The organism is Luteimonas salinilitoris (assembly GCF_041300785.1).
Taxonomy (GTDB): Bacteria; Pseudomonadota; Gammaproteobacteria; order Xanthomonadales; family Xanthomonadaceae; genus Luteimonas; species Luteimonas salinilitoris.
The window spans coordinates 1-112,995 of the sequence record NZ_JBFWIB010000009.1; the positions used below are offsets into that span (position 1 = coordinate 1).

The following is a 112,995-nucleotide window of genomic DNA, read 5'->3' on the forward strand; positions in this document are numbered from 1 at the left end:
GACGGGCTGCGGATCGCGTTCGGGTCCGACTCGGTCGGCACCGGCTTCAACGTCGCCTCGATGCTGCTCGGCTGCGCGGTCGGCGCGTTCTTCGCCGGGCGCCTGGCCGACCTGTACGGGCGGCGCACGCTGCTGATCGTGGCGGCGGTGCTGTTCGTGGTCTCGGCCTGGGGCTCGGGGATCGCCGGCACGTCGCTGGAGTTCGTCCTCTACCGGGTGCTGGGCGGGCTGGCGGTGGGCGCGGCCAGCGTGATGGCGCCGGCCTACATCGCCGAGGTCTCGGCGGCGCACTACCGCGGCCGGCTGGCCACGGTGCAGCAGATCGCGATCATCAGCGGGCTGTTCCTGGCGTTTTTGAGCAACTACCTGCTGGCCAAGGTGGCCGGGGCCTCGATCCGGCCGCTGTGGCTGGGCTTCGAGGCCTGGCGCTGGATGTTCTGGATGGAGATCGCGCCGGCGGCGCTGTTCCTGGGGGCGCTGCTGTTCATTCCCGAGAGCCCGCGCTTCCTGGTGGTCAAGGGCCGCCGGGACCGGGCGCTGGCGGTGCTGCGCCGGCTGTACGGTGAACACACCGGTGCGGCCAAGCTGGCCGAGATCGAGGCCAGCCTGGCGGCCGACCACCACCGGCCGCGGTTCGCCGACCTGATCGCCAAGGCCACCGGCAAGGTGCGGCCGATCGTGTGGGTGGGCATCGGCCTGGCCACGTTCCAGCAGCTGGTGGGCATCAACGTGGTGTTCTACTACGGCGCGGTGCTGTGGCAGGCGGTGGGGTTCTCGGAGAACGATGCGCTGCTGATCAACGTGCTGTCGGGGGCGCTGAGCATCGGCGCGTGCCTGCTGACGGTGGCGCTGATCGACAGGATCGGGCGCAAGCCGCTGCTGTGGGTGGGCTCGGTGGGCATGGCGCTCTCGCTGGGGCTGGTGACGATCGCGTTCGCGACCGGCACGCTGGACGCCGACCACCGGCTGCAGCTGTCGGACGCGATGGGGGTGCTGGCGCTGGTGGCGGCCAACGTGTACGTGATCTTCTTCAACCTGTCGTGGGGCCCGGTGATGTGGGTGATGCTGGGGGAGATGTTCCCGAACCAGATCCGCGGCTCGGGGCTGGCGGTGGCGGGGCTGTTCCAGTGGGGCTCGAACTTCGCGATCACGATGACGTTCCCGGTGATGCTGGCGGGGATCGGGCTCGCGGCGACGTACGGGTTCTATGCCTTCGCCGCGTTCGTGTCGATCTTCTTCGTGCTGCGCTACGTGCACGAGACCCGCGGGCGCGAGCTGGAGCAGATGGTGGGGTGAGGCGCGCGCCGCGCCAAGCAGCTCCTACCGTGGCGACGAGGTAGCCCCGTCGCCACGGGCGGCATCCAGTGAATAGCCGCGCCAAGCACAGTTGCCATGGTGGTTCCGGAAGAGGTCTTCGGCTTCGGAACGAGCGGCGCCCGGGCCGGGGCATGCTCCCGGCTCGGTCCGCCATCCGCGCCAAGCAGTCCTTGCCGTGGCGACGAAGCAAGCCCCGTCGCCACGGGCGGCATCCAGTGAATAGCCGCGCCAAGCAGCCGTTGCAACCAAACAATCCCCTTGCCATGGGTTCCAGAAGAGATCTTCGGCTTCGGAACGAGCGGCGCCCGAGCCGGGGCATGCTCCCCGGCTCGGTCCGCCATCCATGGCGGACTCGCCGCCGCAGGCCATCCATGGCCTGCTCTCCGCATACCCCGGCCCGGACGCCGCACCGGCGATTTGGGATTGCCGGTTTCTTCAGCAGGGAAGATCGGTGCCGATGCTCCGGCTAGAGCGGCTTTGGCGCAAGTGTCGACGAATCCCTTTTCCGCACGGGCACCATCTCCCGCAAGCGGGAGAAGGGATCCGTCACGAATGGCGCTTACTTAAGCATCGTCATTCCCGCGGAGGCGGGAATCCAAGGACGTTGATTTCGATGGCTTGACGTCCATGGATTCCCGCCTTCGCGGGAATGACGAGCAAAAGCAGCAGACGTTGTCGGTTAAGTAAGTGCCATTCGGATCCGTCACTACTTGCGCCAAAACCGCTCTAGCGCCGCTCAAGTTCCGCAACGACTTCCCTTCCGGTACCGCGCTCTTCCGAAGTCGACCAGAGCTGGCGGCCGGGCACGACGGAACCGCAGTCCCGTAGAGCCGAGCTTGCTCGGCTAGGCAGGCTCCGGAGCCGAGAGCAGCGGAGCAAGCTCCGCTCTACGGGTCGGCGTCGTGGTGTGGGGGTAGCGGAGAGCAGGCCAGGGATGGCCGGACGGAAGGGCGGAGCGATCACCGCGCCGCGGCGCACGCTCCAGCGCGGCTGCCGAAGCCCCTGCTTCGCGCTCCTAAGGATCTCCGGCTTCAGCGGTAACGGCACAAAGCCACAGCCGCTAGAACACCCGCATCACCAGAAGCTCGCGTACAGCGCAACCAGGATCGCGATCACCGCGAATGCGCCGATGTGAAGGTGGAGGACGTGGGCGACTCAATCGCCGGAGGCGACCTCTCGCTTCCAGCGCGGATACTCGCGTTCGAGCAGCGCGCGCGGCCAGTCGCCGTACCACTGGTAGCCGGTGCGGCGTTCGCGCGGGATGTCGGCGTAGCGGGCGACGCGCTCACCGTCGCGGGTGGCCAGCACCACGCTGTTGTCCGTTGGATCGTAGAAGCGCGCCCACAGCGGCGGCGCGTCGGCGTCCTCGACCAGGCGCCGGTCGGTGGTGGCGGTGTGATAGCGGTAGCGGACCGGTTCGGCCGCGAAGGTCTCCAGGCGCACGCCGTGCAGCGCGACGTCGCGGAACCAGGCCACGGCGGCGTCGACCGCAGCGACCATTTCCGGCGACGGCGCGGGAATCGACATCAGGTAGCGCACCACCGCAACGCTCTCCTGCGTGACGATCGCCGGCAGTTCGAAACTGCGGCCCTGCGCCGGCGCCAGCGTGCGCGGATCGTATTGCCCGGCCCAGGCGGTCGCGCGCCCGTCCTGCCGCACCTGCAGGCGCAGCAGGCAGGCATCGCCGCGCGCCACCGTCGCGCGTGCACGCGCGCGCAGGTCGTCGTCGACGAAGGCGAAGCCGTCGCTGCCTGCCATCGCCTTGCGCAGCGTGGCCAGCACCCCCGGCGTGACCTCGTCGGCGATGGTGATCAGCGCGTGGTAGGGCGCGCTTTCCGGCACGGTATGCGGCCAGCCGCCGCATTCCTCGATCTGCTGCGCCAGGATGAACTCGAAGCCGCGCAGGCTCGCCTCGCGGAAGCGCGCGATGCCGGTCCGCGCATGCGCCTGCGCCAGGTATTCGACCTGGGTGTAGACGTTGCGGTTGTCGAAACTGCCGCCGGCGGTGCGCCGTTCGACCTCGAGCCGGCGGCGCTCGTCGTCGTCGAGGATGCGCGCCGGGTCCTGGTTCTCGCGCCAGCCGCCGTCGCGGCGCTGCTGCAGCACGATGTTGCCGGCGATCGCGGCGATGTCGTCGGGCGCATGGCGCGGGTAGTCGTCGCCATGCGTGTTCTGCCAGTGGTGGATGGCGTCTGCGAAACCGTCCAGCGGGATCGCTCCGGAGCCGCGCGTCGCAGCCGCCGTCGGCAGGACCGACGCGGCCGCGAACAGCAGCGCGGCCAGGCCTAGATCTTGAACAGCGCCGGCAGCCACAGCGACAGTTGCGGGAACACGGTGACCACCAGCAGCACGCCGAGCGCCGCCAGCCAGAACGGCCAGATCGACTTCAGCGACTCGCCGATGCCGATCTTGCCGATCGCGGCGCCGACGAACAGCACCGAGCCGACCGGAGGCGTGACCAGGCCGATGCCGCCGGCCAGCACCAGCACCACGCCGAAGTGCAGCGGGTCGACGCCGAACGCCTTCGCCACCGGCAGGAAGATCGGCGTGCAGATCAGGATCATCGGCGCCAGGTCCATGAAGGTGCCCAGCAGCAGCAGGATCACCGCGATCAGCAGCAGCACGGTGTAGCGGTTGTCGGCGATCGCGCCCAGCAGTTCCACCGCCGCCGCCGGCACCTGCAGGTAGGCCAGCAGCCAGCCGAACAGCGCCGCGGTGGCGATCACGAACAGGATCACCCCGGTGGTGCGCGCGGCGTGCGCGACCGCCTGCCGGAACGCGGACCAGTTGAGCATGCGGTAGATCGCCACCGTCACCAGCAGCGCGTAGACCACCGCCATCGCGGCGCTCTCCACCGCGGTGAAGACGCCGGCGCGGATGCCGACGAAGATCAGCGCCACCAGCCCCAGGCCCGGCAGCGCCGACACCAGCCGCAGCAGCACCGCGCGCATGCCCGGGAACGCCTCGACCCCGTAGCCGCGGCGGCGCGCGACCAGGTAGCCGGTGAACATCAGCGTCACCGTCATCAGCAGCGCCGGGACGATGCCGGCCGCGAACAGGTCGGCGATCGAGATGCCGCCGCCGACCGCGGCCGAGTACAGGATCAGGTTGTGCGATGGCGGCACCAGCAGCGCCACCAGCGCGCCGGTGATGCTGACGTTGACGGCGAAGTCGCGGTCGTAGCCGCGCTTGACCATCTGCGGGATCATCGTGCCGCCGACCGCGGACACGTCGGCGATCGCCGAGCCGGAGACGCCGCCGAAGAACAGCGACGACAGGATGCTGACCTGGCCGAGGCCGCCGCGGATGCGCCCGACCAGCGCCGCCGCCAGCGCGATCAGGCGTTCGGAGATGCCGCCGCGCATCATGATCTCGCCGGCGAAGATGAACAGCGGAATCGCGATCAACGAGGCGCTGCCGATGCCGGCGCCGACCTGCTGCGCCAGCACGATCGACGGCAGATCCAGATAGAACAGCGCCAGCAGCGACGCCGCGGCCAGCGCGTACGCCACCGGCACGCCGATCAGCAGCAGCAGGATGAACGCGCCGAACAGCAAACCGATCGCCATGCCTCAGCCCTCGCCCTGGGTACGGTGGCCGGCGAACGCCTGCGCCAGCTGCAGCAGCGCGAACAGCACCATCAGCAGTCCACCCAGCGCCAGCGGCAGGAAGGCGATGCTCTGCGGCAGCGGTGCGCCGGCCATGCGGATGTCGATCCCGTCGAACAGCAGGCGCGCGCCCCACCACGCCAGGGTGGCGCCGATCGCCACGATCACCGCGGCGGCGATCACCTCGCTCGCCCGCCGCAGCAGCGGCGGAAACGCCTGCGCCAGCAGATGGAAACGGAAATGGCGCTGCTCGTGCACGCCGGCCGCGGCGCCGAAGCTCATCGCGGTGCTCAGCAGCAGCAGGGTCACCGGCTCGGTCCAGCTCGGCGAATCGTTGAGCACGTAGCGTGCGAACACCTGCCAGCCCTGCACGGCGACCAGGCCGAGCATGGCGGCGCCGGCGATCGCGACCGCAAGCGAGGACAGCCGCGTCAGCCCGCGCTGCAGTGCCGGGGACGCGGGGGAGGAAGCGGTGTCGTGTTCGGCGGGACTCATCGGTCTCCTCAGGCGAATGCGCGGATGCGACGGTAGAGCGGCGCAATCTCGGGACGGTGCAGGTACTCGTCGAGCAGCGGCACGGCCGCGGCGCGGAACGCCGCCATGTCGACGTCGTTGAAGGCCACGCCGTGCGCTTCGACCGCCGCGCGCGCGGCGCTTTCCGACTCGTCCCACAGCCGCCGCATCACCTGCACCGAGGCGCGCGCGGTGTCGATCAGCAGCTCGCGGTCGGCCGGCGCCAGCGCCTCCAGGCTGCGGCGCGAGATCAGCAGCACGTCGGGGGCATAGGAGTGCTCGCTTTGCGACCAGTACCCCGCCGCCTCGAAATGGCGGCTGGAATGGAAGCTGCGCATGTTGTTCTCGGCGCCGTCGATCAGGCGCGTCTCCAGCGCCGAGAACACCTGGCCGAACGCCAGCGGCGTGGGATTGGCGCCGAACAGGCGCAGCAGCTGGATGAAGATGTCCGACGCCGGCACGCGGAACTTCAGTCCGCGCATGTCGTCCGGCGTGCGCAGCGGCCGCTGGGTGTTGTAGAAGCAGCGCGCGCCGCTGTCGTAGATCGCCAGTCCGACCAGGTCGCGCGCCTCGAAGCCGCGCAGCACCGCCTGGCCGACGTCGCCGTCGAGCGCGCGGCGCAGGTGCGCGACCGAATCGAACACGTACGGCAGGCACAGCGCCCCGGTCAGCGGGAAGGCGTTGTTGAGCGAGCCGGTGTAGACGCGGGTGATGTCGATGGCGCCGAAGCGGGCCATGTCGATCGCGTCGGATTCGCGCCCGAGCTGGCCGGAGTGGTACAGGCGGATGCGCAGGCGGCCGTCGGTCTCGCGCGCCAGCGTCTCGCCGATCCACTTCACCGCCTCGACCGTGGAATAGCCGTCGACGTGCACGTCGGTGGCGGTGAGTTCGCCGGTGGCGCCGCGCGCCAGCGCCGACAGCGGCAGCAGCGGCGCGACGCACGCGCCGAGGCCCGCGGCGAGAAAGCGACGCCGATCGATCACGGCGCCTCCACCGCCGTCGCCGCCACCGCATGACCCTCGATGTCGCCGTAGCCTTCGAACCGCACCCGCGTCGTCTGCCCGACCGCGATGTCGTGGATACCGGTGGCATTGCCGGTCGCGATCAGCTCGCCGGCCTTGAGCGGACGGCCGCGCCGGGCCGAACGCGACAGCGCGAAGGCGTAGGCGGCGCGCAACCCGCCCGGCAGCAGCGTCGCGCCGCCGGTCCCGACGCTGGCGCCGTCGATCCAGGTCTCCGCGCGCAGGCGCTCCTCGGGAATGTCGCGCCAGTGTTCGATCTCGCTGCCGAGGATCAGCCCGTTGTTGTTGCCGAAGTCCGACACCACCACGCGCGGGCCGAGCGCGTTGATCGTGGCCAGCGGACTGCTGGCGATCTCGATGCCGATGTGCAGCGTCGCCGGCAGCGCGGCCGCCTCTTCCGGCCTCCAGTCGATCTTGCCGTCCGGCGCATCGGCCTGCAGCCGCAGCACGTACTCGGCCTCGACCGCGGCGAAGCCGCCGGCGAACACGGGAAATCCGACGCTGCCGTCGGCCGGCCACAGGTTGCGGCGGAAGATCGGCCCGAGCAGGCGCTCGTCGCCGGAGTCGTCGCGGCGCGGCGGCTGGATGTACCCGACCTTCCAGCCGACCACCGCGTCCGGCCATTGCGCGATCGCCAGGTCCTGCACGCGGTAGGCGGCGACCAGGTCGTCCGGGATCGCACCCGGAAAGTCCGGCAGCGACGCGCCGGCCAGCCGTGCCCGCACGAACGCGTCGGCGATCGCGCCCGCGGCCTGTCCCTGGTCCGGCGCCGCCGTGGCGCTGTTGTTGCGGTTGCTCAAGCTGGTTCTCCTGCGGAATCGGATGTTGCGGCGCACATGGCCCGCTCTCGGCTATCCGTATATGGTAAACCGGTGTCATTTTCAATGTGCAGCGCGACATATGCCGGCGTCAAGTTGCACGACAGCAAAAAACGGGCGCAGAAGCCGGACGCGCATCCCACCTGAAGGAAAAACCTGCATGCCTCGGCATTCGCCCGGATCCCGTCCCGTCCCCGGTCTTCTGCGCCCGCTCGGGTCGCTGCTGCTTGCCGCCTGCCTGGGCGTCGCCGGCGGTGCCGCCGCCGCCGATGTGCCGACGCGCGAAGCCACCCTGGCGACCATGAAGCGCGCCACGCGCTTCATGGTCGAGGAGGTCGCCACCGAGGGCGGCTATGTCTGGTCGTACCTGCCGGACCGGTCGCGGCAATGGGGCGAGCTGGAGGCGTACCCGTCGATGATCTGGGTGCAGCCGCCCGGCACGGCGACGATGGGGCACCTGTTCCTCGACGCCTACCACGCCACCGGCGACGCGTACTACTACGACGCCGCGCGGCAGGCGGCCGATGCGCTGGTCGCCGGCCAGCACGACAGCGGCGGCTGGAACTACCTGATCGACACCGCCGGCGAGGACTCGCTGCGCAAGTGGTACGACACCATCGGCAGGAACGCCTGGCGCCTGGAGGAGTTCCAGCACGACTACGGCAATGCCACCTTCGACGACGGCGGCACCTCGGAAGCGATGCAGTTCCTGCTGCGCCTGTACCTGGAGAAGCGCGACGCGGCCTACCGGGCGCCGCTGGAGAAGGCGATCGACTTCGTGCTCGACAGCCAGTACCCGATCGGCGGCTGGCCGCAGCGCTACCCGCATGGCGAACCGGTGGGGCTCCACGGGCTGCCGGACTACACGCCGCTGATCACCTTCAACGACGACGTCGCCGAGGAGAACATCGAGTTCCTGCTCATGGTCCATCGGACGCTCGACTACGAGCGCGAACGGGTGCTGGACGCCATCGGCCGGGCGATGAACGCGTTCCTGGTCACCCAGCAGGGACAGCCGCAGCCGGGCTGGGGACTGCAATACACGACGCCGGACCTGAAGCCGGCGGGCGCGCGCAGCTACGAGCCGAACGGCATCGTCACCCACGCCACCGCCGCCAACGTGCGCAAGCTGATGGATTTCTACCGGCTCACCGGCGACAGCAAATTCCTCGCCCGCATTCCCGAGGCGCTGGACTGGCTGGACCGCGTGCGCCTGCCCGAGGCGCTGGTCGTGGACGGCCGTACCCACCCGACCTTCCTGGAGATCGGCACCGACAGACCCATCTACCTACACCGGCGCGGCTCCAACGTGTCCAACGGCGCGTACTACACCGACCACGATCCTGCGAACACCATCGGCCACTACGGCTCGACCCGCCGCATCGACGTGGCGGCGCTGCGGGCCGAGTACGAGGCACTTGCGAACACGCCCCCGGAGCAGGCGTCCGAGGGCTCCCCGCTGCTCAACGGCGGCAGCGCACTGCCGCGCTACTTCACCCTGCGCGACGTCTCGGTTTCCGACCTCAACGTCGGCGTGCTGCGGGGCCGGAACGACGACGTCGCGCCGGAGGCCGCGGCTGCGCTGATCGACTCGCTCGACGCCCAGGGCTGGTGGCCGACGGAACTGCGCTCGACCAGCCATCCCTACATCGGCGACGGACCACGGACGCCGCCGCCGGGCGACTACGCGCAGACCCTGGTCGGCGATGCCAGCGACACCTCGCCCTACCGCGCCGAAACGCCGGTCATGGGGATCTCGACCGGTGCCTACATCGAGCACATGGGTACGCTGATCAGGTACCTGGAACCGTAGGAGCGCGCCATGCGCGCATGGCGCGCTCCTACGGCGGAGGCCGGTCATCGGTAGACGAGCCTTCAGTGCCCGGAAAGACGACCGCCATGTTGCAGTGCACATGGCGCAGGCAGCGGACTTTCGTATACGGTTAACCGGTGTCATTTCGACGCTGCCACGTGGCAGCACCGTCGCGAAATGCCGACGGAACCGCCATCCGGGAGGAAATCGATGTATCCGTTCACGTCATTGCTGGCGCGCGTGCTGCTGCTGTCGCTGGCGCTCGGCGGCCCGGTGTCGCCGGTCCTCGCCGCCGACCAGGCGCTCGCCTTCCCGGGCGCGCAGGGCTGGGCCGCGCACACGCCGGGCGGACGCGGCGGGCAGATCCTCCGCGTCACCACGCTCGCTGCCGACGGCCCCGGCTCGTTCGCCCAGGCGGTGCGGACCAAGGGCCCGCGCACCGTGGTGTTCGAGGTCGGCGGCGTCATCGACCTCGGCGTCGAGGAAGTGCGCATCGACGAGCCCTACCTGACCATCGCCGGGCAGACCGCGCCGCAGCCGGGCATCACCCTGATCCGCGGCGGACTGGTGATCGCCGCCCACGACGTGGTGGTACGCCATATCCGCGTGCGTCCGGGCGAGGCCGGCCGGGCCAAGCGCGAAGGCCCCGACTTCGATGCCATCACCACCTTGCGCGGCGCCCGCGACGTGATCGTCGATCACTGCTCGCTGACCTGGGCCTCCGACGAGAACCTCTCGGCCTCCAGCACCCGATTCGCCGGCGAGACGCCGGAGGAGTGGCTGCGGAATGCCTCGCGCCGGATCACCTTCAGCAACAACATCATCGCCGAGGGGCTGGCCGATTCGGTGCATCCCAAGGGCGAGCACTCGAAGGGCTCGCTGATCCACGACCACGTCAACGACGTGCTGATCGTCGGCAACCTGTACGCGCACAACTTCGAGCGCAACCCGCTGTTCAAGGGCGGCGCCCGCGGCCAGGTGCTCAACAACCTGATCTACAACCCCGGCCAGAAGGCCGCGCACTACAACCTGATCGCCGAGGAATGGCTGGGGCACACGTACCAGACCGGGCAGATGATCCTGCGCGGCAACGTGATGCGGGCCGGGCCCGATACCCGCGAGCTGGCGTTCTTCATGATCGGCGGCTCCGGCGACATGGAGCTCTACGCCGAGGACAACCTGGTGGTGGACACGATCGGCGAAGCGCTGCCGCAGACCGGCCGCTACACCACCGCGCCGGTCGACCTGGTCGAACTCGAGGCGGCGCCGGAACTGCCGTTCGGCGTCGAGCTGCTGCCGTCGGCGCAGGTGCAGGACGCGGTGATCGCCGGCGCCGGCGCCCGCCCCTGGGACCGCGACGACATCGACCGCCGCATCGTCGCCGACGTGGTCGAGGCGCGCGGCGCGATCATCGACAGCGAGCAGGAGGTCGGCGGCTATCCCGACCACCCCGAAACGCGCCAGGCCTTCGTGCCGGAGGACTGGGACCTGGACACGATGGAGCCGCGCAAGCCGCTCCCGCGCGGCGAACCGCTGCGCTGATGGCAATGCGGGATTCGGCCGTCGCTCCGTGCTCTTTCGGCGAAGGGCGTGCTGCGCTGCCCCTCTTTGGAAAAGAGCACATCCCCCCTGCCCCCCTTTTTCAAAGGGGGGTAGAAGCCGAGCTTCGGATCGGGCGCAATCCCCAACGCTTCCCTCCCTTTTTCAAAGGGGGAGGTTCCGGACGCCGAGGAATGCGAGCGGCACTGGTGGGCCTGGCGCTCGCGATTGCCGCATCGCCGACGACCGCGGCGCCCGCGCCGTCCAGCGAGTCCGCTGCCGAAGCCGCGTCTCGGATCTGGCTGTGGCCGGACCGTACGGCGCCCGGTTCGGAGCGGATCACATCGCACCAGGCCATCGTCGAGCGCAGCGCCGATCCGGCGCTGCCCGACCGCATCATCACCGGCGTGATCCAGCCGTACCTGGTCGTCTACCGGCCGCCGCGGCCCGACGGCAGCGCGCTGCTGGTGATTCCCGGCGGCAGCTACGAACGCGTGGTGCTGGACAGGGAGGGCACGGCGCTGGTGCCGGCCTTCGTCGAGCAGGGCGGCGTCACCCTGTTCGTGCTGCGCTATCGCCTGCCCGGCGACGGCCACGAAGGCGAGCGCGATGCGCCGCTGGCCGACGCACAGCGCGCGCTGCGGCTGATCCGCACCCGCGCCGACGAGTGGAACCTCGACCCGGCGCGGATCGGCGTACTGGGTTTCTCCGCGGGTGGGCATGTCGCCGCCAGCCTGGGCACGCGCTTCGACGAACGCGCGTACGCACCGGTCGACGCGCATGACGACGCCAGCGCGCGCCCGGACTTCATGGCACTGGTCTATCCGGTCATCGACATGGGCGAAGCTTCCGCGCCGATCTTCCACCCCGTCTCGCGCGAACGCCTGCTCGGCGCCGCGCCGCTCCCGGAGCAAGCGGCCGCCTATTCCCTGCAGACCCGCGTCGGCGCCGATACGCCGCCGACCTTCCTGCTGCACGCCGCGGACGACGACGCGGTACCGGTGGAGAACAGTCTCGTGTTCCACCGAGCGCTGCGCCGTGCCGGCGTACCGGCCGAGCTGCATGTGTATCCGCACGGCGGCCACGGCTTCGGCGTGCGCGGCGCTTCCGGTACGCCGCTGGCGCTCTGGCCGGAGATGGCGATGGCGTGGATGCGGGCGCAGGCGCCGTCTCCGATCCGGCACGAACCTTCGAGCGACCGCACGCCATGAACGATCCGAACTCCACCGACGAAACGAACCACCTCGACCGCCGCGGCTTCCTCAAGGGCGCCGCGGTGCTCGGTGCCGGCCTCGCCCTTCCCGCCTGGGCGCATGCCGCCGCGGGCGAGGCGTCGGCGCTCGCCACGACGCGCAGCGGCCGCGTCCGCGGTTACGCGGATCGCGGCGTGCACGTGTTCAAGGGCGTTCCCTACGGCGCCGATACCGCCTCGCGCCGCTTCCTGCCGGCGCTGCCGGAGCTCCCCTGGGACGGCCTCCGCGACGCCACGGCCTACGGCGCCTCGGCGCCGCAGCGGAGCCGGGACGAGACCACGAGCGAGGACTGCCTGTTCCTCAACGTGTGGACGCCGGGCCTGCGCGACGGCGGCCAGCGGCCGATCCTGTTCTACATCCACGGCGGCGGCTTCAACAACGGCTCCGGCAGCGACCCGCTGTACGACGGCGTCAACCTGTGCCGGCGCGGCGATGCGGTGGTGATCACGGTCAACCATCGCCTCAACGCCTTCGGCTATCTCCATCTCGCCCGCCTCGCCGGAGACGAGTACGCCGTCTCCGGCAACGTCGGCCAGCTCGACCTGGTGCAGGCGCTGCAATGGGTGCGCGAACACGCCGACGAGTTCGGCGGCGATGCCGGCAACGTCACCGCGTTCGGGCAGTCCGGCGGCGGCGCCAAGATCGCCACGCTGATGGCGATGCCGGCGGCGAAAGGGCTGTTCCATCGCGCATGGACCATGAGCGGACAACAGGTGACCGCGGCCGGCCCTCGTGCCGCCACCCAGCGTGCCGAGCGCTTCATCGAGGCCGCGGGCCTGGCGCCGGGCGATATCGACGGCCTGTTGCGCCTGCCGCCCGAACGCCTGCTGGAAGCGGCGAAAGCGCGCGACTTCTCCCGCGTCGAGGACAGCAGTCTCTACTTCGGCCCGGTGATGGACGGCGGCAGCCTGCGGGTGCACCCGTTCTGGCCCGAGGCGCCCGTGCAGTCGGCCGGGATCCCGATGGTGATCGGCAACACGCGCGACGAGACCCGCGCCTTCCTCGGCAACGATCCCGCCAATTTCGAGCTGCGCTGGAACGACCTGCCGGCGAAGCTGGAGAAGCAGCAGTTCGTCGACATCAATCCGGACGTGGTGATCGCCGAGTACCGGCGCATGTACCCGGACTACACGCCGTCGGACGTGTTCTTCGCAGCCACCACCGCAGGCCGCTCCTGGCGCGGCGCGGTCGAGGAAGCCGAGGCGCGGGCGCGGCAGCGGAGCGGCGCACCGACCTGGGCGTACCAGCTCGACTGGTATCCGCGCGGCGGCGACGGAGAGACGTTCCGCGCCTTCCACACCCTCGACATCCCGCTGGTGTTCGACGCCCTCCGCAGGCCCGGCTCGCGGACGGGCGAGAGTGTCGCCGCGCAGCGGATGGCTGCACGCATGAGCGAGGCATTGCTCGCGTTCGCGCGCACCGGCGATCCCAACCATGCGGAGATCCCCGCGTGGGCGCCCTACTCGCTCGACAAGCGCGAAACGATGGTCTTCGACGATGCCAGCCGGCTCGAGAACGACCCGCGCGGCGGCGAGCGCCGGCTGTACCGGCGCGCCCCGTTCGTGCAGCGCGGGACGATGTGAGCGTGTGGAACCATTGAAAAACTGTCGTCGTTCCCGCGAAGGCGAAGTGCTTCACAACAGCGAAGCTGGTCAAGCGCTTTTCAACAGCGCAAAGCGCTGGTCAACCCATGGACGTTGGGCTCTAGAAAGGCAAAGTCCATGGATCTTCGATCCCCGGCCCTCACGCACAGCGTTCGGGCGTTCGAGACGGGCGCGAGCCAGTGGCTCGTAAACGCCCGCTCCCACCCCCGCCTTCGCGGGGATGACGAACCAACTGCCAGATTCTTCCGAAGGTGACCTGATGAAGTCCTTGCTCTCCCTCCCGCTACTGCTCGCCGCAAGCCTCGCCACCGCACAGGACGCCCGTCCACCGGCAACCCCGATCCGCGCCGACAAGATCATCCTGGTCGGCGACTCGACGACCGCGGTCCAGAGCGGCTGGGGCTCCTCGTTCTGCTCGCATCACGTCAGTTCCTTCATCGCCTGCCTCAACCTCGCGCGCGGCGGCCGCAGCAGCTACAGCTACCGTGCAGAAGGTTCATGGGACATCGCGCTGGCGGAGATGAAGACGGGCGCCTACGACCGCACCTGGGTGCTCGTGCAGTTCGGCCACAACGACCAACCCGGCAAGCCCGGCCGTTCGACCGACCTGGCCACCGAGTTCCCGACCAACATGCGCCGCTATGTCGAGGAGATCCGTGCCGCCGGCGCGCGGCCGGTGCTGGTCACGCCGTTGACGCGACGCATGTTCAAGGACGGCCGGCTCGACGACGACCTCGCGCCGTGGGCCGATGCGATCCGGAAGGTGGCGAAGGAGATGGATGTCCCCCTGGTCGATCTGCACGCGCGCAGCGTCGCCGCGGTGCAGGCGCTGGGCCCGGCGCAGTCGATGCGCTTGGCCGAGATCCCGCCGGTCTCGTGGATGATCGCCGCCGCGCAGACCGGCACCACGATCGACCATGAGGTGCCGCCGATGCCGGACGTACCGCCCGATCCCAGCGGCCGTCCGCCGCTCGGCCAGCCGAAGTGGCAGTTCGACTACACCCACCTCGGCGTCGAAGGTGCGGACTTCTTCGCCGCGATCGTCGCCGACGAACTGAGCCGTGCGGTGCCCGAGCTGCGCGAGCGGATGTATCCGTGACGAGCTGAAAGCCCCGCGACGCCATCCCGGCGCCGCGGGGAGGGAAAGCGGCTACTCCAGCGGTCCGGCGTGGACGCTCACCCGCGCAGGCACCGACTGGGTCGGATCGATGCGCTTGAACAGCGTCGGCGTCCAGTCGACCTCGCTTCCGATCGCGGTGCCGTTGGCTGCGTTGTAGGCGGCGATCACGTCCACCGCGTTGTGCCGGGAAACGCCATTGACGTAGGTGCCCGCGACATGCGCCGCGGTGCCGTTGAAGATGCCGATGAACCGGTCCGGGGTCACGTCCGGCGGCACGAGGAAGGCGTTGTTCTCGGCGTACAGCTGCGACTCGATGCCCAGGCCCCAGCTGTAGCCATAGCGGCCGGCGCCCTCGCTACTCAGGCTGTAGAGGTTGTTGTAGACGTGGGCCTGTCCGAAGCGCAGCCGCGGCACCCGCTGGGCGAGATCGTGGAACAGGTTGTGGTGCAGGGTGATGCGCAGCCGGCCCCGGTCGGCGCTGGCGCCGTCGGACGAGCCGACCAGCATGGCCTTGTCGTGATCGGCCAGCACGTTCCACGAGACGGTGACCAGGTCCGACGCGTTGGTGATGTCGATCAGCCCGTCATGCACCTGGAAAAGCCTGCCGAAGTAGTGCGGCAGCGTGTCGTCGGCGGTGGCGTCGTCGAGCAAGGTGTTGTGGTCGATCCAGACGTGGGTCGCGTTGCGGATCGAGATCGCGTCGTACAGCGAGTTCCAGTTGCCGGCTGAGCCGTCGGTCGGGTCCCACTGCGGGAAGCAGTCATGGGTGTCGGCGAAGGTCAGGTTGCGGATGATCACGTTCGCAGGCGCGTTGTCGCTGCCGCTGCCGGGACGGATGTCGAACCAGGCGCCGCGGATCGCCGCGTCCGGGCCGACGCCGACGATGGTGGTGTTGGACGGAATGCGGATGCGGATGCGCGACTGCTGAGCGGAAGCGGAGGCGCGGCGCGCGCGTTCCTGCGGACCTTCGGGCTCGCTGTCCCGGCCCCAGACCGCGGGGTCGTAGTCGGCCAGGTACTGCTCGAGCGAGTACAACTCACCGGTTTCGGGATCGGGACGGGCGTAGTCCTCGCAGGCGAGCGGGTTGCCGTCGGCATCGACGTTGGCGTCGATCACGCCCGCCACACGGATGATCTTCGGGGTGGCGTCCGGGTGGCCCAGGGCGGCGACCAGCGCGTTGCGATCGTGCACTGTGTGCACGCGGGCGACGTCGGCGGCGCTGCCACCGGTGGTGCCCAGCGGCAGCGCTTCGGTGGCGGCCGAGGCCCAGCCGTCGCCGGGGGCGATGGCTTCTCGTTCGAGGCTGGACAGGTCGGTGGCGTTGGCAGCCAGTGGAAGCAGCAGCAGCGAGAGGCAGGCGGTGCGAATGCGGTTCATGGGATCACTCCTTCGTGCAGGAATGGAACGTGAGCGGCGGGCACCCGGTGTCCCGGGGTGCCCACGCCTGGGCCGGCGAACCCGCCGCTTCCGCGAGGATCCGCCGGCGACCGGTCAGAACCTGTAGCGGACGCCGGCGTAGTACTGGCGGCCGGTGTGGGTGTAGCGGTCCGGCAGCGACAGCTGCGAATCGACGTAGCGCCGGTCCTCCGTGTCGAGCAGGTTGATCGCCTCCAGGGTCAGGGTCAGCTTGTCGTTGACCCGATAGGACATGTTGAAGTCGACGTTGCGCACGCTGTACTTGCCGGTCACGTCCGGCGTGGACAGCTGGTTGCCGTCCAGGTCCCAGACGTCCTCCTGGCTGAGGACGTTGTTGATGTAGCCGTCGCGATAGCTGGTCGATATGCGCGCGCTGAAGGTCTTGTCGTCGTAGTACAGGGTCGCGTTGTACGAGTTCGGCGACAGGTTGACCAGGTCGTTCTCGGTGAAGGTGGTCACCACCGTGGTGTTGCCGTCGGCCGAGCGGCTGAACATGTACTGGATCTTCGATTCGACGTGGGTGTAGTTCAGCTGCACGCCGAAATTGCCCCAGAGGCCCGGCAGGAACGTGAACGGCTGCTGGTAACTCAACTCGTAGCCCTTCAGCGGTCCGCCCGGCGTGTTGTAGTAGCTCTGCACGTTGAACAGCGTGTCGGCGGTGAACCCTTCCGGCAGCAGGTCCAGCGAATATCCCATGTCGCCCCAGGTGGTCAGCAGGCGGGTGCGCTGGATGTAGCTGTCGATGTCCTTGTAGAACACCGCCGCCGACAGCAGCCCGCCCTCCCGGAAGTACCATTCCGCGCTCAGGTCGTAGTTGGTGGAGCGGAACGGATCGAGCTTGGGATTGCCCAGGTTGATCGAGTACACGCGGCCGTCGTCGAAGTAGCCGCTCGGCCCGCCGCTGACGCTGGGCGACAGCTGGGTCAGCGTCGGCCGCGCCATGGTCTTGGCCGCGCCGAAACGCAGCACCAGGTCCTCGCCGACGTCCCAGGCCAGGTTCAGCGACGGCAGCACGTCCCTGTACTCGTGCTCCACCACGCTGGCGACCAGCAGCCGCTCGCCGGGTTCCGAGGTGGCGTTGGCGACGCCGAAGAAGCTCTCGCAGGCGCCGGACAGATCGTCCGCGTTGCCGGCCGTGCACGGCGCGTAGCCGGAGGCGGTGATCTCGGTGTCGACCAGGCGCACGCCGAGGTTGCCGCGCAGGGGACGGTCCAGCAGGTCGGTATTGAAATCCAGCTGCAGGTAGGTCCCCATGCTCTTTTCGTTGACCTGGAAGTTGTTGTTGGACGCGCCGAAGTGGCCGAGTCCGGCCAGGCGGTAGTCGCCGCCCTGCGCGCCGGTGTCGCAGTCGCAGTAGATGTCCAGCAGCTGCGCGATCTTGTCGAAGTCCGGGATCAGCCAGTCGCCCGGCATTCCGCTCAGGCCGCGGCCGAAGCCGGACAGCGTGGTGCTCAGTTCGGACACGCTGACGCCGGACGGCAGCGCCTGCGCCAAGCGGCCGAAGCTGACATGGCGGTACTCCTCCGAGCGCATGTCGTAGTCCTTGTATGCCAGGCCGGTGCGGAAGGTGAAGGTCGGGTTGAGGATGAACTCGAGGTCGACCTTGGCGGTGTCGAACGCGTTCCTGATGTACTGCGGGTTCAGCCGCACCTCGCTGATGTTGCCGCCGCGCGCGGTGCCGTTGTCGTTGACCGGCACGTTGCCGTAGCCCAGCCACGACCAGGCGCCCGCATCGCCGAGATCGAACGGGAACGTCATGCGCGGCAGGTTCCGGTCGTCGCGCATGTCGAGCGCGAAGCCGTCGAGATTGGCGTTGTCGAAGCTGACCAGCGAGAACACCGGACGCGCGTAGTCCGAGGTCGAACGGCCGACCAGCACTTCCGCCCGCGCGGCATCGTTGAAGCGGTGCTCCAGGTTGAGGCTGAACTGCTTGAACTCGGTGTTTTCCTCGATCTGGCTCGATTCGGTGCGGAAGTCCACGTTGTCGAATGCGCCGTAGACCAGCCGGTTTTGATCGTCGACCTCGGCCTCGCGCACGATGATCTGGGTCTTGCCGCCGAGGTTGGCGGAGCGGTGCAGGTTGGCGCCGAGCGAATCCTCGCGCTGGTCCTTCTCGAGCCTGGAATACATGCCGTCGAAACTGAGCAGCGTGTCGTCGCTCACCTTGAACTGCAGCGCGGCGGTGACGCCGAGGCGTTCGATCTCGTGATGGGTGCGGATGTAGCGCGGGTAGCGCGGGATCCAGGCGTTGGTCGCGGTCTCGTAGGCGGCGATGTTCTCCGGCGTCCCCTCCGGGCGCGGCAGGCCGGCACCGCAGTTCTGCGCGTCGATGCCCCAGGTGCCCCAGCCGTTGTTCGAAGTCGGATCGTCGAGCTCGCCCTGGGTCGGGTTGCGGGGCGTCTGCGGGTCGTAGCCGGCCGGGCTGCAGAAGCCGTAGGTGCCGTTGTTGTTGGCGTTGCCCTGGTTGGCGTTGCGGTGGTTGCCGTGCTCCCAGCGCACCGGGTTGTAGCCTTCCTCGTAGATGTTGCGCTTGCTGTAGGACGCGGACAGCAACGCGCCGACGCGGCCGTCGGCCCAGGTGTTGCTGATCAGCCCGGAGATGCGCGGATCGTTCTTCCTGGACAGCTCGTTGTAGCCGTACTGGCCGCTGAGCGAGCCCTGGAAGCCGTCGAAGTCGAACGGCCGCGAGCCGCGCAGGTCGACGGTCGAGCCGAGCGAGCCCTCGTCCATCTGCGCCGACTGGGTCTTGTTCACCTTGACCTGGCTGAACAGTTCCGAGGCGAAGACGTTGAAGTCGAAGCCGCGGCTGCGGTTGGGGCCGGCGCTGCCGCTGCCGGCGGTGGACAGCGCCTCCAGGCCGTTGAGGCGCACCCGGGTGAAGTCGGCGCCGAGGCCGCGGATCGAGATGCGCTGTCCCTCGCCGCCCTCGCGGTCGATCGACACGCCGGCGATGCGCTGCATCGACTCGGCCAGGTTGAGGTCCGGGAACTTGCCGATGTCCTCGGCGAAGATCGCGTCGACCTGCTCCACGCTGTAGCGCTTTTCGTCGAGCGACTGCTGCAGGCTCTCGCGGTAGCTGCCGGTGACCTGGACGCGGTCCAGCTCGGTGGGTTCGTCCCTGGGTTCGGCGGCAGCGGGCGGTCCTTCCTGGGCGGCCGCCAGGCCGCTGGCGAGTGCCAGGCCGATGGCGGCCGCGAGCAAGGTAACCGGTGTCTTCCGAAAATTGGTCGAATTCTTCAAGGTTTTCCCTCCCGGGGAGTCCTGGATTGGCTTGCGCACGCGGATATCCTGCGCAGTCGCCCCCCGGCCGGCCTGCCTAAAAAAATGACACCGCTGGTCATCAACCTAGCAATCCGCCGGAAAGATGGCACCTTGCAGTGCAGCATGCGCGGCTGATACAGAGAAAGATGTGCGGGCTTCGGGCGGACCAAGAACGTCCTCATCTGTTCCATCGGCACGACACCGAAGCACTGACGCCAATCGCGCCGGGCGATGCTGGATCCGAAGCCTACGACAACCTCAGCAATCAGCCGCGAAATACCGACACGTGCCCGCGGAGCCGGTCACCCTCGGCAGACGCGAACCGGAAAGAATCCCCACCCATAGGTCCCACTCAATCGAGCGAAAAACCTTGAAAAAGTGAGCTGGGAATTTGCTGGGCACACGGCCAAAGCCCCAGCCGAAGCAGATCTTCCTCAAACAGCAAGGCACATCACCGCATAAGCCCCGCACGACTGGTGGCGCTTGGCTATGCTAGGAGGAGGCCCGGGTGGGCAGGCAGATAGCGCGCCGTCAGCAGGCGTCGTCGATGCCCGTGACGTAGCGCAGGCCGCGGGCCACGTGCCGCAGGAATACGGCGTCGGCATAGAGGCGACTGTCGTGGCCGAGGCCGGTGTACCAAGTGCGGCCGCCGTCGTATTCGCGGCACCAGGTGATCGGGTGATCGCCGCCCATGGTGCTGCCGATATAGTCGGATGGTTCCAGTGCGGCGATCACCCGCACCTGCTCGCGCGGATTGCGGCGGAAGTTGTAGAACTCGTCGGTGACCTGCCAGGGCTTGTCGTCGCTTCCGATCCCCACCGTCGCCGGATCGGCGAGGTGCACCCGCGAGGTCTGCAGGCCCGGCGGGTGGCCGTCGAACCAGGCGCCGACGAGTTCGCCGTACCAGGGCCAGTCGTACTCGGTGTCGGAGGCCGAATGCAGGCCGAGAAAGCCGCCGCCGTTGCGGATGAACGCCTCCATCGCCGCCTGCTGCGATGCGTCGAGCACGTCCTGGGTGGTGTTGGCGAACACCACCGCGCGATAGCCGGCCAGGTTGGCGTCCGTGAACGAGGCGCCGTCCTCGCTGTGCACGATCGCGATGCCGTGTTCGGCGCCGAGCTCGCGCAGCGCGGCGACGGCATCGGGAATGGAGTTGTGGCGGAAGCCGGCGGTCTTGGTGAACACCAGGACGCGCACGTCGGGATCGTCCTGCGGCGACGCCGACACGGCCTCGGGCGCCGGCGACAGCCAGAGCGCCGCCGCCGCGGCGAGGCCGACGAGTGCGCCCGCCGCGCGACGTGCCTCGGAAGATGCGCGCCGCGCATCCGTTGAAAAGACCGATGATCCTGCAGACATCAACGTCACCTCCAGACGTCACCGATCTTGGCCGTCCGACCGTTCCCGTGCAACCCGAACGCGCCCTCAGGCCGAACGTCGGTTCCGGCGGCCCTGCAGCCGACGCGGCAAGGCACCGCCGCCGCCGCTGGTGCGGAGACGGCGATGCCCGGCGTCATGCCGACGGTATCAGAACCGGTAGCGGAACCCGACCTTGTAGACCCGGCCGGTATGGTCGTACTCGTAGCGCCGGCGGGCGGTGATGTCGGTCCAGCGATCCTGGTAGTCATCGGTGATGTTCAGCGCCTCGAGGGTGACGTCGAAGTTCTCGTTGATCTTGTAGCCCAACGAGGCGTCGACATTCAACGTGTCGTCGTAGCCTTCGAAACGGTTGCCGGTACCGCTGGTGCCGTCGATATAGTCGCTGCGGTAGGCTGCCGAGACGCGTGCGTCGAAGCGATCGTTCTCGTAGAACAGGGTGAAGTTGTACGAGCGCTTCGACAGCCCGAACAGGCGCTCGGTCACGATCTCGTCGCCGAAGGTGTAGTCGACCTCGGAATCGACCCAGGTGTAGTTGCCGATCACGCCCATGTTGCGCAGCACCGGCACGCCCTCGGCGAACAGCGACAGCGGCATCTGGAAGCCGGCCTCGAATCCCTTCACCTTGCCGCCGGGTCCGTTGTCGATGGTGGAGATGGTCCACGGCCGGCCTTCCGGATTCTGCTCCGCCGGCGAGGTCGGCACCAGCAGCGAAAGCGGCAGCCCGGTGGAGGCGTAGGTGCCGGTGCGCTCGGCCCGGATCGGACGCGACTCGATGTCCTTGTAGAACAGCGCCAGCGACAGGATCGATTCCGGCGCGAAATACCACTCCAGCGCGGTGTCGAACGCCGTGGCGCGGGTCGGATCGAGCTCTGGATTCTGATACGAGACCCGGTAGTTGAAGCTGTCCACGCTGCCGCCCGGCGTCAGGTTGCCCAGGCTCGGCCGGGTCATCACCTTGGCGGCCGACACGCGCCAGATCAGGTCCGGCGTGAGCGACCAGGCGAAGTTGGCCGACGGCAGCGTATCCGAATAGGTCGGGCGGTTGACGTAGACGTAAACGCCCGAGTTGTAGCCGCTCGAGGACTGCTTGGTTTCGACGTAGCGCACGCCGAGGTCGAAGCGGAAGTCGCGCCCGGCGAGTTCGGTAGCGCCGTTGAACTGCACGAAGTACGCGGTGTCCTTCTCCTCGACCTGGCGGACGTTGCCCTGGTCCTCGCGCATCGGCAGGCCGCGCAGGCCGATGAAGTCGTTCCAGGCATCCAGGTCCGGGATGACCCAGCGCGTGGTCGAGCCGGGGCCGGTCTCGTCGTCGAAGTCGTAGATGTCCGACAGGTCGCCGGTGGCGGGAATGCCGTAGAAGTCGTCGACGCCGTCGCCGTCCGGATCGCAGTCGTACAGGCCGGCGGCGCACACGCCCGAGTCGCGGATGCCGCCCCAGGTCTCGAAGGCGAACTGGCGGTAGGTCGCGCCGGCCTGCAGCCAGTACGAGGGGCTGAACGCCCATTCCACGTCGGCCGAGATCGTGTCGAAGGTGTGCTCGGTGCGGCTCGGGCGGTCGCGGAACTCCGACATCTGGAAATTCGCCGGATCGGTGACGTCGGCGCCGTTGTACGCGATCACCGGGTTCTCGTCGTCCGTGTAATCGTACATGAACCCGTTGTAGTCGCGGTCGTCGTACATGTAGGTGATTTCGTGCGGGAACTCGAGCGAGGAGGTCGACCGCCCCATCAGCAGGTGGCCCTTGAGGGTATCGGAAAAGTCCTGATCGAGGTTGATGCTCCACTGCGTGAACTCGGTGGTCCAGACCTTCTCGAAGTTCTCGGCGCGCACCCAGGCGTTGTCGACCTCCATCATCGTCACGTTGTTGGTCGACGGGTCGAGGGTGTAGTCGGTGACGTCCATGCCGCCTTCATTGCCGCGGAACAGCACTTCCAGGTATCTCTCGCGGCGGGCCGCGTCGAGCTTGGAATGCAGCACGTCGGCGCGCAGCCGCGTGGAGTCGCTCGGCCGCAGTTCGAAGCTGCCGGTCAGGCCCAGGCGTTCACGCTCGACCTCGATCTCGCCGTAGCGGGGAATGCGCGGATGGAAAGCGCTGACCATATCCTGGCAGCCGGGATCGTCCTGATTGGCGAAGCAATCGACACCGCGTACCGAGCGGAAGCCGAAGACCCCCTGATCCAGGTTCACGCCCGCCTGTTGCCAGCGCACCGTGTTCTGGCCCAGCTCCTTGGTGGTGTTGTCCGAATAGGCGGCCGAGAACGACACGCCCCAGACGTCCTCCGGATCGCGGTAGGCGAACAGCGCCGCCACGCGCGGCCCGGTGTCCTCGCTGAGATCGTTGTACTGGGCTTCGCCGGACACCACGAAGGTCCTGCCCCGCTCGTAGCCGAACGGATTGCCGGTGTTGAGGTCGACCACCGCGCCCAGCGAGCCTTCGTCGAGGCTGGCCGAGGCGGTCTTGTGTACGATGATCGAGTTGAACAGCTCGGAAGCGAACACGTTGTAGTCGAAGTCGCGGCCGCGGTTGGGCCCGCCCTCGCCGCCGGTGGCGGCGATCGCCTCCATGCCGTTGACGCGCACGCGGGTGTATTCGCCGGACAGGCCGCGCACCGAGATGTTGCGGCCCTCGCCGGAGTCGCGGGTGATGGTGATGCCGGGGATGCGCTGCAGCGACTCGGCCAGGTTCTGGTCCGGAAAGTCGGCGATGTCCTCGGCCACGATCGCGTCGATCGCGCCGACGCTGTCGCGCTTGAGGTCGAGCGCCTTGACCAGGCTGGCGCGGTAGCCGACGACCTGCACCGTGTCGAGCTCGGTCGCGTCGGGCGCCGTGGCAGCCGGTTCCGCCGGCGGCGGCGCAGGCTCCTGTGCGAACGCGGCGGCCACCGTCATCTGCAGCGCCATGCCGATCGCCGCAGCAAGCAAGGTAACCGGTGTCTTTTTTGTCTCGATTGGATACCGCATCACAACCCTCCTCTGACGTCATTCCGCTCTTTGGGCGGTTCTTGACTGGATGAACCCGCTTGATATGGTGTGCCGAGCGGCCAAAATGACACCGCTGGTCAAAACCGTAGCAAAACTCGCCCGCCGAAGCATGCTGCGTTGCGGCAACGGTTTTTTCGGGCACTCTGGCACCCCTCTGGCCCCACGGGACGGCATCGGACGACTGACATGACGCAACGACGCATCCTCTGTTTCGGCGAGCTGTTGCTGCGGCTCGGCGCTCCCGGGCGCGAACGGCTGCTGCAGACGCCGGCACTGACGGTGCATGTCGGCGGCGCCGAGGCCAACGTGGCGGTGGCGCTGGCGCGGTTCGGCCATGCCGCGGCGATGGCCGGCACCGTGGCCGACAACGCCCTCGGCGAGGCCGCGCTCGGCGAACTGCGCCGGCACGGGGTCGATACCCGCGGCGTGCGCCGGACCGGCGGACGCATGGGCCTGTACTTTCTCGCCACCGGCGCCGGCCTGCGCCCGAGCGAGGTGCTCTACGACCGCGCCGGTTCCGCCTTCGCGCTGGCCGCGGCGGACGCCTACGACTGGCCCGCGCTGCTGCGGGACGTCGACTGCCTGCACCTGTCGGGGGTGACGCCGGCGGTCGGCGCGGGCACCGCCGCTGCCGCGGTCGCGGCGGCCGAAGCGGCCAACGCCGCCGGCGCCCTGGTGTCCTTCGACGGCAACTTCCGGCAGCGGCTGTGGGCGGCCTGGGACGGCGATCCGGCCGCGATCCTGCGCCGGCTGCTGGCGGCCGCCGACCTCGCCTTCGCCGACCATCGCGACATCGCCGTGGTGCTCGGCGAGGATCCCGCGACCGGCGCCGACGTTCCCCACGAGACCCGTATCGTCGTCGCCGCCGGCCGCGCCTTCGCGGCATTTCCGCGACTGCAGCGCATCGCCACCACGCTGCGCACCCAGCACAGCGTCGACCGGCACACGCTCGGCGCGATCCTGGTCACCCGCGCCGGCGCCGTGCACCGCGTGCCGGCGCGCGAGCTGGACGCCATCGTCGACCGCATCGGCACCGGCGATGCCTTCGCCGCCGGGGTGCTGCACGGCCTGCTCACCGGCATGACCGATCCCGACGCCCTGCGTTTCGGACTGGCGGCCGCGTGCCTCAAGCATGCCCTGCCCGGCGACTTCGGCCTGGCCGATGCTGAGGACGTCGCCGCCTGCGCGCGCGAGGACCGGCTCGACGTCAGGCGCTGAGCGCGGCCGTCCCGGGCAAGCTTGCCGACGTTTCGTAGGAGCGCGCCATGCGCGCGATGCCGCGGGTGCCGGCAGGATCCGGTGGATGCCGCGATTCCAGGCCGGCAGGCGCGCCGGTCATCGGAATTTACAGGCGGCGAACTGCCCGCGGCATCGCGCGCATGGCGCGCTCCTACGAAGCTGCGGCACGCAGTTGCGATGCCGCATTGAGCCGGGGCGGCCGATTCAGAACACCGGGCAGAAGCAGTACGCCATGGCCTTGGCCGGCGTACCGCGGTCGTTCGCCAGCGCCTGCTCGAACACGCGCACATGCCGCTCCATCTCCGGCACCGTGCGCGCCAGCAGCACCTGCGCAAGGCCGGCGTCCTGCAGCAGCGAGGCGCCGATCCGGGTGCCGGCCAGGCCGGCCAGGAACTGCGCGAACGGCGACGGCGCCTTCTCGATGTAGCGCACGTGGTAGTCGCCTTCCTCCAGCTCGGCACGGCGCGCGGCGTCGGCGATCGCGTCGCGGAAACCGCCGAGCTCGTCGACCAGGCCACGATCCCTGGCCTGCGCCCCGCTCCAGACCCGGCCGCGGGCGACGCGGTCGATCGCCGCCGGCTGGGCACCGCGACCGGCGGCGACCTTGGTGACGAAGTCGTCGTAGATCTTCTCGACGCTGGACTGGATCAGGCGTCCGACCTCCGGCTCCAGCGGCCGGGTGATGTCGAACGCGCCGGCCAGGCGCGTGGTGCCGACGCCGTCGGTGTGCACGCCGATGCGGTCGAGCGTGCGGGTGATGTTGGGGAACAGGCCGAACACGCCGATCGAACCGGTGATGGTCGACGGGTCGGCGTAGATGCGATCGGCGTTCATGCTGATCCAGTAGCCGCCGGAGGCGGCCACGTGGCCCATCGACACCACCACCGGCTTGCCCGCCGCCTTCAGCGCCTCGACCTCGCGGTTGATCTGCTCGGAGGCATAGGCGGAACCACCCGGCGAGTTGACCCGCAGCACCACCGATTCAACCTGTTCGTCCTCGCGCGCCTCGCGCAGCAGCGCGGCGGTGGATTCGCCGCCGACGGTGCCCGGCGGCTGGTCGCCTTCGCTGATCGCGCCCTCGGCCACGACCACGGCCACCTGCGACTGGCGGCCGAGCGTGGGCCCGTCGCGATCGACGTGGGCGAGATAGCCGTCCAGCGCGACGTTGCGGTAACCGCCCTCGGCGTCGTCGTCGGCGACGCCGCGCTCGGTCAGCAGCCGCTCCACGTCCTCGCGCGTCTTCAGCCCGTCGACCAGCTTCTGCTCCAGCGCGTAGCGCGCCAGGTCGCCGCCGAGCGCGGCGACGCCGTCGGCCATGCCGTCGATGCCGGCTTCCAGCTGCTCGACGCTGAGCTCGCGCGCCTGGGCGATGTCGCCGAGGTGGCGCTGCCAGAGGTCGTTGAGCCAGTACAGGTCGGCCTCCTTGGCCTCGGGCGACGCGGCGTCGAGCACATAGGGCTCCACCGCGGACTTGAATTCGCCGACCTTGAACACGTGGATGTCGACGCTGAGCTTCTCCTGCAGCGCTTCGCCGAAGTACGGACCATAGCTGGCGAAGCCCTCGAGCACGACGCCGCTGCCCATGGGATCGACGTAGACCTCGTCCGCCTGCGCCGCCAGCAGGTAGGCGCCCTGCGAGAAGCCGTCGCCGTAGGCGACGATCTGCTTGCCGGCGGCACGCAGGTCGCGCAGCGCGCCGGCGACCTCGCGCAGGGTGGCGATGCCCGACGGCTGCAGCCGGTCGACGCGCAGGAAGACGCGCTCGATCCGGTCGTCGTCCGCCGCCGCCTCGATCGCGCGCAGCAGGTCGCGCAGCTGCACTTCGACGGCGCGGTCGTCGCCCATCATCTTCGCCAGCGCGCGGGAAGCCGGATCGGCCGTGTATTGCTCGACGATGCGTCCTTCCGGCGCGATCACCAGCGTGGTGCGGTCGAGCAGCGGCCGGCCGGCGCCGCCCGCCGCCAGCGCCAGCAGGATCAGCAGCACGGCGAAGAACAGCAGGTTGAAGACCAACTGCCGGGTGAAATTGATCGCGCCCCAGATGCCTGCCAGGACGCGGACAATGGGACCGCGACGGCGCGGTTCGTTCATCGGGTGGTACTCCGGGAAAAAATCGGGACTGTCCACAGCTTAGCCGGCCGGCGGCCGGCTTTCATGCGCCGGAGGTCACCGTGCCGCTGGTTGGGGCTACCCGCCGGCTGCTGCGCAGGAAGCGCAGCCCCAGCAGCAGCGCAGCCACGGCCAGTCCCGCGATCAGGCCGATCCACATCCCGCGCGGGCCCCAGCCCAGGCCGAGCCCGAGCCCGGCACCCAGCGCCATGCCCACGCCCCAGTAGGCAAGCGCCGCCAGCAGCATCGGCACGCGGGTGTCCTTGAGCCCGCGCAGCGCGCCGGCCGAGAGCACCTGGATGCCGTCGGGAAACTGGAACGCGGCGGCCAGCAGCAGCAGCGAGGCGGCCAGCGCCGCCACCGTCGCGTCGCCGGTGTACAGGCCGGCGATCAGCTCGTTGCCGGTCAGCAGCGCCACGCCGGTCAGGCTCTGGGTGGCCAGCACCAGCGCCAGCCCGGCAAAGGCCGCACGGCGCGCCCCGGCCACGCCGAGCCCGCCACCGATCGCATGGCCGACGCGCACCGTGGTCGCCTCGGCGAGGCCGAACGGCACCATGAAGCACAGCGCCGCGACGTTGATCGCGATCTGGTGCGCCGCCGCCGGCACCTCGCCGAGGCGCCCGATCAGCAGCGCGGTGACGATGAACAGGCTGCCCTCCATCGCCACCGTGACCCCGATCGGCAGGCCCACGCGCAACAGTTCGCGGATCGACGCCCAACGCGGCGGATCGAACCGCGCGAACAGGCCGAGGTCGGCGAAGCGTCGCGCGCGCCGCAGGTACAGCGCGAAGGCGATCGTCTGCGTCCACATCATGATCGCCGACGCGGCGCCGATGCCGCCGGCGCCGAATTCCGGCAGGCCGAGGCCGCCGAAGGTGAGCAGGATGCCCAGCGGCACCAGCAGCAGCAGGCCGCCGAAGCCGAACACCATCGTCGGCAGGGTCCAGTGCAGGCCGTCGCTGAGGTAGCGCATGCAGTAGTACAGGGTCAGCGCCGGCACGCCCCAGCGGATCCCGTGCAGGAACGCGGCCGCGCCGGGGCGGATGCCTTCCACGATCCCCAGCGGCGCCAGCGCATGCACGCTCAAGGTCATGAACGCGAACAGCAGCAGGCCGAGCGCCGCCGCCAGCCACAGCGACTGCCGGAACAACGCGCCGATCTCGTGGCGGCGACCGCCGCCGTCGAGCTGCGACACCGACGGCGGCAGCGCCATCAGCGTGCCCATCGGGACCATGATCGGCAGCCAGAACATCGCGGTGCCGATCGAGACCGCCGCCAGCGTGGCGGTCCCGTGGCGGCCGGCGATCATGCTGTCGACGAAACCGATCAGGCCGGTGGCGACGTGGCCCACGACCAGCGGGCCTGCGAGCACCGCGGTGGTGCGCACCTCGCGGCCGAAGCGCGCGCGGGGGGAAGCGGAGGAGGGCATGGGGAAGACGGCTCGGACGACTGCGGCCGCGCCGCCGAACGGATGTCGGGCGCTGGCGCCGGGTCGCCGCGGACCGTTATCTTAGCCGCCGGGCAAGCCTGTCCGGAACCGGACCGCATGCGTCCGGCGTTCCGCATCGCCCACGCCCGCCCGGCGCGGGCGGCGAACGCGGGATCCCGGGATCAGGCGCCGAACGCACGCCGCATACGGCATCACAGAGATCCCGGGGAACCACCCGCATGTCCGAACCCGATCCGCGCAGTCCCCTACCGGCGCCGCTGCGCGCCTGCGAAAACTGCAGCACCGCCCTGCAGGGCGTCTATTGCCATCTCTGCGGCCAGTCCGAGCACAGCCCGACGCGGCACCTCGGCCACGCCGTCGAGGAGGTGTTCGAATCGTTCTGGCACCTGGACGGACGCATCTTCCGCACCCTGCGCGACCTGTTCGTGCCCGGCCGCATCGCCGAGCGCTATCTGTCCGGGAAACGGGTGTGCTACGTCGCGCCGATGCGGCTGTTCGTGATCCTGAGCCTGTTGACCGTGTTCGTCGCCAAGCTCGCGATCGGCGACGCGCTCGCGCTGCAGGACGCCGAGCGCGCGGCCGAGAGCCAGGCGGTGGCGACCTACGCGGTGGACAAGGCCGGCTTCGCCGCCGCGGACTCGATCGCGGCGGTGGATGCGCTGCGCGAACGCGAACTGGACCGGCTGGCCGCCGAACGCGCGGTGCTCGGGCCCGATGCCTCCGAGGCGACGCGCGGGGCGATCGCCGCCGCGGAGCGGGTGGTCAACGCCGAGGCCGAGACCCGCAGGCGGCGGCTGCAGCGCGCGCCGGAGGATGCGTCTGCGGACGACCCGGAGCGCGACGCGAACGGCATCGGGGCGCGCATCGAGCGCAACGTCGAGGCCTACTCGTCGCGCCGCGACGGCGCTGCCGCGCTCGCCCGCACCCTGGTCGGCGCCGCGCCGATGACGCTGTTCATCCTGGTCCCGCTGTTCGCCGTGCTGCTCAAGCTCTTCTACATCCTCGGAAAGCGGAGCTACCTGGAACACGTGGTAATCGGCCTGTACAGCCACGCCTACCTGATGCTGGCGCTGCTGCTGGTGTTCGCGCTGTCGCTGCTGGCCAGCTGGCTGGGCACGCACGTGCCATGGGCATCGCGACCGATCGGCTGGATCCAGGGGCTGCTGCTGATGTCGATGCCGCTGTACCTGCTGTGGATGCAGAAGCGCGTGTACGGGCAGGGCTGGTGGATGACCCTGCTCAAGTACTGCGTCATCGGCCAGATCTACCTGCTCATGTTCCTGTTCGTCGCGCTCGGCACCGGCCTGTACGCGCTCGCCGGGATGTAGCGGCCATGGTGATCTACGTAGGAGCGCGCCATGCGCGCGATGCCGCGGGCATTTCGCGGCCACGGAATTCCGGCCACCGGCGCGCCGTCCGGCTCGCGACGGGAACACCGGACGTCACCGGCGTCGCGCGCGCAGCGTGTTTCTTCGGGGCGGCGGTTCGAGCGCGGCGGGTGCGCGGGAATCGCGAATTGCGTCGGCGCGGCTATGGCGGGGGCATCGCGCGCATGGCGCGCTCCTACGGAATGGTGGCCGCCGATCAGGGCGCCGGCCCGACCTGCCGCCGCAGCCAGGCGGCACGGCCTTCCGGCGGCGTCGACAGCAGCGCGCGGCGCAGGGCGTCGCGCTCTTCGGGCGGCGTGCGCTGCGCCAGCAACGCCAGGTCCGCACGCTCGCGCTCGTCCATCGCGCGCAGCGCCGCCAGCAGCGGCGCGCGGTCGTCGGCCGGCACCAGTGCGAACAGGCCGTGCAGACGTGTCCAGTCGGCGCCGAGCTCCGGACCGAGCAGCCAGCCGTCGCGCTGGTAGCTGTCGAGCTCGGCATAGCGTTCGTTCAGCGCCTGCTGGCGATCCGTCGGCAATTCGGCATAAGCGCGGGCTGCCGCCCGCAGACGCGCCTGCGCCTCCGGCCGCAGCGCCTGCCAGGCGGCCCAGGCATTGCGCCGCTGGCGCCGTTCGGCCAGCGGCAACGCATCCCATTCGGCGACCCGCCGGCGCAACGCCTCGCGCTCGGCGGGCGGCAGTGCACGCAACGTCGCCTGGCGCTGCAGCAGGCGCGCGCGCTCGGGCTCGGGCAGCGCCTGGGCGTACCGCTGCAGTGCCGGCGGCAACGCCGACGCGGCCGGCAGGACCAACAGCAACGACAGGGCAATGGCGAACAGGGGCCTAGCGGGCATCGTCGGTTCCCATCGAGGACTCGTCGACGTCCGCTTCGGTCTCCTCGCGCTGCGGCCGCGCGATATCGCCTTCCTCGCCGCGCTCGAGCTGCACCGCCAGCCAGGCGTGGAAGGCCGGATCACGCATCGCGGCGTCGCCGCCGTCGCTCGCCAGCAGTTCGAAATCGGGATGGGTGAGCAGTGCCGCGTCGGCGTCGTAGGTGGCTGCCGGCGCCTGCGCCGGGGGGAGCGGCTCTGCCAGGATCTCGCGCGGACCGCCGTTTCCGCGTGGCGACGACAGCGGCCAGTCGACGGTGGCCGCCAGCGCGGCGAGCGTGAGCACGACCACCGCGACGGTCGCCGGCCACAGCCAGCGCGCCCTGGCGTGCGCCGTGGGCCGGTCATGGCGCGCCTGCGCCGCATCCGGCACGTGCACGCGCCCCTGCAGTGCTGCTTCGCGCAGGCGCGCCAGTTCGGCCAGGCGCGCGGGCGGAAGTCGCCGCACCGCCTGCTGCGCCGCCTCGCCCAGCGCGCGCCAGGCCTCGGCGTCGGCGCGTCCGTCGGCGTCGCGCGGCAACGCCCGCTGCAGCGCCAACCGGTAGGTCGCGCGCGTCACGCCCAGCACCGCCGCGGCGTCGGCTTCCGATACGTTCGCCACCAGCCGCAGCAGCAGCGCGGCGCGCGGCCCGTGCCCGGCCTGCGCCAGATCCCGGAACTGCGGCGGCCAGGCCGGCGCCGGCGGCGTTTCGTGCATGGGCCCGGCGGACAGCAGCAGCGTCCAGAACCGGCGCGGCCAGTCGCCGAACGGGATCCGCGCCGCGACATCGCGGAAATCGCCCATTGCCATGGCCAGGGCGGTATCGCCGGCCTCGGCATCGCCGATCTGCAGCTGCGCGAACACCGCGGCGCGGCGTTCGGCACCGCGCAGGAAGGCGGTGAGGGCGGCCGACGCCGCGGCGGCGTCGTTCACGGTGCGGGCGCTCATCGGATCGGCTTCATCGAGCCCATCATGATAGCCACGCCGCCGCCGAACGTGCCTCTTGACAGGGCTCCCAAAAAGGCATCGCCGGGATTCGGCACGGAAATGGTTGTGCACAGCGGTCACCGAGCCGTCATAGACAGGGCTTGCACATTGATGACTCGCCATGTTTCCGAACTGTTTCACGGCTAAGTGGCTGAATCACATGCGTTATCTTCGATTGGCGCTTTTTTAGCCAACCTCCCCTTAACGCGATACGTGACGGCCACAAGGCTGCTTCCGGCACTGCCATGCACAGGCTTATCCACAGTGTGTGTGGATAACGGCAAATCTTCTTTGACGACCGTAGCTTGCGAGCGAAACATGGATCCGCCTGCAGCATTCGCACGCAACCTTGCGAGCGCCGCGGCGCCCCGCTGAGGCGCCACGCGAAAATCACGGTTAGCACTATGGGCATGGGTCGCGTGCCCATGGCGTTGGCAGGCCCTAAACTGCCGCGATGCCTGCTGACTCCGCTGCCAGCGACGTCGTCCTGCGCGTCGCCCTGCCGCTGCCGTTGCCGCGCCTGTTCGACTATCGCGCGCCGGCCACGGACCCGCCGAGCCACGGTGATGTCGGCCGTCGCGTGCGGGTGCCCTTCGGGCCGCGCGAACTGGTCGGCGTGGTGGCCGGAATCGGTCCGGCCGACGGCACCGCCCCCGAGTTGCGCGAGCTGCACGCGCGCCTCGATCCCGAACCGCTGTTCCGCGGCGAGCTGCTCGCCTCGCTGCACTGGCTGGCGCGCTACAGCCACGCGCCGCTCGGCGAGGTGCTCGCCACCGCCTTGCCGGCGGCGCTGCGGCGCGGCGAACCGCTGCCCGACACCCACGCCTGGGCCTGGCGCCTGACCGAGGCGGGCGTCACCGCGCACGCGGGCATGCGCCAGGGCCGGCCGCGACGGTTCGCCGACCTGCTGCAGGTGGCCGTGCGCGACGAAGAAGCGCTGGACGACCTGCTCGACGACTGGCGCGGCGCGGCGCGGACCCTGGCCGCGCGCGGCCTGGCCGAGCGCATCGCGGTGCCGGCCTCGCAGCTGGCACCGACGCCGCAGCCGGGGCCCGTGCCGAACGACGAACAGGCGCAGGCGATCGCCGCCGTCGCCGCCGGCGATGGCTTCGCCCCGGCGCTGCTCGACGGCGTCACCGGCAGCGGCAAGACCGAGGTGTACCTGCACGCCATCGCCGACTGCCTGGCGCGCGGCAGGCAGGCACTGGTGCTGGTGCCGGAGATCGGCCTGACCCCGCAGACCCTGTCGCGCTTCCGCGCCCGCCTCGGCGTGCCGGTGCACGCGCTACATTCCGGGCTCAACGACAACGAACGCGCGCGCGTCTGGACCGCGGCCTGGCGCGGCGAGGCACGGGTGATCGTGGGCACCCGCTCGGCGGTGTTCACGCCGCTGCCCGATGCCGGCCTGATCGTGATCGACGAGGAACACGACGGCAGCTACAAGCAGCAGGACGGTATCCGCTACCACGCGCGCGACTTCGCCCTGGTGCGCGCCAAGGCGCTGGACGTCCCGTTGCTGCTGGGCAGCGCCACGCCGTCGCTGGAGACCCTGCACAACGCCCGCGCCGGCCGCTACGCGCACCTGCGGCTGTCGCGCCGCGCCGGCAAGGCCAGGCCGCCGCCGGCGCGGGTGCTCGACCTGCGCAAGCGCCCGCTCGACAACGGCCTGTCGCGCGAACTGCTGGAGGCGATCGATGCCGCACTGACCGCCGGCGGCCAGGTGCTGGTGTTCCGCAACCGCCGCGGCTACGCCCCGGTGCTGCTGTGCCATGACTGCGGCTGGAGCGCGCAGTGCCGGCGCTGCGACGCACCGATGACCGTGCACGGCGGCGGCCGTCGCCTGCAGTGCCATCACTGCGGCCACCGCCAGGCCGCGCCGCCCGCCTGCCCCGACTGCGCCGGGCTCGCCCTGCAGCCGCAGGGCGTGGGCACCGAACGGCTGGAGGAGACCCTGGCGCAGCGCTTCGGCGCGCGGGTGCCGGTGCTGCGCATCGACCGCGGCAGCACCCGCGGCCGCGATGCGCTGCAGAAGCACTTCGACACGCTCGGCGACCGCCCGGGCATCCTGGTCGGCACGCAGATGCTGGCCAAGGGCCACGACCTGCCCGGCCTCACCCTGGTGGCGGTGGTCGGCATCGACGAAGGGCTGTTCTCGGCCGATTTCCGTGCCGCCGAGAAGCTCGCGCAGCTGCTGATCCAGGTCGCCGGCCGCGCCGGCCGCGCCGAGCGCGCCGGCGAGGTGCTGCTGCAGACCCATCATCCCGACCACCCGCTGCTGCAGACGCTGATCCACGGCGGCTACCACGCCTTCGTGGACAGCGAACTGGAGCAACGCGCCGCGGCCGGGTTCCCGCCGTTCACGCACATGGCGCTGTTGCGCGCCGAGGCCAAGCAGGCCGATCCGCCGATGGCGTTCCTGCAGCGGGCGAAGGCGATCCTCGCCGAGGCCTCCGCCACCCGTGCGCGCGACGACGGCGAGAGCCTGGTCCTGCACGGTCCGCTGCCGGCGCCGATGGCGCGCCGCGCGGGGCTGTACCGCGCGCAGCTGCCGCTGTCGGCGCAGCGGCGGCGCGACCTGCACGTCGCCCTCGACCGGGCGCTGCCGGCGATCCATGCGCTGCCCGAGGCGCGGCGCACGCGCTGGTCGCTGGATATCGATCCGGTGGACCTGTACTGAGCGCGGGGCGACGGCAGCGGCGATGCACCGATCAGGCGCGGCCGTATCGCGGGAACCTACCGATCCTGTCGCGCACGCTCAGGCGGCGGTCTTCTTCCGGCTGCGCGAGGGCTTCGATTTCGGTTTTGGCTTGGCCTTGGGCAGCTCGCGAATCTCCACCATCTGGCCCTCGCGGCGCAGCTCGAACAGGCCGGTCGCCTCGATCAACGCGCTCAGGTTGCGATAGCCGTAGTTGCGTTCGTCGAACGAGGTCTGATTGCGGATGTGGCTGCCGACGACGCCCAGGTGCGACCAGCCGTCGTCGTTCGCGGTGGCGCTGACCGCGTTGCGCAGCAGGTGCACCAGGGTGGCGTCGCCGCGCAGATCCTCGCTGCGCTTGGGCTTGACCGTGGGTGACTTGTCCTCGTCCGCCGTCGCGCCGAGCTTCTCCACGTACAGGAAGGTCGAGCACGCCTTGACGAACGGCAGCGGGGTCTTCTCCTCGCCGAAGCCGAACACGCGCATGTTCTCGTTGCGCAGGCGCATCACCAGCGGGGTGAAGTCGGCATCGCTGGAGACGATCGCGAAGCCGTCCAGGGTGCGCGCGTACAGCAGGTCCATGGCGTCGATCACCATCGCCATGTCGGAGGCGTTCTTGCCGCTGGTGTAGGCGAACTGCTGGATCGGGCGGATCGCGTAGGCGTGCAACGTCTCTTCCCAGCCCTTGAGGTGTGGGTTCTTCCAGTTGCCGTAGGCACGGCGCACATTGGCCACGCCGTGGCGCGCCAGCTCGGTCAGGATCGGCTCGATCTTGGCGGCCGGTGCGTTGTCGGCATCGATCAACAGCGCGATGCGCAGTTCGGTTTCGGCCATGGCCTCGGATTCCGGTTTCGTTGCCGACAGCCTACCCCATCATCCACCGGCACCGCATGACGGCACCCGCCGGATCGCGCAGAATCGCCCGGACCTCCACCGGATCCCGCATGCACACCACGACCGCACCCGCCGCGCCCACGATCACGCCGGCGCGCCGCCTGCGCAGCATCTTCAGCGGCTCGATCGGCAACCTGGTGGAGTGGTACGACTGGTACGTCTACGCCGCGTTCTCGCTGTATTTCGCGCAGGCGTTCTTTCCCGACGGCGATCTCACCTCGCAACTGCTGCGCACCGCGGCGATCTTCGCCGTCGGCTTTTTGATGCGTCCGCTCGGCGGCTGGTTGCTGGGCCGCTACGCCGACCGCCATGGTCGCCGCCGTGCGCTGATGCTGTCGGTGGTGATGATGTGCGGCGGCTCGCTGATCATCGCCTGCACGCCCGGCTACGCCGACATCGGCGTCGCCGCGCCGGTGCTGCTGGTGCTCGCGCGGCTGCTGCAGGGCCTGTCGGTCGGGGGCGAATACGGTACCTCGGCCACGTATCTGAGCGAAATGGCCACGCGCGAACACCGCGGCTTCTGGTCGAGCTTCCAGTACGTGACCCTGGTGATGGGGCACCTGGTCGCACTGGGCGTGCTGATCGCGCTGCAGCGGGTTTTGCTGAGCGACGAACAGCTGTACGCATGGGGTTGGCGGGTTCCGTTCGTCATCGGTGCACTGGCCGCGCTGGTCGCGCTGTGGCTGCGCCGCAACATGACCGAGACCGAGTCGTTCGCGCGCCACCACGCGCAGGCAATGGCGCCGCAGCGGCGCCGCGAGGGCAGCCTGCGCACGCTGGCGCGGCATCCGCGCGCGGTTTTGACGGTGATCGGCCTGACCATGGGCGGCACGGTCGCGTTCTATACCTACACCACCTACGTGCACAAGTTCCTGGTCAACAGCGCCGGCATGTCGGGCCAGACCGCGAGCCTGATCAACGCCGGCACGCTGTTCGTCTACATGCTGCTGCAGCCGGTGGTGGGGGCGTTGTCGGACAGGATCGGCCGGCGCCCGATCCTGATCGCCTTCGGCGTGCTCGGCACGCTGTGCACGGTGCCGATCCTGGGCCAGCTGCAGAACGCGACCAGCCCGATGCAGGCGTTCTGGCTGATCCTGGCGGCGCTGGTGATCGTGAGCGGCTATACCGCGATCAACGCGGTGGTGAAGGCGGAACTGTTCCCGGTGGAGATCCGCGCCCTGGGCGTCGGCCTGCCCTATGCGGTCACCGTGGCGCTGTTCGGCGGCACCGCCGAGTACGTGGCGCTGTGGTTCCGCAGCATCGGGCTGGAGCGGGGCTTCTACTGGTACGTGACCGCCTGCATCGCCTGCTCGCTGGTGGTGTACGCGACGATGCCGGACACCCGCAAGACATCCCTGATCGACCGCGACGCGCAACGCTGACGCTGTCGCATGTGCCCGGCACCCACCGTAGGAGCGTGCCATGCGCGCGATGCCGCGGGCGTCTCCGGTCTCGGTTATCAACGGTCCCGCCGCGAGCCGGAAGGCAGACCGGAGGACCGGAATCCGCGGGCGGTGAAGCGCCCGCGGCATCGCGCGCATGGCGCGCTCCTACGAAGTGCCAGGGCGTCGCGGCCGCGTTATTCCCCTTCCGGCTCCCCGCGGTGCGACCCGGCCCGCCCGATCAGCGAGTATCCCGGATCGTCCGGCACCGACTTCAGCGCCTCCAGCGCCGCCTGCAGCGCGTCGGACTCGGTGCTGTCGAAGCTGATCGCACCGTCGCCCTCGTACAGGTTCAGCCCCTGCTCGAGCAGGTGCAGCAGCGCCCGTTCCGTCTCCCAGCCATGGCGCTCGGCGACCCGGCGGATGCGGTCGGCCAGCACCTCGTCGACGTCCTTGAGCACGATATCGGTCATACCTGCTGCTCCTGCCGCTCCCCGGCGGCCGCGCCGGTATCGCGGACCGGCTCGACGATACGCTGCCACAGCCAGGCGAGCAGCAGCAAGGTGGGAACCACGGTGAGGGCGCTCAACACGAAGAAGGCACTGTACGAAGTGGCCTCGACGATGAAGCCCGACACACCGCCGACGAACTTGCCCGGCAGGTTGGCCAGCGACACCAGCAACGCGTATTGGGTGGCGGTGAAGTTGCGGTCGGTCAGCGACGACATGAACGCGATCAGCACCACCCCGGCGAAGCCCTGGAACAGGTTGTCGGCGCTGATCGCGGCATAGAAGGCCCAGATCTGCGACGGATACTGCGCCATCAACAGGAAGGCGAGGTTCGACAACGCGACCCCCAGCGTCGCCAGGAACAGCATCCTGCGGAATCCGAACGCCGCCACGCACACGCCGCCGAGGAAGGCCCCTCCGATCCCCAGCCAGATGCCGTAGAGCTTGGACACGGTGGCGATGTCGGCCTTGCTGTAACCGGAATCGAGATAGAACGGACCGGCCATCACCCCGATCACCTGGTCGGGGAACTTGAACAGGCCGACGAAGACCAGCAGCGCCAGTCCCAGCAACAATCCGTTGTGCGAGAAGAAGCTCGTGAACGGCTGCCAGAACGCACCGAAGAAATCGATCCGCCGCACCACCGTCGCCTCCGGCGCCACCGGCTCGCGGCAGAACAGTGTCGTGACGATCGGCAGCGCCATCAGCGCCGCCATCGCCATGTAGGCCCATTGCCAGCCCTGGAACTCGGCCAGGTACAACGCCCCGGCGCCGCCGAGGATCAGGCCGAAGCGGTAGCCGAGGGTGTAGGTCGCGGCCAACGCCGCCTGTGCGGCCGCCGGCGCGACCTCGATGCGATAGGCATCGACCACCGAGTCCTGGGTGGCGCCGGCGAACGAGCCGACCAGCACCCACAGCACCAGCGTGGTCACGCCCATCTCCGGCCGCGACAGCGCCAGCGCGCCGAGGCTCACCGCCACCAGCAACTGCGATACCAGCAACCACGAACGCCGGCGCCCGAGGAACGCCGTCAGCGGAAACACGTAACGGTCGATCAACGGCGCCCACAGGAACTTCAGCAGATAGAAGAAGCTGGCCAGGCTGATCAGGCCGATGCTGCCGAGGTCGAGGCCGACGTCGCGCAGGCGGGTGGACAGCGTCATCGACGCGATCAGCAGGAACGGCAGGCCGGAGCCGAAGCCCAGCAGCAGCAGGGTCAGCGCCGAAGGCGTGCCGAACGCGCGACGGATGCCGGCCCAGCCCTTGTACGAAACCGGTGTGGCGGCGTTGCCGGGCTCGCTCATTCGCGATAGTCCACGGCGTACGGCGCGTGGTCGGAGAAGCGCGGCTCGCGCAGGATCGAGCAGTCGACCAGGCGCTCGCGCAGCGACGGCGTGACCAGCTGGTAATCGAGGCGCCACCCCACGTTGTTGGCGCGCGCCGCGCCGCGCTGGCTCCACCAGGTGTATTCCACCGCCTCGGGTTTGAGCGCGCGGAAGCTGTCGATCCAGCCGTGCGCCGGCTGCGGCGAGCCGTCGCCGCAGGCGTCGGCGATCATGCCGTTGAGCCAGGCGCGCTCGGGCGGCAGGCAGCCGGAGTTCTTCTGGTTGCCGGTCCAGTTCTTGATGTCATTGCGGGCGCGCACGATGTTCCAGTCGCCGCACAGCACGTAGTCGCGGCCGCTGGCCAGCCACTGGTCGAGGATCGGCTTGAGCCAGTCCATGACCTGGAACTTGAAGCCCTGGCGCAACTCGCCCGACGAGCCGGAGGGAATATAGAACGACACCACGCTCAGGTTGCCGAAGCGCGCCTCCAGGTAGCGGCCCTCGTCGTCGAACGGCGCCCAGCCCAGCGCGGTCCGGATCTCGTCGGGCACGCGCCGGCTGTAGATCGCCACGCCGCTGTAGCCCTTTTTGGTGATCGCGTCGCGGAACACGACCTCGTAGCCGCGCGGACGGAAGACCTCGCCGGACAGCTGGTGTTCCTGCGCCTTGGTCTCCTGCACGCACAGCACGTCGGCGTCCTGTGCGGCGAAACAGTCGAAGAAGCCCTTGCTGGCGGCCGAGCGCAGGCCGTTGGCGTTGAAGCTGACGATTCTCATGCGATGACGTCCGGGGATCCGCCGCCAAGCCTACCGGATTCGGCGCCGCGGCCGGCGAGGTACCGGGCGGGCCATGTCCCGTGGCGTGCTTCGTCCGCGCACCCGGGCCGCTGCGAAGCAAGGCCCGCAACGCCGCATCGCAACGGCCCAGGCGTGCGGAAGACGCTTCGAAGCGCATGACACGCTCTATGATCGGCCATGGCAACCCCGTCCGACGTACGCGTCACCCGGCTGGCACCCGCGCTGGCCGGGGCCGCGCGGCGGTTGCGGCTGGCGCCGGGGCAACAGAGCTACGTCGGCGACGTGGCGTGCAACGTCGAGCTCGCCCTGGCCGCGCCCCGCTGCGACGCCATGGCGATCCTGCGCGGCGACGACCTGATCGGCTTCTACCGGCTCGACTATGCGCAGACCATCATGGCGCGGCGATGGCTGGGCCGGGCGACCGTCAGCCTGCGCTCGTTCGTGCTCGACCGCGGCGTGCAGGGCCGCGGGTTCGGCACCCTTGCGGTCGCGGCCTGCTGCGCGGACCTCGAACGGCGACGGCCGGCACGCCGCCTGCTCGCGCTGAACGTGCATGTCGGCAACCGCGCCGCGCTGGGCGCCTATCGCAGCGCCGGTTTCGTCGATACCGGCGAACTGCACGCCGGCGGCGGCGGCGGCCCGCAACACCTGCTGGTCCGGCGCCTGGGCATGGGAGAATGGCCGCCATGACCGATCACCGTACCCGTTTCCTGCAGCTGGCCGTCGCGGCCGAGGCGCTGCGCTTCGGCGAGTTCACGCTCAAGTCCGGGCGCATCAGCCCGTACTTCTTCAATGCCGGGCGCTTCGATTCCGGCACGGCGCTGGCCGGCCTGGCCGACTGTTATGCCGAGGCCGTCGATACCGCGGGGGTCGACTTCGACCTGCTGTTCGGCCCGGCCTACAAGGGCATCCCGTTGGCCACGGCGCTGGCCTGCGCCTATGCGCGCCGCGGCCGCGACCTGCCGCTCGCGTTCAATCGCAAGGAGGCCAAGGCCCACGGCGAAGGCGGTGCCCTGATCGGCGCGCCGCTCGCCGGGCGACGGGTGCTGGTGGTCGACGACGTGATCACCGCCGGCACCGCGATCCGCGAAGCGTTGCGGCTGATCGCCGACGGCGGCGGGCAGGCGGCGGGCATCGTGATCGCGCTCGATCGCCAGGAGGTCGTGGACGCGTCCGCCCTGCCGCGCCGCTCCGCTGCACGCGCGGTGGCCGAGCAGCACGGTATCCCGGTGATCGCGGTCGCAACCCTCGGCGATCTGCTTGCGTTCGCCGCCGAAAACGCGACACTGTCGTCCGAGCACGGCCGGTTGCGCGACTACCGCGCACGCTACGGCTGCGACTGACCACCATGCATTCGACCGACCGGGGGGACGGGAGATTGATGAAGACGATCGTCCACATCGCCTGCCTGGCCGTGCTGCTGGCGCCCGCCTTCGCCCAGGCGCAGCGCGACGGTGCCAACAAGCGCCTGTACTGCTGGGAGGAGGACGGCCGCAAGGTCTGCGGCGACGCCCTGCCCGCCTCGGCGGTGGACAGCGCGCGCACCGAGATCAGCGCCAAGACCGGCCTTCGCCGCGACCAGGTCGGCCGCGCATTGAGCGAAGAGGAGCGCGCCGCGGCCCGGCTGGCGACAAGGCAGGCCGCCGCCGAGGCCGAAGCCGAGGCCGCCCGCCGCCGCCGCGATCTGGCCATGGTGGAGTCCTACGCCACCGAGGCCGACCTGCGCCGCGCCTACGGCGAGCGCATCACTCTGGTCGAGGAATCGGTGAAGACCTCGCAGATGGGCATGGCCAACCTGCGCCAGAGCCTGCTCACGCTGCTGCGGCAGGCGGCGGAACTGGAACTGCAGGCCAAGCCGGTGCGCAAGGCGCTGGCCGACAGCATCCGGCAACAGCACGCCGACCTGCTGCGCCAGGAGACGATCCTGGAGCAGCAGCGGGACGAGCGCATGCATCTGGCCACCGACCTGGAGGACGCGCTGGAACGCTACCGCGCGCTCAAGCGGCCGCGCCCGGCGGCGGACGCCGGATAGGCAGCACTCCGCGCGAAACCGCGGTTGCGCTCCGCTGCGGCACCTGTCGGAAACGTTCGCCCCGGGCCGGCCGGGCTGGCGCGGATCGCGCGGATCGCCATCCTCGGCCTGGTGCTGGCCATGGGCCTGCGCGCGATGGGCATCGCCGACGACATCGTCAACCTGGCCTTCGGCCTGGTGCTGGGCGCCGTCGCGGTGGCTATCGCACTGGCGTTCGGCCTCGGCGGTCGCGAGGCGGCCGGCGAAGTCACCCGGCGCTGGGCGCAGGACTACCTCGCCCGCCGTGGCGGGAACGGCCCGGGCGCGTAGGCGGTCCTACGTTCGCACCAAGCGTGAAACAGCGGGCCCGCCAATAGGCGGGCCCGCTGCCGTTCGGCGCTTACGCCGTGCCTCCATCGCGGCAAATCGCGCTACCCCGTACGCTGTAGAGCGGAGCTTGCTCCGCTGCCCCGCGCAAGCGGTGACCACGGAGCCGCGCTGGACGATGGTGCAGCCGGACGAGTCCGGCCCTGCGGTCCGGATCGAGCGCAACATGGCGCGGCGACATGGCCGTCCGGCTACTCCGGATCCGGCGGCGGCAACTCGTCGCGCACGCGCAGGAACCGCGCGAAGCGCGGCACACCGTTGGCGGTCAGGCCGTTGTAGCGATAGGTCACGTGGCTGCCGATCGCCGGCGGCGCCGCGCGCTGCGCGTCGCTGAGGCCGCTGCCGAGACGAAAGCGCAACCCATCGGCGCGTTCCACCACCAGAGCACCGACCATGCCGGCATACTTGCCCTTGCCGGCGGTATGACCGACCACGCGCGCCTCGGCGTCCTCGAACGGCTTGAGCTTGAGCAGGGCATCGCTGCGGCCGGCCCGGTAGCGGGCATCGCGGTGGTGCAGCATCAATCCCTCGCCGCCGGCCGCCACCACCGCCTGCAGGTGCGCCTGCAGGGCATCGGCATCCGCGAACCGTTCCTGCGCCACCGGCTGCAGCCAGGCGATCCCGCGCTCGCCCAGCAGCGTGCGCATCCGCAGCACCCGCTGCCCGAACCGGCCGCCGTGCCCGGGCAGGTCGAACACCATGAAGCGCACCCGGCGCCAGGCGGCATCCCCGGCCGCCCGCGCGCGAACGGTGCCACTGACTTCCTCGAAGCGCCCGCACCCGATCCACAGCTCGCCGTCCATCGGTTCACGCGGCCAGCCGGCGACGAACCAGTCCGGCGCGTCGATCCGGTGTCCGCCGCGGGTCCACAGCGCACGCCCGTCCCAACGCCCGCGCACCCCATCGAGCTTTTCGCTGACCCAGTAGGCGGAAACGTCGATGCCGGCGTCGTAGCGGGATGCCAGCATCAGCCGTGGCGGCGCGGCACCCGTCGGCGCCGCCGGCGCCGACGGCGGTGCGAGCAGGCACGACAGCAATACGACAAGACACCAACGCAGCGCCATGGCTCCCTCCTTGTGAGCGACGGACGTTCTGCGGCCGATCCTGCAGACCGACCCGATCGCCAGCGTCCCGCATCCCGCGGGACATCGCTATCGGCCGATGCAGCGAGCCGATGTCGGGGAATTCCGTATCGCCGCGAGCGCCTGCCGGTCCCGCATCACCTGCCTCGCGGGCAGGCCTCCGCCCCCGGGACCATGCGATCGCGGCGAACGACCAAAGCCGGATCCGCCGCTTTCGCCGTTCCCGCCTGTTCCGCGTCGGCCGATCAGAACGGCAGCGACAGCTCCGGATCGATCGACAGCAGCTGCTCGCGGAACATCTGCTGGATGCGCTTGAGAGCGGCCTCGTCGTCGGCATCGAAACGCAGCACCAGCACCGGGGTGGTATTGGAGGCGCGCACCAGGCCCCAGCCGTCGTCCCAGTCGGCGCGCACGCCGTCGATGGTGGACAGGCGCGCACCCTCCAGGCGGGCGTTGTCCTGGAAGCGCTTGACGAAGGCGTGCGGGTCGCCGCCGCCGGGTGCCTCGACCTTGATCTCCGGCGTCGACACGCCGTTGGGCAGCGTCTTGAACACGGCGTCCGGCGTCTCGTCGCGGGCGGCAAGGATCTCCAGCAGGCGCGCGGCGGCGTAGATGCCGTCGTCGAAGCCGTACCAGCGTTCCTGGAAGAAGAAGTGCCCGCTCATCTCGCCGGCGAGTTCCGCCCCGATCTCGCGCATCTTGGCCTTGATCAGCGAATGCCCGGTCTTCCACATCAACGGACTGCCGCCGTGGCGCACGATGTGCCCGGGCAGGTGCCCGGTGCACTTGACGTCGTAGACGATCACCGCGCCGGGGTTGCGCTCGAGCACGTCGGCCGCGAACAGCATCAGCAGGCGGTCGGGATAGATGTTCTCGCCCTCGCGGGTGACCACGCCGAGGCGGTCGCCGTCGCCGTCGAAGGCGATGCCGAGGTCGGCGTCCAGGCGCTGCACCATGCGCACCAGGTCCTCGAGATTGTGCGGATCGCTGGGGTCCGGATGGTGGTTTGGGAAGGTGCCGTCGATCTCGCAGTACAGCGGCACCACCTCGGCGCCGATCGCCTCCAGCACGCGCGGGCCGATCTCGCCGGCGACGCCGTTGCCGGCATCGACGACGACCTTCAGGCGCTGGCCGACCTGCACGTCGCTGGCGATGCGGTCGACGTAGTCCTCGGCGATGTCGCACTCGGACAGGCCGCCGGGCGCGGTGGCCGTGTGCAGCCTGTCCTCGGCGATGCGGGCGTAAAGGTCGGTGATGGCGTCGCCGGACAGCGTCTCGCCGCCGACCACGATCTTGAAGCCGTTGTAGTCCGGCGGATTGTGGCTGCCGGTGACCGAGATGCAGCAGCCGGTGCGCAGGTGAAAGGCGCCGAAGTAGATCACCGGTGTCGGCGCCATGCCGATGTCGATGACGTTGCGGCCGGCCTTGCGCAGGCCGGCCACCAGGCCGGTGACCAGGTCCGGACCGGACAGCCGCCCGTCGCGGCCGACCACGATGTCGGCCAGGTCCTGTTCGCGCATCAGCGAGCCGATCGCCTGGCCGACCAGTTCGGCCACGCCGGCGTCGAGCGTCTGCCCGACCACGCCGCGGATGTCGTACGCGCGAAAGATGCCGCTGTCGATGCGGACGGGAACGGTCTTGGGCATATCATGGACCTCGATGGGGGATTCGGGGGGTGTCTGATTCGGCGTTTCGGCGACCGCCTGCAACAGCGTCGGCGCATCCTCGGCGTCGTCGACCGCCTCGCGGCCCAGCCGCGGCAGCACGCGCCAGACGAAGAACGCCAGCAGCAGCAGCGCGACCGCGACCGCGAATGCCGGCAGGCCGCTCAGCCCGAACGGCATCCCCGCCATCTGCGGCGATGCCGCCACCACGCGCAGCCCGGTGCCCGGCACCGCGGTCGCCATGCGCTCGGCCGCCGGCACGTAGTCCTGGTTGCCGCGTTCGAGCAGGGTCACGCTGCCCTGGCGCAGCGCCAGGTACATCGCGTCCTCGTCGAGATGGGCGTGCTCGGTGGCCAGGGTGGCGCGCGCCAGCGGCAGGCGCACGAAGGCCACGCCGACCAGCCGCTCGCCGCTGCGCGCCGGGCCCGCCAGCGCCACGCGCGGGCCGTCGTCCTCGCGGATCACCCAGCTCACCGGACGATCCTCGACCAGCGCGCCTTCCAGCGCCGCGGCACGGCCGAAGCCGCCCTCGCCCAGGCCGTCGTAGATGCTCTGCAGGTCCGGCAGGTAGATCGCCGCCTCCTCGAGGCCGGGCCAGTCCGCGGACAGCGTCGCCGCCGCGGTCTCCAGATCGCCGGCTTCGAGCGCCTGCTGCACCGGCGCCGAATCGAGCCGTTCGGCCAACCGGTCCAGTTCGCCGGCCAGCACCCGTGCGGTCGCCTCGACCGTGGTGTCGCGGGTCTGCTGCAGGGCGGCGCGGTTGCCCTCGCCCCGGATCTGCTGCCAGCCGCTCCAGGCCAGCCACAGCGCCACTCCGGCCAGCAGCACCGCGGCGATCGGCAGGTAGGGGCGCAATTGCACCAGCAGTTGCCGCACGGCGTGCGGTTGCGTTTCGCTCATCGCTTCGTCCTCGTCAGCGCATGCCGGTATGGCCGAAGCCGCCGGCGCCGCGCGTGCTGTCGACAAAAGTATCCACCAGTTGCAGGGCGGCGCGCACGACCGGAAGGATGACCAGCTGCGCAATTCGGTCACCGGGTTCGATCCGGTACGGATCGCGGCCACGGTTCCAGGCGCTGATCATCAGCGGCCCCTGGTAGTCGGCGTCGATCAACCCGGTGCCGTTGCCGAGCACGATGCCGTGCTTGTGGCCGAGCCCGGAGCGCGGCAGCACCACCGCGCACAAGGCGGGATCGGCGAGGTGGATGGCCAGCCCGGACGGAATCAGCACCGCGTCGCCCGGTTGCAGCGTCAACGGCGCGTCGAGCGCCGCGCGCAGGTCGAGGCCGGCACTGGCCTCGGTGGCGTAGGCCGGCAGCGGCCAGTCGCTGCCGTAGCGGGAATCGAGTCGTTTGACCTGGAGCGTGTGCTGCATGCGGATTCCGAAGGTGACGTTTGGCTTGTGACCGGCATCCCGGTTGCGGGCACGGGCGCGGACCGGTTATCCGGGTGTGCGCGCGGCCTGCAGGCGGGCGATGACGAGATCGAGCAGGGCATCGGCCAGCTGCGTCTTCGGCAACGGGCCGAGTTCGCGCGCGCCGCCCTGCCAGTACACCGACAGCGCATTGTCGTCGCACTCGAAACCGCTGCCCTCCACGCCGACGCGGTTGGCGGCGATCAGGTCGAGCTTTTTCTTCTCCAGCTTGCCGCGCGCGTAGCGCTCGACGTCGTCGGTCTCCGCGGCGAAGCCGACCACCAGCGCCGGCCGCTGCGGATGGGCCGCCACCTCGGCCAGGATGTCGGGGGTGCGCACCAGCTCCAGGGTGAGCGTGGCGCCGGTCTTCTTCATCTTGTTCGCGGCGATATTGCGCGGCGCGTAGTCGGCCACTGCGGCGGCGCCGATGTAGAGGTCGGCCGGCAGCGCCGCCAGCACCGCCGCGCGCATCTGCGCCGCGGAGCGCACGTCGATCCGTTGCACGCCGGCCGGTGCCGGCAGCTGCACCGGCCCGGCGACCAGCACCACCTCGGCGCCGCGCGCGGCGGCGGCGGCGGCGAGCGCGAAGCCCATCTTGCCGCTGCTGCGGTTGCCGATGAAGCGCACCGGGTCGATGTCCTCGTAGGTCGGACCGGCGCTGACGACGACGCGCTTTCCCTCGAGCATCGCGCTCATCCGGCCAGTTCGGCGACGATCGCGTCGGGCTCGCGCAGCCGCCCCGGACCGGATTCGCCCTCGGCCAGCGGGCCGTCGTCGGGGCCGATCACCTGCACGCCGCGGCCGCGCAAGATATCGACGTTGGCCTGGGTGGCCGGATGCCGCCACATGCGATGGTTCATCGCCGGCGCGATCGCGATCGCCGCCTCGGTGGCCAGGCACAACGTGGTCACCAGGTCGTCGGCGAAGCCGTGCGCCAGCTTGGCGATGACGTCGGCGGTGGCCGGCGCCACGATCACCCGATCTGCCCAGGCGGCCAGTTCCAGGTGCCCCATCGCCGCCTCGGCGGCCGGGTCCCACAGCGAGGTGCGGACCGGCTCGCCCGAGACCGCCTGGAACGTGGCGGTGCCGACGAACTGCTGCGCGTTCGCGGTCATCGCCACGCGCACCTCGGCGCCGGCATCGCGCAGGCGCCGGACCAGTTCGGCGGCCTTGTACGCGGCGATGCCGCCGCACACGCAGAGCAGCACGTGTTGTCCCCGCAGGCGGGCAGAATCGACGGTCATCGGGGTCGGAAAAGTCCTACACGGAGCCGGGCCCACAGCTTACCCGATGCCGCGGCGTCCCCCGGCTGCACGGCCGCGACCACCAGGGCCTAATGAAGACCGACGTTGGCGGCCGGCACGGCTCCCGGGCCCGGCCCCACGGCACATCCCCTGTCGTGCTGGCCATCCGACCGCCAACGTCCTTTGTCACCCGCCCGGAACCCCGTCCATGCACATCCGCGACTGGCCCAGCAGCGAGCGCCCCCGCGAGAAGCTGCTCGCGCGCGGCGCGGCGGTGCTGTCCGACGCCGAACTGCTGGCGATCTTTCTCGGTTCCGGGCTGCGCGGGCGCGATGCCGTCGCCACCGCGCGCGACCTGCTGAACGCGCACGGACCGCTGCGCGCGCTGCTCGAACGCGGCCCCGCCGAACTGGCGGAACTGCCGGGCCTCGGCCCCGCCCGCACCTCGCGGCTGGTGGCGGCCCTGGAGCTGTGCGGCCGCTACCTGGCGGCCGGCCTGGAACGCGGCGAGGCGCTGACCGATCCGCAGGCGGCCGGGCGCTACTTCGCCCAGCGCCTGCGCGGCCATGCGCACGAAGTGTTCGCGGCCCTGTTCCTCGACACCCGGCACCGCGCGCTGGCGTTCGAAGAACTGTTCCGCGGCACGGTCGACGGCGCCGAGGTGCATCCGCGCGAGGTGGTGCGTCGCGCGCTGGCGCACAACGCCGCGGCGCTGATCGTCGGCCACAACCATCCCAGCGGCTGCAGCGAACCCAGCGCCGCCGACCGCGCGGTGACCGTCCAGCTCAAGCGGGCGCTGGCCCTGGTCGACGTGCGCCTGCTCGACCACCTGGTGGTCGGCGACGGCGCGCCGGTGTCGCTGGCGGCGCGGGGGTGGGTGTAGGGGCTGGTGGGCTGTGGGTGGCGGCGGGTACTGGTTCACCGCGATGGAACGAGGCTGCCTGGCGCGGCTAGTCATTTGCACCGCCCGTGGCGACGGTGGTGGTTCACCGCGCCGGATAGGCCTGCTTGGCGCGGTCTTGGGTTCATCGCGACGGATGGGGCTGCTTGGTGCGGCTAGTCGTTTGCACCGCCCGTGGCGACGGTGATGGTTGCACCGCGTACGGACGGGGCTGCTTGGCGCGGCGACGGTGTTGGTTTCACCGCAACGGATGGGTCTGCCTGGCGCGGCGCGCTACAATGGCCGGCCATCGCAAGACCGTCGTTACTCCGTGAAATCCCAGCTCCGCGCCCTGATCGAACAGGGCATCGCCTCGTTGCGCCAACACGGCACGCTGCCGCCGGACTCCGGATCGGATCCGGGGCAGGCCGCCACACCCGACTTCGTGGTCGAGCGGCCCAAGGACCGCAACCACGGCGATTTCTCCACCAACGCGGCCCTGCTGCTGGCGAAGCACGCGCGCAGCAATCCGCGCGCGCTGGCGCAGGCGCTGGTCGAGGTGCTGGACGGCAGCGGGATGATCGCGTCGATCGAGATCGCCGGGCCCGGCTTCATCAATTTCCGGCTGTCGCCGGAGGCCTGGCAGCAACAACTGCGCGAGGTGCACGCACGCGGCGCGGACTTCGGCCGCAACGACAGCGGCCGCGGCCACCGCGCCGGCGTCGAGTACGTGTCGGCCAATCCCACCGGCCCGCTGCACGTCGGCCACGGCCGCGCCGCGGCCATCGGCGACTGCATCGCGCGCGTGCTGGCGGCCAACGGCTGGGACGTCGTGCGCGAGTTCTATTACAACGACGCCGGCGCACAGATCGAAAACCTGGCCCGCTCGGTGCAGGCGCGCGCGCGCGGGCTGACGCCGGACGACGCCGGCTGGCCCGAGGACGGCTACCGCGGCGACTACATCCGCGAAGTGGCGCGCGCATACCTCGACGGCGCCTCGGTCGAGGTCGACGACCGTACCGAAACCGCCGCCGGCGACATCGACGATTTCGATGCCATCCGCCGCTTCGCCGTGGCCTGGCTGCGGCGCGAGCAGGACGGCGACCTGGCCGCGTTCGGGGTGGCGTTCGATGTGTATTTCCTGGAGTCGTCGCTGTACACCGACGGCAAGGTCGAGGACACGGTGCGGCGGCTGGTCGATGCCGGCCATACCTACGAGGACGGCGGCGCGCTGTGGCTGCGCACCACCGACTTCGGCGACGACAAGGACCGGGTGATGCGCAAGTCCGACGGCAGCTACACCTACTTCGTTCCGGACGTCGCCTATCACCTGTCGAAATGGCAGCGCGGCTACGAGCGCGCGATCACCGGGCTGGGCGCCGACCACCACGGCTCGCTGGCGCGGGTGAAGGCCGGCCTGCAGGCGCTCGACGCCGGCATCCCGGCGGGCTATCCGGAGTACGTGCTGCACCAGATGGTCACGGTGATGCGCGGCGGCGAAGAGGTGAAGATCTCCAAGCGCGCCGGCAGCTACGTCACCCTGCGTGACCTGACCGACGAAGTCGGCCGTGATGCGGTGCGCTGGTTCCTGGTCGCGCGCAAGCCGGACTCGCAGCTGGTGTTCGACATCGACCTCGCGCGCTCGCAGTCGCTCGACAATCCGGTCTACTACGTGCAGCTCTCGCACGCGCGCATCTGCGGATTGCTGCGGCAGCTGCACGAGCGCGACCTGCCGTTCGACCTCGACAACGGCCTGGCGCAGCCGCAGGACGTCGACAATCCCGCCACCCGCGAACTGCTGACGGCGCTGTCGCGCTGGCCGGAGACCGTGCAGGCAGCCGGCCACCAGCTGGAACCGCACCTGATCGCCGCGCACCTGCTGGAGCTGGCGCAGATATTCCAGAGCTACTACAACGACCACCAGTTCCTGGTCGACGACGCCGACGTGCGTGATGCGCGCCTGGCGCTGGCGCTGGCCACCCGCCAGGTGCTGGCCAACGGCCTCGACCTGCTCGGCGTCGCCGCCCCGGAGAAGATGTGAGCGCCCGTCCCGTTCAGCCATGCGGGCCCCATCGCCTCGCGGCGATGGATCGGCATACACTCGTCCGTGCTTTCCCGCGTTGCGCACCGACGATGCCCGGCGCGACCTTCGCAATCGATCGGGGCAGGTTCTAGTGGCAGTCAAACGCGGCAAATCACAGGCGCGTCGCAACAGCGGCGGCAACGGCGGCCTTCCCGGCTGGGCGTGGATGGTGCTGGGCATCGTGCTGACCATCGGCGTGATCCTGGCGGCGCCCAGGCTGCTCAAGTCCGACGGCGAGGACGGCTTCTACCGCCCGCGCCCGAATCCCGACGCGCGGCCTGCCCCGGCCAGCGACGACGGCGAGGACAGCGTGCCGCCGCCGTCCGCCCCGTCCGCGCCACAGGGCGGGACCGAAACCACGACGCCCCAGGAAGTTGGCGCCGACTACGACTTCTATACCCTGCTGCCCGGCCAGGAAGTGCCGATGACCGATGCCGAGCTGGCCGCCAGCGCACGCGCCGAGGCCGAGCGCCGGCAGCGCGCACAGGCACAACGCGATGCGGACGCCGCCGAGTCGGCCGGTTCCGCCACGGCGCCGGCCGCTTCCACGGCGGCGACCGTCACGCCCAGCACCGCCCCCGCACCGACCGCGGCGGCGATCGGCACCGACACCGCGGCGCGCTACCTGCTGCAGGCCGGTGCCTTCAGCGCCTCCGGCGACGCCGAGGCACTGAAGGCGCGCATCGCGCTGCTCGGCCTCAGCGCGCGGGTGGAGTCGGCCGAGATCGGCGGCAAGACCATGTACCGCGTGCGCATGGGTCCGTACGGCACCGCCTCCGAACTGGCCGCGGCCAAGCGCAAGCTGGGCGACGGCGGCCTGCCGGCGATGGCGATCAAGGTGCAGTAGCCACGACCGATGCGAAGGAGCGCAACCATGATTCACCACCTCGTCCATGTCCTCCTGTCCGCCGGCCTGTTGTCCGGTGCCGGCGCGGCCGCGGCCGACGACGCCCTGAACTGCGACGAGCCCGGCTCCTGGGCCGAACGCACGGTCTGCCGCACGCCCGCGCTGCGGGCGCTCGACGCCCGGCTGCGGCAGCGGCGGGAGGACGCGCTGCTGCGCAGCGACGACACCGCCGCCTTCACCGCCGAACAACGCGACTGGACGCGCGACAAGCGCGATGCCTGCACCACCGCGCGTTGCCTGGAGACCAGCTACCGCACGCAGATCGACGCGCTCGGCATCCGCATCGCCAGCAGCGAGCCGCCACTGCTGCTGCCCGGCGAGTACCGCCAGGTCACGCGCGCCGGCCCTGTGGCCGGCGCCCCCGTGCTACGGATCGAACGCCGCGGCCAGCGCCGCTATCTGCTGCGGGTGCTCGACGGATCCGACGCGCCGGACGGCGCGATCGAAGGCGAATTCACCGAGCAGGTCGGCGCCGCGGACTTCAGCGCCGGCGACTGCCGCCTGCGCATGAGCTTCGCGCCCGACCTGCTCGCCGTGTCCGCGGCCAGCGGCTGCGGCGACGCCCTCGACGGCGCCTATCGGCGCGTGCCACCCGAACCGTGATCGCGGTCCGGCGCGGTCGCGACGGCTGAGAGGCGGCCGCCGCAGAGTGTGGCACCCGGGGAGAAGCCCACATGCCGATCGAAGCCATCCTGATCAAGCCCGTCGTCGACGCCCTGCTGGCGCTGTTCCGCCAGGCCGACGACATCACCCTCAAGCGCAACGCCGAGGCGGCGATCCGCGAAGCCATCCGCGAGCTGCTGCAGGCCAATCCCAACGAAAGCCGCACCGAGGCGCGCATCGGCATCGCCAAGGCCGCCGGCATCCTCAGCGAGGACGTGGTGCTGGCCGAGGCGATGCTGAAACAGCATCGCGCCACCCGGGCCAGAACGCGCGGCAAGAACGCGACCGGGCGCGGGCGCAAGCCGGTTCCGGCCGAGGACCGCGACAAGGCGGCCGGGAAGCCTGCCGCGGACACCTCCGCTCCCGGGAAGAAGACCGCCAGGAAGACGGCGAAGCGGGCCACGTCGACACCGCGCACATCCTAGCCGCGCGCGGCTGGCTTCACGCAGGCGTCCGCGCGCAGGACGACGTCACCGGCAAGCAGGCTGGAGGCGACCTCCGCCAACGGCGCGTTCTACAATCACGACATGGACAAGACCGTACTGATCACCGGCGCAACCTCCGGGTTCGGCCGCGCCAGCGTCGAACGTTTCGTGCGCGGGGGTTGGCGCGTGATCGCCTGCGGCCGCCGCGCCGCGCGCCTGCAGGCATTGACGGAGGCGCACGGCGACGCGATCCATGCCGCGGCCTTCGACATTCGCGACCAGGAAGCGATGCAGCGCGCGCTCGACGCGCTCCCGGCCGGATTCCGCGACATCGACGTGCTGGTCAACAACGCCGGCCTCGCCCTCGGCACCGCGCCGGCGCAGCAGGCCGACCTGGCGCAATGGCGGCAGATGATCGACACCAACGTCACCGCGCTGGTCACCCTGACCCACGCGCTGCTGCCGACGCTGATCGCGCGCCGCGGCGCGATCCTCAACGTCAGCTCGATCGCCGGCAGCTATCCCTATCCCGGCGGCAACGCCTACGGCGGCACCAAGGCCTTCGTCACCCAGTTCTCGCTCGGCCTGCGCTCGGACCTGCACGGCACCGGCGTGCGCGTGACCTCGATCGAGCCGGGCCTGGCCGAAACCGAGTTCACCCTGGTGCGCACCGGCGGCAACGAGACCGCATCGGATGCGCTCTACGCCGGCACGCAGCCGATCACCGCCGGAGACATCGCCGAGACGCTGTGGTGGGTCGCCAACCTACCGCCGCACCTCAATATCAACCGGCTGGAGGTGATGCCGGTCAGCCAGTCGTTCGCGGGATTCCAGATCCACCGCGACGCCTGACCGCCGGTGCGCGCCATGCGCGCCGGCGCCCGCGCGGCAGCACGCGCCGAACCGGGCGCATCGAACCTGTGGGAGCGACGGCCGTCGTTTCAGGGTGCATGTTCCGGCGCGAACGACCTTCCGTGGGAGCGACGGCAGTCGCGACGCCCTCGGTCCGGCCCCTGCGGCAGGCGCCTGCGATCCGGACATCGATGTCGCGACTGCCGTCGCTCCCACATGGAGTCTCGACCTTACCGGGGGCGTCCGGATCCCGTATCCGCGATCACTCGGGCGGGCTCGGCTTCGCCTGGATGATCGGATTCGGCTTCAGGCCCGGCCCGGACTGGGGCCCTGCCCGGCCGATACCGCCACAACCGCCTACACAGCCGGCGTATCGGCCAGATAGGTGTAGCCGGTCAGACCGGCTTCCAGCGCCGCACGCAGGCGCGCGGCCTCGTCTTGCGGCAGGCCTGCCGCAGCCGCGATCTTGTCGTCGTAGGCGCGGCGCAGGTCGTCGATGCGGTAGCCGACATAGTCGAGCATGACGTCGGTGGTGTCGCCGCGGCGCTGCTGCTGGATGGCGAAGCCGTCGCCGTCGCTGCGCACCTCGATCGCGTCGGTGTCGCCGAACAGGTTGTGGATGTCGCCGAGGATCTCCTGGTAGGCACCGACCAGGAAGAAGCCGAGCCGGTAGGACTCGCCGGCCCTGAGCGGGTGCAGCGGCAGCGAGCTGTCCAGGTCCTCGTTCTCGACGTAGGTGTCGATCTTGCCGTCCGAGTCGCAGGTCAGGTCGGCGATCACGCCGCGGCGGGTCGGCGCCTCGTCGAGCCGGTCGATCGGCAGGATCGGGAACACCTGGTCGATCGCCCACACGTCGGGCATCGATTCGAACACGCTGAAGTTGACGAAGTACTTGTCGACCAGGCGCTCGTTGAGTTCGTCCAGCAGCGGCCGGTGGCTCTTCTCGTCGTAGGTCAGCCGCGCCCTGACCGCGTGCGCGATGGCGTAGAACAGGTCGTCGATGCGGGCGCGGTGCACCAGGTCGATCTGGCCGAGCGCATACAGCGCCAGGCCTTCGGCATGGTGATGCTGGGCCTCGTGGAACAGTTCCACCGCCGGCCGCGAGGTCAGTTCGTCGTGGATCTCGCGCAGGTGCCGGATCACCGCCGGCTCGTCGTCGTGCAGGTCCGGCACCCGGCCCTCCGGCGCGGCCTCGACTTCCGACACGTTCGCCACCAGCACCGCGTGGTGGGCGGTCATCGCGCGGCCGCATTCGGTGATGATGCGCGGCGGCGCCAGCCCGTGCTCGGCGCAGGCGTCGGCCAGCGGCTGCACGATGCTGCCGGCGTACTGCTGCATGCCGTAGTTGACCGAGTTGTAGCTGCGCGAGCGGGTACCCTCGTAGTCGATGCCGAGGCCGCCGCCGACGTCGACGTGGCTGATGGCCGCACCCAGCTTCGACAGCTCGACGAAGTAGCGCGTCGCCTCGCGCATGCCGCTGGCGATGTCGCGCACGTTGGAGATCTGCGAGCCCATGTGGAAATGCAGCAGCTGCAGCGCGCCGGCCATGCCGGAATCGCGCAGCGACTTCCACAGGTCCAGCAACTGCCGCGGCGAGAGCCCGAACTTGGCCTTGTCGCCGCCGCTGTTCTGCCACTTGCCGGCGCCGAGCGAGGCCAGCCGCATGCGCACGCCGAGCACCGGCGCCACGCCGAGCGCCGCCGCCTCTTCCATCACCAGCGCCAGTTCGGACGGCTTCTCGATGACGATGAAAGTCTGCAGGCCGAGCCTGCGGCCGATCAGCGCCAGGCGGATGTACTCGCGGTCCTTGTAGCCGTTGCAGACGATCACCCCGCCAGGGCGGCTGAGCGCCAGCACCGCCATCAGTTCCGGCTTGCTGCCGGCCTCGAGGCCGAAGCCGTCTCCGGCGTGCGAGGCCAGCGTGCCGGCGACGCCCTGGTGCTGGTTGACCTTGATCGGGTAGACCGCGGTGTAGCCGCCGGCGTAGTCCCATTCGGCCTGCGCCTGCGCGAACGCGGCCTGCAGCGCGCGCAGCCGGTCGCCGAGGATCTCCGGAAACCGCACCAGCAGCGGCAGCTGGGCGCCGGCCGCGAGCGCCGCATCGACAACCGCCGGCAGGGCCAGCGCCGGGCTGTCGGCGCCGGCCGGGCGCACGACCACGCGGCCGGCGTCGACGTCGAAGTAGCCTTCGGCCCAGTGCGGGATCGAATAGGTCTTGCGGGCGTGGTCGGGCGACCAGGCGGTCATCGGCGTGCATCCGGGCGGCACAGGGGGCGCCCATTCTAGCGTCGCGCTGCCGGCGCCCCGTTTATCCCGAGCGCTTGCGATAGACCGGCTCGGCGCACAGCCGCTTGACCCGGCCTGCCAGCGGGCGCTGTCCGCTGCCGGTGAAGACGGTGAAGCTGCCGGGCAACTCGAGCGCTTCGGCGACTCGCTTGAGCCCGGCGGTCTCGCTGGCGACCGACCCGCGCCAGTCCAGCAACAGGACGTAATGCTGCGGCGCCTCCGCCATCGGCATGCGCTTGCGCGCCAGCCAGGCCCGGGCGATGCGCGGATCCACCGCGAGCGCCCCGACCAGCGACTGCAGGGCCGCGGCGTCGAGGTCGTGCGGCAGCAGCTCGTCCCCTACGTCCGCGGCATCGCGCGCATCCAGCTCATGCGCAGCCGGCGCGAAGGCTTCGCGCAGGATACGCACCGCTTCGGCGCTGGCTGGCGCCAGATCGGGATCGCGGTCGAGCGTCTCCAGGTCCGCCAGCGCCGTCCGGACGGCGCCGGGATCGAGCGTCATGGCGCGCCGCAGCGCGGCGGCGCCCACTGCCGCATCACCGCGGCGCAGCGCCAGCAGGCCGGCGCGGTAGTGCGCCATGGCGCTGTCGGGCAGGGCCGCGATCGCGCGTTCGTACAGCGGCGCGGCATCGAAATCGATACGCAGCGATTCCACCAGCTGCGCATGCTCGAGCCGCTGTTGCGGCGACGGTTCACCCAGGCCTTCGACGACGGCCAGACGGGCGCGATCCGACGCCGCGGCCGCATGACGCTCGCGCCAGTGCGGGCGGATCCGGTCGCGCCAGTGCTCGTCCAGGCCGCGCTCGATCTCCGCCAGCAGCGCCGGGCCGAGCAGCACGGGGGCGGCCGGCGCGCCGCGTTCGCGCAGGCGCGGTTCGGCCTGCATCGCGGCGATGCGCCGCGGCAGGGTGGGATGGGTGTCGTCCGGATCCGCATCGCGGCGCGCGATCGCCAGCAACCGGTCGAGGTCGACCGGCGCCTCGTCCTGCAGCACGCGTGCGAGCTGCGCATGGAGCTGCGCCGGCGGATGGCCCTGCGCGCGGGCACGGTCGAACAACTGCGGCCAGAACCGGGCATGCGCACGCCGCGCGCCGAGCTCGAGCCGGATCAACGCGCTGGCGGCCGCCTCGCCGCCGACGGTGGCGGCCGCGACCGCATCGGCCTGGTACTCGTTGCGCCGTGCGAGCACGAAGCTGTAGGCGTTGAAGTACGGCACGTACCACGCATAGAACGCCAGCAGCAGGCGGCTGAACAGGAAGCCGCTGTTCGCCAGTCCTTCCAGCACCCGGTGCCAGCTCATGCGCACGCGGTAGATCCAGCCGGTGAAGCGGCCATGGCCGGCGCCGAAATGACCGAACTCGTGGGCGATCACCGACGCCAGCTCGTCGCGGTCGAGCAGCTGCATCAGCGGCAGCCCCAGCACCAGGTAGTGGCGATGGCCGAGCAGGCCCAGCGCCCGCGGCAGGTTGGCGGCGGCGGCGTTGAGTTCGCCGTCGATGACGATGCCGTTCAGCGGCGGCGCACCGGCCGCCCGGCGCAGGCGCTCGACCTCGTCCTGCAGCAACGGTGCCTCGCCCGTCGCCAGCACGTAGCCTTCCGGAACGCCGAAACGGATCCACAGCGCCCGCAGCAGCACTCCGCCGAACAGCAGTGGCAGCAGCACCGCGTATGCCAGCTCCGGCCCCGGACGCGCGCCGTTGACCATCACATGGCCGAGCATCAGCAGCGGCAGCCCGAACGCGATCGCCAGCAACACCAGCAACAGCGCATAGCCGAGCCCCGCCAGCAAGGCCAGCCGGAGCAGATAGCCGCGCGGCGAGCGCTGCGCCTCGGCCTCCAGCCGTTGCGCCAGCTCGCGGTGCGCCTGCGTCGATGCCATGTCCGTCCCCCTCCGGCGCCAGGCCGCTTCCGGCGACATGTTAGGGCCTTGCCGCTCTTGCGACAGGCCGCTTCGCTACAATTCGCGGCCCTGCCGCCGGTGCCGATGCCGGCGTGCGCCCAACAGGATGCCGCCATGCCCGCCCCCGCCTGGATCCACGAGCAGTTCGCGCCGACCGGCTCGGCGATCGGCTTTCGCGTCACCCGCAAGCTCGACGAGGTGCAGTCGCCGTTCCAGAAGATCGAGATCTTCGAGACCACCGACTGGGGCAACCTGATGCTGATCGACGGCGCGGTGATGCTGACCACGCGCGACAACTTCCTCTACCACGAGATGATGTCGCACCCGGCGCTGTTCACCCATCCCGATCCGAAGCAGGTGGTCATCATCGGCGGCGGCGACTGCGGCACGCTGCGCGAGGTGCTCAAGCACCCGGGCGTGGACAAGGCGGTGCAGTGCGACATCGACGAGCAGGTCACGCGCATGGCGGAGAAATATTTTCCCGAGTTGTGCGAGTCCAACGGCGACCCACGCGCCGAACTGCTGTTCGACGACGGCATTGCGCACATGAGGAACGCCGCGCCCGGCAGTCTCGACATCGTGATCGTCGACTCCACCGACCCGGTGGGCCCGGCCGAGGGCCTGTTCAACCGCGCCTTCTACGAGAGCTGCTTCCGCGCGCTGAAGGACGACGGCATCCTGGTGCAGCAGTCGGAGTCGCCGCTGGCCCTGCTGGACCTCATCAACGAGATGCGCGGCGAGATGCGCAAGGCCGGCTTCACCGCCTTCCGGACCCTGCCGTTCCCGCAGCCGTGCTATCCCACCGGGTGGTGGAGTTGCACGCTGGCGCGCAAGGCCGGTGGATTCGACTTGCGCGACGACGACGCTCGCGCCAAGGCGTTCGATACCCTGTACTACAGCGCCGAACTTCACCAGGCCGCTTTGATCCTGCCCCCGTTCGTGGCCGCTACCCTCGAAAGCTGAATGGTCGCGGCGAGCCCCGGCTGCCAACATCGACATGATCGAACAGGCGACCGGGCAGACCACCCTCCGGTGAACGCGCTGAACTGAATTCGTCGATCGAAGGCCAGTTGGCCAGACTCGCCAGACTCAACTGCTGTCTGCAGCGCGAATAGCAGCATCGAAGCAAGCCTGTGGCACGGCTCGCCGGGCATGTCGCCGGAAAGCCCTGTCGCTCCGCGTCGCGCAGCGACAGGGCCAGAAGCACTACAACGGCGGCTGACAACACACGATGCACCCGCCACCGGGATAGTCGCTGAATCCTCCAAAGATCCCGCACCCCGCGCAGCGATCGCATCCAGGCGCCATCTTGGGGGCGCCCGTTGCGGAAACCTGCATGAACACGGACGCGCCCACCAGCAGGCCGGCCCCCAGCAACGCCAGATATTTCGTCTTGAGCTTCATGGCTGTCTCCTTGGGTTTTGTCTGCAGCCGATCAGCTTCCCTGCTTCGGCGTCAGCGTGTGGGATACGACGGGACATCCCTGTCTGATATCAAGCCATAGTGTGCGAACTCGACCCGACCGGCATCGTCCACGACGAACAACGCCGGGACCCTGGCCAGCTTGTATACCCACCGCTCACGCTCTCCCGGCAAAACCACGGTCGGCACTTCGCTTTCGCTCTTGACGAGATGTTCCCGCGTCGTCGACACGTCCGCGACCGACACGGCAACCATCTCCGTCCTGGGATTGTTCTGAGCCTGCCGGTAGAGCCGTTGCACGTGCGGGCTGGACGCCTCGCAGTATTTGCAGGTCGGCGAATAGAAATACAGGATCTGGAAATTCTTCGCGGGGGCAGCCAACCTGATCCTGCGCTCACTGTCCTGCAAGGTGGCAAGCTCGGTTACGGGCAACCAGTCGCCGACCTTCGCATATTGCAGATCGTGCCGGACTTCGGCGAGCTGTCCCTTGAGGTTCCGATTCCCCGCGGCCAGCCATATACATGTTGCGGCTGCGATGAACAACAGCAGATAAGGGATCCAATCCGGAGTTTCCCTCTTCCTTGACATTTAGGCCGCCAGCCCAGAGACAGGGCCTTTATACCCCTACCTTCGGCGCCGAATCTTGACTCTCATCACCATTCTTGAGCCGCATTCCGGACCCGCAATATCCTTTTCTCCTCTCATGCTCAGCCCAACCGCGAACGTCGGGCTACAGCGCGTCTCCGTCCAGCTCCCCCGTGCGGATCCGCACCGCGCGCTCGAGGTCATAAACGAACACCTTGCCATCGCCGATCTTGCCGGTATTGGCGGTCTTGAGGATGGCCTCGACCACGACGTCGGCCTGGTCGTCGGTGACCGCGATCTCGAGCTTGAGCTTGGGCAGGAAGTCGACCACGTACTCGGCGCCGCGGTAGAGCTCGGTGTGGCCCTTCTGGCGGCCGAAGCCCTTGACCTCGGTGACGGTGATGCCGGCCACGCCGGCCTCCGCCAGCGCCTCGCGCACGTCGTCGAGCTTGAACGGCTTGATGATCGCCATGACCAGCTTCATCACGTGGTCTCCATCCGAATTCACCGCAGCATACCGCCACCGCCCATCGCGGGACACGACCGATTACAATGCGCCGCCCTTCGACCCCCGGCTGTCGGATTTTTCCTACACCCGAACGCGCACCGGCCCGACTGCGCGCCACGGCCGCGGGCGGCATGCTGGGCACGGTGCAGCAGGAGTGAGTCCCATGATCGACCTCAACCACATCGACGAACTGGCGCGACGGCTCAGCGGCCTGGTGCCGCCTGCCATGCGCGACGGCCGCGAGGAACTGCAGGAGAACTTCAAGGCCGTGCTGCAGTCCGGGCTGACCAAGCTGGACCTGGTCTCGCGCGAGGAATTCGAGGTGCAGCGCGCGGTGCTGCTGCGCACCCGCGAGAAGCTCGAGGCGCTGGAGCAGGCGGTCGAATGGCTGGAGGCGGAACTCGCCGGTCCGGAACGCGGCACGCAGACGCCGCAGCACTGAGTCCGGCGCCATGGGACTCGCACTCGTGCATGGACGCGCGCGTGCCGGGGTATCGGCGCCGGCGGTGCAGGTCGAGGTGTATCTCGGCGGCGGATTGCCGTCGATGTCGATCGTCGGGCTGCCCGAGCCCGCGGTGCGCGAAGCCAAGGACCGCGTGCGTGCCGCCATCCAGTGCGCGCAGTACGAGTTCCCGCAACGCCGCATCACCGTCAATCTCGCCCCGGCCGACCTGCCCAAGCACGGCGGCCGCTTCGACCTTCCGATCGCGCTCGGCATTCTCGCCGCCAGCGGCCAGATCCCGCTGGATGCGCTGCGCGACTGCGAGTTCATCGGCGAACTCGGCCTGACCGGCGAACTGCGCGGGGTCGACGGCGCGCTGCCGGCAGCGCTCGCCGCGGCCCGGACCGGGCGCCGGCTGGTGGTGCCGCAGGCCAACGCCGCCGAGGCGGCGCTGGCTGCCGATGTCGATGTCCGCCATGCCCGCACCCTGCTCGAAGTCTGCGCGCAACTCACCGGCAGCCGCGACCTGCCGCAGGCGACCGCACCGGCCACGGTCCGCATGCCCGGGCCGGACATGCGCGACGTACGCGGCCAGGCGCATGCGCGACGCGCGCTGGAGATCGCCGCCGCCGGGGGTCATCACCTGCTGCTGGTCGGGCCGCCCGGCTGCGGCAAGACCCTGCTGGCCTCGCGCCTGCCCGGGCTGCTGCCGGAAGCGTCCGAGGCGGAGGCGCTGGAATCGGCCGCGATCGCCTCGGTCAGCGGCCGCGGCCTGGATCCGGCGCGATGGCGCGAACGGCCCTTCCGCGCACCGCACCACACCGCCAGCGCCGCCGCGCTGGTCGGCGGCGGCGCGGAGCCGCGCCCGGGCGAGATCTCGCTGGCGCACCACGGTGTGCTGTTCCTCGACGAGTTGCCGGAGTGGGACCGGCGCGCGCTGGAAGTGCTGCGCGAACCGTTGGAATCCGGCAGCGTGACCATTTCGCGCGCGGCGCGGCAGAGCGAATTCCAGGCCCGGTTTCAGCTGGTCGCGGCGATGAACCCCTGCCCATGCGGCTGGGCCGGAGACGTCTCCGCCCGCTGCCGCTGCAGCCCGGACGCGATCCAGCGCTACCGTGCCCGCATTTCCGGACCGCTCCTCGACCGCATCGATCTGCACGTCGACGTGCCGCGGCTGCCGCCAGCGCAGCTGCGCCCGGATGCGCCCGAGGGCGAGCCGAGCGCGGCGATCCTGGCCCGGGTCGAGGCTGCCCGCGCCATCCAGCAACGACGGACCGGCAGCACCAACGCCGGCCTCGACCAGGCCGCGACCCTGGCCGTCTGCCGCCTGCGCGAGGCCGACCAGCAGCTGCTCGAGCGCGCGATCGAATCGCTGCGGCTGTCGGCACGTTCGATGCATCGCATCCTGCGTGTCGCACGCACCATCGCCGACCTGGCCGGCAGCACGGACATCGCCACGCCGCACCTCACCGAAGCGCTCGGCTACCGTGGACTCGATCGCGGCCGATCGGCGCTGGCGGCCTGACGCGCGCGAAGGCGCTCGCCCGGGCAGCGACCGGCGTGGCGCCAGGGCCACGCGCTGACGGATGGCAACCGTCGTCATCGCGCGCATAGCTCTGGTACGAGCGTGTCGGCGATGCAGGATCGGCAGATGGGCGCCGCCCACAGCGGAGCGGATGCGCTATCGTGCCCGTGAATCCGCACGACTGGATCGCCATGACCACCGCGCATGCACAGTGCTTCTGTCGCGACGTCCGGCTCGATGCCGATCTGCCCAGCCAATGGGTTGCCCATTGCCACTGCAGCATGTGCCGGCGCGCGCACGGCGCCGCGTTCGTGACCTGGGTCGGCATGCGGGCGGATCGCTGCCGTATCGACGATCCGCACGGCCGCCTGCGCTGGTACGCGTCCTCGCCCGGCGCCGAACGCGGATTCTGCAGCCGCTGCGGAACGATGCTGTTCTTCCGCTCCGAACGCTGGCCGGGCGAGCTGCACATCGCCCTGGCGCACTTCACCACCCCGGTCGATCGCGATCCGCAGCTGCACTCCTATTGGGACATGCACGTCGCATGGGCGGCCATCGACCCGAACGACGGCCTGCCGCGGAAGACACCGGCTTGAAATGCGAAAGGCTCGCATCAGCGGGCCTTTTCTACACTCACAACATGAATACCGACCCCTGCCCGCCGCAGCGCATCCCACCGCCACACACGTTGCGCCACTGACGCCACACATAAACGCTCGATGCGATTGGCCTCGATCTTCCTGGCCCTTTCGCACACCATCCTGCCAACGCCGTCATCCTTGGTTGCGCCGCCGACGAAATTCTTTGCGGGACTCTTCCCTGATCCTGTCGCGCTCCGAAACCGTCATGCATACACGCTCGACACGATTGGACCCGGTCTTCTTGACCCTTTCGCACACCATATTGTCGTCGCCGTCATCGTTGACCGCCGCCGAGATCCATTCGAGCGTATTGAAGGCCTCGACGCGCTGCTTGTCACTCAGGTCCTGATACTCGCGATCCCGCAGCAGATACAACAGATCTCCTTGCCTCGTGAGCAAATCGCGTCTCTCCCGCTCGGAAAGATGGCGATATCGCACTTCGCTCGACTCCACTCCGCGACGTATCTCTTGCTGCTGTTCAACGACTTCCTGAACATCGAACGAGGGAATCGTTTCCTGAGCCAAGGATCCGAAAGAGACGCCAAGACAGATTCCGATAGCAACTGCAGCCATAAACACACGCATACCAAGCATCCTTCCTGAAAACTCAGCTGAATGTTACCTGAAACCATCGGCTATCGCTGTCCCCCTGGCGCATCACCGGCAAAGATGGTCCCCGTTGCATAGCTCTTTCATGCCGCCCTGGAGGCGAACTGCTCCTCCTCGGTGGAGCCGGCCAGGGCCGTGGTCGAGGACTGCCCGCGCTGGATGGTCTGGGTGACCGTGTCGAAATAGCCGGTGCCGACCTCGCGCTGGTGCCGGACCGCGGTGAAGCCGCGCTCGGCGGCGGCGAATTCGGCTTCCTGCAGCTCGACGAAGGCGCTCATCTGCCGGCGCGCGTAGCCGTGCGCCAGGTGGAACATCGAGTAGTTGAGCGCGTGGAAGCCGGCCAGGGTGATGAACTGGAACTTGTAGCCGTAGGCGGCGATCTCGCGCTGGAAGGTCGCGATCGTGGTGTCGTCCAGGTTCTGCTTCCAGTTGAAGCTGGGCGAACAGTTGTAGGCCAGCAGCTTGCCCGGATACTTCGCGTGGATCGCCTCGGCGAACCTGCGTGCGAACTCCAGGTCGGGCCTGCCGGTCTCACACCAGATCAGGTCGGCGTACGGCGCGTAGGCCAGGCCGCGGCTGATCGCCTGGTCCAGGCCCTTGCGGGTCTTGTAGAAGCCTTCCGGGGTGCGCTCGCCGGTGCAGAACGGCCGGTCGTTGTCGTCGATGTCGCTGGTCAGCAGGTCGGCGGCCTCGGCGTCGGTGCGCGCGATCAGCAGCGTCGGCACGCCCATTACGTCCGCGGCCAGGCGCGCGGCCGCCAGCTTGTCGACCGCCTCGCGCGTGGGCACCAGCACCTTGCCGCCCATGTGGCCGCACTTCTTCACCGAGGCCAGCTGGTCTTCGAAGTGCACGCCGGCCGCGCCGGCCTCGATCATGCCCTTCATCAGCTCGAAGGCGTTGAGCACGCCGCCGAACCCAGCCTCCGCGTCGGCGACGATCGGCTGCAGGTAGTCGATGCCGTCGCGCTCGCCATCGCCACCGCTGCGCTCGGCGTGCTGCAGCTGGTCGGCGCGCAGCAGCGTGTTGTTGATGCGCTTGACCACCGCCGGCACCGAGTCCGCCGGATACAGCGACTGGTCCGGATACATCTGCCCGGCCAGGTTGGCGTCGGCCGCCACCTGCCATCCCGACAGGTAGATCGCCTTCAGGCCGGCCTTGACCTGCTGCATCGCCTGGTTGCCGGTGAGCGCGCCGAGTGCATTGACGAAATCCTGCGTCTGCAGGTAACTCCAGAGTTTCTCGGCGCCGATCCTGGCCAGCGAATGCTCGATCGCGATCGTGCCGCGCAGGCGCACGACGTCCGCGGCCGAGTACGGGCGGGTGACGCCCGCCCAACGCGGATTGTTGTTCCAGTCCAGGGTGATCTGCTCGGCGGTGGGATGGATGTGCTTCATGGCGGGATCCTTGATGTCTGTGGGGTGTTGCAACCGATGTCGCCGATTCAGGCGATGCGCTCGTAGGCCGGCAAGGTGAGGAAATCCTCCAGCTCGTCGCGGCGGGTGAGTTCCTCGAGCAGGGCGATCGCCTCCCGCACGCGTGCGGCGCCCGGGAGCGCCTGCCCGGCCAGCCGCGAGGGCAGGCCCAGCAGCACCGCTTCGAACAGCACCCAGTCGATCGCGGTGCCGTCGTCGAGGAACAGACCATCGCCGCGCTCGCCGCGTGCACGGTCGCCGTGATGCAGCCACTGCCACAGCTGCGCGCGTGCGATCTCGGCGGTGGCGGCGTCCTCCATCAGCCAGTGGATCGGCACGCAGCCGTTGCCGTCGAGCCAGGCCGCCAGGTAGCGCACGCAGACCTCGACATTGCCCTCGAAGCCGGCCCGGGTGATCGTGCCCGGCGGCGCCTGGACCAGGTCGTCGCGGATCACCAGCACGTCGTCCCGGCGCTCGTGCTGCTGGTGCGGCGTCGGCATGCGCTCGTCGAAGATCTGCTTCGCCACCGGGATCAGCGCCGGGTGCGCGACCCAGGTGCCGTCGTGGCCGGCGGCGACCTCGCGCAGCTTGTCGGCGCGCACCCGCGCAAGGGCCCGGGCATTGGCGTCCTCGTCGCCTGCGATCGGGATCTGCGCGGCCATGCCGCCCATCGCGTGCGCGCCGCGGCGGTGGCAGGTCTGGATCAGCAGTTCCGAGTACGCCTTGAGGAACGGCTGGGTCATCGTGACCTGGCCGCGCTCGGGCAACACCCGGTTGCGATGGCGGCGGAAGGTCTTGATGTACGAGAAGATGTAGTCCCAGCGCCCGCAGTTGAGCCCGGCGATGCGGTCGCGCAGCACGTACAGGATCTCGTCCATCTCGAACGCCGCCGGCAGCGTCTCGATCAGCACCGTGACCCGGATCTGCCCGTGCGCCAGCCCGAGCATCGCCTCGATGTGCGAGAGCGCGTCCTGCCACAGCTGCGCCTCCTCCATCGACTCCAGCTTCGGCAGGTAGAAGTAGGGGCCGCGATCCTTCGCGGCGAGCGCGTCGGCGTTGTGGAACGCGAACAGGCCGGCGTCGAACAGCGCGGCGGACAGGCGCTCGCCGTCGACCAGCAGGTGCTTCTCGTCCAGGTGCCAGCCGCGCGGGCGCACCAGCAGCACCGCCTGCTCCGGATACGGCCGCAGCGCGTAGCGCTTGCCCGTGTCGCCGGTGAACGACAGGGTGCCGGCGACGGCCTCGCGCAGCGCCCGCTGCCCGGTCAGCAGCGCGTTCCAGGTCGGCGCGGTGGAATCCTCGAAATCGGCCATGTAGCAGCTGGCACCGGAATTCAGCGCGTTGATGACCATCTTCGGATCGACCGGCCCGGTGATTTCCACCCGGCGGTCGCGCAGCGCCGACGGCAGCCCGGCCACCCGCCAGTCGCCTTCGCGGATGGCGCGGGTGTCGTCGCGGAAATCGGGCAGCGCACCGGCGTCGAAACGCGCCTGGCGCTCGCGGCGCGCGGCCAGGCAGCGGCGCCGGCGCGGCTCGTAGCAGCGGTGCAGGTCGGCGAGAAAGGCCTGCGCCGACGGATCCAGCAGGTCCTCGGGCGCCTGCGCGGTGAAAACGATCCCGCCAGCGGCGGTTTGCTCCTTGAGTACGGCGGACATGGGGGTTGTCTCCTGCGTTTACGGCACAGGCCCACCATCCGCCCGGGTACTGTATTTGACAACACAGTTTTTTCAATGCTTAGTATTAGTTGTATTTATATTGATGGCAGACATGGCCGCAGAGCGCGCCGCGCCAACGCATTTCGCCTACAAGGGCGACCGTCTCAAGCCCTTGCGGGCGTTCTGCCAGACCGCCCGGCTGGGCTCCGTCTCACGCGCGGCCGAGGCGCTGTTCGTCAGCCAGCCCGCCATCACCCTGCAGCTGCAGGCGCTGGAGCGCGATCTCGGCGTGCGGCTGTTCGAGCGCAGCGGCCGACGCCTGATCCCCACCCGCGAGGGCGAGGCGCTGTACGAGCTGGCACGGCCGCTGGTCGAAAGCATCGACGGCCTGCCCGCCGCGTTCCGGCAGCAGCTGCGCGGCCTGGATGCCGGCGAACTGCACATCGCCGCCGGGACTTCCACGATCCTGCACCTGCTGCCACCGATCATCGAGGCGTTCCGCCGGGCGCAGCCCGACGTGCACCTGAGCCTGCACAACGTCACCGGCGCCGGCGGCCTCGACCTGCTGCGGTCCGACGCCGCGGATCTCGCGGTCGGCTCGATGCTCGACGTCCCCGCCGATCTCGACTACGCGCCGGTCTACCGCTTCGACCCGATGCTGATCACGCCGCCGGATCACCCGCTGGCGCGCAAGCGGGACCTGGCACTGGAGGACCTCTCGCCCTACGGCCTGATCCTGCCGCCGCGACGCCTGACCACCTACCGCCTGGTCGACATGGTGTTCCACCAGCAGCGGGTGCCGTACACGGTGGCGTTCGAGGTCGGCGGCTGGGAAGTGATCAAGCAGTACGTCGCCATGGGCATGGGCATCAGCATCGTCACCGCGATCTGCCTGAGCGACGCCGATCGCGAACGGCTGGCCGCGCGCTCGCTGGCCAACTGGTTCCCGCAACGCAGCTACGGCGTGGTCGTGCGCAAGGGCAAGTACCTGTCGCCGCAGGCGCGCGCCTTCGTCGAGCTGATCAAGCCCGACCTGTTCGTGCGCGGGGATTACTACGACAGCGGGCACTCGGAGCGTTAGGCGCTCGTGAAATGCGAAATCGCCTTCGAACTGCTTCCGACTGCAATGTTTAGATGAATACGACGTACTTCACGTATGGCGCGTGACGCTGATTGAAAACCGGAACGTGCTGCTGCGCCGCGGCGTGCAACCTCGTTCATGGCGCACTTAGCTTCGAGACGCCTCAACGATGAGGCGCAGATTAGGGAAGCGATCATGTCAAAGAACCGGAATCTCTATTATGCCGCTGCGGCGGCGGCGGTGTTTTCCCTCAGCGCGGTTTTCAGCGTGTTTGCAACCCAAGACAGCGCTGCACGGGTTTGTGATCGGCAGTGCCTGAGGCAATGCCAAGCCAACTGCGCTCCCGACGATTACTTGTGCGACACGCAGTGCTACAGGAACTGTGGCTGCATCATTCCATAGGCAATATCGGAGGGCGCACCTGCCGGCGCGCCTGCGGCTGCATCGTGCCTTGATGCGATCCGGTGAAGGGCCGAACCGGCCCTTCACTTCAGGAGACGAAAATGAAGGGAATTCGAGGCAAGTCCGGCTGGAAGATCGTCGTGCCCCTGCTTTTTCTCGCGGTTTGCGCCGCGGCTGGGATAGCCGTCGGCCGATACATCGGCGGATCCGGCGAAGCGTCTCCCGTTCCTGCCTATCACGTTGCCAAGACATCAGTGCCGCAGAAATCGGGCGATGTCACGATTTACACGATGTCGACCTGCGCTGCGAGCCAGGAAGCGAAGAGTTGGCTTGCCGGACAGGGCATCGCTTATACCGAGAAGGTCGTCGATCAATCGGAACAGGCGCTTTCGGAGGTAAAGCGCCTCGGCGCCCAGCGCACGCCTCTCCTCCTGATCGGCCGATACCAGATGGAAGGATTCGATTCCGACGCTGCGACGCAGCTGATCGCTGGCGCAGGGCCGTCGCTGCTGGATGACGGCTGATCGATTTTCCGCACAGCCTCACGGAAGCCACAGCGGTACAAGCCTGCAACCAGGGAGCTAAACGGTCCCACGATTGCGGCCCATCCACGGCCGGTACCACTCGCGCAGGCGATCGATATCGGCGTTGGCGTCGTCGCTGACGTGGAACAGTTCGCCGAGGCCGATGACCTTGTCCGGATAATGGAAATAGGCCGGCAGGATCGGCACGCGCGCGGCGTGGGCGATTTTCCAGAAGCCGGTCTTCCATTTCTTGACCTGCTTGCGCGTGCCCTCCGGGGTCACCGCGAACCACAGATGGTCGGCGCGCACCATCATCTCCACCACCTGCCCGACCGTGCCCTGCGACACGCTGCGGTCGATCGGGATCACGCCCAGGCGCCGCAGCAGCGGCCCCAGCGGCCACCAGAACAACTGGCGCTTGCCGAGCACGCGGATCTCCAGCCCCATCGCCAGTTTCGCGGCGAAGCCCCACAGGCCGTCCAAATTCGACGAATGCGGGGCCACGATCAGCACCAGCTTCGAGCAATCGGGAATCGTGCCGGTCACGCGCCAGCCGCCGAGGCGCAGCACGCTGCGGCCGACCCAGCGGGTGAAGGCGTTGGCGCGCACCCGCGGCACGCCGGGCGGCACGACGGGAATCAGCGGCTGCGCGTCGTCCAAGCGGTTCACTCCAGGTCCGGGGAACCGCGACCGCGCTTGACGTCGGCGCGCTGGCGCTTGCTGTCCAGGCGCCGCCGCTTGGCGGCGCGGCTCGGGCGGGTGGCGATGCGCGGCTTCGGCGCCTGCAGGCCGGAGGCGATGAACGCCTCCAGGCGCGCGCGCGCGTCCTCGCGGTTGCGCTCCTGGGTCCGGAAGCGCTGCGCGCTGATCACCAGCACGCCGTCGTCGGTGAGGCGGCGGTCGCGCTTGGCCAGCAGGCGCGTGCGCACCGCCTCGGGCAGCGACGGCGACCGGGCGACATCGAAGCGCAACTCGACCGCGGTCGCGACCTTGTTGACGTTCTGTCCGCCCGGACCGCCGGCGCGCACGAAGCGCTCGACGAGCTCCTGTTCGGGGATGTGCGGCATCGGCTGCGACATGCGACCTCCGGGCGCGATTGTAGTCATGTCCGCGATGCCGTGTTGACGCGCTGCGGGGCAGATACCACCATCCGGACTCCATCCGAGGGAGACGCCCCGATGAAGTCGATGTTCCGCGTGCCGACGCTGCTGGCGGCTCCGCTGGCATTTGCGCAACAGGCCACCCAGGCCCAGGTCGACCGCCTGCTGGAAGTGATGCGGGCACAGGAGACCGTCGATACGATGCTGCCGCAGGTGCAGGCCTCGCAGCAGCAGATGGTCGCCCAGCTCACCGCCGGCCAGCAGATGAGCGAGGCCGATCGCGCCAAGCTCGATGCGGTCATCGCCAAGTCCAACGAGCGGATCGCGGAAACGCTCTCCTGGGAAACGCTCGAGCCGCTGTACCGCGACATCTACGCCAGGACCTTCACCGGCGAGGACATGGACGCGATGATCGAGTTCTATGGCAGCCCGGCCGGCCAGAAGCTGCTCGACAAGATGCCGCAGCTGATGCAGAACACCATGACCGCCGTGCAGCAACTGATCGTGCCGATGCTGCAGCAACTGGAGCAGGACCTCCGCGAGCAGGCCGCGGCGGAATAGCCTCCATCGCCGTAAAGCGGAGCTTGCTCCGCTGTGCGCCCTCCGGAGCCGCGCGTAGAGCCGAGCTTGCTCCGCTGTGCTCCCTCCGGAGCCGCGCGTAGAGCCGAGCTTGCTCGGCTGCGTCGGCTCCGGAGCCGAAAGCAGCGGAGCAAGCGCCGCTCTGCGCGCCTACGGACCGGTGGTGCCGAACAGCGCCAGCGCCTTGGCGAACTCCGGGTCCGGCGGCGCCTCGACCGCGATGCGGCGGCCGTCGGCCGGATGCAGGAACGCCAGCCGCTGCGCATGCAGCAGCATGCGGTGCACGCCCAGCATGCGGAAATGGCGGTTGTGGCGGCCGTCGCCATGGCTGGTGTCGCCGATCAGATGATGCGAGGCGTGCTTGAGGTGACGGCGGATCTGGCGAAAGCGCCCGGTCTCCGGAACGGCGCGCAGCAACGCATAGCGCGAGGTCGGAAATCCGGCCGACGGCAGTTCGAGTTCGGCGGTGGCCAGACGCACGAAGCGGGTGAGCGCCGGCTTCTTCTGCCGTTTCCCCGGCCCGCCATCGAGCGGGTGATCGATCGTGAACGCCGGCTCCGGCCAGCCCCGGCAGACGGCCAGATAATGTTTATCGACGGTGCGCGCCATCAGCTGTTCGCCGAGCGCTGCGGCGGTGGCGCGGTCGAAGGCCAGCAACAGGCAGCCGCTGGTGGCCCGGTCGAGCCGATGGGCCAGGAACACCGGCCGGTCGAACCGGGCGCGCAGGCGGTCCACCAGGAATTCGGCCTCGCCACCGGCCAGCTTGCTGTCGTGGACCATCACGCCGGCGGGCTTGTCCACCACCGCGAGCCGCTCGTCGGCGTACAGCACGCCGACCGACGCGGTCGCGCATGGCGCCGGCGGCGCGGCAGCATCGATCCGCGCCGCATCGCGGCCTGCCGTCATCGCGTCCGCCCGGCACAAGCCCGTCGGTTCACCATCGATGGCATCCATCTCGGCCGACCTACCGCCGCGGCCACGCGGCCAGCAGCGCCCACAGCCCGCCGAGGCCCGCCACCCAGGCCACCGCCGGTATGCCGACGAGCGCCGGACCGCCGGCTTCCAGCGCGTACAGCACCGCCGCCGCGATCAGCAGCCCGGTGCCGAGGATCGCCGCGACCGTGCGCCGCTGCAGCGCCCGCATCACCTGGGTGAGTTGTGCCAGGTCGTGCGAACGCAGGCGCAGTTCGTGCTGGCCCGCGACCTGCTGGGTCAGCCAGGTGTGCAGCAGCCGCGGCATGTCCGGCGCATGGGTGATGAACTCCGGCAGCCGCTTGCGGAACTCGCCGGCCAGGCGCTGCGGGCTGTAGCGCTCGACCAGGATGCGTTCGAGCACCGGCCGCGCCACCGCCCAGATGTCGAGCTTCGGATCCAGCAGCCGGCCCACGCCCTCGATGCTGAGCAGCGTCTTCTGCAGCAGCATCAGCTGCGGCTGCAGGGTGAGCTCGTAGCGCTGGGCCGTGCGGAACAGCTTGCCCAGCACCTCGGCCAGCGAGATCTCCGACAGCGGCCGGGTGAAGTAGGGCTCGCACACCGAACGCGCCGCGGCCTCCAGCTCGTCGATGCGGATGTGCGCCGGCATCCACCCGGCCTGCACGTGCAGCTCGGCGATGCGGCGGTAGTCGCGGTTGAAGATCGCCATGAAGTTCTCGGCGAGGTAGTACTGGTCCTCGCTGGAGAGCTGGCCCATGATGCCGAAATCGAGCGCGATGAAGCGCGGGTTCGCCTTGCGCTCCAGGTCGACCCAGATGTTGCCGGCGTGGGCGTCGGCATGGAAGAAGTTGTCGCGGAAGACCTGCGTGTAGAACACGCGCACGCCCTTGGCGGCGAGCGCCTTGCGGTCGATGCCGGCCGCGTCCAGCGCGGCGATGTCATCACTGGGAATGCCGCGCACGCGCTCGAGGGTGAGCACGCGATCGGCGGTGTGCGACCAGATCACCTCCGGCACGTAGAGATCGTCGGAATCGAGCCAGAAGCGCCGCAGTACCGACGCGTTGGCGCCTTCGCGCTGCAGGTCGAGCTCGGCGGCGAGCGTGTTCTCGATCTCGGCGACGATCTCGCGCGGGCGGATCTTGTCGGCGTTGGGATGGGTGCGGTCGACCAGCGCGGCGATGCGCTTGAGCAGCGCGATGTCGGCGGCGATCTGCTTCTCGACGTCCGGACGCAGGACCTTGACCACCACTTCGCGCTCGGGCTCGGCCTCGGTCGCGTGCAGGATCGCGGGGTGCACCTGCGCGATCGACGCCGACGCCAGCGGCACCGTATCGAATCCGGCGAAGGCGTCGGCGATGTCGCGATCGAGCGAGCGCTCGACGATGGCGCGCGCGGCATCGCCGTCGAACGGCGCCACCCGGTCCTGCAGCAGCGACAGCTCCTCGGAGACGTCCGGCGACACCAGGTCGCGGCGGGTGGACAGGATCTGCCCGAACTTGACGAAGATCGGGCCGAGCTCCTGCAGCGCCATGCGCAGGCGCGCGCCGCGCGGCATCGCCTCGATCTCGCGCGCAGCGCGCGGCACGAACGGCCGCATCAGCTTGAGCCAGCGCTCGGCGGGCGTCTCGTCGAGCAGCGCGTCGAGCCGGTAGCGCAGCAGCACGCGGCCGATGCGCGCGGCCCGCACCAGCGTGCTCATGCGCGGCCCTCCGGCGGCTGCCCGGCGGTGGAGGCGTCGCGCAGGCGCTGGACGCGTGCCGCCATGCGCTCGACGTCGTCGCGCAGGGCGTCGACATCGTCGAGGAAGGCCTCGAGCTCCTCGCGCCCGACCGCGTCGCGCGATTCCTCGGTGAGATATTCGGCGGCGCTGTGCGCCAGGCCGCTGCCGGCCGCGCGCGCCTGCCCCAGCGCCGAGGCGAAGGCGCGGGCGACCTGCACGCCGAGCACGTCGCCGAACACCGCGGCGAACGGCCGCTCCCAGTCCGGATCGAAACGCTGCGCCAGCCGCTGCAGCTGCCGCGCCAGTTCGGCATCGCCCTCGATCCGGATCCTGCCGACCGGCGCCGCGGCGTCGCGTTCGCCGCCGATCAGGCCCGGCAGTTGCGCCAGCAGGCCGCCGAGGGTGCTGCGCACGGCCAGGTCGGGCGTGCGAGCCTCGTCCACCGGCCCCACCTGCAGCCGCTCGCCGGCGACCGTCAGCTGCAGCGCCAGCGGCGGACTGTCGAGACGCAGCACGATGCTGCGCCCATGCAGCCGCGAAAGCGCGGCGCGGGTTTCCGGATCGAGCGCGAGCGCGCGCTCGAGCGCCGCCTCCAGGGCACGGCCGGCAGCCGGCTTCAATGCGGCGAACGGGGAGGAGGCGGAGTCGGCCATGCCGCATTGTAGCCGCGGCACCCGATCGCGAGCGGGAGTGCGGCAGGCGAAAAAAAGGCTCGCCTGTGCCGGCGGGCCCCGTCGGGTCGACGCGCGGCGTCAGACCCTTCGACCGCGGATCAGCGACACGACCGCCAGGATGAGGAAGACGACGAACAGGATCCAGGCGATGTTGGTCGCGGCACCGGCGATGCCGCTGAAGCCGAGCACGGCCGCAATGATCGCGATGACGAAGAAGATCACGGCATAACGCAGCATCTCGAACCTCCCAGGGGGAACCGGCCGGAAGTGGCGTAGCGCGATCTTCGGCCGCGCGCGGTCGTCATTCGGTGACGGTCGTGCCGGCTCGCCATGAGGCCTTCAGCCGCGTGAGCCCGTCGTGGATCGTGACCCGCGGGACGTAGCCGAAGTCGCGCCTGGCCGGCGCCATGTCGTACCAATGGGTGGTGGCGAGCTGCTCGGCGAGGAACCGCGTCATCGGCGGCTCGCCGGACAGGCGCAGCAGCGGCCACAGCCCCTCGCAGATCGCCCCCACGGCATAGGCGGCGCGGAACGGAATGGTCTTGTCCACCTCCGGCGCGCCTGCCGCGCGCAGCAGCGCGTTGACGATCTCGCGCACCGGCTTGGGCTCGCCGTTGCTGATGAAGTAGGCGCGTCCGGCACAGGCGGCACCGGGCGCGAGGTGCTCGAAGGCGTCGAAATGCGCCTGCGCGGCGTTGTCGACGTACGTCGTGTCGATGCGATTGCCGCCGTCGCCAACGAAACGCAGGCGCCCGGCCCTGGCGCGCTCGACCAGGCGCGGCAGCAGCTGGTTGTCGCCCGGTCCCCAGATCAGCCGCGGCCGCAGCGCGACGGTGGCCAGGGTGCCGTCGTTGGCCGCCAGCACCGCGCGCTCGGCGATCGCCTTGGTCGCGGCGTAGGGCGCCTTGAAATCCTCGCCGTAGGGCACGCTGTCGGCGGTGCCGCCCTCGACCGGATGCGTGGCGCGATGGGTGACGCTGGGCGTGGAGGTATGGACCAGGCGGCCGATGCCGTGCGCGCGGCAGGCGTCGATCACGTTCTGGGTGCCGACCACGTTCGGCAGCCGGTAGCTTTCATAGCTGCCCCAGGCGCCGGCCTTGGCCGCGTTGTGGAAGATCGCATCGACGTCGCGCGCGGCGGCGAACACCGCATCGCGATCGGCCAGGTCGCCGCGGCATTGCCGCACGCCCAGCGCATCGAGGTCCGGGTACAGGCCGCGGTTGAAGCTGACCACCTCGTGCCCGCGTTCGCGCAGCCCATGGCACAACGCCTGGCCGAGGAAGCCGCCGCCGCCGGTGACCAGCACCTTCATAGCGGGCGTCCCGGTGCGTGCCGTGCGGGCGCATTGCGCAGGCGCGCGGCGGCCCAGGCCGCGAGCTTTTCGCGGCCGATCTTGGCGTTGTGGCGGATGTCGACCGGGAACTCGGGATGGAACAAAAATACCTCCACCTGCGCCGCGTGCGCATGCCCTTCGCCGATGCGGTGCAGCTCGTCGGCGATGCGCGCGTGGTCGAAGCGTGGCGCCTCCGGCAAGGGTTCCACGCACAGCACCGGGCGTTGCGCGCCACGCGCGCCGATCCCGACCAGCGCGGTGCGACGCACCGCCGGATGGGTGTTGAAGACCGGCTCGACCTGCTCGGTATGCAACGTGCCCTGCGCCGTCACCACGCGCTGCGACTTGCGGCCGCAGAACCACAGCCGGCCTTCGGCATCGAAGTAGCCGAGATCGCCCATGCGGTGGACGACGCGCTCGCTGCCGTCCGGCAGGGCCTCGCGGATCTTCGCCAGGCGGGTCTGCGCATCGCGGTTGAAATAGGTGTCGGTGGCGGTCGGCCCGGCCACGGTGATCTCGCCGACCGTGCCGGCGGCGACCGGCAGCGCGTCCGACCAGCGTTCGATGGCGCCGTCGTCGACGCGGATGATCCGCACCTCGTTCGGCGGCACCGGACGGCCGACGCAGGTGCCGGCCCCCTGCTCGGTACGCGACCGCAGGTCGATCAGCTCGCGACCCTCGATCACCGCCACCGGCAGGCACTCGGTCGCGCCGTACGGGGTCCAGAACCGCGCGTCGGCCGGCAGCAGTTCGCGCATCGTCGCGACCACCTCGGCCGGCACCGGGGCACCGGCGGAGGTCACGCGTCGCAGCGTGGGCAGCGGCGCGCCGTGCTCGGCCAGCACCCGCATCAGTGCCGGCGAGCCGAACAACTGGTCGACGCCGAAGCGCTCGATCGCGCGCAGCAGCTTGCGCGCATCGGCCTGCGCCGGGCGGGTCGGGTCCATGTCGGGAATGACCGAGGTCAGCCCCAGCGCCGGATCGAACAGCGCGAACGGCGGAAACGTCGGCAGGTCGACGCCGCCCGGGGCGATGCCGAAGGCGGTGCGCATCATCGCGATCTGCGCGACCAGGTGCCGGTGCCGGTACACCACGCCTTTGGGCACGCCGGTCGAGCCGCTGGTGAACAGGATCGCCGCGATCTCGTCGGCATCGGTGGCGGCGAGCTGCGCGCCGGCGCCGGCGCCGGCGCGCTCCACCCGGGCCAGCGTGGCATCAGCGAACCAGGCGAGGCGCCCGGTGCCGATGCGCACCCGCGCCGATCGCGCCCAGCCCAGCAGCGCCCGCGCCAGCATCGCCAGCGGCACGCCGATGAAGGCTTCGGGTTGCGCCTCGTCCAGGCATTGCTTCAGCACGCGCCGGTCGATGCCAGGATCGACCAGCACCGGCACCGCGCCGGCCTTGAACAGCGCGAACATCAGCAGGAAGAACTCCGGCGTCGGCCGCACCATCACCACGGTGCGGGTGCCGCGGACAACGCCGTGCCGCGCCAGCCCCGCGGCGATGGCGTCGCTGCGGGTGTCGAGCTCGGCATAGGTCAGCTCGGTCCGGTAGCGGCCGTCGCGTCCAGGGCAGCGCATCGCGACCTGCTGCGGGCGCTCGGCGGCAAGCCGCGGCAGCGCCGCGGCGATGTTGCAGGGGGCGTCAGGAGCGGTGTCGGCGGCGGCAGGATCGGGGTTGGTCATCACCGGCACAGCTTACCCGCTCGATCGGAGTGCCCGCCCCCTTGCGCATCGCGGTGGACGCGGCAGAGTCGCGCGACTTTCCCGAGCAGGTCACTCGGGAAGTGTCTGACCGGCCCTAGACCGGATTGCGATCGAGGAACCCGCGGATCGCCGGCACCAGCAACTCGTGGCGGTCCTCGAGCACGTAGTGCCCGGCGTCGTCGAACGCGTGCACCTCGGCCTGCGGCAGCGCCTCGCGGAAGCCTTCGAGGAAGTGCCGGTCGAAAACGAAGTCGCGCAGCCCCCAGCCGATGAAGGCCGGGCGGTCGGCGTACTCCGGCAGCCGGCGCGCGGACTCGGCCAGCAGCGGCCAGGCCGCGTCGCCCTCGCCCAGCGGGATGTCCTGCATGAAGCGCAGGGTGGAGATGGCGTTGCGCCAGCCGCGGTAGGGCGCGATGTAGGCGCGCCGCACCTGCGCCGGCAGCCTGCGCTCGGTGCCCAGCCACGCCGCGCCGCGCGCGAACAGGTTGAAGGCGCGGATCATGAAACCGCCGATCCGGGAGTCGCGCCCCAGCGACAGCTGCCACGGCATCGGCTTGGCGGCAGGCAGCGGGAACGCGGCGGTGTTGAGGATCACCAGCCGCCGCACGCGCGCGCTGCGCGCCAGCGCCCAGCCGAACCCGATCATCCCGCCCCAGTCGTGCACCGCCAGGGTCACCGGCCCGTCGATGCCGAGACTGTCGAGCAGCGTCTCCAGGTCCTCGACGCGCGACTGCAGCGTGTAGCGGTAGCGCGGCCGCGCATCGGCGCCGTCGGCCGGCTTGTCCGACAGGCCCATGCCGACATGGTCCGGCACGATGCAGCGGTAGCCCCTGCCGAGAGCCGGGTCGCGCAGGCCCAGCACCAGGTGCCGCCAGTAGTAGCTCCACGACGGATTGCCGTGCAGCATCAGCACCACCTCGCCGTCGCGCGGGCCCTCGTCCAGGTAATGCATGGCGATGCCCGGCCGCACCTCGAGACGGTGGCCGGTGAACGGATAGTCGGGAAGATGCACGCGCTTGCGATACCGGGAGCTGCGGGAGCGAACGGCATTGTAGGGAATCCGGCGGGGAAGTCCCGGCCGGCTGCCGCCGACCGGGTGCGGGACGGACCCGGCAGCCGCGCCGCTTGGCAAGGGCGCCGCCGGCCGCTACGCTGCCGCGCTTTATGCCGGTGCCGCGCATGTCCCTCCCGTCCACGCCCCGCCTCAATCCCCTGCCGGCGCTGATCTTCAGCTCGCGCTGGCTGCAGCTGCCGCTGTATCTCGGCCTGATCGTCGCCCAGGGCGTGTACGTGTTCCTGTTCGGCAAGGAGCTCTGGCACCTGCTGCACGGCGCCGGCGGCTACGGCGAGCAGGAGATCATGCTGATCGTGCTCGGCCTGATCGACGTGGTGATGATCTCCAACCTGCTGGTGATGGTGATCGTCGGCGGCTACGAGACCTTCGTCTCGCGGCTGCGGCTGGAGGGCCACCCCGACCAGCCGGAGTGGCTGAGCCACGTCAACGCCAGCGTGCTGAAGGTGAAGCTGGCGATGGCGATCATCGGCATCAGCTCGATCCACCTGCTCAAGACCTTCATCGAGGCCGGCATGGTCGGCGGCCTGCCGCTGTGCGGCACCATGGACGCGCTGGAGGCCGCGCGCGCGTACGCCGAGTTCGGCAGCGCCGGCGTCAAGACCTGCACCACCTACACCGCCGCCGGCGTGATGTGGCAGGCGACGATCCACACCATCTTCATCCTCTCGGCGATCGGCATCGCCTGGACCGACAAGCTGATGCAGCACACTGCCAGCAAGCGCGAGCACGTGGCGCACGGCTGAGGCACGCGGAAGCCGGTGGCAATCCGGTTCGTCGAGCGTCGCGCAGCCTGCGGCGCCGGAAAGAAGGCGCCGTAGTCCGGGCAGTCCGGATCACATCACACCCTGTGCCGGCCGTATGGCGCCCCCAACGAGGCACCGGGCGTGACTACCAGACCACCTCGGCCATCGAGCAGTTCAGGCCCGAGCCGATGCCGAGCAGCGCCACGCGGTCGCCCTTCTTCAGGCGGCCCATCTCGCGCAGCTTGCTGAGCACGATCGGCACCGAGGCCGGGCCGATGTTGCCGTGCTCGCCGAAGATGGTCATGACCTTCTCCGGGTCGATGCCGAAGGCCTTGATGAAGGCCGCGGTGTGCGCCTTGCTGACCTGGTGGATGACGAACTCGTCGAGCTCCTCCACCGCCCAGCCGAGCGCGATCTTTGCGGCGATGAAGGTCTTTTGCGCCAGCTTCATGCCCTCGATCAGCAGCATGCGGGTGTCGGTGACCATGCGGTCGAGGTTGCCGCGGCACAGGCTGTTCCACTCGGTCGCGGCGCGGGTCACGCCGCCGCGGTAGCGCGGCGCGCCCGGGGCCAGCTCGGCCCGCGCCAGCACCATGCCGGCGGCGCCGCAGCCCAGGGTGAGCGTGGCCATCTCGTTGCGGAACTGCTCGGCGGTGACGTCGGGATGCAGCAGGCGTTCGAGGGTCTTGTCGTAGGCCAGGTTGGCGGTCTCGCCGTCGACCACCAGGGCGTAGTCGATCTCGCCGCGCTCGATCATGCGGCTGGCGATGTCCATGCCGTTGAGGAACGCCAGGCAGGCGTTGGCGACGTCGAAGTTCTGGCAGGTGTCCGGCAGGCCGAGGTTGCCGCTGACGATGCTGGCAGTGGACGGCTCGAGGAAGTCGCGGCTGACCGAGGTGTTGACCAGCAGGCCGACGCGCGCCGGGTCGATGCCGGCATCGGCCAGCGCCTTGACCCCGGCGAGCGTCGCCGCGTCGGAGGCCTGGACCTCGTCGTCCCACAGGCGCCGGGCGTGGATGCCGGCGATGTCCTTGAGCACGTCGGTGCGGATCTTCAGCCGGTCCAGGGTGGGCTTCAGCCGTGCATTGATCTCATCGGTCGAGAGTCGTCGCGGGGCGTCGATATGCGCGAGGCCGGCGATGGCGACGTGTTGGAACAGCATGGGCTGGCCACCGGTTGGGCAAAAGGGCGCATAGAGTACCGGCTTCCTGTCTCCCACGCATTGTGGGGCCGGTCACCGGCTGGCCGGAGGATGGCCGCGGCGCGTCCGGCGGACGCGTCCGGCCGGGCAAGTGCTGCCGGCGACCCGGTTCCCGGGCTCGCCGCGGCTGGTCAGCTACCGCAGCGCCAGGCGGCGAAGCGCTGGCTGCCGCGCACCGGCTCCGACAGCGGGTGCACGGTGTCGGCGCCGAGCCCCGGCGCCTCATTGCGGGCCAGGGTCTCCAGTTCATCGCGCACCCGCAGCGCGTTGCGGTCGATGAAGGCGATGCTGTGCTTGACCGAGACTTCGACCTCGCCGCGCTTCTCGCAGCCGGTCGGCGACGAGGACGCCACCCGCACGGCGCTGGCGCCGGGCGCCATGTGCACCCAGGTGCAGGCGGTGGCGGTCAGCATCAGGGCGAACAGGAGAGGCAGGCGCATACGGCGACTCACTGGGTCGAGGTCGGCTGGCATAGTGCGCGCGCGCCGCGGTGGCGGCAACCGCCGCTCGGCCGGGGCGTTCACGCTGGGGTTGGTCCGCGGGAGGTGCGAACCGCGCTGGACGCAGGCGGCCCGATGCACCGGGCGGGATCGACCGGAACTTCGCCGCCTTGTGGGAGCGACGGGAGTCGCGATCCCGCACCTTCGGAAAGCCGTCGCGTCTCCCCGGCGGTGGCATGCCACCGCTGCTCCCGCAACAGGGCTCTCTGAATTCCTTCAGACCTTCCCTGGCGGAAGCCGGTGCGTCATTGCCCCGCCTCGCTGTCGCCATCGGGAATCACCGGATGGCCGTCGGCATCGACGATCGACACCACGCCCAATTCCAGTTCCCGGATCGGTTGCTCGATCTGTTTCAGGTCGCCGACCACCACCCAGGTCAGGGCGTCGGGATCGATGACGCCGGCGGCGGCGCCGACCTGCCCCGGGGTCAACGCCTCGATCTCGGCGCGGCGCCGGAACACGTAATCGTCCGAGCGGCCGAAGCGGACGATGCCGCCGATCTCCGACAGTACCGCGCGCGCGGTCTCGTAGGACCCGGGCAGGCCGCGGATCTCCTGCGCGCGGATCTTCTCCACCTCCTCGGCGGAGGGCGGCGCGGCGCCGCCGGCGTACTCGGCGATCTCGCGGCGGAGCTCCTGCAACGACTCCACCGTCTTGTCGATCTGCACCGGCGAGAACGCCAGCCACGGCCGCGGGCCGACCGCGCCGGAGGTGAAGCTGTAGGCGCCGTAGGCCCAGTGCTTGTCCTCGCGCAGGTTCATGTTCAGGCGCGAGGAGAAGGTGCCGCCGAGTACCGCGTTGGCGATGTCGAAGCGGGTGGCGCCGGGATCACGCGTCGACGGCACCACCTGGCCGACGAAGAGGTTGGCCTGCACCGCGCCCGGCTGGTCGATCAGGAACACGCGCGTGCCATCGGGGCGCTCGACGTTGCCGACTTCCGGCACCGCGGGCGCTTCGCCCATGCCGCGCCAGTCGCCGAAATGGCGCTCGAGCACCGGCACGATCTCGTCCAGCGCGGTGTCGCCGACCACGATCAGGGTGGCGTTTTCCGGCCGCACCCAGTCGCGATGGAAGGCGACCAGGTCGTCGCGCGTGAGTGCCGTCACCGACGCCTCGGTGCCGGAACCGCTGAAGGGAATGCCGTAGGGGTGGTCGTCGCCGTACAGCAGCGGCGGCAGCACCCGCAGCGCGGCGCCGTTGGGCCGCGCCTTTTCCTGGCGGATGCCGGCGATCCAGGTCGCCTTGACCCGGTCGATCTCGTTCTGGTCGAAGCGCGGCGCGCGCACCATGTCGGCGAACAGCGCCAGCGACGGGTCGAGGTTCTCCTTCAGTGCCGACAGGTAGGCGTTGCCGCCGTCGAGCGCGGCGCCGGCGCCGACGCTGGCGCCCAGCGATTCGGCGCGATCGGCGAATGCCAGCGCATCCAGATCGCCCGCGCCTTCGCCGAGCATGGCCATGGTGAAGCCGGAGGTGCCGAGGCGGCGCCCCTGGTCGGCGCTGTAGCCGCCCTGGAACTCGTAGCTGAGCTGCACCACCGGCACGTCGTGGCGTTCGGCCAGGATCACCTGGGTGCCGTTGCCGAGCGTGGTGCGCTGCAGTTCCGGAAACTTCAACTCGGGAAACGTCTCGGTCCGCGGCACGCCCTGGCTGCGATCGACGGTGCCCGGCACCGTGGTGTAACGCGGATCGGGATCGGGCAGAGCGAACGGCGCCGGCGTCACCGCCGGATCCTCCGGGATCTCGCGGCGCTCGCCCGGCACCACGGTCAGCACGTGGTCGCCGCGGGACAGCCATTTCCTGCCCGCCGCGGCGACGTCGGCCGGGGTGGCGACGGCGATGTTGGCCAGCGAGGTGCGGAAGCACCCCGGGTCCTGCTGGTACACCGCGCATTCGGCCAGGGCATCGGCCTTGCCGCCGAAGCCGCCGATGCGTTCGACGCCGCGGATGAAGCCGGCGCGGACCACGGTCTGCGCCTGGGCCAGTTCCTCCGCGCTCGGGCCTTCGGCGATCAGCCGTGCCAGCTCCTCCTCGATCGCCGTCTCGACCATCGCGGCGTCCACGCCCTCGCGCACGTTGGCCATGACCATGACGTTCGAGCCGAGCTGCGATCCCCAGGCGGTGGCGCTGACGCTGTCGACCAGCTTGTCGGCGTGCAGCAGGCGACGATCGAGCCGCGAGGACTTGCTGCCGCCGAGCACGCGCGCGAACAGCTGCAGGTGGTCGAGATCGACGGTACCGGTTTCGGCCACGTTCCAGACCCGATAGATCCGCGTCTGCGGCACCTTGTCCTCGAGCGTGCCGCGGGTGGTCCCAGTGCGCGCCGCGACGTCGACCGGCGGCTGCGCCATGGTCGGGCCGGCCGGGATGTCGCCGAAATAGCGCGTCACCTTCTCCTTCGCGGTAGCCACGTCGATGTCGCCGGCCAGTACCAGCACCGCGTTGTTGGGTCCGTACCAGGCGCGGAACCACTGCTTCACGTCGTCCAGGGTGGCTGCGTTGAGGTCGTTCATCGAGCCGATGGTGCTGTGGTGGTACGGATGCCCCTTCGGGTACAGCGCCTTGCCGAGCAGCTCCCAGACCTGGCCGTAGGGCTGGTTCTGGCCCTGGCGCTTTTCGTTCTGCACCACCCCGCGCTGCTCGTCGAGCGCGGCCTGGTCGATCGCGCCGAGCAGGTGGCCCATGCGGTCGGACTCCATCCACAGCGCCATGTCGAGCGCGGTGGTCGGCACGTTCTGGAAGTAGTTGGTGCGGTCGGAATTGGTGGTGCCGTTCATGTCGGTGGCGCCGATCAGCTCGAACGGCGCGAAGTATTCGCCGTCGTGATGCTCGGAACTCTGGAACATCAGGTGCTCGAACAGGTGCGCGAAGCCGCTGCGCCCGGCCGGCTCGTCCTTGCTGCCGACGTGGTACCAGACGTTGACCGCGACGATCGGCGCCTTGCGGTCGGTGTGCACGATCACCCGCAGGCCGTTGGGCAGGGTGAACTGCTCGAACTCGATGTCGATGGGTGCCTCGTCGACGGCGACCTCGTTCGCGGCGGGCTGGGCGGACGCCGGCAGCCCCACCAGGCCGGTCGCCAGCACGAGGCCGAAGGCGGCGGCCAACAGGACGGCGCGCGGCCGGGCGCGAAGGACGGACAGGGGCGACGACGGCATTCGGGGCTCCTTGCGACGGGTTCGATCCCGACATCCTAGCCGGGCCGGCGCACCCCGGCACCGGGCCAGAAGTCCCGGCTACGGCGGCGATGACGCCGCTCCGACGCCGATTGCGGCAGACTGTCGGGCATGAACGCTGCCCGACACGTCCTGGTGACCGGCGCCAATCGCGGCCTCGGCCTGGAATTCACCCGCCAGCTGCTGGTCCGCGGCGACCGCGTGGTCGCCGCCTGCCGCCAGCCAGGCAAGGCCGCCGCGCTCAACGCGCTGGCCGGCGAATATCCCGGCCGCATGCACGTGCTGCCGCTCGACGTCGCCGCGCCGAAGTCCCACGCCGAACTGGCGCGCGAATTGCCGCTGGTGCTGGGCGAGGGCGTCCGCCTCGACCTGCTGATCAACAATGCCGGCGTGCTGCATTCGGGCGAGCGCTTCGGGCGGGTCGGCGCGGACAACCTCGAGCACAGCTTCCGCACCAATGCCGCCGGGCCGTTGCTGCTCACCCAGACGCTGGCGCCGCTGCTGAGCGACGGCGCGTGCGTGGTCAACATGTCCTCGCGACTGGGATCGATCGCCCTGACCGAACGCTTCGGCACGCCCAGCTACGCCGTCAGCAAGGCCGCGCTGAACATGGTCACGGCGCTGCTGGCGCGCGCGCTGGCCGACCGCGGCATCGTGGTGGTGGCGGTGAGCCCGGGATGGGTGCGCACCGAGATGGGCGGCGAGAACGCCGAGGTCGCGCCCGCCGACTCGGTGGCGGGCCTGCTGCGGCAGATCGACGGGCTGGGCGCGGACGATGGTGGGCGCTTCCTCGACTGGCAGGGCGAAGCGATCGACTGGTGACCGCGCAGTGCGTGCCCGTAGGGCCGAGCTCGCTCGGCTGTTCTTATCGGGGAAAGCAGCCGAGCAAGCTCGGCTCTACAAGAATCCGGCGGTCGCCGCAGCTTCGTGGCGGGTTCCGCACCAAGGGTTCAGCGTTGCTTTGGAGCGTCGCCGTTCCTGTTCCAACGAACATCCTCTCCTTCGCGCCGATCGACAAAGCCATCGATCCTGCCGCTTGCGTCACGGGTGAAGATTCGTCGAGTGCGCGGTTGACCCGGAACGAAAAACACGTCGCGAAGCTCCGCCGCGTACTTCACGATCGGCCGGTCGTCCCGTTCCGACGTCAAGCCATCGCCCGTGCAACGGAGGGTCGTGCTGATCGTCGGCGTCAGCGCGTAGACGCCCTCGTACTCGCAAAGCGCCTGGCGGGTCAGCGCCACGACGGGAGGATCCTTGCGCAAAGCCGCAGCGTGCTCACCGATCAGCCGCCAGCCCGCAGGAGTCCTGCGCCAGGTATCCAGCGCCCGGAAGCGGGATCTCAGCGGCTGTCCGTGATAGTCCAGGGTTTCCTGCATCTCGTATGCCGCAATGGCGATATCGCCGTGGATCGTCGCCTTGTAGGTGTCGATCTCGATACTGCCCGCGAGGCCGGGCGGCAGCGGCGCGAATTCGTTCAGCAGCTCCACCTTGTTGCGCACGACGCCATTCTCGTCCATATGCAGGAAGCGCTCATCGAGATAGCGGTCCCAGACGTCACGCCGTCCGGGAGCGACCGCGTCCAGCAGCTCCTGCGTCATGCGGCGCAGTTCGGCCTCCGTCTGGTCATCGCCGGAAGCTGCACCGGCCGACAAGGCTGGCGCGACCATTGCGACCAGCAAGGCAAGGCTGACGGTCATGAGTTCCATCCATCCGGCACGGGCCTGCAGCAACCAGTGCGACGCCGCACTGAATGCGATTGCGGGCGTTCCGCTCGAAGCCGTGGTGGTGATCTCTCTGCGCATGATCAGTCGAACCTGAAAGTCACGCCGAGCGTAATGTAACGGCCGACGGCATCATAGAACTGCGGATGGGTGTTGCCGCTGTTCTCCGTGGTGGGCGGGCGATGCGATCGACTGGTGATAGCGGCAGCCGCTCGCGCGCGTCCGCGCGTCGGTCAATCGAACCTGAAAGTTACCCCTAGCGTGACGTAACGCCCGATCGCGTCGTAGAACTGCGGGAAGGTGTTGCCGCTGTTCTCGGCGGTGGCGCCGATCGTGTTGCCCACGATCGGCGGCTTCTTGTCCAGCAGGTTGTTGACCGCCAGACTGACGTCCGCGCCGAACGGCGCCTTGTAGCTGGCGCTCAGATCGAAATAGCTGTAGGCGGGAATGCGGGTGTAGGGTTCGAACCAGTCGCCGCTGTCCGGTTCCACCTCGAGGGCGCTGGTGTAGCGCCAGTTCAGCGACAGCGCCAGGTCGTCCAGCGACCAGGTCGTACGCAGGATCGACTTGAACTTGGGGCTCGGCGTGCAGGAAATGCTGTAGTAGCCCAGGCAATCGCGGTCGATCGACGCCGGCGTGGCCTGCTGCCGGTTCCGGGTGACGCGGGTGGTGTCCAGCGAAAAGTTCAGCCGACCGTAGTGCCGCGGCAGTTGGAGTCCGTAGCGGATCCCGAGGTCGAAACCGGCGCGTTTCAGCACGCCCTGGTTGGTGACTTCCAGGCCGATGCCCGGTGCACTGGCACCGTTGAAGGTGCCGTTCACCGGGGAGCGACCGATCAGCGCGCAGAAGTCATTGAGTTCCAGGTTCGGGTTGACTGCCGTGTCGTAACACCCCTTCAGGACATCGTCGACCTCTGGGGACGTGATGGCGTCCTCCACCTCGATCCTCCAGTAGTCGAAGGTCAGGGCGAAGTCGTCGCGTGGTGCCCAGACCAGGCCCAGGGTCTGGGTATCCGCCAACTCCGGGGCGAGTTCCGGATTGCCGGCGGAGAGGACGTTCACCTGGCCCGCCGAGGGTTGCGGCACGCTGCCGATGCGGTCCGCGGGCACACCCGTGAGCCGGCACAGGTTGGACAACGTACCCGGCGTGTTGGCTTCGGCCTGGTTGACGGCCGAGCCGCCGCAGGGGTCGACATCCAGGTTGTCGAGCCCGGTGACCGCAGGCTGGAACAACTCGTCGATGTTCGGCGCACGAGTCGCACGCTGGAACATGCCGCGGAAGCGCAGGCTCTCGATCGGCGCCCATTCCAGGCCGTACTTGAAGCTGCCGTAGTCGTCGCCGGCACCAGCGGAGGTCGAGAACTCGCTGTGGCGGTAGCCTGCTTCCAGGGACAGCGAATACACGCCCGGACGGTCGCTGACGATCGGCACGATTATCTCCGCGTACGCCTCCTTGAGCGACAGGCTGCCTTCGCGATCGGGCGTCGACGCGCCCGTTCCCAGTACCTCGCTGTCGATCTGCGAGGCGGCATCGGCAAAGGTGCTCGCCGTCATCTTGCGGTATTCCACGCCGGTCGCCACGCCGATCGGAAGATCCGTCCACGGGGCGCCGGAGTCGCCCAGGTCACCGGACAGATTGAAGGCGGCGTTGGTCTGCTTGACCTTCTGACCGAGGAAGGCGCTGAGATTGATGAAATCCACCATCTCGGGTGTGATCGATCCTTCTGGGCCCCAGATGTCCAGCGGCACGCAGCCATTGGAAGTATCCAGACAGGTATCGCGGTCCACCGCCAGCAGCGCCTGTTGGGTCTTGGACAGGGAACCCCAGTTCCGGCGTACCTGCAGCTGGTCGGATTCGCCGTGCGACCAGTAGCCGTCGTAGCGCCAGCTGTCGCCGATGTCGCCGCGCAGTCCGGCGGTCACCTGGAAGGTCTTGGTGTCGAAATCGTTGAAGCGCGGCCCCAACTCGGTCATGCGCCGCCCGATCGTGAGGCTGGGCACAAGCGTCTGACTGCCGGCCACGCATTCGTCGGCGGCGATGCCGTAGGCTTGGCACAGCTGCTGACGGGCAGGTTCGGGAATGAACGGGTTGCCGATCGGGATATCTAGACTTTCCAGGAACAGTCCGCTGGGTGCCGAAAGCGAATCCAGGCGCGAACGGATATATCTCAACTCGGCATAGGCCTCGGCGTGGCGGTTGAACTCGTAATAGCCCAGGGCGGTGGCCTGGTAGCGGTCCAGCCCGGTCTGGAAGTAGTTGTCCGGGTTGAAATTGTACGTCTGGATGCCATCGACGATCAGCCCGGTCTCAGGGTCGATCTGGCCAGCTCCGCTGCGCACACCGTCGTCGTCGGGCGCGCCCCAGACGCCGGGGGGCCCCAGAATTTGCGAAGGCACAGTGGTGCCCGACCCCTGCACGGCGCCCGTGGTCGAGGAAAAGCCGGTGGCGCCGAACGACCGGTCGCCCTGGAACACCGGATCGATCTTGGTATGGCCCACGCTCAGCACCACATTGCCACGCCCGTCGGCGAGATTCGCGCCCATGGTCAGCTCGTTGCGCAAGCGGCTGCCGTCGCCATGGCCGGACTGTCCGTAGGACGAGGTGACCTCCACGCCTTCGAAGTCCCTCCGCAACAGGAAATTGGCAACGCCAGAGATGGCGTCCGCACCGTACACCACCGACGCACCGCCGGTCAGAATGTCCACGCTCTGCAGCAGCGCCAGCGGAATGGTATTGGTGTCGACGACACCGAACAGGTCGTAGGGCACCGGCCGGCGACTGTCGATCAGCACCAGGGTCCGGTTGGAACCCAGGCCGCGCAGATCAATCTCGGCCGCACCGCCGGTACCGTTGTTGGTACCGGGCCCCATCGCCGGCACCATGCTCGGCAACTGCCGGACGAACTCCTCGACGGCGGCCGGTTGCGTGCGCAGGAAATCATCGCGCTCCACACTCATCACCGGGCTACTGGTCTCCAGCCCCGGGACCAGAATACGGCTGCCGGTGACCTGGATGCGATCGAGCGTGGTGGGGGCTTGCTCGCGAACCTCGGCCGCCTCCTGGCCGGCTGCGGAAGCACAAGCGATGGCGGTAGCGATGCCCATGGAGAGGGCGGCGTATCTAGGCAGGCGTCGGGGCATGCGGCGGTCTCCTGGACTGCTGGACGGCAGGGTTACGGATGCGTTAACCCGCTTTCACCATAGGATCCGTCTCTGCCGATGGCACGAGCGAAACCCGGCGGCTGGCCTTGTGCGGATTGGCGTCTAGCCTGACGTGCCCGTCACCAAGGACCGCGCGTTCTCCGGTCGCCGCTCCGGAGGCGGTCTCGAGGTCGACCTGGCGGATGCGGGTGCCGGTGACCTCGATCCGGTCCAATGTGGTCGCCTGCCGCTCCTCCGGATCTGCGGCGTCCTGGGCCGCCGCCGTCATCGAGGACAGCGCGACGAGAATACCGGCAGGCAGGCCTGCCAGGCGAAGTACGGAACTGCTGACGCAACGCTTCATGGGATCCCCTTGCGACGTTATGGATGTGTTAACCGCTGCCCACCTTAGGTCCCGGTCCGCACGCTGGCAGGAGCGAAGGTCGGTGATTGGCCTGGCACGCCTTGTCCGCAGGCTTGACGCGCCTGGCGCCACTGCGAGGCGGTCTGCCCGTGCCATTGCTTGAACAGCCGCGCGAAGCTGCACGGGTCGTGGAAACCGCAGGCTTCGCTGAGTTCGCTGATCGACAGTGACGTGCCTTCCAGCAGTTCGCGCGCGCGCTCCATCCGCAGCCGGATCGAAGCCTGTTGCGCGGTTTCCCCGTAGACCGAGTGGAAGGTCTTGGACACCCACCATTCGGAGAACCGGCTCAGCTCCGCCAACTCGTCCAGGCGTACGCTGCGATGGGTATTGCCCGCCTGCAGCATGCGCACGCGCTGCATGCGCGCCAGCACCTGGACCCTGCGGCTGGCGGTCCTGCCGGGGCAGCGGTCGACCAGTGCGTTCAGTTCGTGCTGCAGGTGCCGCAGGTGCAGCAACAGCGGCCGCAGCGTACGCAGCGGTTCCGCACGCGTTGCTTGCGCGACATGCGCGCGCCACAAGCGCAGCGCCAGCCGACAGTCGCCGGCCGCCATGCGCCCGTGTCCGGGAAACAGACCGTAGTCGAGCGCGGCCGAATCCCTGCGAGCCTGCGCTGACGACAGCAAAAGGCCGATCGCCAGGCCGTTACGGTCTACCTGCAACTCGGGCATGGACTCCGCATCGAACGCAATCCACTCGCCCTGCGCCAGGCGAAAGCGACCCTCCCGGGCCTCCACCTGGGCGCTCCCCCGCAGCTGCATCCAGAAGGAGAACCGCTGCGCCGTCTGTCGCAGGCTGCCCAGCCGGGCGACCAGCACGGTGATCGTGCCGCCGTCCGCGCTCCGCGGCGGCTCCGCCGCATCGCCGGCGTCGGCCACCACGTGCAGCGGCTCCAGCCGGACAGCTTGCGTCTGGTTCAACATCATCTGTCGTCTCCTGTCGTCGCGGTTGGCATCGAATGGGACATGCACCACGATCGTTTGCCCGATGCCCAGTCGGATTCGAACGCCATGCCGCGGCGATTGCCCGCACTTTTCGACCGGGACCGCGGCAACCGCGACCAAATGCAGACGAATCGACGAAAGCGCCATTTGCGTCGATGAAACCGGACCGCCATCGCCCCTCCAGGCCATAGAATCGACAGCGGACCCGCCCTGCCGGATCGTTCGCATGGATCGAAGACTTCCGCTGTGCCTGCTCGCACCGTTGCTGTGCGCAGCGGCCGCCTGCGCAGCCGCGCAAGCTGCGGACTCGCCCGCAGCTCAACCTTCTCCCGACATCACGATGACCACACATTCCGCCGACGAACTGCGTCGTCTCAACGATCATTACGTGCGCGCCTATCTGGCATCCGACGTCGACTGGTTCAAACGGCATCTGGCCGCCGACTTCCGCTGCATCCTGTCCAGCGGCGCGATGGTCGACCGGGCGGCGTTCCTCAGGAACGTCGCGCAGCCGGTGGCGATGACGTCGTTCCAGATTGAGGACGTTACCGTGCAGTTCGAAGGCGATACCGCGATCGTGCAGGCGCGTACCCGCTACGAAACGCCGGATGGCCGGCGCGGCGGCAGCCGCTACACCGATCTGTGGGTGCTGCGCGACGGCCGCTGGCAGACCATGACGGCGCAGATCACCGCGATCGCGGAACCCATCGACGCGCCCTGACCGCATGTTCGCGCCGGAATCACGCGCGATGCGGCCACCTCGCGCCCGGGCTGCTTTGGGCTACCCTTGAATCCCGTTTCACCGCCACCCGATCTGCACATGCCCGCTCCCGTGCTGGACGCTGCGCGGCCGTCGCGCCCTGACACGCTGGACAAGAGCGTCCTGGTGCTGACGCTGTGCGTGTGGGGCGGCCACTATCTGCTACGCAGCTCGCTGTTCTATCTCACGCCCGATCACTCCAGCGACCTGTACACGCTGGCGGCGCGCGCGATCGCGAGTGCGATCGGGGCGTCGATCTGTCTGGGCATGTACGCAGCACTGCGGCGGTGGGGCGGCCGGCAACCGTGGCCCCTGCTGTTGAAGGCCCTGGCTCTGAGCGTTCCCGCCAGCGTGCTGCTGACGGCGGTCGGCGAGTACGTATTCCTGCTGCTGTCGCCCTACTACCAGGTCAATCCCGAGCAATGGATGCACCCAAGCGAACTGGTGCCCACCTACCTCGGCTATCAGTGGATGCTGTTCACCTGGTGCGCCCTGTACGTCGGCGCAGCCACGATCCTGGAAGTGCGCCGCCGCGACGTGCAGCTCGCCGCTGCGCACGGTGCCGCGCAACAGGCACAGCTGCTGGCGCTGCGGCTGCAGATCAATCCGCACTTCCTGTTCAACACGCTCAACACCCTGGCCGGGCTGGTCGTGCTCGACCGCAAGGAAGAGTCGGAGCGGATCGTGCTGAACCTGTCGCGGTTCCTGCGCCACACGCTGACACGAACACCTTCGCAGTTCGTCGCGCTGGCCGACGAGATCGAGATGCTGCGCATGTACCTGGACATCGAGATCGCCCGCTTCCGCGATCGCCTGGAGGTCCGCTACGAGATCGAGCCCGGATGCGAATGCGCGCTCGTCCCCAGCCTGATCCTGCTGCCGCTGGCAGAGAACTCGATGAAGTACGCGCTGAACAGCGCCGAGGACGGCATCGAGATCCGGATCGGCGCCAGGCGCGAGGACGGCACCCTGGTGCTGTGGCTGGAGGACGACGGCGCAGCGACGCCGGCGAACGGCGGCAAGGGCCTGGGCATCGGCCTGTCCAACATTCGCCAGCAGTTGACTGCGCTGTTCGGCGATACCGCGCAGTTCCATGCCGGGCCGACCGCGCACGGCTGGCGCAACCTCGTGCGCATTCCGTGGCAGGAAGCGTCCGGATGATCCGCATCCTGCTTGCCGATGACGAACCGGTGGCGCTGGAGCGCCTGGAGGTCGCCGTCGCCTGCATCCCGGATGCGGAACTGGTGGCGTCGGCCCGCAACGGCAGGCAGGCGCTGGAACTGCTGCGCGAACTCAGGCCCGAGATAGCGGTGCTGGACATCCAGATGCCGGGCAAGGACGGGTTTGCGGTGATCGAGGCGATCCGCGCTGAGGACTTCGTTCCCGAGATCATCTTCGTCACCGCCTTCCATGAACACGCGGTACGCGCCTTTGAGTTCCATGCCGTCGACTATCTACTCAAACCGGTCGCCTTCGACCGCTTCCGCGAGGCGATCGATCGCGCCCGCGCGCGGCTAAGGGCGCGCACGGCGGATGCCCGCTTCGCCGAACTGCAGAAGCTGATCGCCTCGCTGCAGGCGTCCGCCACCGAACGCAGCGCGGACACGGCGCACGCGCGCGAGGTCTGGGTCCGCACCCAAGGCGGGCTAGTCCGCGTCCAGCTCGATACCGTCGACCTGATCGCCGCGGAGGGCGACTATGTATCGCTGCATGTCGGTGACCGCTCGTACCTGCTGAAGGACACCATGGCCGCGCTCGAGTTGCGGCTCGATCCGGCGCTGTTCCTGCGTGTGCACCGTTCGACCATCGTCAACCTGTCGCGGATCGACAGCCTGCGCCGGCGCGGCCCGCGCGCGCTGTCGCTGGTGCTCGCCGGCGGCAAGGCCGTCGCCGTGGGACCGAACTACGTCGACGCCACAATCGAGGCATTGCACGCCAGGCGTTGGCGCTAGCGCACATGACGCAGATCGCACTGCATCTGATCCGCAACGCCACGCTGAAGCTGCGCTTCGGCGGCTGTACCCTGCTGGTCGATCCATACTTGGTCGCGCAGCATGAGGGCAAAACTTACGGCGGTCGCCTGCGCAGCCCGCTGGCACCGCTGCCGATGCCGGTCGCCGACATTCTCAACGACGTGGACGCGGTGTTCGTCTCGCACCTGCACTCGGACCATTTCGACGAGGCGGCCAAGCGCCTGTTGCCGCGCGAGCTGCCGGTGCTGTGCGCCGCGCCAATCGCCGATGGTATCCGCGCCAGCGGTTTCGCTCATGTCACCGTCATCGACGGCGGGTTGCACTGGTCCGGTACCGCGCTGGAACTGACCGGCGGCCGCCACGGCCCGGACGAAGTGCTGGCCGAGATGGGCGCGGTGCACGGCTTCATTGCGACCTGTCCGGATGCGCCGACGCTCTACTGGGTCGGTGATTCGATCTGGTGCCCCGAGGTGCGCGCTGCAATCGGCCGCCATCGGCCCAACTACATCGTCGTCCACGCCTGCGGCGCCGCCTGGAAGGGCGTTGGCCCACTGGTGATGGACGCACACCACGTCGAGGCGCTGCTGCGGCATGCGCCGTGGGCCACGGTCGTCGCCACCCACATGGACTGCGTCGACCACGCAACTGTCTCCCGCGTGCAGCTGGCGCAGCACTTCCGCAGCCTGCCGGCGCTGCGCCGCCGGCTGCGGATCCCCGCCGACGGCGAGACGCTGGTTCTGGGCTGATCCGCGCCGCGGGCGGGCACGTCCTGCGGGCCGCCGCGCCATTCCATAATCAGCCGATGTTCGACGTCATCCTCTACCAGCCCGAGATCCCGCCCAACACCGGCAACGTCATCCGCCTGTGCGCCAACACCGGCGCGCGCCTGCACCTGGTCGCACCGCTGGGCTTCGACCTGGACGACCGCAACCTGCGCCGGGCCGGGCTCGACTATCACGAATACGCGCGGCTGCAGGTGCACGACTCGCTCGCGGCCGCGCTGGCCGCGGTCCGGCCGTCGCGGCTGTTCGCGCTCAGCACCCGCAGCAGCCGGCGCTACGACACCGTGCGCTACGCCGCGGGCGATGCCTTCCTGTTCGGCCCGGAAACCCGCGGCCTGCCCGCCGAGGTGCTGGCGTCGGTGCCCGCCGAGCAGCGGCTGCGCCTGCCGATGCGGCCGGACAACCGCAGCCTGAACCTCTCCAACTGCGTTGCCGTGGTCGTCTTCGAAGCCTGGCGGCAACTGGAGTTTCCCGGCGCGGCCGCGCCGGCGCCGTAGCGGCGTCCTACGGACCCTCCGCCGGCGTGAACAGCAGGTCCTGGTAGTCGTAGCTGAAGTCCGCCAGCGGCGACACCGCCTTCATCGTGATGCGATCGACCTCGCCGTCGGCGTCCAGCGCGAAGGTCACGTAGGCCGGCTCGATGGCGCGATCGTCCCAGTCGGCCCGGAAGGTGTCGTACTGGTGGTGCGTCAGCGTGCCGACCATGCCCGGGCTCCGGCTGAAATCGATGCGCAGCCCCTTGCCCTCCTCGCTGATCGCGATCGGGCCGTACCACGGGTCGGCGTAGGCGCCGGCATAGCCGGAAAGCGACAGCGACGGCCTGCCGGTCTTGCGCCCGCCCCCGCCCGCCGCGTCCAGCGCGGCCAGGCCGGCTTCGAAGCGCGCCCGGTTCCATTCGTCGAAGGCGGCGACCCAGTCCTTCTCCGGTGCGTCGAGATAATGGTCGAGCAGCTCGTACATCAGCCCGCGCACCACCACCACCTCCTCGGAGTTGATCTGCAGCGAGAAGCCGATGTCGTGGTCGGGTACCAGCACCACCATGGTCAGCACGCCGAACACCGCGCCGCCGTGCTGCACGAGCTTGACCCCACGGTAGTCCTGCACGCTCCAGCCCAGCGCATAGGTCGAGAACTGCGGCGTGATCTCGTCGATCGGCGGCGGGAACGTACGCACCGGGGTCAGCACCTGCGGCGTCCACATCTCGCGCGCATTGGCTTCGCTGTACAGGCGCGCATCGCCGGCGCCGGGCAGCGCGCCCTGGGCGAGCTGGATCTGCAGCCAGCGCGCGAGGTCGTTCGCGCTCGAGGACAACCCGCCGGCCGGCGCCGCGACCTGGCCCAGGCCCTCGCGCTCGGGCAGCACTTCCTGGGCGCCGAGGCCACGCATGCGGCCGTCGATGCGCGCATGCGGATGGGCGCGGTTGGGATTGGCGAAGCGGTCGTCCTCGTCGCTGACCGAACTCGCCATCCCGGCCGGCGCGAACACGCGCTCGCGGATGAAGTCCTCCCAGCTCGTTCCGCTGACCGCGGCGACCAGCTCGCCGGCGACCACGTAAAGGATGTTGTCGTAGGCATAGCCGCTGCGGAAACTGGTCGCCGGCACGATGTGGCGCAACGCGTGCACCACTTCGGCACGGCTGCGCGAGGTGCGCGGCACGAACAGCAGGTCGCCGGCGCCCAGGCCCAGGCCGCTGCGATGCACCAGCAGGTCGCGCACGGTCATCTCGCGGGTCACCCACGCGTCATGCATGCGGAAATCCGGCAGGTGGTCGATGACCCTGTCGTCCCAGCCGAGCTTGCCCTCGTCGACCAGGATCGCCAGCGCCGCGGCGGTAACCGCCTTGCCGGTGGAGCCGGTCGGAAAGATCGTGTCCGCATCCACCGGGTCCGGTGCGTCCAGGCGGCGCACGCCGTAGCCGCGGGTCAGCACGACCTCGCCGTCCTCGACGATGGCCGCCGCCATGCCCGGCACGCCATGGGCCTGCATCGCTTCCCGCACGCGCGCATCGAACCCTTCAGGCGGGGCGGCGAAGGCAGCGGCGATTGCGAACAGTGACGCCGCGAACAACGCGGCCCCGGTTGGGAATCTGGACCTGTACATGTTCGGTACCTCGTTCGGGAAGCATTTTTTGCCGCGGATTTACACGGATGAACGCGGATAGGGCACAAGGCAAATCATCAACCTGCGTCATTCCCGCATAGTCTGCTTTCGCCTTATCTGCGCTGATCCGTGTAAATCCGTGGCCAATGAAGGTTTTGCCTTTGCAAACAGCCGCCACACGCCGACGGTCAGCAGCGGCAGCACGAAGACGAACAGGATCATCCAGGCCAGCGCCCGGTAGCCGTGGGCGATCAGCGCGACCAGCCCGAAACGGCCGGCGACGAAGATCGAACCGACCAGCAGCACGGCGGCGATGGCCAGCCGCGCCCCCCGCGGCAGTTCGCCCGAGCCGCGCCCGCGCCAGGCGCCGGCGACGCGCTCATTGATCGCGTGCACCGCGCCGACGCCGCTTTCCAGCAGCGCCGAGAAGATCATCGCCTGGAACAGCAGGTGGAACAGCGGGCGCTGCATCTGCTGCAGCAGGAAATCGGCCGGCAACGCTTCAGCGGCGATGCCCGGCAGCCAGGCGGCCATGCAGGCGAAGAACGCGATCGCCGGCAGGATCGCGACCGGCCCGGCCAGCAGCCCGGCGACGGCGGCATCGCGGCGGCCGGTGAAATGCCGCGCAACCGGCAGGATCGCGACCGCGCCGACGATGTTGTAGCAGGCATAGGTCAGCCCGCCCCGGATCCAATCGGCGGTGAGCCAGCCCGCCGTCGGCCGCGGCGTCGACAGGCCGGCGACGATGCGGTCGCCGAAGGCCGACCATGCGAACACCACGAACAGGAAGTACACCGCGTACAGCAACAGCGAGGCCCAGCCGAACAGTCGCTCCACCGAGCGGTTGCCCAAGGCGACCACCACGCCGATCGCCAGCATCAGCGCCAGCGTCCCGACGATCGGCGGCCAGCCGGTCGCGGCGGCCACGATCGCGCCCGCGGCGGCCCCGAACACGGCCAGGATCAGCACCATGAAGACGATGTACGCGGCCTCGAACGCGATCCAGCCGCGTCCGACCAGCTGACCAAAGAAGGCGCGGTAGTCGTAGCTGTGCGTGGCCCGGGCGAAGACGAAGGTCAACGCGCACACCGTGCTCCACACGAGCATCGCCAGGCCCAGCCCGAGCAACCCGCCCTGCGGCCCGCTGGGCAGGAAGTATTCGGCCAGCTCGCGCCCGGTGGCGTAGCCGCCGCCGATCACGAAGCCCTTGAACGCCAGGCCCGGCAGCAGGTAGCGCTGGAACCACGTCGGCCCGACGCTCATCGGCGCCGCCATCGTTCTCACCGCAGGCATGCCTGCGCCAGTCGCCGGAACGCCTCGCCGCCGCGCATCGGATCGGCGACCGGGCAACCCAGGCGCTCGCTCTCGGCGGCGATCAGCCGTTCGGCCTGCGCGGCGTCCAGCTTCGCGGTGTTCAGGCTCACGCCGGCGCAGCGGATCTGCGGATTGGTGCGGCGCCCAAGGCGCAGGGTCAGTTCGACGGTGTCCTCGATGCCGGGCAGCGGATAGCCGGGATGGCCTAGCACGATGTCGCGCCCGACTTCGTGGCAGACCACGACCACGTCGGGCTGGCTGCCATGCAACAGCGCCAGCGACACCCCGGCATAGGCAGGATGGAACAGCGATCCCTGGCCTTCGATGACGTCCCAATGGTCCGCCCCGGCGTCGGGTGACAGCATCTCCGCCGCGCCGGCGGCGAAATCGGCGACCACCGCGTCCAGGGGAATGCCTTGCCCGGCGATCAGGATGCCGGTCTGGCCGGTGGCGCGGAAGTCCGCGTCCACCCCGAGCCCGCGCCATTCGCGGACCAGCGCCAACGCGGTGTATTTCTTGCCCACCGCGCAGTCGGTACCGACGGTGAGCAGGCGCATGCCGCTGCGCTTGCGGCCGTGGGCGACCGGAATCCCCGGCGGCGGGTGGCGCACATCGATCAACCGCCGCCCCAGCCGGTCGGCGACGCGGCGCAGCGAATCGATCGCCTCCAGTCGCGCGTGCATGCCGCCGATCAGGTCGAGCCCGGCCTCCAGCCCCTGCAGCAGCGACGGCAGCCAGGCCGGAGGGATGCGGCCGCCGGGATTGGCCACGCCGATCACCATCGAACGCGCACCCTCGGCAAACGCCTGTTCCGGGGGCATGAAGCGCAATCCGGTGCTGACCTTCGCGCCGACGCAGGCGTATTCGCCGACGCAGCGCTCGCCGGCCCAGTCACGCAGGCCGAACGCGGTCTTGGCATAGGCCGGCTCGGCGATGTCGCCGAGGAACAGCAGGTATGGCTGCGGCAGCGGGTCGATCGCGCCTGGCGCGGCCTGGATGGAGCGTGCGGGTTGCGGCATCGGCGGGTCCGGTCAACTTGCAGGCATGACGCAAAAATGGCGCCGCTGCCACCACCGACCTCCGGCAGCAGCGGCGTCTCCCTTGATTTCAGAACCGGTAGTCGAACTCCACGCCCCAGGTGCGCGGCTGGATCGGCACCGCGCGCAGTTGCACGACCTCGCCAGTCAGGGCGCTTTCGGCCCGGCCCATCGACGACCAGCCGCGCTCGTCGGTCACGTTGTTGACGTAGGTGCGGATCGACCAGCTGCCGTTGCCGATGCGCGCGTACAGGTCGAGCGCGTCGTAGCTGCCCACGTCCAGCGGCGGAGTGATGTCATCCTGCAGCACGGTTCCGTCGGCCAGGACGACCTGCTGGCGGTTGCTGGTGCCGGAGACGCGGTCGCCGACGTGGCGGAATGCGCCGCCGACGCTACCGTTCCAGCTCCCGGCCAGATCGAAGTAGTACTCCGCGGTCGCCGACCATGCCAGCTTCGGCACGTACGGCATGCGGTCGCCGGCCAGGCCGGTGTTGAGGATCACGTCGAAGCCATCCTGCGGGATCACCGTCGACTCGAAGTCGTTCTTCACCCTGGCCTTGGTGTACGCCCCGTTGAGTCCGAACTGCAGCTTGTCGGTCGCGCGGAACAGCGCCGACAGCTCCAGGCCTTCGCTGCTCGCCTCGCCGCCGTTGACCAGGCCGCCGACGCCTTCGAACTGCACGCCCACCTGGATGTCGTCCCAGTCGATGCGGAACGCGGCCAGGTCGAGCTGCACGCGGCGGTCGGCGAACTGCGACTTCAGGCCCAGCTCGTAGCTGGCCAGCATCGACGAGTCCACGCTCGGCGGCATGCCGGGCAGTGCGACGTTAGGGCCGCCGGGCTGGTAGCCGGTGGCGGCGCGCGCATACAGCATGGTGTCCTCGCCGAGCTTGAACTGCGGACTCAGGCTCCAGGTGAACACGTCCTCGCTGGACGAACCCGGCGAACTGCCCAGCTCGATCAGGAAGCCCTCGCTCACGTCCTGGCTGAAGGTCTGGTCGTTGCGCGCCTGGCGCACGCCGGCATCGATCTTGAAACGGTCGGTGACGCGCCATGAGCCGTTGGCGAACAGTGCCGTTTCCTTGTAGCTGCTGGGCAGCGCCAGCAGGGCCGCGGTACCGAACATTGCATCCAATGGCGCCGGCAACGGCGAACCGTCGCGCTGGCCCAGCCAGACGTGCTGGCCCTGCACGCCGTCTTCCTTCGTGTAGAACGCGCCGAGCATCCACTCGAACCGGCCGCCGCTCTTCGAGCCGAGGCGGAACTCCTGGGTGAACTTCTCCAGGTCCAGGCTGTAGCGTGCGAAGCTGCTGCCCGGCTCGGGCAGGCCGAGCAGCAGGTTGGTGATTTCGCCGAACTGGAGGGTGGTGTCGATCTGGTCCACCGTCTTCGTGTCCGACCAGCCGGTCGCGGAAACGAAGTCGGCCCAGCCCAGGTCCCAGTCCAGGGTCAACGCATAGAGGTCGATGTCCTTGTTGAAGGGCCGGGGTGCCCACAGCTGGTCGACGACCTCGCCGAACATCTGCCGCCCGGTGGCCGGGTCGAGGGCGACGCTGGCGCGGTCATCGAAGTCGAGTTCCTGTCGCATCGCCGACAGGCGCAGGTTGAAGGCATCCCCGCTCCATCCAAGCGCGATGCGTCCACTGGACTGGGTGCCGCTGTTGATGTCCTTGCGGCCATCATGCTGGCTGTCGGTGTAGCCGGGCAGGTCGTTGTAGGCATAACCCACGCGCACCGCCATGCGATCGTCGACCAGCGGCAGGTTGGCGCCGAAGCGGCCGTTCCAGCCGGTGCCGCCCTTCTTCACCGACGAGCCGCCGCCACCGATGCGGAACTCGCTGGCGGTCGGGTCGGGCTCCCGGCTCACGTACTTGAGCAGGCCGCCGATCGCGCCGGCGCCGTACAGCGTGCCCTGCGGTCCGCGAATCACTTCGACCCGCTCGATGTCGTACGGCAACAGGTCCAGGTTCAGCGTGTTCGCCGCCTGGTACAGGCCGCTGGAGCCGAGCGGCACTTCGTCGAGGTAGCTGGCGACAGTGGCGCCGGACGAGATCGCGGCGATGCCGCGCATCGAGACCGCGGTCAGGCCCGGCACGCCGTTGTCCTGCACCTGCAGCCCGGGCACGTAGTCGGCGTAGTCGGACAGCGAGTTGGCGGCCATGTTCTCCAGCTGCCGTTCGCCGATCAGGGTGATCGAAGCGCCGACCTCGCGCACGTTCTCCACGCGCTTGTTCGCGGTCACCACCACCGCGTCCAGCTCGGTCGCCCGGTCCGCCGCTTCAGCCGGCGGCGACTCCTGCGCGATCGCCGTCGCCGATGCCAGCAACGCCAGCGCCGCGGCGGTCGCCACGAACAGCGGCCTGCGTTGCGGAGTCCGGCCGTGCGTCCCCATCTCCCCTGCTCGCTTCATGACTGCCCTCCTCGAAGAATGTCGTGGCCGCCTCACGGCGGCTTTCAGCCCCAGATTTCGCCCAGCAGGCGCCGGAAGTTGCCGCCCAGGACCAGCGCGATGTCGCCGTCCGAATAGCCGCGCTTCACCAGCGCCGCGACGAGGTTGTGGAACTTGTCCGGCGCATCGAAGCCGTCGGTGTCCAGCCTGTCGCGGAAGGCGTAGCTGGACTTGTAGAGGCCGCGCAGCATTTCCAGCTGGTCGGCCGGCATGTCGTCGTAGCCGTGCAGGTCGGCATCGGAGCCGATGCCCACGTGCTCCACGCCGACCAGCCGCGCGACGTGGTCGATGTGGTCGACGACGTGCTCGACCGTGGTCGGCTCGCGGTCGCGGACGAAGTTGCGCACGCCGGTGATGCCCATCACCCCGCCCCTGGCGGCGAGCTTGCGGATCGCCTCGTCGGTCTTTAGCCGCGGGTGGTCGTTGAGTGCGCGGCAGTTGGAGTGGGTGATCGCGATCGGCTTCGACGACGCCTCGATCGCGTCGAGCGTGGTGCGGTCGCCGCAGTGCGAGACGTCGACCAGCATGCCGGCGGCGTTCATCGCCTCGACGATCTGCACGCCGTAGTCGCTCAGGCCGCTGTCGACGCGCTCGGTACCGCCGGTGCCGAGGTAGTTCTGGCTGTTGTAGGTCAGCTGCGCGCAACGCTGGCCCAGCTGGTGGAAGAACTCGACGTCTTCCGCCGTGCGGAAGTGGTCGGCGTTCTGCACGCCCATGATTACCGCGATCCGGCCCTGCGCCTTGGCACGATCGAGGTCGGCGGCATTGCCTGCCAGGCAGAACACCTCGCTGTTGCGGGCGATGAAGCCGTTCCACGCGGCCAGGTAGGCCAGCACCTTCTCGTGGGCCTCGGGTCCTTGGAAGCCGATCGCGTGGTGCATCACGGTGACGCCGCTGGCGCGGAAGTCGGCGGTTTGCGCCTCGGTCAGGTGGCCGGCATGGGCCTCGGGCCGGAAATCGATCTTCAGCGGCGCCAGCATGTCGATGACCATGGCCCGCTCGACCAGCGCGCCGACGCGCGGGTCGACCGCCGCGCCGGTCGCGGATGCGGCGGCGGCGATCGCCGGCGGCAGTGCCGTCGCCAGCGTGCCGGCCGCCATCGCCTGCAGCAGGCGACGCCTGGGAAGGTCAGCGATTGTCATGAGACGCCCTCATTTCTCTTATCAGGAATAATGATCCTGATTAGAGAATTGTCAAATCCGCACCGCGGCCACGACCGCTTTCCCGGGCCGCGCTTCCGCCTCGATCCGTCGCGCCGACCGGTCCAGCAGGCCCAGCAGCACGCCGGCACCGGCGGCCACCACCGCCATCAGGGCGAAGAACGCGGCCGGACCGAGCCGGCTCCAGGCCATCCCCAGCAGGCCGGCCAGCAGGTTTCCGCCGAACGCGGCGAAGAACCAAGCCGCCACCGTGGTCGCCCGATGCTTCGAGGGCGCCAGCCGCGCGAACAGCCCCAGGCCGACCGGCAGGATGAACAGCTCGCCCACGGTCAGCACCAGGAAGAACAGCGCCAGCCACACCCAGCTCGCCTGCCCCGCCGTCGTGCCGGCGCTGACCGCGGCCAGCAACAGGTACGCCAGCGCCACCCCGCCCGCGCCCAGCGCCATCTTCCGCGCCGATCCGGGCTCGCGGCCGCGCCCGGCCTGGCGCGACCAGTGCGCCACCAGCACCGGCGTCAGCAGGATCACCAGCAGCGGATTGAGCGCCTGGAACCAGGTCATCGGGATGGTCAGCGCGCCGAGGCTGCGATCGATGCCGCTGTCGGCCCACAGCGCGATGGTGTTGCCGATCTGCTCGTAGGCGCCGCGGAACAGCATCACGCACAGGCCGATCGCGAGCAGCACGCGCAGGCGCAGGGCGAGGCCGGTCTCGTTCGCCTGGTCGGTGGCGACGACCGCCTCGCGCCTGCGCGCCTCGACCGGCAGGTAGCGGCCGCCGAACACGTAGACGACCAGGCCCAGCAGCATGCCGATGCCGGCGGCGCCGAAGCCGTAGTGCCAGCCGTACAGCTCGCCCAGCGTGCCGCAGACCAGCGGCGCCAGCAGTCCGCCGACGTTGATGCCGACGTAGTAGATGTTGTACGCCGAACCGCGGCGCGGATCGCGGCGCTTGTAGAGACCGTCGACCTGGCTCGGCAGGCTGGGCAGGAACAGGCCGTTGCCCAGCGCGATCGACGCCAGCGCGAGGTAGAACAGGCTTTCGGAGGCCATCAGGAAATGGCCGACGGCCATGATCGTGCCGCCGATGATCACCGCGCGGCGGCGGCCCAGCCAGCGGTCGGAGACGATGCCGCCGAGGATCGGGGTGAAGTACACCGTCGCCGCGTACAGCCCGTACACCAGCGACGCCTGCTGCTGGCCCATCAGCAGCTGCTTGGTCATGTAGTAGACCAGCAGCGCGCGCATCCCATAGTAGGAGAATATCTCCCACATCTGGGTCAGGAACAGGATGGTCAGCCCGCGCGGCTGGCCGAACCAGTCTTGTTGCGCGGGTGCCGTGCTCACGGACTCCCCCAGACTTCGCCCGGGCATTCGAGGTAGCCGTCGCGATAGACCACGCCCGGCTTGCGGTCTTCCTTCAGGAACACCGGTCCGTCCAGGTCGACCACGTCGCAGAACTGGCCGAGCACGAACGCCGGCGCCATCGCCAGGCTGGAACCGGCCATGTTGCCGACCATGACCTGCTTGCCCAGTTCGCGCGCGCGCCGCGCGATGCGCAAGCCTTCGCTCAGGCCGCCGCACTTGTCCAGCTTGATGTTGACCACGTCGAAACGATGGTGCCGCGCTTCGAGTTCGGCGAGATCGAGGATGCTCTCGTCGGCGGCGAACGGCAGCACGCGCTCGATGCCGTCGAGGTCGGCCTCGTGGCCGCGCCTGCACGGCTGTTCGAGCAAGGAGATGTTTTCCCCCACCAGCACCGGCAGCAACTTCGGCAAACTGCTGGCGTCGTAGCCCTGGTTGGCATCGACGCCGATCCACGCATCCGGGCAGCGCCTGCGCACCGCGCGCACGCGCTTGCCATCGAGCTCCGCTTCGCCGGTGAGCTTGAGCTTCAGCGCGCGGGCGCCGGCATAGGCAGCGGCGCGTTCGGCCATCACCTGTGGATCGTCCGCGCCGACGGTGAAGGTGGTCAGCAGCGGCCGCACGCCTTCCAGTCCAGCCAGCTTCCACACCGGCACGCCGCTGCGCCTGGCATCGAGTTCCCAGAGCGCGCAGTCGAGCGCGTTGCGCGCGCCGCCCGGCGGCAGCAGGGCGTTGACGGTTGCGCGATCGATGCCCGCTTCGATGCGCGATCGCAGGGATTCCAGGGTGGCAAGCATGCCTTCGGGGCGGTCGTCGTTGTAGTACACGCCGGCGGCTTCGCCACGGCCGACATGATCGCCGTCGCGCAGGGTCGCCACGGTCGCCGGCATGGCGTCGAAGACATAGCCGGAGATGCGGAACGGCGCCGACAGCGGCAGCGGTTCGTTGTGCAGTTCGAGTTGCAGGCTCACGCGCGTCCCCGCAGGTTGGGGATGCGGGCCGGCGAGGAGATCGCCGGTCCCGCATCGATCGGCAGCAGGGATCAGTAGTAGGCGCCGTAACCGAGCAGGTGATGCGAGATGCCGATCCACAGCAGGAACAGGCAGGACAGCGCCAGCACGATGCTCCACAGCTTGGCGAGCAGGCGGCGCTGGCTGCGCAGCACCTTCCAGCAGTTCCACAGCGCGGCCAGTGCGCCGAGCGGCAGCACCACCAGCGCGAGCAGGCGCATGAGGTTGAACACCACATCAGTGTCCGCGCTCAGCTTTTCGAGGTCGCTCATCATCCCCACGATCAGGCCGAGCGCGCCGGCCATGACCACCAGCACGGCGAGCGCGGCGATGCGGATGATCCGGTGCATGCGCGCATCCTCGCCGGACAGCCTGTACGGCACGCCGTAGTACCGGCGGACCAGCGCCGACACCGGCCACGCCAGCACGGTCGCGGCCAGCGCCAGCAGGCTCAGCACCAGCAGCGGCAGCAGCAGGCCCGGCGACTTCCACCAGGGCAGACGCTGGAAGACCATGATCGCCGCGTACGGCTCCATGCTGAAACGCGTCACCTTGCCGTCGACGACGTCGGCGGCGAGACGGTCGCCGCTGGCGACGTCCTGCCACAGGTACGGCGAGATCTCGCGCCATTTCTTCGGTGCGCCGGAGGCATCGAGCGCCATCGACACGCTGATGGTGCCGTCCTCGTTCGGGAACACCTTGACCGGACCGAGCAGGTTCAGCAACGACATGAAGTTGCTGTCGGGACGGCGGCTGTTGGCGTAGGCGCCGGCGATCTGCTCCGCATGCAGCTTGGCGTCGGCTTCGGAAACGGTGCTCTTCGGCCCCGACGGCCCCGGCAGGTAGCGGTCGGCGAAGCCTTCGCTCAGGTTGTCGCGGATCTGCAGGGGCGCGCCATTGCGGCCGGAACTGTTCATCGAGACGTAGATGCCGATGCCGTCGTCGATGAACAGCTGCAGGTCGCTATGGAACCACAGCGTGTCGCCGCCGTGCGAGATCGCGCGGTGGCCGTTGAGCGAGGTCTCGTAGAAGCCGAGCATCATCTTGTTCAGCGCACCTACCGAGGTCTGCCCGGTGGTGTGCATCATCTTCGCGGTGCCCTCGCCGAGGATGCGCACGTCACCGAAAGCGCCATCCTGCAGGTGCGCGATCATGAACTTGCCCATGTCCGCGCCGGTGGCGGCGAGGCTGCCGGCCGGGGCCAGGCTGATGAGCTCGTAGTCGCGCGGCTTGCCGTCGGATGCGCGCGCGTAGCCCTCGGACATGTTCGCCAGCAGTCCGGCCGGCAGCGGCTGGCGGAAGCTGGAATCCTTCATGTCCAGCGGCGCCAGGATATGTCTGTCGATGTAGTCGTAGAACGATTCACCCGACACGCGCTCGATGATGTAGCCGGCCAGCGCGGTGGCGTAGTTCGAATAGGCCGGCGTGGTGCCGGGCGCGTGGATGCGCTCGGGCACCCAGCGCTTGAGCGCCTGCTCGAGCGGCACGACCTGGTCGGCCTTGCTGGTGATCAGGCCGCGGATCTGCTCTTCGAACCCCACCGTGTGGGTCATGACCTGGCGCAGCGTGGCCGGCTTGCCGTCGCGCGCCGGGATCTCGAAGTCGATGTACTGGTTGAGGTCGGCGTCGAGGTCCAGCTTGCCCTGTTCGACCAGCTGCATCACCGCGGTCCAGGTGAACAGCTTGGAGATCGAGCCCGGGCGGAACAGGTGCTGCTCCGGATCGACCGGCGTGCGCGTCTCCAGGTCGGCGTAGCCGTAGCCCTTCTGCAACAGCACCTGGCCGTCCTTGACCACCACCACCACGGCGCCGGCGATGTCGCCGGTCTGCAGGGCGTAGGGCAGGTAGCCGTCCAGCCAGGCCTCGAGGTCCGGACGGGTGAGGTTGGCCGGCCCGGCCTGGACGGTGGCGTCGGCGACGGTCGCGGCATCCCCCGCATCCGGCTCGCCGGTCTCCGGCACCAGCTCGGGCGGAACGATCGACGCCGGCGGCGCGGCTGGTGCCTGCGCCTCCGGGGCGGCCGCAAGCGGCAGGGCGAGCAGCATCCCCGCGGCAAAGGAAAGAATCGTGGACACGCGCATCGCAAGCCTCCTGATTGGTTCCCCCCGGACAGGCACGCTGCGGGTGCGGCCTGCTCACGCCAACACCGCCCGATCAGGCCTGTTTATGCGATATTGATCCCAATTGGAGAATTGTCAACCTGCCCCGGTCTGGCAGACGAGGCCGCAATCGCGCGAATATGCTCCGGCACGGGCGGCATTGGCCCGCATCCGCTTCCACAGGAGTTCCAGGCGAATGCCCTCGCAACACCCGACGATCGGCCGCCTGCTGCGCGGCCTGCGCACCCGCAACGGCTGGACCTTGAAGGAAATGAGCCAGCGCTGCGGCATTCCGCTGTCGACGCTGTCCAAGGTCGAACACGACCGCCTGAGCCTGACCTACGACAAGCTGCTGCAGATCAGCCAGCGCCTGAACATCCGCATGTCGGAGCTGTTCGCCGAACCCGACGCTGCCAACGAGCCACCGGTCACCGCGCGCCGCAGCATCGCCAGGGTCGACGACGCAATCCGGGTCACCACGGACAACTACGACTACTTCTATCTATGCCCGGAACTTCGCCGCAAGCGCATGATCCCGGTCCTGACCCGAGTGCGCGCCAAGAGCCTGCACGAGTTCGGCGAACTGGTGCACCACTCCGGCGAGGAGTACATCCACGTGCTCGAAGGCCGGGTCGAAGTGCACACCGAGTTCTACGATCCGATCGTGCTGGAAGCCGGCGAGGGCGTGTACATCGACTCGAACATGGGCCACGCCTACATCGCCGCCGCCGACTGCGACGAGGCGCTGTTGCTGGGCATCTGCTCCAGCGCCGACGAACAACTGCTGCAGGCGCTGTTGACGCTGCATGGCGACAACGGCACGCCGGCGAAGAAATGAGTCTCCATGCCGCTTGCACCGCGGGCTCCGCGCCACGCCGGGCGAAGCCCGTGGGATGCGCATCGGCGCTGCACAGACGACCGTCCCGCTTGCTCGCACGGGCCGCAAGCGTCGATGACGGCGCGTAGGACTGCGTGCCCGGGTCGCGCCTGCACCGCCGTGCCGGAGCCGGATCTCAAAACATGCGCACGAGACCTACGGTGGCGAACGGTGCGGTGGCCCGCTCCACCACCGGACTGTCGCGGGCGTCGCCCTGCAGGCGATTGACGCCGGCGGCGGTGATCAGGCTCCAGCGGCTGCCGGCGAAGCGGTGCAGCCAGCTGGCCGATGCGCCGACCGACTTGATGCCCGAGGAGGCGGCGTACGCGGGCAGCCCCGCTTCGCTGCGCGCTGCGTCTTCCGGCGTGATGCCGAACCAGGTCTGCATGCTGTCGTCGTCGGCCCATTCCGCATTCGCGCCAAGCGTGACGACATCGCGCTCGCGCTGCAGCACGCGGTACCCGGCCTGCAGGTCGACCGTGGCGCCGTAACCGCTCTTGGCCGCGCGCCGGTACGCCACGCTCGCCGAGAACCGCCCCGGCTCCCAGGCCAGGAAGGCGCCATAGACGGCGTGGTCGTCGATGTCCTCCAGGCCCCGCAGGATCTCGGCGTCGCCGCCGTCGCGGCCCATCCCGGCACTCAGGAACAGTCCGGCGACCAGGTCCGCATCCGTCGACCACTTCACTCCCAGCGCCGGCAGCCCGGCACGCGGCGAGAAGAAGAAGTGCTCGGTCTCGTAGCGGATCAGCGGCAACGGCAGGAAGCGGTCGTCCTCGGCGCCTTCGTACTCGGGCACCATCGCCACGCCGATGCCGGCGTAGTTCTGCGCCGCCGCCTGCTGTGCGCACAACGCGAGCCCGAGCGCCAGCCACCAGCGGCGCATCGGCCGCGGCTTCCGCGCCTGCATGGAGAGTGATGTCATGGATTGCCGCCCTGATCGTTTGGATGAAGGCGCAGCATCGGCCGTCGTGTTTAAGTTTTCTTTAAGCCACGGACGCGTTCACGCCCGGCCGGGCAGCGCTTAAACCTGTTTTAATCGCCTTCGGCGAGCCTGCCTGGCCACATTGCAGTTCCCGCGCCCCATGGACTCCGTGCTCCTGGTCGAAGACGATCGCATGCTCGGCGACGCACTCGCGGCGGCGCTGGCGCAGGACGGCTGGCGCGCCGACCGCAGCGAGGACGTCGCCGCGGCGCGGCTGGCCCTGGTCGACCACGCCTACGTGGCGGTGCTGCTCGACCTGGGCCTGCCACGCGGCTCGGGGCTCGACGTGCTGGCGGCGATGCGCGCGCGCTACGACACCACCCCGGTGCTGATCATCACCGCCCGCGACCAGCTCAGCGATCGCATCCGCGGCCTCGACAGCGGCGCCGACGACTACATCGTCAAGCCGTTCCAGCGCGACGAGCTGCTGGCGCGGCTGCGCGCGGTGGTCCGCCGCAGCCGTGGTCGGGTGGCGCCGCAGCTGCGCTGGCGCGACGTGGTGCTGGATCCGGCCGAGCGCAGCGTCACCCGCGGCGGCACGCCGGTGCCCCTCGGGGTGCACGAGTACCGCACGCTGCTGGCGCTGATGGAATGCCAGGGGCGCGTGCTCGACCGCGAACGCCTGGAGGACCGCATCTACGGCGGCGACGGCGCGATCGGCAGCAACACCGTGGCGGTCTACATCCACCAGCTGCGCCGCAAGCTCGGCGGGGACATCGTGGTCACCGTGCACGGCTACGGTTACCGCCTGGGCGATCCGGAATGATGCGATCGCTGCGGGCGCGGCTGCTGGTGGTGCTGACGCTGGTCGTCCTCGCCGCCTGGGCGATCTGGTTCGGCTGCCAGTACCAGCAGATGACCCGGCAGCAGAGCGGCCTGTGGGACCGCTCGCTGCGCAGCATCGCCGAGCAGATCCTGCTGTCGCTGCCCGGCGACATCGAGGCCACCGGCGCCGGTCCGCGCCTGCGGCTGCCGCGCGACACCACCGCGCTGACGGGCAAGTTCGACAATCTGCATTTCCAGGTCTGGGTGCTGGCGCGCCGCGAAGGCATCGTCGCCTCGGCGCATGCGCCGGCCGGGCCGATGCGCGCGGACTTCTCCGACGGTTACGCCGACGTGCTGGTCGAAGGCGTCCCGTGGCGCGTGTTCGCGGTCAGCGATGCCGACGGACGGGTACAGGTGCAGGTCGGCCACGACGCCTCCCTGCAGCATTACGAAATCAAGCGCTGGGCGCACACCAGCCTGATCACCGCGCTGCTGGTGCTGGGCGGGCTGGCGCTGGCGGTGTGGGCGGTGGTGCGCTGGTCGCTGCAGCCAGTGCTGCGGGTGCGGCAGGCGATGGCTGCGCGCGAGACGCTGGACCTGACGCCGCTGCCGGGGACCGGATTGCCGGCGGAGGTGCGGCCGCTGGTGGATTCGTTCAACACGCTGCTGCAGCGCCTCGACCATGCCCTGCAGAACGAGCGCCAGTTCCTGAGCGAGGCCGCGCACGAACTGCGCACGCCGTTGGCCGCGTTGCTCACCCAGGCCCAGGTGGCGCTGCACTCGAGCAATCCGGACGACACCCGCGAGGCGCTCGACCGCTTGATCCGCGGCATCGAGCGCACCTCGCGCCTGGCGCAGCAGCTGCTCGATTCGGCGCGCGTCGAGAGCGGCCGCGGCGAGGGCCGCCGCCAGCCTGTCGACCTGGCGCAGGTGATCGAGATGGTCGCCCAGGAGTTCGAGCTCGTGTCCGCGCGCAAGCGGCAGCGGATCGTGCTCGACACCGAGTCCTGCATCGTCGCCGGCAACCTCGACGACCTCGGCATCCTGGTCCGCAACCTGCTCGACAACGGCCTGCGCTACGGCCGCGAGGGCGGACGGGTCGAGATCGCCTGCCGGCAGTCGCCGGAGGAAAGCGTGCTGACCGTGCGCGACGACGGCGCCGGCGTCGCCGACGACGAACGCGGGCGGATCTTCGAGCGCTTCTTCCGCGGCAGCAACGGCAACGGCGAGCGCGGCAGCGGCATCGGGCTGTCGCTGGTGGCGCGCATCGCCCGCGCGCATGGCGCCAGCGTGCAGGCGGAAAGCGGCATCGACGGCCGCGGTTTCGGCGTGCGCCTGGTGTTTCCGGCGCGCCACGACACCGGTCACCGCTAGAGCGAGCGACACGCATCTCCCACCGCGCCCCTCGGCGCCAATGCCCCTGTAGGAGGGGCTTCAGCCCCGACCCCGAGAAACGAAAAAGGGCCACGCACGCGGCTTCCCGGACGCCACACGCTGCTGGTTGCCTGCCGCAATCTTCGACGCGTCGGGGCTGAAGCCCCTCCTACAAGGGATCGGCTGCGGGGGGGAGGTGAATTTCGATTCGGCCTGGAGCCCTGGCTTTCCTAGCGTGCCGATTCCACGGTGGCGCCGGTGTCGATGGCATCCGGTGCCGGTTCCCGCGGCGTGCGCCACCAGGGTTCGAGCGCCGGCGGCTGCCGCACCGGCACGGCCTGGCCGATGCGCGGCAGCGTCACGGAAACCCCGCGCGCCGCGGCCAGCCGCGCGATGCGCTCCATCGGATCGTCCCAGCGGTGCATCGCCAGGTCGAAGGTGCCGTTGTGCACCGGCAGCAGCCAGCGGCCGCGCAGGTCCAGGTGCGCCTGCAGGGTCTGCTCGGGCAGCATGTGCACGCCCTCCCAAGACGGATCGTAGGCGCCGCACTCGAGCAGGGTCAGGTCGAACGGGCCGTAGCGCTCGCCGATCTCGCGGAAGCCGTCGAAATAGCCGCTGTCGCCGCTGAAGAACAGGCGCAGCTCCGGACTCTGGATCACCCATGAGGCCCACAGCGTCGGGTTGCCGGCGAACGGCCGGCGCCCGGAGAAATGCTGCGCCGGCGTCGCCACCAGGCGCACGGTGCCGATGGTGGTCGCGTCCCACCAGTCCAGTTGCCGTACGCGCGCCGGATCCACGCCCCAGCGGATCAGCAGGTCACCCACGCCCAGCGGCGCCAGGAACCAGTCGGTCTTCTCCGCCAGCGCCCGCACCGCCTGCTTGTCGAGGTGATCGTAGTGGTCGTGCGAGAGGATCACCGCACGGATCCGCGGCAGCTGCTCGATCGTGATCGGCGGCGGATGGAACCGGCGCGGTCCGGCCCACTGCAGCGGCGAGGCACGCTCGGAGAACACCGGATCGGTCAGCCACCAGCCGCCGGCCAGTTTCATCAGCACGGTCGAATGGCCGAGCCGGAACACGGTGCCGTCGGCGGCATCCGCCAGCTGCTGCAGATCCAGCGCCTCCACCGGCAGCGGCGCGGGCGGCGTGGTGCCCGCCGGCCGGTCGAACATGAAGCTCCACCACGCCTTCGGAATTTCGCGCCAGCCCAAGGTCCTGGGTTCGACCGGATTGCGGAAGCCGCCGTCGCGGAACTGCGGCGAGCCGGGATAGTGCGCGCCGCCCCATGCATCGAGCGAGAGATAGGCCATCACCAGCACCAGTCCGAGCAAGAGGATGCGGAGCGTGGTGATGCGCGGACGCCGGACCCTGGCGCGCCCACGCCGGTCAGCGGCCACGCGCCGCACGATCCACGGTGCGGTCGTCTAGCGGCAGCACGTAGTGGACCGAGTCCGTGCGCACCGCCGCCGCCGGCAGCTGCGCCTCGATGCGCGCGGCCTGCGCCGCGGGCAGGCGCCACTGCAGGTTCAGGCAGCCGAGCGTGCGCGCCATGCGCAGCGCCTGCAGGAACAGCCGGCGCTCGAGCTCCTGCGCCTGCGCCTGCGGCCGCACGTACAGCGATTCGAGCTGGAAGTAGTTGCCCCGCTCGAGCAGCGAGCAACCGGCCACCGCACCGGCGTAGCCGATGGCCTCGCCGTCGGCCTCGGCGATCCAGGCCCAGACCCGGACCGGCGGATCGAACAGCGCCTCCACCAGGTCGCGGGCATCGCCCCGTCCCGGTCCGAACGGCGCGCGCTCGAGCGCCGCGCGCCGCGCATGTTCGCGGCACAGGCGCAGCAGCGTCTCGCAATCTTCGGCACGGGCCGGACGGATCGCCGCCGGGCCGGCGACGGACGCTGGCGCGACACCGGACCGCCGGACACGGCCGGCGACGGGTGGGGTGGACAGATGCGGATGCAACAGGGCAGGCGCGGACATGCATGATCTCCGTCGCGGATCGGGGGAGCGACGACCTTGCGCCGGTGGCTTTAAGAAGTCTTTAAGCCCCACGGCCCTGCAGTGGAACGCCCACGCATTCGCGCATGGTGGATGTCGACTCCTGCGACAGCCGAATCTGCCCGGCAAGCCATCCGCGCCTGCAGCACGGGAATCACGATGCAGCGCGCCCGCGTTCTCCAGCGCGTACCTGAATGGCGCGAAAAAGTTCCTGAACTTTCCGGTTCACTATTCAGGCCATGTTGCGCTTGCCCTCGCACAATGCACGCACCGGCCCGGGTGGTGGTCGTGCTTTCAGCCACTGAAGTGCACTTCCCTCCCCCTCCCTCGCCACCCGGGCCGGCCTTTTTCGAATAACAAACGCTTCCAACAGAGAGGCTTTCCAATGAAACGTTCCCTGCTTGCCCTGACCTTGGCCGCGGCACTGCCGTTCGCCGCCGCCCACGCCGCCGAAGGCGTCTCCTACAACTACGTCGAAGGCGGCTACAGCGCCACCAACAGCGATGCCGACGCCGATGGCTTCGGCGCCAACGCCTCGTTCGCCTTCCATCCCAACTTCCACGCGTTTGGCGGTTACAGCGCCCAGGAGTTCGACTCCCAGCCCCTGACCGGGGAAGTGGATGTCGACCAGTGGCGCCTGGGTATCGGCTACAACCATGAGATCTCGCCGCGCGCCGACCTGGTGACCCGGGTCGCCTACGAGAAGTTCGAGGCCAGCAACAACTTCGTGGATGTCGATGTCGACGGCTACAGCGCCGAGGTCGGCGTGCGTGGCGCGCTGACCACCAATCTCGAAGGCTATGCCATGGCCGGCTACGAGGACTACGGCAGCGATGCCGACGACTTCTACGGCCGCCTCGGCGCGCAGGTGAAGTTCACTCCCAACTGGGGCGTCAGCGGCGACGTCAAGTTCGCCGACGGCGACACCCAGTGGTTCGTCGGCCCGCGCTTCACCTGGTAAGCACACCGGCACACCCCGCACCATCGCGATCGATTCTCTCTCTCCCCCGAAAAAATCGCGATCGACCCGGCCGGTAACGGCCGGGTCTTTTTTTTGAGCCGTGATTCGTGATTGGTGATTCGTGATTGGCAAGAGCGGGGTCGAAGCCGCGCTCCTGCTTTTACGAATCACCAATCACGAATCCCCGGTCTCAAACAACCTCGCCGGATATTCCGCCTTGCGCTCGCGCGCCATCAGCCGCGCCAGGCCCTCGGCCGGGGTGATGTCGCCGTGCAGCACGTCGCGCACGTTGCTGGCGATCGGCAGCTCGATGCCGTGGCGGTCGGCCAGGCGCATCACCTCGTCGGCGGTCTGCAGCGACTCGACCACCTGGCCGATCTCGCGCACCGCATCCTCGATCGAGCGGCCGCGCCCCAGCGCCAGCCCGAGGCGGCGGTTGCGCGACAGGTCGCCGGTGCAGGTCAGCACCAGGTCGCCGAGGCCGGCCAGGCCCATCAGCGTCTCCGGGCGCCCGCCGATCGCGATGTTGAGCCGCAGCATTTCGTTGAGGCCACGGGTGATCAGCCCGGCGCGCGCGTTCAGGCCCAGGCCCATGCCGTCGGCGACGCCGGTGGCGACCGCCAGCACGTTCTTCATCGCGCCGCCGAGTTCGGCGCCGCACATGTCGTCGCCGGTATAGGCGCGGAAGGCCGGGCCGTGCAGCACGTCGGCGACGGTCTGGGCGAAGCCCTCGTCGTCGGCGTGCACCGTCAGCGCGGTCGGCAGCCCGACCGCGACTTCCTTCGCGAACGATGGACCGGTCACCACCGCCAATGGAACATCGGGGCCAAGGGTCCCGGCGGCGACCTCGTGCAGGAAACGCCCGGATCCCGGCTCGAAGCCCTTGGTCGCCCAGGCCACGCCGGCGTGCGCCGGGCGCAGCGGCGCCAGCGCCTGCAGGGTCTCGGCGAACGCGTGCGAGGGCACCACCACCAGCACCAGGTCGGCGCCGCGCAGGGCGGCGCCGAGATCGGTGGTCGCGTGCAGCGACTCCGGGAGGGTGACGCCGGGGAGGTAGCGCGGATTCTCGCGCTGCCGCGCGATCGCCTCGATGATGCCGGCGTCGCGGCCCCACAGCACCGTGGCAGCGCGATGCCGGGCGATCAGCGCGGCGAGCGCGGTCCCC

Annotated in this window: 93 protein-coding genes and 2 pseudogenes (1 of these 95 only partly in view); 38 read left to right on the forward strand and 57 right to left on the reverse strand. The window is 69.7% G+C overall.

Translation table 11 applies throughout. From position 1 onward, the window contains the following. Nucleotides 1-1,296, forward strand: a 1,296-nt coding sequence (locus AB5T46_RS13590; RefSeq protein WP_370564538.1) for a sugar porter family MFS transporter, incomplete at its 5' end; no start/stop codon positions are given. 1,176 nt (nt 1,297-2,472) lie between these two features. On the opposite strand, the gene pelA is transcribed toward AB5T46_RS13590, so the two are convergent. Genes pelA through AB5T46_RS13615 form a run of 5 tightly spaced genes read right to left on the reverse strand, consistent with a single transcriptional unit; the run spans nt 2,473 to nt 7,260 of the window. Next, nucleotides 2,473-3,630, reverse strand: coding sequence for a pectate lyase (pelA, locus tag AB5T46_RS13595; protein WP_370564540.1), 1,158 nt, complete (start codon nt 3,628-3,630; stop codon nt 2,473-2,475). After that, entirely contained in the window at nt 3,603-4,886 is a 1,284-nt protein-coding gene (locus AB5T46_RS13600) for a TRAP transporter large permease (protein WP_370564542.1), read from the reverse strand. The genes pelA and AB5T46_RS13600 overlap by 28 nt, the downstream gene beginning before the upstream one ends. 3 nt (nt 4,887-4,889) lie before the next feature. Further along, on the reverse strand, nt 4,890-5,420 hold the full coding sequence (locus tag AB5T46_RS13605) for a TRAP transporter small permease (RefSeq protein WP_370564543.1): 531 nt from the start codon (nt 5,418-5,420) through the stop codon (nt 4,890-4,892). Nucleotides 5,421-5,428: 8 nt separating this feature from the next. Continuing rightward, a complete protein-coding gene (locus tag AB5T46_RS13610; protein ID WP_370564544.1) occupies nt 5,429-6,421 on the reverse strand; it encodes a TRAP transporter substrate-binding protein in 993 nt (330 codons plus the stop codon). Further along, nucleotides 6,418-7,260 carry a 2-keto-4-pentenoate hydratase gene (locus AB5T46_RS13615; RefSeq protein WP_370564545.1) on the reverse strand — a complete coding sequence of 281 codons (843 nt, stop codon included), beginning with the start codon at nt 7,258-7,260 and terminating at the stop codon, nt 6,418-6,420. The genes AB5T46_RS13610 and AB5T46_RS13615 overlap by 4 nt, the downstream gene beginning before the upstream one ends. Nucleotides 7,261-7,438: 178 nt before the next feature. On the opposite strand from AB5T46_RS13615, the gene AB5T46_RS13620 reads away from it, so the two are divergent. The 5 genes from AB5T46_RS13620 (at nt 7,439) to AB5T46_RS13640 (ending at nt 14,586) form a co-directional block, all read left to right on the forward strand. After that, nucleotides 7,439-9,091 carry a pectate lyase gene (locus AB5T46_RS13620; RefSeq protein WP_370564546.1) on the forward strand — a complete coding sequence of 551 codons (1,653 nt, stop codon included), beginning with the start codon at nt 7,439-7,441 and terminating at the stop codon, nt 9,089-9,091. Nucleotides 9,092-9,301: 210 nt separating this feature from the next. Further along, nucleotides 9,302-10,633: a pectate lyase family protein gene (locus tag AB5T46_RS13625; RefSeq protein ID WP_370564547.1), complete on the forward strand. Its 1,332-nt coding sequence runs from the start codon at nt 9,302-9,304 to the stop codon at nt 10,631-10,633. 191 nt (nt 10,634-10,824) lie between these two features. Next, nucleotides 10,825-11,841 (forward strand): alpha/beta hydrolase, encoded by a 1,017-nt coding sequence (locus AB5T46_RS13630; RefSeq protein WP_370564548.1) that lies wholly within the window; start codon nt 10,825-10,827, stop codon nt 11,839-11,841. Then, the gene (locus AB5T46_RS13635) at nt 11,838-13,466 is read left to right on the forward strand and encodes a carboxylesterase/lipase family protein (RefSeq protein WP_370564549.1); all 1,629 of its coding nucleotides are present in this window, start codon (nt 11,838-11,840) and stop codon (nt 13,464-13,466) included. The genes AB5T46_RS13630 and AB5T46_RS13635 overlap by 4 nt, the downstream gene beginning before the upstream one ends. Nucleotides 13,467-13,746: 280 nt before the next feature. Then, on the forward strand, nt 13,747-14,586 hold the full coding sequence (locus AB5T46_RS13640) for a rhamnogalacturonan acetylesterase (protein ID WP_370564550.1): 840 nt from the start codon (nt 13,747-13,749) through the stop codon (nt 14,584-14,586). A 51-nt stretch (nt 14,587-14,637) separates the two neighbouring features. Here AB5T46_RS13640 and AB5T46_RS13645 read toward each other — a convergent pair whose 3' ends face one another. From AB5T46_RS13645 to AB5T46_RS13660, 4 genes are all read right to left on the reverse strand, one after another. Beyond that, on the reverse strand, nt 14,638-15,984 hold the full coding sequence (locus tag AB5T46_RS13645) for a pectate lyase family protein (protein WP_370564551.1): 1,347 nt from the start codon (nt 15,982-15,984) through the stop codon (nt 14,638-14,640). A 114-nt stretch (nt 15,985-16,098) separates the two neighbouring features. Beyond that, nucleotides 16,099-19,263: a TonB-dependent receptor gene (locus tag AB5T46_RS13650; protein ID WP_370564552.1), complete on the reverse strand. Its 3,165-nt coding sequence runs from the start codon at nt 19,261-19,263 to the stop codon at nt 16,099-16,101. 552 nt (nt 19,264-19,815) lie between these two features. After that, the gene (locus tag AB5T46_RS13655; RefSeq protein WP_370564553.1) at nt 19,816-20,640 is read right to left on the reverse strand and encodes a ThuA domain-containing protein; all 825 of its coding nucleotides are present in this window, start codon (nt 20,638-20,640) and stop codon (nt 19,816-19,818) included. 168 nt (nt 20,641-20,808) lie between these two features. After that, a complete protein-coding gene (locus AB5T46_RS13660; protein ID WP_370564554.1) occupies nt 20,809-23,622 on the reverse strand; it encodes a TonB-dependent receptor in 2,814 nt (937 codons plus the stop codon). A gap of 207 nt (nt 23,623-23,829) precedes the next feature. Between AB5T46_RS13660 and AB5T46_RS13665 the strand changes: the two genes are divergently transcribed. Next, the gene (locus AB5T46_RS13665) at nt 23,830-24,861 is read left to right on the forward strand and encodes a sugar kinase (protein ID WP_370564555.1); all 1,032 of its coding nucleotides are present in this window, start codon (nt 23,830-23,832) and stop codon (nt 24,859-24,861) included. Between the two features lie 225 nt (nt 24,862-25,086). Here AB5T46_RS13665 and sppA read toward each other — a convergent pair whose 3' ends face one another. Then, complete coding sequence (gene sppA, locus AB5T46_RS13670) at nt 25,087-26,973, reverse strand: signal peptide peptidase SppA (protein WP_370564556.1); 1,887 nt, start codon at nt 26,971-26,973, stop codon at nt 25,087-25,089. Nucleotides 26,974-27,034: 61 nt separating this feature from the next. Next, complete coding sequence (locus AB5T46_RS13675) at nt 27,035-28,420, reverse strand: MATE family efflux transporter (RefSeq protein WP_370564557.1); 1,386 nt, start codon at nt 28,418-28,420, stop codon at nt 27,035-27,037. A 239-nt stretch (nt 28,421-28,659) separates the two neighbouring features. On the opposite strand from AB5T46_RS13675, the pseudogene AB5T46_RS13680 reads away from it, so the two are divergent. Beyond that, nucleotides 28,660-29,019: pseudogene (locus AB5T46_RS13680) on the forward strand (DUF3667 domain-containing protein); the annotation flags it as partial. 1,006 nt (nt 29,020-30,025) lie between these two features. On the opposite strand, the gene AB5T46_RS13685 reads toward AB5T46_RS13680, so the two are convergent. Then, nucleotides 30,026-30,661 carry a DUF3106 domain-containing protein gene (locus AB5T46_RS13685; RefSeq protein ID WP_370564559.1) on the reverse strand — a complete coding sequence of 212 codons (636 nt, stop codon included), beginning with the start codon at nt 30,659-30,661 and terminating at the stop codon, nt 30,026-30,028. Then, nucleotides 30,651-31,625 carry a hypothetical protein gene (locus AB5T46_RS13690; protein WP_370564560.1) on the reverse strand — a complete coding sequence of 325 codons (975 nt, stop codon included), beginning with the start codon at nt 31,623-31,625 and terminating at the stop codon, nt 30,651-30,653. Before AB5T46_RS13690 ends, AB5T46_RS13685 begins: the two co-directional genes overlap by 11 nt. 493 nt (nt 31,626-32,118) lie before the next feature. On the opposite strand from AB5T46_RS13690, the gene AB5T46_RS13695 reads away from it, so the two are divergent. Further along, nucleotides 32,119-34,341 (forward strand): primosomal protein N', encoded by a 2,223-nt coding sequence (locus AB5T46_RS13695; protein WP_370564561.1) that lies wholly within the window; start codon nt 32,119-32,121, stop codon nt 34,339-34,341. A gap of 78 nt (nt 34,342-34,419) precedes the next feature. Here AB5T46_RS13695 and AB5T46_RS13700 read toward each other — a convergent pair whose 3' ends face one another. Further along, entirely contained in the window at nt 34,420-35,193 is a 774-nt protein-coding gene (locus AB5T46_RS13700; RefSeq protein WP_370564562.1) for an NYN domain-containing protein, read from the reverse strand. Nucleotides 35,194-35,303: 110 nt separating this feature from the next. Between AB5T46_RS13700 and AB5T46_RS13705 the strand changes: the two genes are divergently transcribed. Then, the gene (locus AB5T46_RS13705) at nt 35,304-36,635 is read left to right on the forward strand and encodes an MFS transporter (RefSeq protein WP_370564563.1); all 1,332 of its coding nucleotides are present in this window, start codon (nt 35,304-35,306) and stop codon (nt 36,633-36,635) included. A 197-nt stretch (nt 36,636-36,832) separates the two neighbouring features. On the opposite strand, the gene AB5T46_RS13710 is transcribed toward AB5T46_RS13705, so the two are convergent. Genes AB5T46_RS13710 through AB5T46_RS13720 form a run of 3 tightly spaced genes read right to left on the reverse strand, consistent with a single transcriptional unit; the run spans nt 36,833 to nt 39,245 of the window. Continuing rightward, nucleotides 36,833-37,108 carry a hypothetical protein gene (locus AB5T46_RS13710; protein ID WP_370564564.1) on the reverse strand — a complete coding sequence of 92 codons (276 nt, stop codon included), beginning with the start codon at nt 37,106-37,108 and terminating at the stop codon, nt 36,833-36,835. Next, complete coding sequence (locus AB5T46_RS13715) at nt 37,105-38,448, reverse strand: AmpG family muropeptide MFS transporter (RefSeq protein WP_370564565.1); 1,344 nt, start codon at nt 38,446-38,448, stop codon at nt 37,105-37,107. Before AB5T46_RS13715 ends, AB5T46_RS13710 begins: the two co-directional genes overlap by 4 nt. After that, complete coding sequence (locus tag AB5T46_RS13720) at nt 38,445-39,245, reverse strand: exodeoxyribonuclease III (protein WP_370564566.1); 801 nt, start codon at nt 39,243-39,245, stop codon at nt 38,445-38,447. Before AB5T46_RS13720 ends, AB5T46_RS13715 begins: the two co-directional genes overlap by 4 nt. Before the next feature lie 198 nt (nt 39,246-39,443). On the opposite strand from AB5T46_RS13720, the gene AB5T46_RS13725 reads away from it, so the two are divergent. The 4 genes from AB5T46_RS13725 to AB5T46_RS13740 are packed head-to-tail and all read left to right on the forward strand — an operon-like array spanning nt 39,444 to nt 41,607. Next, nucleotides 39,444-39,956, forward strand: coding sequence for a GNAT family N-acetyltransferase (locus AB5T46_RS13725; RefSeq protein ID WP_370564567.1), 513 nt, complete (start codon nt 39,444-39,446; stop codon nt 39,954-39,956). Then, entirely contained in the window at nt 39,953-40,609 is a 657-nt protein-coding gene (gene pyrE / locus AB5T46_RS13730; RefSeq protein WP_370564568.1) for an orotate phosphoribosyltransferase, read from the forward strand. The genes AB5T46_RS13725 and pyrE overlap by 4 nt, the downstream gene beginning before the upstream one ends. A 38-nt stretch (nt 40,610-40,647) precedes the next feature. Beyond that, a complete protein-coding gene (locus tag AB5T46_RS13735) occupies nt 40,648-41,298 on the forward strand; it encodes a hypothetical protein (RefSeq protein ID WP_370564569.1) in 651 nt (216 codons plus the stop codon). 24 nt (nt 41,299-41,322) lie between these two features. Further along, the gene (locus AB5T46_RS13740) at nt 41,323-41,607 is read left to right on the forward strand and encodes a hypothetical protein (RefSeq protein WP_370564570.1); all 285 of its coding nucleotides are present in this window, start codon (nt 41,323-41,325) and stop codon (nt 41,605-41,607) included. A 248-nt stretch (nt 41,608-41,855) separates the two neighbouring features. Here AB5T46_RS13740 and AB5T46_RS13745 read toward each other — a convergent pair whose 3' ends face one another. From AB5T46_RS13745 to coaBC, 4 genes and pseudogenes are all read right to left on the reverse strand, one after another. Continuing rightward, entirely contained in the window at nt 41,856-42,728 is an 873-nt protein-coding gene (locus AB5T46_RS13745; protein ID WP_370564571.1) for a DNA ligase, read from the reverse strand. A 263-nt stretch (nt 42,729-42,991) separates the two neighbouring features. After that, the gene (locus AB5T46_RS13750) at nt 42,992-45,310 is read right to left on the reverse strand and encodes a phosphomannomutase/phosphoglucomutase (protein WP_370564572.1); all 2,319 of its coding nucleotides are present in this window, start codon (nt 45,308-45,310) and stop codon (nt 42,992-42,994) included. A 13-nt stretch (nt 45,311-45,323) separates the two neighbouring features. Then, nucleotides 45,324-45,782 (reverse strand): dUTP diphosphatase, encoded by a 459-nt coding sequence (dut, locus tag AB5T46_RS13755; RefSeq protein ID WP_370564573.1) that lies wholly within the window; start codon nt 45,780-45,782, stop codon nt 45,324-45,326. 66 nt (nt 45,783-45,848) lie between these two features. Then, nucleotides 45,849-47,065: pseudogene (coaBC, locus tag AB5T46_RS13760) on the reverse strand (bifunctional phosphopantothenoylcysteine decarboxylase/phosphopantothenate--cysteine ligase CoaBC). Between the two features lie 208 nt (nt 47,066-47,273). On the opposite strand from coaBC, the gene radC reads away from it, so the two are divergent. From radC to AB5T46_RS13790, 6 genes are all read left to right on the forward strand, one after another. Then, nucleotides 47,274-47,948, forward strand: a complete 675-nt coding sequence (gene radC, locus AB5T46_RS13765) for a RadC family protein (RefSeq protein ID WP_370564574.1) — start codon at nt 47,274-47,276, stop codon at nt 47,946-47,948. Nucleotides 47,949-48,276: 328 nt separating this feature from the next. After that, nucleotides 48,277-49,986, forward strand: coding sequence for an arginine--tRNA ligase (gene argS, locus AB5T46_RS13770; protein ID WP_370564575.1), 1,710 nt, complete (start codon nt 48,277-48,279; stop codon nt 49,984-49,986). A gap of 133 nt (nt 49,987-50,119) precedes the next feature. Further along, the gene (locus tag AB5T46_RS13775; protein ID WP_370564577.1) at nt 50,120-50,875 is read left to right on the forward strand and encodes an SPOR domain-containing protein; all 756 of its coding nucleotides are present in this window, start codon (nt 50,120-50,122) and stop codon (nt 50,873-50,875) included. Between the two features lie 27 nt (nt 50,876-50,902). Next, nucleotides 50,903-51,538, forward strand: coding sequence for a lysozyme inhibitor LprI family protein (locus tag AB5T46_RS13780; RefSeq protein ID WP_370564578.1), 636 nt, complete (start codon nt 50,903-50,905; stop codon nt 51,536-51,538). Between the two features lie 71 nt (nt 51,539-51,609). Then, entirely contained in the window at nt 51,610-52,023 is a 414-nt protein-coding gene (locus tag AB5T46_RS13785; RefSeq protein WP_370564579.1) for a hypothetical protein, read from the forward strand. A 102-nt stretch (nt 52,024-52,125) separates the two neighbouring features. Next, nucleotides 52,126-52,875: an SDR family NAD(P)-dependent oxidoreductase gene (locus tag AB5T46_RS13790; protein WP_370564580.1), complete on the forward strand. Its 750-nt coding sequence runs from the start codon at nt 52,126-52,128 to the stop codon at nt 52,873-52,875. A 357-nt stretch (nt 52,876-53,232) separates the two neighbouring features. On the opposite strand, the gene speA is transcribed toward AB5T46_RS13790, so the two are convergent. Together speA and AB5T46_RS13800 are read right to left on the reverse strand one after the other, a co-directional pair. Beyond that, the gene (gene speA / locus AB5T46_RS13795; protein WP_370564582.1) at nt 53,233-55,122 is read right to left on the reverse strand and encodes an arginine decarboxylase; all 1,890 of its coding nucleotides are present in this window, start codon (nt 55,120-55,122) and stop codon (nt 53,233-53,235) included. A 61-nt stretch (nt 55,123-55,183) separates the two neighbouring features. Next, entirely contained in the window at nt 55,184-57,040 is a 1,857-nt protein-coding gene (locus AB5T46_RS13800; RefSeq protein ID WP_370564583.1) for a M48 family metalloprotease, read from the reverse strand. A gap of 135 nt (nt 57,041-57,175) precedes the next feature. On the opposite strand from AB5T46_RS13800, the gene speE reads away from it, so the two are divergent. Continuing rightward, nucleotides 57,176-58,024, forward strand: coding sequence for a polyamine aminopropyltransferase (speE, locus tag AB5T46_RS13805; RefSeq protein WP_370564584.1), 849 nt, complete (start codon nt 57,176-57,178; stop codon nt 58,022-58,024). Nucleotides 58,025-58,267: 243 nt separating this feature from the next. On the opposite strand, the gene AB5T46_RS13810 is transcribed toward speE, so the two are convergent. The 3 genes from AB5T46_RS13810 to AB5T46_RS13820 form a co-directional block, all read right to left on the reverse strand. After that, nucleotides 58,268-58,465 carry a hypothetical protein gene (locus AB5T46_RS13810; protein ID WP_370564585.1) on the reverse strand — a complete coding sequence of 66 codons (198 nt, stop codon included), beginning with the start codon at nt 58,463-58,465 and terminating at the stop codon, nt 58,268-58,270. A 51-nt stretch (nt 58,466-58,516) separates the two neighbouring features. Then, nucleotides 58,517-59,026: a peroxiredoxin family protein gene (locus AB5T46_RS13815; protein ID WP_370564586.1), complete on the reverse strand. Its 510-nt coding sequence runs from the start codon at nt 59,024-59,026 to the stop codon at nt 58,517-58,519. 187 nt (nt 59,027-59,213) lie between these two features. Further along, nucleotides 59,214-59,552 (reverse strand): P-II family nitrogen regulator, encoded by a 339-nt coding sequence (locus AB5T46_RS13820; RefSeq protein WP_370564587.1) that lies wholly within the window; start codon nt 59,550-59,552, stop codon nt 59,214-59,216. A 187-nt stretch (nt 59,553-59,739) separates the two neighbouring features. Here AB5T46_RS13820 and ubiK point away from each other — a divergent pair, with 187 nt between their 5' ends. The 3 genes from ubiK to AB5T46_RS13835 all read left to right on the forward strand — a co-directional run bounded on the left by ubiK (nt 59,740) and on the right by AB5T46_RS13835 (nt 62,139). Next, complete coding sequence (gene ubiK, locus AB5T46_RS13825) at nt 59,740-60,018, forward strand: ubiquinone biosynthesis accessory factor UbiK (protein WP_370564588.1); 279 nt, start codon at nt 59,740-59,742, stop codon at nt 60,016-60,018. Between the two features lie 10 nt (nt 60,019-60,028). Then, nucleotides 60,029-61,543: a YifB family Mg chelatase-like AAA ATPase gene (locus AB5T46_RS13830; protein WP_370564589.1), complete on the forward strand. Its 1,515-nt coding sequence runs from the start codon at nt 60,029-60,031 to the stop codon at nt 61,541-61,543. A 161-nt stretch (nt 61,544-61,704) separates the two neighbouring features. After that, entirely contained in the window at nt 61,705-62,139 is a 435-nt protein-coding gene (locus tag AB5T46_RS13835) for a GFA family protein (RefSeq protein WP_370564590.1), read from the forward strand. Nucleotides 62,140-62,316: 177 nt separating this feature from the next. Here the strand turns inward: AB5T46_RS13835 and AB5T46_RS13840 are convergent, their stop codons facing one another. The 3 genes from AB5T46_RS13840 to aceB form a co-directional block, all read right to left on the reverse strand. Then, nucleotides 62,317-62,769: a hypothetical protein gene (locus tag AB5T46_RS13840; protein ID WP_370564591.1), complete on the reverse strand. Its 453-nt coding sequence runs from the start codon at nt 62,767-62,769 to the stop codon at nt 62,317-62,319. 107 nt (nt 62,770-62,876) lie between these two features. Then, nucleotides 62,877-64,187: an isocitrate lyase gene (gene aceA / locus AB5T46_RS13845; protein WP_370564592.1), complete on the reverse strand. Its 1,311-nt coding sequence runs from the start codon at nt 64,185-64,187 to the stop codon at nt 62,877-62,879. Nucleotides 64,188-64,234: 47 nt separating this feature from the next. Beyond that, a complete protein-coding gene (gene aceB, locus AB5T46_RS13850) occupies nt 64,235-65,860 on the reverse strand; it encodes a malate synthase A (protein WP_370564593.1) in 1,626 nt (541 codons plus the stop codon). 112 nt (nt 65,861-65,972) lie between these two features. On the opposite strand from aceB, the gene AB5T46_RS13855 reads away from it, so the two are divergent. Then, nucleotides 65,973-66,941, forward strand: a complete 969-nt coding sequence (locus AB5T46_RS13855; protein WP_370564595.1) for a LysR family transcriptional regulator — start codon at nt 65,973-65,975, stop codon at nt 66,939-66,941. A 503-nt stretch (nt 66,942-67,444) separates the two neighbouring features. Continuing rightward, nucleotides 67,445-67,867, forward strand: a complete 423-nt coding sequence (locus AB5T46_RS13860; protein ID WP_370564596.1) for a glutaredoxin family protein — start codon at nt 67,445-67,447, stop codon at nt 67,865-67,867. A 57-nt stretch (nt 67,868-67,924) separates the two neighbouring features. On the opposite strand, the gene AB5T46_RS13865 is transcribed toward AB5T46_RS13860, so the two are convergent. Further along, nucleotides 67,925-68,527, reverse strand: a complete 603-nt coding sequence (locus AB5T46_RS13865) for a 1-acyl-sn-glycerol-3-phosphate acyltransferase (protein ID WP_370564717.1) — start codon at nt 68,525-68,527, stop codon at nt 67,925-67,927. Between the two features lie 5 nt (nt 68,528-68,532). After that, entirely contained in the window at nt 68,533-68,946 is a 414-nt protein-coding gene (arfB, locus tag AB5T46_RS13870) for an alternative ribosome rescue aminoacyl-tRNA hydrolase ArfB (RefSeq protein ID WP_370564597.1), read from the reverse strand. Nucleotides 68,947-69,045: 99 nt separating this feature from the next. On the opposite strand from arfB, the gene AB5T46_RS13875 reads away from it, so the two are divergent. Further along, nucleotides 69,046-69,528, forward strand: coding sequence for a DUF2059 domain-containing protein (locus AB5T46_RS13875; protein ID WP_370564598.1), 483 nt, complete (start codon nt 69,046-69,048; stop codon nt 69,526-69,528). A gap of 168 nt (nt 69,529-69,696) precedes the next feature. On the opposite strand, the gene AB5T46_RS13880 is transcribed toward AB5T46_RS13875, so the two are convergent. From AB5T46_RS13880 to AB5T46_RS13910, 7 genes are all read right to left on the reverse strand, one after another. Then, nucleotides 69,697-70,452 carry a pseudouridine synthase gene (locus AB5T46_RS13880; RefSeq protein WP_370564599.1) on the reverse strand — a complete coding sequence of 252 codons (756 nt, stop codon included), beginning with the start codon at nt 70,450-70,452 and terminating at the stop codon, nt 69,697-69,699. A 58-nt stretch (nt 70,453-70,510) separates the two neighbouring features. After that, entirely contained in the window at nt 70,511-72,178 is a 1,668-nt protein-coding gene (gene ubiB / locus AB5T46_RS13885) for a ubiquinone biosynthesis regulatory protein kinase UbiB (protein WP_370564600.1), read from the reverse strand. Continuing rightward, on the reverse strand, nt 72,175-72,852 hold the full coding sequence (locus AB5T46_RS13890; RefSeq protein WP_370564601.1) for a ubiquinone biosynthesis accessory factor UbiJ: 678 nt from the start codon (nt 72,850-72,852) through the stop codon (nt 72,175-72,177). The genes ubiB and AB5T46_RS13890 overlap by 4 nt, the downstream gene beginning before the upstream one ends. Nucleotides 72,853-72,951: 99 nt before the next feature. Further along, complete coding sequence (locus tag AB5T46_RS13895) at nt 72,952-73,110, reverse strand: DUF1328 domain-containing protein (protein ID WP_370564603.1); 159 nt, start codon at nt 73,108-73,110, stop codon at nt 72,952-72,954. Nucleotides 73,111-73,174: 64 nt separating this feature from the next. Continuing rightward, nucleotides 73,175-74,185, reverse strand: coding sequence for a 2-alkyl-3-oxoalkanoate reductase (gene oleD / locus AB5T46_RS13900; protein ID WP_370564605.1), 1,011 nt, complete (start codon nt 74,183-74,185; stop codon nt 73,175-73,177). Beyond that, on the reverse strand, nt 74,182-75,891 hold the full coding sequence (gene oleC / locus AB5T46_RS13905; protein ID WP_370564606.1) for an olefin beta-lactone synthetase: 1,710 nt from the start codon (nt 75,889-75,891) through the stop codon (nt 74,182-74,184). The genes oleD and oleC overlap by 4 nt, the downstream gene beginning before the upstream one ends. Before the next feature lie 115 nt (nt 75,892-76,006). Then, complete coding sequence (locus tag AB5T46_RS13910) at nt 76,007-76,924, reverse strand: alpha/beta fold hydrolase (RefSeq protein WP_370564608.1); 918 nt, start codon at nt 76,922-76,924, stop codon at nt 76,007-76,009. Nucleotides 76,925-77,091: 167 nt separating this feature from the next. On the opposite strand from AB5T46_RS13910, the gene AB5T46_RS13915 reads away from it, so the two are divergent. After that, nucleotides 77,092-77,730 carry a TIGR00645 family protein gene (locus AB5T46_RS13915; RefSeq protein WP_370564609.1) on the forward strand — a complete coding sequence of 213 codons (639 nt, stop codon included), beginning with the start codon at nt 77,092-77,094 and terminating at the stop codon, nt 77,728-77,730. 145 nt (nt 77,731-77,875) lie between these two features. On the opposite strand, the gene AB5T46_RS13920 is transcribed toward AB5T46_RS13915, so the two are convergent. From AB5T46_RS13920 to AB5T46_RS13930, 3 genes are all read right to left on the reverse strand, one after another. Then, the gene (locus AB5T46_RS13920) at nt 77,876-78,892 is read right to left on the reverse strand and encodes a 3-oxoacyl-ACP synthase III (RefSeq protein WP_370564611.1); all 1,017 of its coding nucleotides are present in this window, start codon (nt 78,890-78,892) and stop codon (nt 77,876-77,878) included. 170 nt (nt 78,893-79,062) lie between these two features. Beyond that, nucleotides 79,063-79,371 (reverse strand): DUF4156 domain-containing protein, encoded by a 309-nt coding sequence (locus AB5T46_RS13925; protein ID WP_370564612.1) that lies wholly within the window; start codon nt 79,369-79,371, stop codon nt 79,063-79,065. 305 nt (nt 79,372-79,676) lie between these two features. Beyond that, the gene (locus AB5T46_RS13930; RefSeq protein WP_370564613.1) at nt 79,677-82,586 is read right to left on the reverse strand and encodes a M16 family metallopeptidase; all 2,910 of its coding nucleotides are present in this window, start codon (nt 82,584-82,586) and stop codon (nt 79,677-79,679) included. Between the two features lie 129 nt (nt 82,587-82,715). Here AB5T46_RS13930 and AB5T46_RS13935 point away from each other — a divergent pair, with 129 nt between their 5' ends. Next, on the forward strand, nt 82,716-83,426 hold the full coding sequence (locus tag AB5T46_RS13935) for an SDR family oxidoreductase (RefSeq protein WP_370564614.1): 711 nt from the start codon (nt 82,716-82,718) through the stop codon (nt 83,424-83,426). Between the two features lie 128 nt (nt 83,427-83,554). Here AB5T46_RS13935 and AB5T46_RS13940 read toward each other — a convergent pair whose 3' ends face one another. The 4 genes from AB5T46_RS13940 to AB5T46_RS13955 all read right to left on the reverse strand — a co-directional run bounded on the left by AB5T46_RS13940 (nt 83,555) and on the right by AB5T46_RS13955 (nt 88,812). Continuing rightward, entirely contained in the window at nt 83,555-84,406 is an 852-nt protein-coding gene (locus AB5T46_RS13940) for a nuclear transport factor 2 family protein (RefSeq protein ID WP_370564615.1), read from the reverse strand. A 152-nt stretch (nt 84,407-84,558) separates the two neighbouring features. Further along, entirely contained in the window at nt 84,559-87,465 is a 2,907-nt protein-coding gene (locus AB5T46_RS13945) for a TonB-dependent receptor domain-containing protein (protein ID WP_370564617.1), read from the reverse strand. A gap of 43 nt (nt 87,466-87,508) precedes the next feature. Next, entirely contained in the window at nt 87,509-87,829 is a 321-nt protein-coding gene (locus tag AB5T46_RS13950; protein ID WP_370564618.1) for a hypothetical protein, read from the reverse strand. 44 nt (nt 87,830-87,873) lie between these two features. After that, a complete protein-coding gene (locus AB5T46_RS13955; RefSeq protein ID WP_370564619.1) occupies nt 87,874-88,812 on the reverse strand; it encodes a helix-turn-helix transcriptional regulator in 939 nt (312 codons plus the stop codon). 358 nt (nt 88,813-89,170) lie between these two features. On the opposite strand from AB5T46_RS13955, the gene AB5T46_RS13960 reads away from it, so the two are divergent. The 5 genes from AB5T46_RS13960 (at nt 89,171) to AB5T46_RS13980 (ending at nt 92,842) form a co-directional block, all read left to right on the forward strand. Next, complete coding sequence (locus AB5T46_RS13960) at nt 89,171-89,551, forward strand: nuclear transport factor 2 family protein (RefSeq protein WP_370564620.1); 381 nt, start codon at nt 89,171-89,173, stop codon at nt 89,549-89,551. A 99-nt stretch (nt 89,552-89,650) separates the two neighbouring features. Further along, entirely contained in the window at nt 89,651-90,751 is a 1,101-nt protein-coding gene (locus AB5T46_RS13965; RefSeq protein WP_370564621.1) for a sensor histidine kinase, read from the forward strand. After that, complete coding sequence (locus AB5T46_RS13970; protein ID WP_370564622.1) at nt 90,748-91,542, forward strand: LytR/AlgR family response regulator transcription factor; 795 nt, start codon at nt 90,748-90,750, stop codon at nt 91,540-91,542. The genes AB5T46_RS13965 and AB5T46_RS13970 overlap by 4 nt, the downstream gene beginning before the upstream one ends. A 5-nt stretch (nt 91,543-91,547) precedes the next feature. Further along, nucleotides 91,548-92,309, forward strand: coding sequence for an MBL fold metallo-hydrolase (locus AB5T46_RS13975; RefSeq protein ID WP_370564623.1), 762 nt, complete (start codon nt 91,548-91,550; stop codon nt 92,307-92,309). Nucleotides 92,310-92,365: 56 nt separating this feature from the next. Continuing rightward, nucleotides 92,366-92,842, forward strand: a complete 477-nt coding sequence (locus AB5T46_RS13980) for a tRNA (cytidine(34)-2'-O)-methyltransferase (RefSeq protein WP_370564624.1) — start codon at nt 92,366-92,368, stop codon at nt 92,840-92,842. Nucleotides 92,843-92,849: 7 nt separating this feature from the next. Here AB5T46_RS13980 and AB5T46_RS13985 read toward each other — a convergent pair whose 3' ends face one another. From AB5T46_RS13985 to AB5T46_RS14020, 8 genes are all read right to left on the reverse strand, one after another. Continuing rightward, nucleotides 92,850-94,445, reverse strand: coding sequence for a serine hydrolase (locus tag AB5T46_RS13985; RefSeq protein WP_370564626.1), 1,596 nt, complete (start codon nt 94,443-94,445; stop codon nt 92,850-92,852). 87 nt (nt 94,446-94,532) lie between these two features. After that, on the reverse strand, nt 94,533-95,738 hold the full coding sequence (locus tag AB5T46_RS13990) for a YkvI family membrane protein (RefSeq protein ID WP_370564627.1): 1,206 nt from the start codon (nt 95,736-95,738) through the stop codon (nt 94,533-94,535). Further along, nucleotides 95,726-96,778, reverse strand: a complete 1,053-nt coding sequence (locus AB5T46_RS13995) for a DUF1611 domain-containing protein (protein WP_370564628.1) — start codon at nt 96,776-96,778, stop codon at nt 95,726-95,728. Before AB5T46_RS13995 ends, AB5T46_RS13990 begins: the two co-directional genes overlap by 13 nt. Before the next feature lie 88 nt (nt 96,779-96,866). After that, nucleotides 96,867-99,206, reverse strand: coding sequence for a TonB-dependent receptor (locus tag AB5T46_RS14000; protein WP_370564629.1), 2,340 nt, complete (start codon nt 99,204-99,206; stop codon nt 96,867-96,869). A 44-nt stretch (nt 99,207-99,250) separates the two neighbouring features. Continuing rightward, nucleotides 99,251-100,387 (reverse strand): dipeptidase, encoded by a 1,137-nt coding sequence (locus AB5T46_RS14005; protein WP_370564630.1) that lies wholly within the window; start codon nt 100,385-100,387, stop codon nt 99,251-99,253. Between the two features lie 51 nt (nt 100,388-100,438). Beyond that, the gene (locus AB5T46_RS14010) at nt 100,439-101,749 is read right to left on the reverse strand and encodes a peptide MFS transporter (protein WP_370564631.1); all 1,311 of its coding nucleotides are present in this window, start codon (nt 101,747-101,749) and stop codon (nt 100,439-100,441) included. Beyond that, a complete protein-coding gene (locus AB5T46_RS14015; protein ID WP_370564632.1) occupies nt 101,746-102,738 on the reverse strand; it encodes a dipeptide epimerase in 993 nt (330 codons plus the stop codon). Before AB5T46_RS14015 ends, AB5T46_RS14010 begins: the two co-directional genes overlap by 4 nt. Nucleotides 102,739-102,809: 71 nt before the next feature. After that, nucleotides 102,810-104,858 (reverse strand): serine hydrolase domain-containing protein, encoded by a 2,049-nt coding sequence (locus AB5T46_RS14020; RefSeq protein ID WP_370564633.1) that lies wholly within the window; start codon nt 104,856-104,858, stop codon nt 102,810-102,812. A 214-nt stretch (nt 104,859-105,072) separates the two neighbouring features. Between AB5T46_RS14020 and AB5T46_RS14025 the strand changes: the two genes are divergently transcribed. Next, entirely contained in the window at nt 105,073-105,714 is a 642-nt protein-coding gene (locus AB5T46_RS14025; protein ID WP_370564634.1) for a helix-turn-helix domain-containing protein, read from the forward strand. 175 nt (nt 105,715-105,889) lie between these two features. Here the strand turns inward: AB5T46_RS14025 and AB5T46_RS14030 are convergent, their stop codons facing one another. Then, nucleotides 105,890-106,675 carry a MipA/OmpV family protein gene (locus AB5T46_RS14030; protein ID WP_370564635.1) on the reverse strand — a complete coding sequence of 262 codons (786 nt, stop codon included), beginning with the start codon at nt 106,673-106,675 and terminating at the stop codon, nt 105,890-105,892. A 160-nt stretch (nt 106,676-106,835) separates the two neighbouring features. On the opposite strand from AB5T46_RS14030, the gene AB5T46_RS14035 reads away from it, so the two are divergent. Then, complete coding sequence (locus AB5T46_RS14035; protein WP_370564636.1) at nt 106,836-107,501, forward strand: response regulator transcription factor; 666 nt, start codon at nt 106,836-106,838, stop codon at nt 107,499-107,501. Then, nucleotides 107,498-108,874 (forward strand): sensor histidine kinase, encoded by a 1,377-nt coding sequence (locus tag AB5T46_RS14040; protein ID WP_370564637.1) that lies wholly within the window; start codon nt 107,498-107,500, stop codon nt 108,872-108,874. Before AB5T46_RS14035 ends, AB5T46_RS14040 begins: the two co-directional genes overlap by 4 nt. A gap of 230 nt (nt 108,875-109,104) precedes the next feature. Here AB5T46_RS14040 and AB5T46_RS14045 read toward each other — a convergent pair whose 3' ends face one another. Then, the gene (locus AB5T46_RS14045) at nt 109,105-110,184 is read right to left on the reverse strand and encodes an MBL fold metallo-hydrolase (RefSeq protein ID WP_370564718.1); all 1,080 of its coding nucleotides are present in this window, start codon (nt 110,182-110,184) and stop codon (nt 109,105-109,107) included. A 76-nt stretch (nt 110,185-110,260) separates the two neighbouring features. Further along, a complete protein-coding gene (locus tag AB5T46_RS14050; RefSeq protein WP_370564638.1) occupies nt 110,261-110,851 on the reverse strand; it encodes a GNAT family N-acetyltransferase in 591 nt (196 codons plus the stop codon). 403 nt (nt 110,852-111,254) lie between these two features. On the opposite strand from AB5T46_RS14050, the gene AB5T46_RS14055 reads away from it, so the two are divergent. Beyond that, complete coding sequence (locus AB5T46_RS14055; protein WP_370564640.1) at nt 111,255-111,830, forward strand: outer membrane beta-barrel protein; 576 nt, start codon at nt 111,255-111,257, stop codon at nt 111,828-111,830. A gap of 174 nt (nt 111,831-112,004) precedes the next feature. On the opposite strand, the gene AB5T46_RS14060 is transcribed toward AB5T46_RS14055, so the two are convergent. Continuing rightward, a protein-coding gene (locus AB5T46_RS14060; protein WP_370564641.1) for an NAD(P)H-dependent glycerol-3-phosphate dehydrogenase crosses the window boundary here: on the reverse strand, nt 112,005-112,995 show its 3' portion. 44 nt of this gene lie beyond the right edge of the window; 991 of the gene's 1,035 nt are visible here — the last part of the coding sequence; its start codon lies beyond the right edge, outside the window; it ends in the stop codon at nt 112,005-112,007.

What these genes read in the sequence shown, in the direction of transcription:
- speE (WP_370564584.1), top strand. Translation starts at nt 57,176, where the DNA reads ATGCCCGCCCCCGCCTGGATCCACGAGCAGTTCGCGCCGACCGGCTCG.
- AB5T46_RS13985 (WP_370564626.1), bottom strand. Translation starts at nt 94,445, where the DNA reads ATGTACAGGTCCAGATTCCCAACCGGGGCCGCGTTGTTCGCGGCGTCA.
- AB5T46_RS13830 (WP_370564589.1), top strand. Translation starts at nt 60,029, where the DNA reads ATGGGACTCGCACTCGTGCATGGACGCGCGCGTGCCGGGGTATCGGCG.
- AB5T46_RS13605 (WP_370564543.1), bottom strand. Translation starts at nt 5,420, where the DNA reads ATGAGTCCCGCCGAACACGACACCGCTTCCTCCCCCGCGTCCCCGGCA.
- AB5T46_RS13625 (WP_370564547.1), top strand. Translation starts at nt 9,302, where the DNA reads ATGTATCCGTTCACGTCATTGCTGGCGCGCGTGCTGCTGCTGTCGCTG.
- ubiK (WP_370564588.1), top strand. Translation starts at nt 59,740, where the DNA reads ATGATCGACCTCAACCACATCGACGAACTGGCGCGACGGCTCAGCGGC.
- AB5T46_RS14045 (WP_370564718.1), bottom strand. Translation starts at nt 110,184, where the DNA reads ATGGCCTATCTCTCGCTCGATGCATGGGGCGGCGCGCACTATCCCGGC.
- AB5T46_RS13925 (WP_370564612.1), bottom strand. Translation starts at nt 79,371, where the DNA reads ATGCGCCTGCCTCTCCTGTTCGCCCTGATGCTGACCGCCACCGCCTGC.
- AB5T46_RS14035 (WP_370564636.1), top strand. Translation starts at nt 106,836, where the DNA reads ATGGACTCCGTGCTCCTGGTCGAAGACGATCGCATGCTCGGCGACGCA.
- AB5T46_RS13690 (WP_370564560.1), bottom strand. Translation starts at nt 31,625, where the DNA reads ATGAGCGCCCGCACCGTGAACGACGCCGCCGCGGCGTCGGCCGCCCTC.
- AB5T46_RS14020 (WP_370564633.1), bottom strand. Translation starts at nt 104,858, where the DNA reads ATGCGCGTGTCCACGATTCTTTCCTTTGCCGCGGGGATGCTGCTCGCC.
- AB5T46_RS13945 (WP_370564617.1), bottom strand. Translation starts at nt 87,465, where the DNA reads ATGCCCCGACGCCTGCCTAGATACGCCGCCCTCTCCATGGGCATCGCT.
- AB5T46_RS13780 (WP_370564578.1), top strand. Translation starts at nt 50,903, where the DNA reads ATGATTCACCACCTCGTCCATGTCCTCCTGTCCGCCGGCCTGTTGTCC.
- AB5T46_RS13705 (WP_370564563.1), top strand. Translation starts at nt 35,304, where the DNA reads ATGCACACCACGACCGCACCCGCCGCGCCCACGATCACGCCGGCGCGC.
- AB5T46_RS13630 (WP_370564548.1), top strand. Translation starts at nt 10,825, where the DNA reads ATGCGAGCGGCACTGGTGGGCCTGGCGCTCGCGATTGCCGCATCGCCG.
- AB5T46_RS13685 (WP_370564559.1), bottom strand. Translation starts at nt 30,661, where the DNA reads ATGCCCGCTAGGCCCCTGTTCGCCATTGCCCTGTCGTTGCTGTTGGTC.
- arfB (WP_370564597.1), bottom strand. Translation starts at nt 68,946, where the DNA reads ATGTCGCAGCCGATGCCGCACATCCCCGAACAGGAGCTCGTCGAGCGC.
- AB5T46_RS13725 (WP_370564567.1), top strand. Translation starts at nt 39,444, where the DNA reads ATGGCAACCCCGTCCGACGTACGCGTCACCCGGCTGGCACCCGCGCTG.
- AB5T46_RS13620 (WP_370564546.1), top strand. Translation starts at nt 7,439, where the DNA reads ATGCCTCGGCATTCGCCCGGATCCCGTCCCGTCCCCGGTCTTCTGCGC.
- AB5T46_RS13675 (WP_370564557.1), bottom strand. Translation starts at nt 28,420, where the DNA reads ATGCCCTCCTCCGCTTCCCCCCGCGCGCGCTTCGGCCGCGAGGTGCGC.
- AB5T46_RS13745 (WP_370564571.1), bottom strand. Translation starts at nt 42,728, where the DNA reads ATGGCGCTGCGTTGGTGTCTTGTCGTATTGCTGTCGTGCCTGCTCGCA.
- AB5T46_RS14030 (WP_370564635.1), bottom strand. Translation starts at nt 106,675, where the DNA reads ATGACATCACTCTCCATGCAGGCGCGGAAGCCGCGGCCGATGCGCCGC.
- AB5T46_RS13665 (WP_370564555.1), top strand. Translation starts at nt 23,830, where the DNA reads ATGACGCAACGACGCATCCTCTGTTTCGGCGAGCTGTTGCTGCGGCTC.
- AB5T46_RS14000 (WP_370564629.1), bottom strand. Translation starts at nt 99,206, where the DNA reads ATGAAGCGAGCAGGGGAGATGGGGACGCACGGCCGGACTCCGCAACGC.
- AB5T46_RS13995 (WP_370564628.1), bottom strand. Translation starts at nt 96,778, where the DNA reads ATGCCGCAACCCGCACGCTCCATCCAGGCCGCGCCAGGCGCGATCGAC.
- ubiB (WP_370564600.1), bottom strand. Translation starts at nt 72,178, where the DNA reads ATGAGCACGCTGGTGCGGGCCGCGCGCATCGGCCGCGTGCTGCTGCGC.
- speA (WP_370564582.1), bottom strand. Translation starts at nt 55,122, where the DNA reads ATGACCGCCTGGTCGCCCGACCACGCCCGCAAGACCTATTCGATCCCG.
- AB5T46_RS14050 (WP_370564638.1), bottom strand. Translation starts at nt 110,851, where the DNA reads ATGTCCGCGCCTGCCCTGTTGCATCCGCATCTGTCCACCCCACCCGTC.
- AB5T46_RS13655 (WP_370564553.1), bottom strand. Translation starts at nt 20,640, where the DNA reads ATGTCTGCAGGATCATCGGTCTTTTCAACGGATGCGCGGCGCGCATCT.
- aceA (WP_370564592.1), bottom strand. Translation starts at nt 64,187, where the DNA reads ATGAAGCACATCCATCCCACCGCCGAGCAGATCACCCTGGACTGGAAC.
- AB5T46_RS13915 (WP_370564609.1), top strand. Translation starts at nt 77,092, where the DNA reads ATGTCCCTCCCGTCCACGCCCCGCCTCAATCCCCTGCCGGCGCTGATC.
- AB5T46_RS13820 (WP_370564587.1), bottom strand. Translation starts at nt 59,552, where the DNA reads ATGAAGCTGGTCATGGCGATCATCAAGCCGTTCAAGCTCGACGACGTG.
- AB5T46_RS13875 (WP_370564598.1), top strand. Translation starts at nt 69,046, where the DNA reads ATGAAGTCGATGTTCCGCGTGCCGACGCTGCTGGCGGCTCCGCTGGCA.
- AB5T46_RS13880 (WP_370564599.1), bottom strand. Translation starts at nt 70,452, where the DNA reads ATGACGGCAGGCCGCGATGCGGCGCGGATCGATGCTGCCGCGCCGCCG.
- AB5T46_RS13600 (WP_370564542.1), bottom strand. Translation starts at nt 4,886, where the DNA reads ATGGCGATCGGTTTGCTGTTCGGCGCGTTCATCCTGCTGCTGCTGATC.
- dut (WP_370564573.1), bottom strand. Translation starts at nt 45,782, where the DNA reads ATGCAGCACACGCTCCAGGTCAAACGACTCGATTCCCGCTACGGCAGC.
- AB5T46_RS13640 (WP_370564550.1), top strand. Translation starts at nt 13,747, where the DNA reads ATGAAGTCCTTGCTCTCCCTCCCGCTACTGCTCGCCGCAAGCCTCGCC.
- AB5T46_RS13710 (WP_370564564.1), bottom strand. Translation starts at nt 37,108, where the DNA reads ATGACCGATATCGTGCTCAAGGACGTCGACGAGGTGCTGGCCGACCGC.
- AB5T46_RS13980 (WP_370564624.1), top strand. Translation starts at nt 92,366, where the DNA reads ATGTTCGACGTCATCCTCTACCAGCCCGAGATCCCGCCCAACACCGGC.
- AB5T46_RS13955 (WP_370564619.1), bottom strand. Translation starts at nt 88,812, where the DNA reads ATGATGTTGAACCAGACGCAAGCTGTCCGGCTGGAGCCGCTGCACGTG.
- AB5T46_RS14005 (WP_370564630.1), bottom strand. Translation starts at nt 100,387, where the DNA reads ATGACAATCGCTGACCTTCCCAGGCGTCGCCTGCTGCAGGCGATGGCG.
- AB5T46_RS13800 (WP_370564583.1), bottom strand. Translation starts at nt 57,040, where the DNA reads ATGGCATCGACGCAGGCGCACCGCGAGCTGGCGCAACGGCTGGAGGCC.
- oleD (WP_370564605.1), bottom strand. Translation starts at nt 74,185, where the DNA reads ATGAAGGTGCTGGTCACCGGCGGCGGCGGCTTCCTCGGCCAGGCGTTG.
- AB5T46_RS13895 (WP_370564603.1), bottom strand. Translation starts at nt 73,110, where the DNA reads ATGCTGCGTTATGCCGTGATCTTCTTCGTCATCGCGATCATTGCGGCC.
- AB5T46_RS13890 (WP_370564601.1), bottom strand. Translation starts at nt 72,852, where the DNA reads ATGGCCGACTCCGCCTCCTCCCCGTTCGCCGCATTGAAGCCGGCTGCC.
- oleC (WP_370564606.1), bottom strand. Translation starts at nt 75,891, where the DNA reads ATGACCAACCCCGATCCTGCCGCCGCCGACACCGCTCCTGACGCCCCC.
- aceB (WP_370564593.1), bottom strand. Translation starts at nt 65,860, where the DNA reads ATGTCCGCCGTACTCAAGGAGCAAACCGCCGCTGGCGGGATCGTTTTC.
- AB5T46_RS13715 (WP_370564565.1), bottom strand. Translation starts at nt 38,448, where the DNA reads ATGAGCGAGCCCGGCAACGCCGCCACACCGGTTTCGTACAAGGGCTGG.
- AB5T46_RS14040 (WP_370564637.1), top strand. Translation starts at nt 107,498, where the DNA reads ATGATGCGATCGCTGCGGGCGCGGCTGCTGGTGGTGCTGACGCTGGTC.
- AB5T46_RS13810 (WP_370564585.1), bottom strand. Translation starts at nt 58,465, where the DNA reads ATGAAGCTCAAGACGAAATATCTGGCGTTGCTGGGGGCCGGCCTGCTG.
- AB5T46_RS13750 (WP_370564572.1), bottom strand. Translation starts at nt 45,310, where the DNA reads ATGAGCGAAACGCAACCGCACGCCGTGCGGCAACTGCTGGTGCAATTG.
- AB5T46_RS13930 (WP_370564613.1), bottom strand. Translation starts at nt 82,586, where the DNA reads ATGCCGTCGTCGCCCCTGTCCGTCCTTCGCGCCCGGCCGCGCGCCGTC.
- AB5T46_RS13735 (WP_370564569.1), top strand. Translation starts at nt 40,648, where the DNA reads ATGAAGACGATCGTCCACATCGCCTGCCTGGCCGTGCTGCTGGCGCCC.
- AB5T46_RS13840 (WP_370564591.1), bottom strand. Translation starts at nt 62,769, where the DNA reads ATGCGTGTGTTTATGGCTGCAGTTGCTATCGGAATCTGTCTTGGCGTC.
- AB5T46_RS14055 (WP_370564640.1), top strand. Translation starts at nt 111,255, where the DNA reads ATGAAACGTTCCCTGCTTGCCCTGACCTTGGCCGCGGCACTGCCGTTC.
- AB5T46_RS13700 (WP_370564562.1), bottom strand. Translation starts at nt 35,193, where the DNA reads ATGGCCGAAACCGAACTGCGCATCGCGCTGTTGATCGATGCCGACAAC.
- AB5T46_RS13720 (WP_370564566.1), bottom strand. Translation starts at nt 39,245, where the DNA reads ATGAGAATCGTCAGCTTCAACGCCAACGGCCTGCGCTCGGCCGCCAGC.
- AB5T46_RS13695 (WP_370564561.1), top strand. Translation starts at nt 32,119, where the DNA reads ATGCCTGCTGACTCCGCTGCCAGCGACGTCGTCCTGCGCGTCGCCCTG.
- AB5T46_RS13960 (WP_370564620.1), top strand. Translation starts at nt 89,171, where the DNA reads ATGACCACACATTCCGCCGACGAACTGCGTCGTCTCAACGATCATTAC.
- AB5T46_RS13785 (WP_370564579.1), top strand. Translation starts at nt 51,610, where the DNA reads ATGCCGATCGAAGCCATCCTGATCAAGCCCGTCGTCGACGCCCTGCTG.
- AB5T46_RS13660 (WP_370564554.1), bottom strand. Translation starts at nt 23,622, where the DNA reads ATGCGGTATCCAATCGAGACAAAAAAGACACCGGTTACCTTGCTTGCT.
- pyrE (WP_370564568.1), top strand. Translation starts at nt 39,953, where the DNA reads ATGACCGATCACCGTACCCGTTTCCTGCAGCTGGCCGTCGCGGCCGAG.
- AB5T46_RS13950 (WP_370564618.1), bottom strand. Translation starts at nt 87,829, where the DNA reads ATGAAGCGTTGCGTCAGCAGTTCCGTACTTCGCCTGGCAGGCCTGCCT.
- AB5T46_RS13970 (WP_370564622.1), top strand. Translation starts at nt 90,748, where the DNA reads ATGATCCGCATCCTGCTTGCCGATGACGAACCGGTGGCGCTGGAGCGC.
- AB5T46_RS13920 (WP_370564611.1), bottom strand. Translation starts at nt 78,892, where the DNA reads ATGCTGTTCCAACACGTCGCCATCGCCGGCCTCGCGCATATCGACGCC.
- AB5T46_RS13965 (WP_370564621.1), top strand. Translation starts at nt 89,651, where the DNA reads ATGCCCGCTCCCGTGCTGGACGCTGCGCGGCCGTCGCGCCCTGACACG.
- AB5T46_RS14025 (WP_370564634.1), top strand. Translation starts at nt 105,073, where the DNA reads ATGCCCTCGCAACACCCGACGATCGGCCGCCTGCTGCGCGGCCTGCGC.
- AB5T46_RS13975 (WP_370564623.1), top strand. Translation starts at nt 91,548, where the DNA reads ATGACGCAGATCGCACTGCATCTGATCCGCAACGCCACGCTGAAGCTG.
- AB5T46_RS13790 (WP_370564580.1), top strand. Translation starts at nt 52,126, where the DNA reads ATGGACAAGACCGTACTGATCACCGGCGCAACCTCCGGGTTCGGCCGC.
- AB5T46_RS13855 (WP_370564595.1), top strand. Translation starts at nt 65,973, where the DNA reads ATGGCCGCAGAGCGCGCCGCGCCAACGCATTTCGCCTACAAGGGCGAC.
- AB5T46_RS13940 (WP_370564615.1), bottom strand. Translation starts at nt 84,406, where the DNA reads ATGCGCAGAGAGATCACCACCACGGCTTCGAGCGGAACGCCCGCAATC.
- AB5T46_RS13860 (WP_370564596.1), top strand. Translation starts at nt 67,445, where the DNA reads ATGAAGGGAATTCGAGGCAAGTCCGGCTGGAAGATCGTCGTGCCCCTG.
- AB5T46_RS13635 (WP_370564549.1), top strand. Translation starts at nt 11,838, where the DNA reads ATGAACGATCCGAACTCCACCGACGAAACGAACCACCTCGACCGCCGC.
- AB5T46_RS13990 (WP_370564627.1), bottom strand. Translation starts at nt 95,738, where the DNA reads ATGCCTGCGGTGAGAACGATGGCGGCGCCGATGAGCGTCGGGCCGACG.
- sppA (WP_370564556.1), bottom strand. Translation starts at nt 26,973, where the DNA reads ATGAACGAACCGCGCCGTCGCGGTCCCATTGTCCGCGTCCTGGCAGGC.
- AB5T46_RS13935 (WP_370564614.1), top strand. Translation starts at nt 82,716, where the DNA reads ATGAACGCTGCCCGACACGTCCTGGTGACCGGCGCCAATCGCGGCCTC.
- AB5T46_RS13645 (WP_370564551.1), bottom strand. Translation starts at nt 15,984, where the DNA reads ATGAACCGCATTCGCACCGCCTGCCTCTCGCTGCTGCTGCTTCCACTG.
- radC (WP_370564574.1), top strand. Translation starts at nt 47,274, where the DNA reads ATGCACATCCGCGACTGGCCCAGCAGCGAGCGCCCCCGCGAGAAGCTG.